Below are 85,376 nucleotides of genomic sequence, written 5' to 3'. Positions count from 1 at the left end.
GCGGCCGTGATGTCCAAGGACCAGAAGTGGGGCCACCACAAGAACTCCGGTTCCACGGAGGCGACTGCGGGCAAGGGCGGCAACTCGGGCAACGGCGGCAATGCCAGCAGCTCGAACAACGCCACGACCGGTAACTCGGGCAACTCCGGGAACTCGGGCGACACCGGTGGCAACACCGCGGTCGTGAAGACCGAGAACAAGCACCAGCAGTGGAACGGTCACAAGGGCCACGGCTGGAAGAACCACGGCTGGAAGCACGGCTGGAAGAACCACGGCACCAAGTCCTGGACCGAGGCCACCTCGGGCAACTCCGGTGACACCGGCGCCACGGGTTCGACCGGCGACGCCTCCAACCACAGCAACACGGTCGGTGGGAACTCCGGTCCTGCGGGCGACGGCGGCGACGCCTCGTCCTGGACGCACGGGAAGCACTCCGTGAAGGCGTGACCACGAGGTGATCAGGGCGGGGCTGACTTCGGTCGGCCCCGCCTTTCTTCATGGAACCAAAGCGTTGTGCCGCTTCACTTCTTCTGCACAGCGGCGACCTGTGCTTCCAGTACGGCCTGCACGGCGTCGAACGGCGCGGTCGACTGCAACGCCCGCGCGGTGATCAAAGCGCCTTCGGCCCCAGCGAGCACCGCGTGCGCTAGCAGACGGGCGTCCGCCTGCTCGATCCCGAACGCCGAGAAGTGCCCGGCCAGCGCGTCGATGATCATCGTGAACGATCGGCCGCCGACGGCGTCGAGTTCGTCGGACTCGCTGGTCGACTCGATCACCAGTGGCGCGATCGTGCACCCCTGCCGGTAGTCGCTCGCCGTGAGGTTGGTCCTGGCGAGTCTCAGGTAGGCGCGGACGAGGTCGCCGGGTGTGGTGGCGTCCGCCGCCGCCCGGTCGATGTTCCCGACCTGTTCCCGCGTGTGCTCCGCCGCCGCCTCCGTCGCCAGTTCGGCCTTGCCGCCGGGGAAGTGGAAGTACACCGAACCGCGCGGCGCCTCGCTCCGCTTCAGCACGTCCGACAGCGCGGTCGCGTGGTAGCCCTGCTCGCGGAACAGCTCCCGGGCAGCGGAAACCATCTTCTGCCTCGCGTCGGAGCGCTTGCCTGCCATGAACCCACCCTACCTCGAAGGTATGACGTACGACATAGCTCATTGCCAAGTATGCCGACCGACATAGTATGGATCCCACCGACCTCGGGAGGGTTCTCATGTCATCTGTTCTCATCACGGGCGCGTCGAGGGGTATCGGCCGCGCCATCGCCGTCGAACTGGGTGGCCGCGGCCACCGCGTCATCGCGACTGCCCGGAACGTGGACGACCTGGCCGGCTTGCCCGCCGACCTGCGCCTGCGGCTCGACGTGACCGACCAGGCGAGCGTCGACGAGGCCGTCCGCGCGGCCGGCGAGGTCGACGTGCTGGTGAGCAACGCGGGCACGACCGTGCGCGCGCCGCTCGAGAGCGTCCCCATCTCCGAGGTGGAGAACCTGTTCCAGCTCAACACGTTCGGCGCGTTGCGGGTGGCGCAGGCCGTGCTGCCCGCGATGCGCGAGCGCGGTTCCGGCCGGCTCGTGTTCGTCTCCAGCGTTCAGGGCCGGGTGGTGCTGCCGATCATCGCGCCGTACGGCGCCAGCAAGTGGGCCCTGGAGGCGATCGCGGAAGGCCTGGCGCTCGAAGCCGGTCACTTCGGCGTCAAGGTCAGCATCGTGCAGCCGGGGGCGGTGTCGTCCGGCGGTGCGGAACGGGCGAAGTCGTTCTTCGCCGACGACGACCCGTACCTGCCGCTGCTGCGTCAGGTCGGCGCCCTGCGCGGTGAAGCGATCACCCCGGAAGAAGTCGCGGCGGCCGTGGCGGACGTGGTCGAACACCCCGAACCCGCGCTGCGCGTCCCGGTCGGTGTTCCGGCCGAGACGCTGCTCAAGGCCCGCAAGGACGCCTCCGACAGCACGCCGTTCCTTCCCGTGCGACTCGACTGGTAGCCGCCTGCCCGACTCCTGCCCGCCTCTCGCCCGGTATTGACAGAGCTGCCATCTGCGAACAACCATGGAAGCGCTCTCATAACCGGTCTGGACCAGTTCTCGGACCGGAGGCCGCCGACCACCCTGATGCCGGTCGGGGCCCTGCTGACGGAGCACCCCTGCACAAGGAGTCAGATGCGCACTCGAACGAAGTGGTTCAGCGCGCTCGCCGCACTGGCGGCGATCGCATCGGCGGCTATCGCGAGCACACCGGCACAGGCGATCGGCCCCGACCTGCTGCCGCTGAACGTCACGAACAACAGCGGCCGGTCCGAGGCCGTGCACCTGTACGTCCTGGGTACCGACATCCGCAGCGGACGTCTCGGGTACGTCAACCAGGCGGGCGCGTTCACGCCGTGGTCGCCGGGCGGCAACCCGCCCACGCCCGCGCCGGACGTGTCGATCGCCGGCCCCGGTCCCGGCGGCACCGCCTCGCTGCGCGTGCCCCGGTTCATCTCCGGCCGCGTCTACATGTCGTTCGGCGAGAAGCTCAAGTTCTTCCTGACGCCCGACGGCCTGGTGCAGCCGGCGCCGTGGGCGGGCGGCGACCCGAACAGCGGCATCCTGTTCGACTGGAGCGAGTTCACCTACAACGACGCGGGACTGTGGCTCAACAGCTCCCAGGTGGACATGTTCGCGGTCCCGCACGCGGTGACCGTGACGGGCGCGAGCGGCGCCACCAAGAAGACCGGTGAGCTGAAGTCCGGCGGCCGGGACGCCGTCATCAACGGCATCCGCAACCAGTCCGGCTGGGGTGGATCGGTCATGTCCCGTTCGGACGGCACGGTCCTGCGCGTGCTCGCGCCGGGCAAGGCGGCCGACGTCGGCAACTTCGACCGCAACTACCTGGACTCGTACATCACCCAGGCGTGGAACGCGTACATGACCAAGACGCTGACCGTGCAGCCGTTCGGCGACCGTCCGGACGTGAAGTACTTCGGCGGCACCTCCGGCGGCACGATGAACTTCAGGAACTCCGCCGGGCAGCAGGTGGCGTCGTTCCAGAAGCCGTCCACGTCGAACGTGTGGGGCTGCGACGGCAATCTGGCCGCTCCCAACGACCAGGTCGTCGGCCCGATCGCGCGCACCCTGTGCGCCGCACTGCACCGCTCCACGCTCGGCCGCATCGACGTGCAGCCCGGCGGCGGTCCCGCGGACTTCTACCAGGGCGCGATCACCAATCACTACTCGCGGCTGGTGCACCAGAACATGGTGGACGGCAAGGCGTACGGGTTCGCGTTCGACGACGTGCAGGCCCAGGAGTCGCTGGTGCACGACGGCGACCCGCGCTCGGCCGGCATCATCCTCACCCCGTTCAGCGGCGGCTCCACGACGCCTCCGCCCGCCACCACCGGCAGCATCGTCAGCGACTGGCACGGCAAGTGCATCGACGTGCCGAACTGGAACTTCGCCGACGGCCAGCGCCTGATCGTGTGGAACTGCACCGGCGGCACGAACCAGAAGTTCGAGTTCACCGGCGGCACGCTGCGCACGGAGAACAACAAGTGCGTGGACGTGGCGTGGGGCTCGCGGGACAACGGCGCGGCCGTGCAGCTCGCGACCTGCTCCGGCAACGCGGCGCAGCAGTTCGTGCTGAACGGGAACGGCGACCTGGTGAACCCGCAGGCCAACAAGTGCGTGGACATCGCCGAGTGGAACCCGAACAACGACGCCGTCCTGCACATGTGGGACTGCGTCGGCGGCGCCAACCAGAAGTGGCACCGCGGCTGAGGAAGAGTCCGTGAACGCGGCGAGGCAGGTCGAGATCTCCGACCTGCCTCGCCGCAGTCGTCAGCAGGGCGGGGAGTACGGCACGTCCGGGACGTACCTGCGCCACTCGTCCTCGGTCAGGCGCGGTCCCGCCGAGCCGCACGCCTCGGCGACGGCGGCGTCGAGATCCGCGTTCAGCAGCCGCATGGTCGGGTCGAACATGGTCCACACCAGGGTCCGGCCGTCCGGGCTGAACGCGATGTCGGCGATGGCGATGGCGGGTCCGGACAACGTGGCGATCTCGGTGACGTGCCCGGGATCGCTGACGTTCCACAGCCGTACCGTGCGGTCGTCACTGCCGGACGCGAGCGTACGACCGTCCGGGCTGAACGCGACGCTGCCGACGACGTCCTCGTGGCCGGTGAGCGAGGGGTGCTCGGAAGGCTTGCGCGGGTCGGAGACGTCCCACAGCCGCACGGGTTTGTCGTTGCCGCTGCCGACCGCGATCGTGCGCCCGTCCGGGCTGAAGGCCAGGTCGTACACGTCGAGCCTGGTGCCGGACAACGACGTGATCTCGGCGCCGTCCTGCCACAGCCGCACGCTGTGGTCGTCGCTGCCGGTGGCCAGCGTCCTGCCGTCGGAGCTGAACGCCACCGCCCGCACCGCGTCCGTGTGGCCGCGCAGCGTGCCGGTCAGGACGGGGGTGCGCGGGTCGCTGACGTTCCACGTCCGCACCTCTCCCGTGCCGGAGCCGGCAACGAGGGTCCGGCCGTCCGGGCTGAACGTGACCGCGCGCACGGATCCCAGGCCGGTCAGCGCCGCGATCTCCTTCTGGTCGCTCCACAACCGCACGGTTCCGTCGTCGCTGCTCGACGCGAGGACCTTCCCGTCCGCGCGGTAGGACAGCGCGCGCACGGCGCCGGTGTGGCCGGTGAGAGTGCCTAGCCGGACCGGTGCGCGCCGGTCGCTGACGTTCCACAGGTGGATCGAACGGTCGCGGCCCGCCGTCGCCAGCGTCCCGTCGCTGCTGAACGTCGCCGCGTAGACCTCCTCGTCGTGGGCTTTCACGACGGTCGCCAGCGTGCTCAGCACCGCGTCGCGCGTCTTGCGCGTCGCGGCGAGGTGGTGTGCGGCCAGGCTGAGCTGCAGCCCGAGGGACGGGTTCGCGCGATGCTCCACCACCGCCTCGGACGCGAGGTTCTGGGAGATCGCGCTGTTGCGTTGCGACGTGATGTCGTTGCGCGCCCGCACCGCGTAGAACGTCGTCGCCGCCGAGACGACCAGCAGTGCCGCGAGCACTCCGACCAGGTAGCCGAGGCGCTTCGCGCGGCGCCTCGCCACCACGTGCTCCTCGGCTTCGGCGTCGGTGCTGGCCTCGACGAACGCCCGTTCGCGAGCCGTGAGGGCCTGAGACCGGGTGGCCCACTCGCGGGCGGTCGCGAGCCGGGCTCCCCGGTACAGCGCGCTGCGGTCGCGGTCTAGCTGCTCCCACACGTCGGTGGCGTGGGTCAGTTCCCGGTGGACGCGTTGCCCGTCTCGGTCGCTGCTGAGCCAGTCCCGGAACCGGGGCCACGTGCGGATCAACGCTTCGTGCGTGATCTCGATGCTGTCCGTGTCGCGCACGACGAGCCGTGCGGCGGTGCACCTGTCCAGCACCACCGCGGTGTCGTGGTCGTCGTCGAGCTCGTCGGGGGAGATGCGGCGCTTGGTGTCCTCGGTGCTCTCACCCAGCACGGCGAGGCGCCGGAAGAGGTCCCGCGCACGGCCCTGCTGGCGCGCGTCCAACGAGCCGTACACCGCCTCGGCCGTCTTCGCGAGCGCGCCGTCGATGCCGCCGACGGCCTGGAACCCGGTGAGCGTGAGCCGGTTCCCGCTGCGCCGGCGCCACGTCTCCAGCAACGCGTGCGACAGCAACGGCAGGACACCCGCCTGGCCGTGGGCGTGCGCGATGAGCGTGGCCACGAGATCGCTCTCGACCGTGCAGTTCGCCTTCATCGCGGGCAAGGTGATCGCGCGACGCAGCTCCTCGGCCGTCATCGGCCCGACGGTGAACTGGGAGTCCTGCAGCGCGGCAGCCAGCTCGGGAACCATGCAGCAGTGCGTGTAGAAGTCCGACCGCACACCGATCACCGCCCGGCGGCCGAGCAGTTCGGCGATGAACCGCGTCCGTTCGTCCGGGTCCTGGCAGAGGGTGAAGACCTCCTCGAACTGGTCGACCACGACCACGGTCTCCGGATCGGAAGGAAAACCGGGCACCAGCCGCATCGGATGTTCACCCGGTGTCCGGAGAACGTGCGCCGGCAGTCGCGGAAGAAGTCCCGCGCGAATCAGGGACGACTTTCCCGACCCGGACGGTCCGAACACCGCGACGAACTTCTGCCGTTCCACCAGAGCGAGGAGATCGTCGACAAGGCGTTCCCTGCCGAAGAACCGAAACGCGTCTTCAGCGCGATAGACGGAAAGTCCGACATAGGGCGCCTGGTCGTAATCCTCCGGTTCGGCGACAACGGTCGCGTTGAGTTCGGTCGCGAGAGAGTGCCACCGTTGCTCCCACAATTCGACGTCGCCGTCGCAGGCGCGGACGTAGGCGAGCGCGACCTCCAGGCTCGGGAACCTGCGCCCGCCGGCGGCCTCGGCGAGCGTCGTCGCGGAGTAGCCGCCGCGCTTCCCGAGCTCGCGGTAGGACGGACCACCGGCGTCCTGACGCAGACGTCGCAGGTCAACGGCGAACTCGACCAGCGCCGTCCCATCGAGCTCCAGCGGTCGCTCCGGGCGTGGCACCTGATGTCTCTCCTCGGATTCGTGTTGTCCGGTGCGCCGCTCTCCGGCGCCTGACAACACGACCACGCTATACACATCACGGGTCCGGCCTCGATGGCCATCAATTGGGGGTGTCATCGAGGCTGGGCCGGTATTGCGACCTGGGTCGTGAATCACTTCTTCACTGGGGAGTTCAACGCATGAAGTTCGCCGCATTGGCCGCTGTGTTCGCCGTGAGCGCCACGCTGATCACAGCCGGGGCGTCCAGCGCTTCGGCGGCGCCGGTGTCCGCACAGTCGGTTGTCTGCGTTCAGGAGAACAACGTCATCTATCGCAAGACGCCGGAAGGCACTCCGCTGGGCCAGGTGCACCGCGGCCGGCGTTTTGACGTCTTCGAGTCCGGCGGCCCTGACCTGACGTGGGCCCACGGGAACATCTCCGGCGGGGCCTCGGGCGTGTGGATCTACTGGGGTCTGCTCGGCAACTGCTGATCCCGCAACGCGCGGAACGGGCCCGTCACCTCCGCGGTGGCGGGCCCGTCCGCGTGCCGCGCCATTTTTTAGGAACGGTTGTTCTTGACTGACCGTTCCTGAAAACGCTACGGTCGTCACATGGGACGACGCAGGTCTTTCGACGTCGACGAGACCGTGGCCGCGGCGGCCGACCTGTTCGCCCGTCGTGCCTACGACGGTGTCTCGATCGACGACCTGGTCACTCGACTCGGAGTGCACCGCAACAGCCTCTACGGCGTGTTCGGCAGCAAACGCGGGCTGTACCTGGCGGCGTTGCGCCGGCACATCGAGCAGGACGTCCGCCCGCACCTGGCTCGTGCCGCCCCGCCGGACCACGTGCCCGCGTGGGACTTCCTGCTGGTGGCCGCGGTCGACCGGGCGCCGGACGACCCCGAGGTCGCCGGCCTGGTGTCGGCGGTCCTCGCCGAGGTCGACGAGGCGACGGGTGACCCGCGCGCCACCGAGGTGCTGCTCGGCCGATGGCTGCGCGGCCGGCCGGATCTCGCGCGCCACGACGTCCCCACCATTCACGATGCGCCGGAAACGGTGCCGGGCAAGGAGATCTGACATGGCGACGATCAGCGTGCAAGGCCAGGACCTGGTGGTGGAGATGAACGGCCTGGACAAGTTGTGGTCGTTGAAGAGCAAGCTGACCATCCCGCTCGCCCACGTGCGGGGTGCCACGGTCGATCCGGGAATCCTGGGGGAGCCCAAGGGGGTGCGGGCGCCGGGCACGCATCTGCCAGGGGTGATCACGGCCGGCACGTTCCACCAGGACGGCGAAAAGGTCTTCTGGGCGGTTCGCGACGGGCGCAAGGCAGTGGTCGTGGAGTTGGCGGACGAGCACTACACCCGTCTGGTCGTCGAGGTCGACGACCCTCGCGCGGTGGTGGCCATGGTCGAGCAGGCGACGAGCCGATGATCGTCAAAGTCGCTTCGGCGCTCGTGGCTGCTGTGTTGGCCGCCGGCATCACGCCCGCCGCCGCCAGCGGTCACGACTCCTGGGTGCCCGCGCGCGACGAGCAGGTGTCCTTCGTGGTCGAGGGCACGACCACCTACGGGACGCTCCACGTACCGGCCCGGCGGCGCGGTGAACGCCTGCCCGCCGCGCTTCTGCTGCCCGGCAGCGGTCCCACCGACCGCGACGGCAACCAGCCGCCCTCGCTCACGCCGAACACCCTCCGGGACCTCGCCGCCGCGCTGGACCGCGACCGGGTGGTGACCCTCCGGTTCGACAAGTACGGAACGGGCCGCACGGGACTGGGAGCCTGGGCCGGGCACCCCCAGGACCTCGACTACCCGGCCTTCGTGCGCCAGGCAGCGGCGGCTCGCGATCTCCTGCAACGCCGTGCCGAGGTGGCCTGGCACCGGGTGGCGCTGGCCGGTCACAGCGAAGGAGGCATGACGGCACTGGTGCTCGCCGCGCAGGCACCTCCGCGTCAGCGCGCCGCCGCTCTGATCATGCTCCAGCCCCAGTCGTTGCGGCTGCTGGACGTGCTCGCCACCCAGCTGCACGACCAGATCGCCCAGCTCGTCGCCGCCGGAGCGCTCACCGAGCAGGAGGCGGAGATCATCGACCGGTCGATCGACGTGGCCGTCGCGGATCTGCGAGGCGGCCGCGCCGTCGACACGACGGCCATGCCCGCACCGCTCGCCGCACTCTTTCAGTCGTTGGCGGGACCGAGCCGCCGCTTCGTGATGACGGACGACGCGATCTTCCCGCCCGACGTCGCCCGCGGGCTGCCGCGGATGCCCGTGCTTTTGACCTGCGGTGAGCTGGATCCCCAGGTGCCCTGCCACGCGACCGACCAGCTCGCGTCCGTCGTGGGCCACCGCGTCGTGCTTCCCGGTGTCGGGCACGCGATGACCACCGCCGACGGGACGCTCTCGCCCGTCCTGATCCGTGAGCTCAGCGCCCTGCGGTGGTGACGGCCCGCCCGGCCGCCCGCGACGAGATGGGTCGTCGGTAACAATTCGGTTGAGCCGATGAACCTCTCCGTACGTACTCCCGTTCATGCGCCGCATGAACGAGGAGTACGCATGACGCACCGCGTGACGGACAGACGGAAGTTTCGCCTGATCGCATCGTTGTCGGCGGTAGCCGTGGTCGCAGCGGGTACCGCAACGGTGGCGTTGGCCGCCAAGGACGGCGAGCCGGCACCTCTTGGTGCGTTCGCGCCCATCGAGAAGGTGAGCAAGAACGTCGTCGAGCCGAAGATCGGCAAGAACGGCGCCAGTGGCGTCTTCAGGGTCGACTGCGGCACGAACGAGACCGGCAAGTTCAGCGCCGACAACCCGGTCGCCCAGCCGGGTCTGAAGCACGGCGCACAGCACGTCCACGACTTCGTGGGCAACCAGTCGATCAGCGCCGAGTCGACCGACGAGAGCCTGGTCGACGCGGAGACGACCTGCCGCAACGGTGACCGCTCGTCCTACTTCTGGCCGGTCGTGCGCATCAACACCAAGGCCAACCCGCAGGACGTCGGCTCCAACCCCGACAAGATCAAGGAGAACGGTCCGGGCGAGGTCGCGTGTCCGGGCGTCGCCCAGCGCCTGCCCGCCGTTCCGCAGCGGGTGCGCGACGAGATCATCCGGAACCTCCAGCAGCTCTCGCAGCAGCTCAAGGAAGCCAGCGACCGGGTGGCGAGCGCCCAGAACCCGGCCGACCCGAACTTCGTCAACAACACCGTTCTCGGCCCGTTGCGCGGCAAGCGCGTCGCCACCCTCGAACGCATCGCGAACGCCCTGAGCCGATCCGGCCGCAAGCCGAACCTGACGCCGCTCGCCGACTGCGACCTGCGCTGGGGCCACGGCCACGGCGGCGGTCACGGCAACGGCGGCAACCACTCGTCGAAGCCGCACAAGTTCGCCGCGGACGGCGTTCTCCAGCAGGCCGAGCAGAACGGCGCCGAGCAGGACGCCGCCACGCCGACCATCAAGTGCCCGTCGGCGCGCGAGGCGCTGCCAGGTGTGCCGGACCAGGCTCTGGACGAGGTGGACAACAACCTCGACCAGTTGGACAAGCAGATCGCCGAAGCCAACCAGCGCCTGGTGAAGACCAAGGGGCAGGGCGGGGCGAACTTCATCGACAACGCGATCCTCGGGCCGTTGAAGGACAAGCGGACCGCCACTCTCGACCGGATCGCGATCGCGATCGGCCGCAACGCCGAGAAGCCGCAGGGGCTGGACCGCCTCGCGAAGTGCGGCCTCAACGAGGGCGACGAGGGCGGCAACGAGAACAACGGCAACGAGAACAACAACGGCGGCAACAACAACGGCGGCAACAACAACGGCGGTGCCACCACCACGACCGCCGCCCCGACCACGACCGTCGCCCCGGCGCCGCCGCTGGCCGCTCCCACCGGCAAGAACCTGGAGCTCGTCGGCAACAACGGCAAGATCGTCCGGCCGGCCGAGGTGAAGATCGAGTACCGCGGCAACGCGACCAGCAAGGTCACGGGCATGCCGAAGTTCCTGAAGATGGTCGTCGGTGACGCCAAGCCGACCAGCCGCGGCCCCGCCAACGCCCGCGCCACGTGGACCTGCAGCGGGTTCGAGGACCGTCTGTCCGACAAGTACGTGATCTGCCCGAACGGCAGCAAGGTCATGCGCGTGCACGACTTCGCGGGCTGCTGGGACGGCAAGAACGCGGACAGCGCCAACCACCGCGACCACGTCCGGTTCGCCGACAAGCAGACCGGCGCGTGCCCGCAGGGCTTCAAGGCCATCCCTCAGCTGCGGATCAGCATCTCCTACAACATCTCCCGCGACATCCAGCAGAAGGGCCAGTACCAGCTCGACGCGTTCCCGGAGGAGAACCACAACCCGTTCTCCGACCACAACGACTTCGCCAACGTCAACTCCGACCAGACGATGGCGAAGATCGTGAAGTGCGTGAACGACGGGCGCAAGTGCTCCTGACCTTCGCCTGACCCATCGAACGGGGGAGCCCTCCGGACCTCAGGTCCGGAGGGCTCCCCCGTTTGCGTGGGGCTCCCGGCAACTGTGGGGAGACCGAATGCAACGTTGGGGGCCACTTCTCCATTAGGGGTCGAAATCGAAGGCGCGTCGACGATCTGGAGTGGCCGGTGGAGTTTGCCGAGTACGTGGCGAGGCAGCGTCCCGCGCTGATGCGGTTCGCCATGGTCCTGACCTGCCGGACGTGGCTGGCCGAGGACCTGGTGAGCGACGTGCTGGGCCGGGCCTTCGAGCGCTGGGAACGGATTTCGGAGATGGACGAGCCGCACGCCTACGTGCGGCGGATGGTCGTCAACGAGTACCTGTCCTGGCGCAGGAGGCTGACGCGCACGTCCCCGCGCGCCGAGGTCGAGCCGAGAGCGGTCTCCGACGGCGCGGACGAGCGGGCCGAGCGGGACGCGATGATCAGCCGCCTCGCCGGCCTGCCCAGGAAACAACGCGCGGCCGTGGTCCTGCGCTACTACGCGGGCCTGTCCGACAGGGAGATCGCGGCACAACTGGGGTGCCGGGAACCGACCGTGCGCAGCCAGATCCATCGGGCACTCAACGTTCTGCGCATCGACCTCACCGCCACCGCCCCGGACTTCCAGGAGACCTCATGAGCGACCTGCGCACTCTCCACGACGCCTTCGCCGAGCTGGAACGGCAGGTCGACGCCGAGGCCGCGTACCGGGCCCCGGTCGTGCGGCGGCGCAGGGCCGTGCGGTTGGTGCCCGTCGCGGCCACCGTCGTCGCGGTGGCGTGTCTGGCCGCGGGTGTGGTGTGGCTGCTGCCGGCCGACTCCGGCACGCAGATCGCCGATCCGCCGACCGCACTGTCCACGACCCCGGCGCGCAACCCAGTCCCCACCTCGCCGGACGACCTGATCGCCCGGTTCAGGGTGGTGCTCGGCGACACCGCCACGTTCGACGCGACCATGAAGACCACCGTGCCAGGAGGTTCCCCGTCGAGGAACCCGGAGCCGCCGGGGACGGGCTCGGCCGGGACACCACAACCGGCGGATCTGGGCCCCAACCCCACCGCGCTCGTCGGCGGAACCCTGACCTCCGCGGGCATCACCGGGAGCTTCGCCCTGACGATCCATCCCAGCCGTTCCGAGCCAAGCGAGTGGTGCCGCCTCGCCCGCACGGAGAACTGCGATGTCACCACGCTGCCCGACGGCTCCCGGCTGGCGACGGGCACCGGGCGGCCGGACACCGGCGCGGTGTCGCACATGGCGTGCATCGAGCGGCCCGACGGCACGATGATCCTTCTGCACGTCGGCAACCAGGAGGACCCCCGGGGCACTGTGGTCGGCACGCCGGGCGGCCGGATCTTCTCGCCGCAGCCACCGCTGACCGTCGAGCAGATGAAGGCGATCGTCACCTCCGGCAAGTGGTGACGAGGTGCGCGATGGCGGGCCACCTCGGTGGTCCGCCATCAGTTGTTTCCCGGCCAGGGGGAGATTTCGGAGGAGCACGCGAAAAGCAGAGAAGCAGGTAGAGACGAATCTCTACCTGCTTCTCTGGAGTACGCCGCCAGGGACTCGAACCCCGGACCCGCTGATTAAGAGTCAGCTGCTCTAACCAACTGAGCTAGCGGCGCTTGTTTGTGTGCCGGAGGCTTGCTCGATCCGACGTGAAGAACGTTAGCACAGGGGTTCCAACGGGTTTTCACGCGGGTCACCCGTTCGACGCTTTGAACCCCGTGTGCAGGAGCCACTGGGCCGCCGCGTAGGTCGGCATGACGCCGGTCGACGCCACTCGTGCCGCGCGTCCCTTGAGGACGAACCGGCTCGCGCCGAGCAGGGCGTCCGAGACCGCGAACAGGGCCGCACCACCGAAAACCCGTCGTGCGCCTGCGCCTCGGGCCGTGGAGGCGGCGGCGACCATCGTGCCGAGCGTCAGGGCGTAGAGGCTCACCGGTTTTCCCATCGGGCCTGCCGCCTTGCCGAACACCACGGCTCCTGCGGCTGACGCCACGACGATGGGGACGACGGCCTTGCGCGAGCCGGGGGAGGAGCGGCGGGCCAGTGCGGCGGTGTAGCCGACGTGGGCCACCAGGAAGCTGAAGAGTCCTGTTCGGAACGCCTTGTCCGAGTCGCCGAGCAGTGCGACGTCGCCCAGCCACGAGCCGGCCAGACCGACCGCCATGCCGGGGTCGCTCGGTGGGCTGGCCACGGCCAGTGCGGGCATCAGAGCGGTCTTCGTCACAGTGCGCGCGGGCTTGGCACCGCGCACGGCTGCCGCGATCGAGTCCACGATCGCGGCAACCGCGTACGCCTGCTTCTTCATGGGCTCAGACTAAAAGCCTCAGCTCAGGGTGACCGCCGTGTCGTCGATCACGAACGACGTCTGGAGCGAGGCGTCCTCCACGCCGGTGAACTTGACCGTCACCGTCTGGCCCGCGAACGAGGACACGTCGAACGTCTTGAGCACGTAGCCCGCCGCCGCGTTGGTGTTCGAGAGCGTGGCGAGGGTGGTGGTGCCCGCGGTGACCGTCAGCTTGTCGTAGACGGTGCTGCCGGTCTCCTTGGTGTCGATGTGGACGTAGAACGTCAGCGACGCCTTGCAGCCGGCGGGGATCGTCACCGACTGGGACAGCGAGTCGGTGTGCGAGGAGCCGTAGCCGTTCAGCCAGGACGACCAGGTGCCCGAGCGGGCGGGTTCGCCGTCCGCGCTGTGCTGGCCGATGACGCCGGAGCTCGCGGTCCAGGAGGTGGCGCCGGATTCGAAGCCCGGGTTGGCGAGCTTCTGGCCGGAGCAGTTGCCACCGCTGGTGCCGACGGTCCAGCTGAACGACGCGGTGCCGCTCTTGGAGGCGCTGTCCGTCGCGGTCACCGTGACGTTCGAGGTGGCCGCGGTGGTCGGGGTGCCGGAGATGGTGCCGTTGCTCGCGTTGATGGACAGGCCGGCGGGCAGACCGGTGGCGGACCAGCTGTACGGCGCGGTGCCGCCGCTCGCCGACAGCGGCAGGCTCACCGCGGTGCCGATCGTGCTGGACTGGTTGCCGGGGTTGCCGATCGTCACCGTGCCGGTCGCGCTGCACGTCGGGTCGGCCGACTGCGCGGGCACGCTGATCGCGTCCCAGGCCGCCTTGACCGTGTTGAACTCCGCGCAGCTGCCGGGGTAGAGGTTCTTCGCCGCGGTCAGCGTCCACGTGCGGTACTTGAGGTACGAGCTGCTGGAGGTCTTGAGCAGCATGGCGTTGTAGAAGATCTTGATGGCCTTCTCGACGCCGAGGCCGGTGATCGACGTGTTGTTGCACGTGGTGCTCGTCGGCTGGCCGTTGGTCGGGTTCGTGCCCTGCGAGAGCAGGTAGAACCAGTGGTTGCCGGGGCCGGCGGCCGCGTGGACCTCGGTGTTCGGGATGGAGCTCGAGTAGCAGTTCGCGTGGTTCAGCGCGGACGGGTTGTACATGTTGCGGATCGGGCCGCGGCCGACGAGGTTGATCGTCTCGCCGACGAGGAAGTCCGGGGTGTCGTAGGGCGACGGCTCGTTCGCGTACCACTCGGTGGTGGCGCCGAAGACGTCCGCGACGAACTCCTGGGTGCCCGCGCCGGAGATGCCGCCGGGCGTGTGGTCGTCGATGCCGTGGCCGAGTTCGTGCGCGACGACGTCGATCGAGCCGATCCACTGGCCCGCGGAGTTCTTGCCGATCTGGACCTGGCTGCCGTCGTAGTAGGCGTTCTGGTCGTTCAGGCCCACGCGCATCGGCCAGCCGCCGCCGTTGCCGTCGAAACCGTTGCGGCCGAGCCACTGCGAGAGCATCTTCGACTCGGTCTGCGCCGCGAACAGCACGTCGACGCAGCCGGTCTCGCGGTTGGTCTGGGTGCCGTTGCCCCACGTGTCGGTGGTCTTGGTGAACGTCGTGTTGTTCGCCGCGTCCTGGCAGCTGACGTTGGTCAGCGTCGGGTCCTTGAGCGAGTAGTTCGAGCCGGAGTGCGTGGTGGCGATGGTGACGGGGTTCGGGCCGTTCCAGCCGCTGGTGCCGGTGCCGTGCATGACGCGTTCCTGCTTGCGCAGCACCTTGCCGGTGGCGGCGTCCACGACCACGTCGAGCTTGCTCGGGCCCTCGGAGTCACGGCCGGTGACGGTGACCTTCCAGGCGAGCGTCGGGGCGGAGTCGAGCGCGTAGACGACCTGTTCCGCGGTCCCAACCCCGTCCACAGTGGACATCGTGGTCCTCGCGGCGGTCTCGGCCTGCGCCTTGGTGACGGAAGGCGTGGTGCTGGCGAGGTCGATCGTCGCGTTCTGGCTGACGGAGGTCTGCAGGACCTGGCCGGTCGAGTTCGTGACGACGACGAAATCGCCGCCCACGACCGGAATTCCCTTGTACGTCCGGTCGTACGGGACGTACTTGAGGCCGTTCGTCGACGAGATCACGCCGTGGCGGACGAACTCGTCGTTCGCGCCGGCGTGCAGCTGGGCCGGGCGGTTCGCGACGAGGCTCGCGGCCGCGTCCACGGCCAGCGCCTCGGCGGTCTGAGCGGGTTGGGCGGCGGCGGTCTGCGCGCCGGTCTGGGTGAGAACGGCTGCGACCAGTGAACCTGCCGCGGCCAGCACGAGTGTGCGTCTCGCTTGCATTTTTCTCCTCGTTGCAGGGCGAACGGACCGGCCCTCGTTTGCAGGGGGAGCCGGTGCGTTCGTCGAGGTGAATGTGGTGGCGGAGCAGGGAAAGGATGAGTTGCGCGGCGACCGTTAACAAGTACTAACTTATTCACACCAACAATTCGTGCGCATTTGTAGGACTTGCGTCCGCGCATTCCTTTGTCTGGCTTGATGTTCGATTTGCCCCGAGAAGTCTGCGCAGGGCGGTTGGCGTGTGTCCGAGGTGTTCGCGCACTGTGCGGCACAGGTGGGCCTGGTCGGCGAACCCGAGGTCGGCGGCGAGCGCGGCGAGGCTCGGTTCCCCTTCCTCCAACCGGTCCAGCGCGCGGGAGACGCGCATCCCGTTGCGGTAGCGGGTCAGCGACACCCCGAGCTCACGGGTGAAAGCGCGGCTCAGGCGGTACGGCGAGACACCGAGAAGATCAGCTAACGGAATCAGCCCGGACGCCGCCGGGTGGTCGTCGCCGATCACGCCACGAGCTCTCGCCACCAACGCGCCGTCGCCACTGCCACTCGGAGCGGGAGTGGTGACGACCTGCTGGACGGCCCGCGCCACCAGCCCCACCAGTTCCTCGGCCCCGTCCTCGCGGGCGGCCAGCAGCAGCCGCCGATGGGCGAGATCGAGCCTGCCGTCCACGTACAGCGACGACCCGGCCAGCAGCGGTGTCTCGCCCGCCAGCGAACGCCACAGGTCGGGCCGCAGGCTGATGGACGTGCACACGTCCCCGCCGGCGGGATGGGAGAAGTGCTCCTCCTCGCCGGGTAACCCGAGATAGCCGACCGTGCGGTCCAGGTCCGTGCACACGCCGCGAACCCGGCGCCGGAACCCGCCACTGCGCACGAGCACGAGCCGCACGTCCGCGCGCGGCCGCTCGGCCGACCAGCCGCGGTGGTCGTCCCGGCAGTCCACGGCGGACACGGTGAACTCCGGGCGGGCCGCGAGAGCGATGAAGGAGAGCACCCCTTCAGGCTAGGGACGGGGTCTGACAATTTTCGCGCGCAAGGATGTTCAAGACCCGGAACGCGGTCGCGGAGCAGGCTGGTGCCCGTCGACCCAGAAGGAGAACGAACCATGCCCGCCCAGCTCACCACCATCGTCCTCGACTGCGCCGAACCCGGCCCGCTGGCCGAGTTCTACCGCGCCGTCACCGGGTGGACGATCACCTCCAGCGACGACGATTCCGCCTACCTGGGCGAGAACGGCGTCCAGCTCGCGTTCGTCCGCGTGCCGGACTACCGGCCCCCGGCGTGGCCGGGCTCGGACAAGCAGGCGCACCTGGACTTCCACGTCGAGGACGTCGGGCTCACGATCAAGCAACTGCTCGAACTCGGTGCCACCAAACCGGATTTCCAGCCCGGCGAGGGCCAGTGGACCGTGCTCGCCGACCCGCAGGGCCATCTGCTCTGCCTGGCAGCGTGATCACGTGGCCTCCATCGTCCTGGAAGTCGTGGTCGAGTCCAGTGCCGACGACGTGTGGAAGGTGATCGGCGAGTTCGCCACCGGCCCGTCCCGGATGGCGCCGGGGCTCGTCGTGGACACCCAGTCCGAAGCCGACTTCCGCACCGTCACGTTCGCCGACGGCACCGTGGTCACGGAACGGCGGATCGGCGTCGACGACCAGGCGCGCCGGATCGCCTACTCGATCGTCGGCGGCTCCGTGGAACCGGTCCACGACAACGCGTCCATGCAGGCTTTCCCCTACGGCGAAGGGCGTTGCCGGCTGGTGTGGACCCGGGACGTGCTGCCCGACCGGCTGGCCGCGCCCATGGCCGACTCGATGTCGCGCGGACTGGAGGTCGTCAAGCGGACGTTCGAGAAGTCGTAGTGCGACACCGGAAAACTCCTCGCCGCACGGTGCGCGCTCACCGTGGAGGTCGGCCGTAGGAGCGTGGCTTCACCGTGCTGGTTGAAGTAGTAGCTGTGCGCGGTGGAGCACTGTCCGAGGGAGAACACCGAGTTCTGCGTGACCTTGGCGCGCATGCGTTCGAGGAACTCGTCGTTGGCCTTTTGCGAGATCTCGAAGACCTCCGAACCGCGGGAGCGCATCGCCGTGAACAGCCTGCGCATGTGCGTCATCTGGCACTCGATCGTCGTGAAGTACGAGAGTCCGCTGTAGGAGTAGGGACTGTTGAGCGACAGGTAGTTCGGGAACCCCGGCACCGTCACACCCTCGTAGGCCTGGAACCGGTTCTGCCGCCACCACACACCGAGGTCCTTCTCGTCGCGTCCGATCACCTGGAACGCCGGGAAGTTGGTGTCCCACAGGTTGAATCCCGTCGCCAGCACCAGAACGTCGATCTCGGTGCGGCCCCGCGCCGTCACGACACCGGTGGCGTCGATCCGTTCGATCGCCGACGTCTCCAGCCGCACGTGCGGTCGCGTGAACGTGCGGAAGTAGTCGTTGGAGAACGTGGGCCGCTTGCAGCCGAACGAGTAGTCCGGTGTGAGCGCGCGGCGCAGTTCCGGATCACGGACCTGGCGCCGCAGATGAGCCCGGCACCACCGCTCCGCCAGCCGGTTCACGACCCGCAACTGCTTGTAGCGCACCACTCCCGAGATCATCATCAGCTCGAGGACCGAACTGCCCACCCATCGCACGGCCCGTTGCGCGAGCGGCAGCCGTGCGAACAACTTCCTGACCGGCGACGGGATCGGGTGGTCGGGCTTCGGGCTGACCCAGATCGGCGTGCGCTGGAAGACGGTCAGCGCGCTCGCCTGCTTCGCGAGTTCGGGGATCAGTTGCACAGCGGTGGCCCCGGTGCCGATCACCGCCACCCGCTTGCCGGTCAGGTCGGCGGGCTCCCACGCGGCCGTGTGGATCACCTTGCCCTGGAACGACTCGACGCCCGCGATGTCCGGCGTCTTCGGCATCGACAGGAACCCCGTGGCCGTCACGAGGTACCGCGCGGTGAAGGTCTCGTCGCCGGCGACGACCTCCCAGTGGTCGTCCCTCCAGCGTGCGCCCGTCACCGTCACGCCGAAGCGCGTCAACGGCCGCAGCCCGTACTTCGTGGCCACGTGCTCGGCGTACCGCTTGAGCTCGGCACCCGGCGCGAACAGCCGTGACCAGTGCGGATTCGGCTCGAACGAGTACGAGTAGGTCGAGGACGGGATGTCGACGGCCAGCCCCGGATACCGGTTCACGTGCCAGGTGCCGCCGAGGTCGTCCTCCCGCTCCAGGATCAGCAGGCCGTGGAGCCCGAGCCGCTTGAGCTCGATCGCCGCGCCCATGCCGCCGAACCCGGCGCCGACGATGACTGCGTCGTACTGCGGGGCCATGCCGACCTCCAGCTGGAACGGAATCGCGTGTCAGTTTCGGAACCGTATGTCAGTTCTGGGGTGATCGCAAGACTCCGCAGGTCATAGACTTGGGCGCATGACGTCCAGTGCCGAGCCCGTCAGCCGCGCCGAGCGCAAGAAGCAGGAGCTGCGCCGCGAGATCATCGACGCGGCCTTCGACTGCTTCGCCGAACGCGGCTACCACGCCACCGGAATCGCCGACGTGGCCACGCGCCTGGGCATCGGGCACGGCACGTTCTACCGCTACTTCCAGAACAAGCGGGACATCGTCGACCACGTCGTCGACGACCTCGTCGGACGCATCACCGGCGCCCTGACGGCCGAGAACGCGCCGGACGCGGTGTCGACGCTCGCCGAGTACCGCGAGCAGTCCGCGCGCATCGGCGAGTCGCTGGGCCGCATCTTCGGCGAGGACCCCCGCGTGCCGCGCCTGCTGCTGTTCGAGGCGCCCGGCATCGACCGGGCCATGGCCGAACGGATCCTCGACCTGTTCGACCTGGCCGCCGCGCTCACGTCCGCGTACCTCTCGCACGGCGTCGAACTGGGCTACCTGCGCGCCGACCTCGACGTCGAGAACACCGCCAGGGCCATCAACGGCATGATCCTCGGCACCGCGATCTCGTCGCTGCGCACGCCGGAAGCGCAAGCGGCGCAAAGCGAAGCGCTGCGGCGCGTGATGTACGACGGCATCGCGGCCCGCTGACTACCCGAGCCACGTCCGCGCGGCGACGACCAGCGCGTCGACCCCGGTGGTCAGCGTCGGCTCGATGTCGGGCGCGTACTCGGGGGAGTGGTTCATCGCGACGGGCTGACCGGGTTCACGGGTGCTGAAATCCGTGCCGCCGAGGAACCAGAACACCGTCGGCACCCCTGCGGCCGTCCCGAAGACGCCGACGTCCTCGCTGGCGTTGACCACCGCACCGGGGATCAGGTTCTGCTTGCCGAAGTGCTCGGCGAACGCGGCCATCGTCGTCGTGGTCGCGTCCGGATCGGACACGAGCACGGGAGTGCCGTCGTACCAGTCGAACTCGGGCTCGCGCGGTGCTCCGGACGCGGCGGCCTCGGCACGGGCGATCCGTTCGACGGCGGCGCGGACGATGCCGCGGACGTGCTCGTTGAACGTCCGGATGTTGACGCCGATCTCGGCCGTCTCCGGGATGACGTTCTCCTTGGTGCCGGCCTGCAACCGTCCAACCGTGACGACGGCACGTTCTGATGGCGCGATCTCACGCGCGACGATGCCTTGCAACCGCACCACGACATGCGCGGCCATCAGCACCGGATCGACCGTGGTCTCCGGCGCCGAACCGTGGCCGCCCCGGCCGAACAACGTGACCCGCACCGAGTCGGACGCCGCCATCAACGGCCCGCTGCCGTACGCGATCATCCCGGCGGGCAGGGGGCTGACGTGTTGCGCCAGCACGACTTCCGGCTTGCCGAACCGTTCGAACAGCCCATCGGCGACCATGTCCCGCGCGCCAGTGCCCAGTTCCTCGGCGGGCTGGAACACCACGAGCAGAGTCCCCGTCCACTCCGCACGGGTCTGCGCCAGCCGCTCGGCCGCCCCGATCAGGCACGTGGCGTGCATGTCGTGCCCGCACGCGTGCGCCACCGGCACGTCCTCGCCATCTGCGTTCGTCGCGCGAATCGTTGACGCGTACGGCAGACCGGTCGTCTCCTCGACGGGCAACGCGTCGATGTCCGCCCTGAGCATCACGATCGGGCCGTCGCCGTTGCGCAGCACGCCCACCACACCGGTGCCACCGATCTCGGTGGTGACGTCGAAACCCATCGGCCGCAAGGCATCGGCGAGCACGCCCGCCGTGCGGAACTCGTGCAGCGACAGTTCGGGGTGGCTGTGCAGATCGCGGTACAGCTCGTGCAGGTCGGTCATCACCAGATCCTGACCACCGCGGGCGGACAATGCAAAAGGGCCCCGACCGGCGAACCGGTCGAGGCCCTTCCTCACAGCAGGTGGATCAGCCGATCAGGCGCGTGCCGCCCCAGCCCCAGCCGCGGGCGGTGCCCTGGTAGCGGCTGTTGTCACCGTCCGAGATCCAGGCGAACTCCACGAGGGTGCCGTCCGTCGCGATGGTGGTGAAGTGGTCTGAGTCGCCGCCCGCGATCAGGCGGACCCAGCGGAAGTCGCTGCCGTAGGACGGGAACTCCTGCAGGCCGGTAGAACCGTTGACCCAGTAGGAGACGCTGTTGAACGCGTCACCCTTGATCTCCAGGAAGAGGTACGGGTCGAGACCGGTGATGCTGCGCGTCGCGCCCCAGCCCCAGCCCCGAACGATCTTGCTCAGGCCGTTCGAGCCGTCGATCGTCCAGTAGGCGAGCTCGCCCTGGTTGTTGACCTCGATGAACTGACCCAGGCTGGTGCCCGTGATCAGGCGAGCGTTGTTCCAGCCCCAGCCGATGACGGCCTCGGTGTACCAGGTGCCGTTCCACGACCACTTGGACAGGCGGCCGTCGTTCTTGACCTCGAGGAAGTTCTGCTCGTCGAGGGTCGTGATGGCACGCGTGCCACTCCAGCCCCAGCCGCGAACCTGCTTGGCGTAGCTCTCGCCGGAGCGCGACCAGTGGACGAGCTCGTTGGCGGCGTTGATCTCGAGGAAGGACTGCCCGTTGGTCGTGAGCGTGGTCGCGCCACGGTCACGCGGAAGGCCCTTGGCCGAGATCGAGTCGTTCTTGTCCCCCTGCGCCACGCTCGGAGCGGCCGTGACGACGGTGACCATCGCCGCGATGCCGAGCACAGCTGCCATTACACGCTTGAATCGCATTATTCGACTGCCCCCATGACAATCAGTCGTTGTGTGACGCGCCCATCCTGGCGGTAGTTAGCGCAGGTCACAACCTATTTGTGCGCTATGTGAAACACCTGCGACACACAGAGCGATGGAGGAGGTGCGCGGAGTTGCGCGCTCCTCACGCCGCACGGGTGCGGGCTTCCCTCAGTCCTGGCCGAGCTTCGGCAGTGCGTCGACGAGCACGGCCAGCGAACGCAGCAACGCCTCCCGGTCCGCGGCGGGCAGTTGGGCGAGCAGCCGTTCCTCACCGCGCTGGATCTCGGCCTGTATCGCGCCGTGCCGGCGACGGCCCTCCTCGGTGATCGTGACGAGCCGCGCGCGCCGGTCCGCCGGGTCGCGGGTGCGCTCCAGCAGGCCGTCGTTCTCCAGTTCGTCGAGCACGCCGATGATCCGGCTCTTGTCCGCTCCGATGAACTCCGCGAGCGCGGCCTGGGTGCGCACCGGCTGGCCTTCGACCGTGTCGAGCACGACGTAGCCCCACATGCTCAGGCCGTGCGCGCGCAGCACCGGTTGCTCGGCGGCGACCAGCGCTCGTTGCAACGGCGCGATCATCGCCGCGAGGTCACGTCGCCGGCCATCCACGAACAGGATGATAGCGACCTTGCGCCGATAGTAAGCATGTGACTATCGTAGGCACATGCTTATTAATGACCTGCTGGTCCTCCACCGCACGGCGGTGCGGACCAGCGTCGAGATCGTGGCTGAGGTGTCCGCCGACGACCTGGGAAAGCCGACGCCCTGTTCGGAGTGGACACTCGCCGAACTCCTCGCCCACATGACCGCCCAGCACCACGGGTTCGCTGCCGCGGCCAGGGGCACGGGCTCGGATCTCGCGGCCTGGGAGGTTCTCACCAGTTCGCGGCCCGTCGCCGACTACAGCGAAGCCGCGGAGGACGTGCTCGCTGCCTTCGCGGAACCCGAAGTGCCGCAACGGGAGTTCGACCTGCCGGAGTTCGGGGCGCGGTTCCCGGCGACGCAGGCGATCGGCTTCCACCTGATCGACTACGTGGTGCACGGCTGGGACGTCGCGCGCTCGCTCGGGCGCGACTACCGCCTGGCCCCGGAACTGGCCGAGCCCGCGTTGCGGATCGCGCTGGCGGTGCCGGACGGTGAGGGCAGGCTGAAGCCCGGCGCGCCTTTCGGGCCCGCGCTGGCCACGGACGACGATCCGCTGAACCGAATCCTCGCCGCCTTGGGGCGCTCGCCGAAGTGGTGAGTCCTCATCAGCTGTGCGACACGATGAGGCGGAAGCCCGCGTCCCACTCGTCGAGGTCGAGCAGGTCCTGGTGCCGCTCGTGCCAGCGACCGCTGTCCAGGTCGGCGCGCAGCCGCCGGACACCCCGGTCGACGGCGCCGGGATCCGTTTGGGCGAGGGCGGAACAGGCGCGGCGGACGCGGGGATCGAGGTAGGCGGCCGGCCGTCGCCAGTAGGCCGGGAACACGCCGTCGGTGAAGTCCCACGGCAGCGGCAGAACGGTGACGCTGTGAGCACCGAGTTCCTGCGCGATGGCGTCCGCTGACGGCCGGGTGCGTTCCAGGTCGGCGATCTCCGGCACGTACTCGCGGACGAACCAGAAGTCGCTGTGCCGCAGCGTGTCGTAGGCGAGGACGACCTGAAGTGGCGCTGTGCGGCGGAGTTCGGCGAGACCGGCGCGCCAGTCGGTCCAGTGGTGGACCGTGAGCACGGCCAGCGCGGCGTCGACGGCGTGGTCGCGGATCGGCAGCGCTTCGGCGACGGCGCGCACGGCGGGACTCGCGCCGGGTGGTCGTTGCCGGATCATCTCGACGGACGGTTCGAGTGCGAGCACCGTCCGGTCGTGCGGCTCGTAGGAGCCGGTGCCCGCGCCGACGTCGGCGATGGAACCAGCGGTGCCGAGCGCGGCGAGGATCTCGGCCATCCAGCGCGGATCGGTGCGCCGTCCCCACGAGTACCCGGTGCCGATCTCGTCGTACAGATCCGTTCCGCTCATGCGTCCCCCCGGCTTCCGAGAGTAGCGAAAGTGGCCCGGCGGTTGTCGGGACCGCCGGGCCACCGCAGGACGGTGTTACGGGGTGACCGGTGCGTTGGTCAGGCCCTTCACCGCCCCTGTCACGGTGTTGGAGGCGTAGACGACGTTGGGCATCGCCGAGCACTTCGACACCGAGGTGATGTTGATGGCGTACTGACCGACGCCGCCGAGGTCGGAACGGTTGTTGCGCCAGACGTTGCCGCAGCCGTTGGGCAGGCTGGGCGTGGTGCTGGTGTTGTGCGTCTCGTAGCCGTTGGCGAAGGTGCCGGGGCTGCGGAACGTGCCGGTGTTGTCCTCGATGAGGTACCCGATGCCCTTGACGTCGATCCAGGAGTCGGCCGAGTTCTGGCCGCTGATGCCCTGCCCGTCGAAGGTGTTGCCGCGGATGATCCCCTCGTAGGTGCCTTCCTTGACGTCGATCGGCTCGGCCGCGATGTTCGGGCCGATCCTGTTGTTCAGCACCTGGACGCGGTCACTGCGGTCGATGCCGCCGTTGTTGCCGTGGCAGGCCCAGTTGGAGTTGGCGGAACCGAGGTACACGCCCTCGCCGAAGCCGGGCTGGACCAGGCCGGTGTCGGTGATCGTGGAGTTGCGGAGGATGCCGTCGGCCGAGGAACGGCGGAAGTGGACGGCCTCCTCGTCGACGTGGTGCACCGAGACCGAGTCGATCGTGGTGTGGTGCGAGTTGTCGAGGACGATGCCCTTCTTCGACTCCTGCACGGTGAACCCGGTGAGGTTCCAGTACGGGGAGCCGAAGACCCACAGGCCGTAGCCGGAGTCCCAGCCCGCGGTGGGCGCGGGACAGGACGGGGCCTCGCCGGTCGGGCCGTCGTTGATGAGCACGGCGTCGCGCGGGCCGCTCAGGGTGATGGGCTGGGACGCGGTGCCCGCGCGGCCGTTCACGACGAACGAACCGCGGTAGGTGCCCGCCGCGAGCTTGATCGTCTGGCCTGGGACGGCCGCGGCCAGTGCCGCCTGGAGCTGCGCCGCGGTGGAGACGTTGACCGTGCTGCCGCCGCCGGTGCCCGGACTGGTCGTGGCGCTGACCGCCGCGCTCGCCGCCGAGGTGTTGCCCGCCGCGTCCTTGGCGCGCACCGAGAACGAGTACGCGGTGGCGGGGGACAGGCCGGTGACCGTGGCCGATGTGCCGGTGACGGTCGCGTTGACCGCGTTGCCGAGCAACACCTCGTAGCCGGTGACGCCGACGTTGTCCGTGGACGCCGTCCAGGCCAGTGACACCGAACCGGACGTCACGCCCGTGGACCGCAGACCCGCGGGCACGGTGGGTGCCTGCGTGTCGGTGGGCGGAGAGCCGCCGCCGCAGGCCACGCCGTTGATCGTGCAGTTCGTGGGAAGACTGCCGCCGGACGCGTTGAAGCCGAACTTGGTGCTGGCGCCGGGTTTCACGGCGCCGTTGAAGCTCGCGTTGGTGAACTTGTGGTGCTGGCCCGTGGACGTGCGGACGGAGCTCCAGGAACTGGTGATCGTGGTGCCGGACGGCAGGTCGAACTCGATCGTCCACGACGTGCTCGCGGCGTCACCGGAGTTCGTGATCGTCACGTCCGCGCCGTAGCCGCCGTTCCACACGGACGTCTGGGTGACCGCCGCCTTCAGCACTGGTGCCGCGGCCTGCGCGGACCCGCCGCTCAGCAGTGCCGCGACCGTCGCTGTCACCGCGGCGAGCGCGAGTGTTCGTGTGCTCATCGGTTGCCTCCGCAGGACTTGCCGTTGACGGTGCAGCCGGTGGGGAGCCCGGCACCCGAGGCGTTGAAGCCGAACTTCGTGCTGGCGCCGGGCTTGACGGCACCGTTGAAGCTCGCGTTGGTGAACTTGTGGTGCTGGCCCGTGGACGTCCGCACGGAACTCCAGGAACTGCTGACCGTGGTGCCCGACGGCAGGTCGAACTCGACCGTCCACGCCGTCGTCGCGGTGGCGCAGCCGTTGGTGATCGTCACGTCGGCGCCGTAGCCGCCGTTCCACACCGAGGTCTGGGTGATCTTGGCGGTGACGCACGCACCCGCAGGCGGCGTGGTCGTCGTGGTGGTGGTTGTCGACGTCGTCGTAGTGGTCGTGGACGTGGTGGTGCTGGTCGGCGGGGCGCCGTTGACCGAGCTGAGGAACAGCGACGCCGCCGAGTCGGTCTTCGTGGCGTCCACGCCGTGGCCACCGGTGAAGTCGCGCTGCTCGTTGGTCGCCCAGTCGGTGATGGGCGTGCCGCCGATGTCCAGGTGCTGGTAGGCCGTGCCGTTCCAGCCGAACTGGTAGATCCGCGCGCGGTCGGCGTAGTAGTCGTTGAACGGCCCGCCGGTCGCGGTCTGCTTGGTCATCGTGTTGTTGTGGAAGACGTTGCGGGGACCGGACGCGCCGGACCACTTCACGGCCTTCTTGCCGGCGCCCCACCAGATCGGGAACCAGTTGGAGTTGTCGGGACCGCCGCCGCCCTCCTCACCGCAGTTGGCGCGGCAGTTGGCCGAGCGGTGCGCGTAGGGCACCCGGACCGTGTTCAGCTCGAACAGGTTGTTGCGCTCCCAGCCGCCGTGCAGGTTCAGGTCGGAGTCGAAGTCGTTGCCGATCACGACGTTGCCCGACGCGGACCACTGGAACGTGAAGTGGCGCAGGTTGCGGGAGGTGTTGCCGGTGTACAGCGAGTCCCACACGCGCGAGCCGCGGAAGTAGCCGTTGCCGCCCTTGCCCTTGTTCCACGAGCCGTCGAGCTCGTTGTTCACGATCTGGAGGTTCTTGGCCTCCTCGGTGACGATCGGGTGCGAGCCCGTCATCTCCGCCCTGATGCCGCGCACCCAGGAGTTGGCCGCCCACTTGAACACGATGCCGTGCATCTCGGCCGCGGGCGCCATGTTGCCGTAGTTGTTGATCGCGTCGGCCTGGTCGAGACCGGGCATCGCCTGGGTGAAGCCGAAGTCCTCGAAGCCGACGCCCTCGACCGGGTCGACCAGCGGGGACACCTTCGAGTCGTACGGCGTGCCGTCGATCGGCGCCGAACCGTCCGAAGTGGAGTTGACCGGGACGTCGTACTCGAGCGGCTTGTCCAGCGTCACGGTGTTGCCGGAGACCGAGGTGACGGTGAAGATCTGCTGCCGCATGTGCATGTTCAGCATCGGGAACTCGGTGCCGGTGGCCTGCTGCTGCTCGTAGAACTTGACCGAGTTCGCGGCACGCACGTTCACGAACATGCCGGCCTTGATCCTGCTCGCCGACTGCACGGTGATCGTGCGGTCACCGGTCTTGGCGGCCGTGGCCACCTTCGCGCCGACCTTCCAGTGCACGTTGACCGTGCCCTCGAAGATGTCCTTGCGGTTGGCGGGAGCCGCGGCGTAGTCGCTCGCGTAGCTCGGGTCGACCCCGCGCGACTGGACCCGGAACAGGCCGCGGCCGGGCCACAGCCAGCCACCCTTGCCCGCGCCGGAGGTCATGCCGTCCTCGTCCCAGTCGGAGCCGTCCGGGGTGAGGGCGTCGTAGAGGGTGTTCGCGTCCGGCCGGTAGGTGATCTTCGTGGCGTCCTTGCCCGCGCCGCGCAGGATCAGGTAGTCCGCGTCCACGTGCAGTTCGCGCGACACGGCCAGCTCACCGGCGGGCAACGTGATCAGGCTCAGCTTCGAGTAGCCCGCGGACGGCGAACAGGTCGTCTTGATCGAATCGATGGCCGATTGCAGACCGGCGGAATCGTCCTGGCCGTCATTCGGGTTCACGCCGAACTGGCTCGCCAATTCCGCCGCGGTGATCTGGCACGCCGCACTGGAGTTGATCTCACTCGCGCCGGGGAGGTTCTGGCCGCCCCGATAACCGGCCTTGCTCCAGTCGTACAGCCCGCTGACCGCCGCCCGCCGATTGCCCGCCGAGGTGTCCAGCCCGGTGAGCGCGCCCGCACCGGGAGCCGCGCCCGCGGCGTTGACCAGCACGGCGATGCCCGCCGCGGCGAGAGTGCCCACAATTCCGAGCGTGGCGGCTCGTCGTAGGCCATGACTTCGGGACACGCATGCCTCCAAGGAACAGTTCGACCACGTATGTGGGGCGGCTCACATCGTGGAGTCGAATTGTGAATAGTTCCTGAGACGTCGTCAATGATTCGCGGCCAATTCGCGATAATGTTCAAGGGTGTGAAAAGTCAGATATGTGAATTAGGAAAATGGCACCGTTTGCAGAAGTCTGTTGCGACGGCCGTCGCCGCCGGCCGCCAGGTCCGAAGTGGACGAACCAGTCTGATATCCGGTAGCGCGCGGAGGAGGCCCGCCCCGCGGTGGATCGTGCGGGGACGGGCCTCGTTGCGTTGCCGACCTCGGAAGGTCTCGTCAGGGAGCGATTCCGATGCCGGGAATCCGGCTCCACGCGCATTCCTGTGCCTCCGTCAGCGCCGGCCACTTCTGGCCGCCCGGCCGCGGCGGGACCCGTGACGCGTACGACGCGGGAGTGAATTCCGGCTGGTAGAAGCACCCGCTGCCGTAGGTCTTGTCGAACGTGCCGCACGAGTCGGCGATCGACCGGGCGGTGGGCTTGCGGCCGGTGCGGACCCAGGCGTCGAGCGCGGCGATCGAGTTGGCGTACTCGGCGTCGCTCAGCTCGCTGTGGTCGGCTTCGTCCGTGAACGTCTGCACGAGGTTGCCGGCGCGTCCGGCGGCCTGGACCGTCTCCCGGTAGGCGGACTCGTGCTCCACGTAGACCTGCGGGTCGTGGATCGCGTGCAAGGTGAGGACGGGGAGGGAGATCTTGCCGGTCAGGTCGGCGTCGTAGGACAGGTCACGCTGTGCGGTGCGGTCGGCCGAGAACCGTTCCACTCCGGCGTTGAGCGCCTTGTCGTCGCTCGAACCGGTGTACCGGACACCCTCGTTGCCGAACGGGTTCCCGCCGTCGACCCGCTTGAAGACGATGTCCTGGAACAGGAACGTCGCGTAGAGCAGGTTGGTGGGCAGCACTTCCTCGGACATGCGGGTGACGGCGAGGATCTCGCCGAGGTTGCGCTGCTGCGCCGCAGTCCGCTGAGCGGCGTCGGAGCCGATGCCGGTGCACTCCCGCAGCCGGGCCAGGACGTCCTCGGGTGCCAGCGTCGAGTCGGCGGGAAGTCCTTGCCACAGCGGGTATCGCGGCTCGGTGGGACGCGGCAGGTTGGCGCAGTAGTACTGGTAGACCACCCGCAGGTCGACCCGGTGGTCGTAGCCGCGTGAGCCGCCACCCACAAGACCGTTGGTCAGCAGCACGCCGTCGTAGAGGCCGGGCTGCTTGCCGTAGGTCTCCGCGACCTTGGCCGCGACGTTCCCGCCGAAGGACTGACCGTGCAGGTAGGTGCGCGCGGGCTTGCCGAAACGATCGATGAACAACCGCCGGACGTTGTCGGTGTCGGCTGCGGCCATGCGGACGCCGTACCCGCCACGCCGATACGACGACGCGGCCCAGGCGTAGCCCTGGTGGACCATCACCGCCCAGCGTTCCAGCTCTTCGTCCGTGCTGGACTGGTCGTAGGCGAAGTCGGGACCACCGTGGGAGTGCACGACGAGAGACTTGTTCCACCGCTTCGGGACGGCCATGGTGAAGTAGGCGCCGTTGGCGTCCTGACCGGTGTAGCAGGTGGCCTTCTCCGCCAGGGGCGCGGGACACGGGGCGACCGCGCCGGGTGAGGTCCCGGCGTTCGCGACGGGCGTGGCGCCGAGAGTGCCGGCGGCGAGTGTCGTGACGAGCATTGCCGCCATCGCGCGGCGAGCCGGAAGTCGTGCCAAGCCGGACGGGCGTGCGTCGGATGTGTTCAAGAAACCGCTCCATCTTCGAAGGTGCGACCGGTGCGAGGAACGTTGAGCCGCCTGGCGATGCCGGGCCCTCAGCGCCGTGCTCAGCACAGGTGGTCGCGCCGTGGTTCTGGATTCTTCCCCATGGGTTACCGACCGGTAACGCGCCGTCACGCTACTGGAGATGCTATAGCAAAATCAATATGCAACTTCTAGGACGATTGCCAGGGATGTCCTGTCGGCATGGTGGCGGTGTTCGGTCCATCGGAGTCCATTGTGGACGCACCGCGCGTCTTCGGGCGCAGGAGTCGTTTCCGTCGTCGCCTGGAAGAATGTCCTCATGAGAGGGAGGCGGTTCGCGGGCTCGTTGTACATGCTTTGCGGGAAAGAGAAGGTCACCTCGTGCCGGGCCGCAAACCATGATCGACAACGGGTGAATGACGATTGAGTCCGGAAACGCAAAAAAGCAGGTAGAGACGAATCTCTACCTGCTTCTCTGAAGTACGCCGCCAGGGACTCGAACCCCGGACCCGCTGATTAAGAGTCAGCTGCTCTAACCAACTGAGCTAGCGGCGCTTGTTTGTGTGCCGGAGGCTTGCTCGTTCCGACGGGAAGAACGTTAGCACAGCGCCTCCACGCGCTCCCAATCGGCTGGTCAGCACGGGTTTGGGGGTGCATCGTCCACGTAACGATCCGGCCACTTGCGCAACTTCGACCCACCCCCTGTCGTCACCTAGTCGGGGGACGCCAAAACGACTTCGTGCAGGCAGTCTCGGGAGTGGCGACAAGCAGATCGGAAGTACGTCGATGGGGATGTGGGGCAGGCGCGGTCGTGGGGTCGTCGCAGCGGGCGTCGCTGTGATGCTGATCGCAGGCTGTTCAGGAGGCGGCGACAGCGGGACGGGCGGCGCCGGCGGGGAGTCGAGTGCTGCTCCTCCTCCGCCGAAGCCCGTCACGCTGACACTGGCGCTGAACGACGGCGCGGCGGACGTGTCGCCCGGTCTGCCGGTCATCGCGACCGCTGCGGACGGGAAGCTGACCGACGTCAAGCTGACGAACCCCGACGGCAAGGTCGTCGAGGGCAAGATGAACCCCGAGTCGACGCAGTGGACGAACACCGAGCCGCTCGGGTACTCCAAGACGTACAAGCTGTCCGCCACGGCGACCGGCGAGGACGGCAAGCCGCAGACCAAGGAGTCGTCCTTCACCACGGTGAAGCCGCGCACGCTCACGTACGTGTCGACGAACCCGCAGGACGGCACCACGATCGGCGTCGGCCAGCCGCTGGCCTTCTACTTCGACGAGCCGGTGGCCGACAAGGTCGCGGCCGAGAAGATGCTGGAGATCACCACCGAGCCCAAGGTCGAGGGCGCCTTCTACTGGTTCAACAAGAAGGAGGTGCACTGGCGTCCGGAGAAGTTCTGGAAGTCGGGCACCAAGATCACGATGAACATCAAGGTCTACGGCAAGCACATCGGTGACGGCATCTACGGCCAGGAAGACCGCACGATCACCACGACCGTGGGCGACGAGGTCATCTACGAGGCCGACGGTCAGTCGCACCAGGTCAACGTCAAGGTCAACGGCAACGTCGTGCGCACCATGCCGACCTCGATGGGCAACGCGGCCAACACCACCCCCCACGGCACGTACGTGCTGATGGAGAAGCACGACCACATGATCATGGACTCGACCACGTACGGCCTCGCGCTGGAGAACGGCGGCTACAAGACGCCGGTCGACTGGGCCTACCGCATGTCCAACAGCGGCATCTTCTTCCACAGCGCGCCGTGGTCCATCGGCGACCAGGGCAACCGGAACGTGAGTCACGGCTGCCTCAACCTGTCGCCGGAGAACGCCAAGTGGGTCATCGACAACAGCAAGCAGGGCGACGTCGTCATCGTCACCAACTCCGGCGGCCCGCCCCTGGAGTCGTGGGACGGCTTCGGCGACTGGCAGGTGCCGTGGAACCAGTGGGTCCAGGGCAACCGCTAGAGCTCTAGTGGCGCGACCCGGAACGTTGGCGAGGTAATTCACGCTCAGCAGGGCGCCTCACGGCCGTCTGACCGCGAATTCCCCCGGCAACCTTCCGGGCCACACCACTAGGAGACCGTCACCTGGCCACCCGACACGGCCAGGTGACGGTTCACCTGCACCGCTTCCAGCATCCGCCGGTCGTGCGTCACCAGCAGCAACGTGCCGGGGTAGTTCTCCAGCGCCGACTCCAGCTGCTCGATCGCGGCCAGGTCGAGGTGGTTCGTCGGCTCGTCCAGCACCAGCAGGTTCACCCCGCGGCCCTGCAGCAACGCCAGCGCCGCCCGCGTCCGCTCACCCGGTGACAGCGACGCCGCCGGACGCTTCACGTGCACGGCCTTCAGCCCGAACTTCGCCAGCAACGTGCGCACGTCGGCCGGGTTCATCTCCGGCACCGCCTCCTCGAACGCGTCCACCAGCGGCAGGTCGCCCAGGAACAGCCCCCGCGCCTGGTCCACCTCGCCCACGACGACGCCGGAGCCCAGCGTCGCGTAGCCAGAGGTCAGCTCGACCCGGCCGAGCAGCGCGCCCAGCAGCGTCGACTTGCCCGCGCCGTTCGCGCCGGTGATCGCGACCCGGTCCGCCCAGTCGATCTGCAGGTCCACCGGGCCGAGCCGGAAGCCACCCCGTTCGACCACCGCTGCCCGCAGGGACGCCACGATCGCGCCGGAACGCGGGGCCGCGGCGATCTCCATCCGCAGCTCCCACTCCTTGCGGGGCTCCTCGACGACGTCCAGGCGTTCGATCATGCGGTCGGTCTGACGGGCCTTCGACGCCTGCTTCTCGGTGGCGTCGGCACGGAACTTGCGGGCGTTCTTGTCGTTGTCCGTGGCCTTGCGCCGGGCGTTCTTGACGCCCTTGTCCATCCACGCGCGCTGCATGCGCCCGCGGGCTTCCAGCGAGGCCTTGGTGTCCGCGAACTCCTCGTAGTCGTCACGAGCGTGCTGACGGGCTCGTGCGCGTTCTTCGAGGTATGACTCGTAGCCGCCGCCGTACAGGCGCACGGAGTTCTGGTGCAGGTCGAGCTCCAGCACGCTGGTGACCGTGCGGGCCAGGAACTCGCGGTCGTGCGAGACCACCACGGTTCCGGCGCGCAGGCCCGTGACGAACTTCTCCAGCCGCTCCAGGCCGTCGAGGTCCAGGTCGTTGGTCGGCTCGTCCAGCAGGAAGATGTCGTAGCGGCTCAGCAGCAACGACGCCATGCCGGCTCGTGCGGCCTGGCCGCCGGACAGCGAGGTCATCAGCGCGTCGAGGCCCACGGTCAGTCCCAGGTCCGAGATGACCTCCAGCGACCGTTCCTCCAGATCGGCGCCGCCCAGCGCGAGCCACTGGTCCAGCGCGTCCGAGTAGCCCTCGTCGTTGCCCGCGGTCAACGCCTCGGTGGCCACGTCCAGCGCCGCCTGAGCGTCTGCGACACCCGTCCGCCGGGCCAGGAAGTCCCGCACGGTCTCGCCTTCGCGGCGTTCGGGTTCCTGCGACAGGTGTCCGACGTTCGCCCCTGGCGGGCTGAGCGTCACGCGGCCGGACTCGGCGGGGATCAACCCGGCCAGAGTCTTCAGCAGCGTCGACTTGCCCGCGCCGTTCACGCCGACGAGCCCGATGACGTCGCCGGGAGCGACCACCAGGTCCAGACCGGAGAACAGGACGCGGTCACCGTGACCCGCGGCGAGATCCTTGGCGACGAGCGTGGTCATGAAGACTCCCTGAACGTGAAGAAAGGCCCCCGCGAGTGCGGAGGCCTTTCGACAAAGGGTGAGTGACGGGACTTGAACCCGCGACACCTGGGATCACAACCCAGTGCTCTACCGGCTGAGCTACACCCACCATTGCCAGTCGTTGACCGGCGAGGAAAGCATAGCAACGAGAGCTACCGATATTGAAATCAGGGGGTCATTCGGCGTTCTTCAGCAGGTCAGCGGCCACGGCCTGGGCCTGCTCGGACGACGGACCGGGCTGCGGCACGAACGCCGTCCGCCGGTAGTACGCGAGCTCCCGGATGGACTCGACGATGTCCGCGAGCGCCCGGTGCGCGAGGCCCTTGCCCGGCTGCGCGTAGTAGATGCGCGGGTACCAGCGCCGGCACAGCTCCTTGATCGACGACACGTCGACCATGCGGTAGTGCAGGTGCGCGTCCAACGCCGGCATGTCGCGGGCGATGAACCCGCGGTCGGTGGCGATGGAGTTGCCGGCCAGGGGAGCGGTCCGGGGATCCGGCACCCACTCCTTGATGTAGGCCAGCACGGCGGCCTCTGCCTCCTCCATGGAGACGGCGGACGCGCGCACCTCCTCGGTCAGGCCCGACTTGGCATGCATCTCCATGACGACGTCCGGCATCGAGGCGAGCACGTCGTCATCCGCGTGGATCACAATGTCCACGCCGTCGCCGAGCACGTTGAGCTCGGCGTCCGTGACCAGTGCCGCGATCTCGATCAGAGCGTCCTTGCCCAAGTCGAGTCCGGTCATCTCGCAGTCGATCCACACCAGACGATCCATCACGCCGGAAACATTACTGCGCGAGGGCTCAACTTCGAGTGGCGGCGTGCAGCAACCTGATTACGCTCCTCGTGCATGACGGCTCAAGCTGAGATCGCTGCCGGGTACGCGTCCGAGAGCGCGGCCATCGAACTCGGCGCCGTGCTGGTCGACGGCACCGTGGAGCCGACCGCTCACGTCCGCATCCCGTTGGCCATGGTCAACCGCCACGGACTCGTCGCCGGCGCAACGGGAACGGGCAAGACGAAGACCCTCCAGCTGCTCGCCGAACAGCTGTCCAACAACGGCGTTCCCGTGCTGATGGCGGACGTGAAGGGCGACTTGTCCGGTCTGTCGCAGCAGGGTGGCGTCAGCGACCGGACCACGGCCCGTGCCAAGGACACCGGCGACGACTGGCAGCCGCAGTCGTACCCGACGCAGTTCCTGTCGATCGGCACCGGCGGTCTCGGGGTGCCGCTGCGGGCGACGATCACGAGCTTCGGGCCGATCCTGCTGTCGAAGGTGCTGGGCCTGAACGACACGCAGGAGTCGACGCTCGGCCTGATCTTCCACTGGGCCGACAGCCGCGGCCTGCCGTTGCTCGACACCAAGGACCTGCGCAGCGTCATCCAGCACCTCACCAGCGACGAGGGCAAGGCCGACCTCAAGGGCATCGGCGGTGTCTCGAGTTCCACGGCGGGCGTGATCCTGCGCGCCCTGGTCAACCTGGAGGCGCAGGGCGGCGACAGGTTCTTCGGCGAACCGGAGCTCGACCCGGCCGACCTGATGCGGCAGCGCGACGGCAAGGGTGTCGTGAGCCTGCTGGAACTGGCCGAGCTGCAGGGCAACCCGGCGTTGTTCTCCACGTTCCTGATGTGGTTGCTGGCAGAGCTGTTCGAGACGTTGCCGGAAGAAGGTGACGTCGAGAAGCCCAAGCTCGTCTTCTTCTTCGACGAGGCGCATCTGCTGTTCTCCAACGCCTCCAAGGCGTTCCTCGACCAGATCACCCAGACCGTGAAGCTCATCCGGTCCAAGGGGATCGGCGTCTTCTTCTGCACGCAGCTGCCGACCGACATCCCGAACGACGTGCTGTCGCAGCTCGGCGCACGCGTCCAGCACGCACTGCGCGCGTTCACGCCGGACGACCAGAAGGCGTTGGCGCGCACGGTGAAGACGTACCCGACGACGCCGCACTACGACCTGGAGAAGGCGCTCACGTCGCTCGGCATCGGCGAGGCGATCATCACCGTGCTCAGCGAGAAGGGCGCGCCGACACCGGTCGCGTGGACTCGGCTGCGGGCGCCCCGCTCGTTGATGGACACCATCGGCAACGACGCGATCAGGCAGGCGGCGTCCTCCAGCGATCTGCACGGCAAGTACTCGGAGACCATCGACCGCGAGTCGGCGTACGAGCAGCTGATGCAGAAAGTCGCGCCACCGCAGGAAGAACAGCAGCAGGCCCCGGCTCCTCCTCGTCAGGAGAAGGAGGAACCGGGGATGGTCGAGAAGGTGCTGGGCAACAGCGCCGTGAAGTCGTTCCTGCGGTCAGCCGGCAGTGCCCTGGCGCGCGAGATCACGCGAGGCCTGTTCGGGACTTCGCGCAAGCGACGCTGACAGCACGGCCGCGCCGATGCAGAGGGCGCCAGCGACGTACCAGGCCAGGTCGTAGCTGCCCAGGTGGTCGCGGGTGAGCCCGGCCGCCGAGGCCGCGACGGCCGCGCCGAGCTGGTGCGACGCGAACACCCAGCCGAACACGACGGGCCCGGACATGCCGAAGTACTGACGGCACAACGCCACGGTCGGCGGCACCGTCGCGACCCAGTCCAGGCCGTAGAAGATGATGAACACCAGCATCGACGGGTGCGCCGAGTCGCCGAACAGCTGGGGCAGCAGCATCAGCGAGAGGCCGCGCAACGCGTAGTAGCCCGCCAGCAGCAGCCGCGAGTCGACGCGGTCGGTCAGCCAGCCGGACGCGATCGTGCCCACGATGTCGAACACGCCCACCAGCGCCAGCAGTCCGGCTGCGGTCGTCGTCGGCATGCCGTGGTCGTGCGCGGCGGGGATGAAGTGCGTGCCCACCAGACCGTTCGTGGACGCTCCGCAGATCGCGAACCCACCGGCCAGCAGCCAGAACGGCCGGGTCTTCGCGGCGGTGGCCAACGCGGTCAGGGCGCGCTTGGCCGCGCCGCCGGACGGTGGCGGGGGAGTGTCCTCGGTCGCGCCCAGCGGCAGGAGTCCCACGTCACGCGGGTACTCGCGCAGGAAGAACGCGGCCAGCGGCACGACGGCGAGCGCGGCGATGCAGATCACCAGCGACGCGTACCGCCAGCCGTAGGACTCCGACAGCCAGGCCACGGTCGGCAGGAACACCAGCTGGCCGGCCGCGCCACCCGCCGTCAGCACGCCCGTGACCAGGCCGCGGTGCCGCACGAACCAGCGGCCGGTGATCGTCGCGACGAACGCCAGTGCCATCGAGCCGGTGCCGAGCCCGACCACGACGCCCCACAGCAGAACGAGCTGCCACGACGCGGTCATGAACACCGTCAGCCCGCTGCCGATCGCGACCAGCGTCAACGCGCAGGTCACCACGACCCGCACGCCGAACCTGTCCATCAGCGCGGCCGCGAACGGCGCGGTCAGCCCGAACAGCAACAGGTTGATCGAGATGGCGAGCGAGATCGTGCCGGTCGACCAGCCGAACTCCGCCCGCAACGGCTCGATCAACGCTCCCGGCGCCGCGCGGAACGACGCGGCACCGACCAGGGCGATGAACGACACGCCCGCGACAACCCAGGCCCAATGCAGTCTCACGCCGACAAGGTTCGGTGATGGCGGATTCAGCGACCAGTGGCCCGATGGCCAACATGTGAAAGAATCAGGCCATGCACCGGATCGCCGTTCTCGCGCTGGAGCAGTCGGTCGCGTTCGACATCGGCAGCTCGACGCACATGTTCGCCCGGCTCCAAGACCGCTACGAGGTGGTCGTCTGCTCGCCGGACCGCCGCCCGATCCCCACCAGCGGCGGCTTCACCATCGCGCCCGAGCACGGCTTGGAGGTGCTCCAAGACGCGGACACGGTGCTCGTGCCGGGCACCCACTACAAGCCCGCACGCGAGGGCTGGCTCGAACCGGCCGTGCTGGAGGCGCTCACGACGACGAACGCGCGCCGGATCATGTCGATCTGCACCGGGGCGTTCGTGCTCGCGGCCGCCGGGCTGCTCGACGGCAGGCCCGCGACCACCCACTGGGGCACCACCGACGAGTTCCGCGCGCTCTACCCGAAGGTGCGACTGAACCCGGACGTGCTGTTCATCGACGACGGGGACATCCTCACGTCGGCGGGCGTCGCCGCGGGCATCGACCTCTGCCTGCACGTCATCAGGTCCGACCACGGCAGCGAGGTGGCGAACTGGATCGCCCGCTACTGCGTCGTGCCGGCGTGGCGGCAGGGCGGGCAGTCCCAGTTCGTCGACCGCCCGGTGCCCAGCTACCCGGACACCTCCACGGCACTCTCCCGCGAGTGGGCCTTGGAACGCCTCCAAGAACCGCTCGACCTCGCCGCGATGGCCGTCCAGGTGCGGATGAGCGTGCGCACCTTCACCCGCCGGTTCCGAGCCGAGACGGGGATGTCGCCGGGCCAGTGGCTGACGCAGCAGCGCGTCGACCGCGCCCGGCACCTGCTGGAGTCCACCGACCTGCCGATCGACCAGGTCGCGAACCACGCGGGCTTCGGCACTGGAGCGGCGCTGCGCCAGCAACTGGCGGCGTCGATCGGGGTCTCGCCGAGCGCCTACCGTCAGACGTTCCGCTCGGCGTGACCCTCCACAAAGGAACTACTCGTCGATCAGGAACGGCCGCAGCAGATCGGGCACGGCCTCGTCGGCCAGCGCCAGTCCGTCGGACTCGCCGACGTCCGTGACGTGGTAGACGCCCGCACCCGCCGCGGTGGTCGCGCCGATCGTCACCAAACCGCTGCGGCGCTGGAAGAACGACCGGTGGATGCGCCACCCGATGATGCCGGTGCGCTGCAACGCGACGGTGCTGCGCACGAGAGAGTTGTTGCGCGTCACCAGATAGCGCTCGTCCAGCGCGTTGCCGAGCGAGCGGTAGTTGTCCCAGCCGACCAGCGCGGCGAACGGGAGGATCGCCACCGGGATCGGCCACGCCCACGACGGCGCGAAGATCGCGAGGCCGACGGCGATCACGATCCACGGCATGGTGTGCCGGACCATGCTGCGGCGCAACGCGGCGAACGGGTGCTTGCGCAGCCTCAACGTCGTCGGGTCGTTGCCGACCTTCAGCACGTCCCGTGACACCTGGTGCGCCACGGACAGCGGCGCGGGTGGCAGCAGCAGGTTGCTCTCGCCCTTGGAACCGAGGCCCGTCGTCACGGCGGCGAGCTTCGCGCCCTTGCCGGCGCGCACCAGCAGCGGTTCCTGGATGTCGACGCCGCGAAGCCGTTGCTCCTCCACCGAAACCGAGCGGGTGGTGAGCAGACCCCGTTGCACGCGCAGGGTTCCGTCCGGCTCGCGGGTCAGCTTGTAGTTCCAGAACTGAAGGATGTAGAGCGGGATCGACAGCACGAGTCCGAGGACGGCCAGCACGACCAGGAACACGGCGAAGAGCGCGAGGCTGGGGTTCTCGAACAGCCACTCCCACAGGTCCTGCACCGGGTGCAGGCCGAGGTCGTCGGCGTAGTTCGACAGCACGCCGAACACCGCGCCGATCGCGACGAGGCCCGACAACGACAGCGGCGCGAACTTCAGCCACTTCAGGTCGAGCTGCGAGATGACCTCGGACTCGGGCAGCGGAACCGGTTCCGAGTCCTCGCCCTCAGGGGTCGCCTTGGGCACGACTCCCTTCTGCAGCAACAACAACCGCAGCCGCTCGGCCTCCTGCTGCGTCACGGCGTCGAGCGTGAGGCCGTCCGTGCCGGGGGCGTCCTGCTGCCCGGTGCCGATCCGGACCGCCGACAGCCCGAAGATCCGGTGACCCGGTTTGGACGTGAGGTCGACCGTCCTGATGCGATCACGCGGCACCGCGAGCTGCTTGCGGGTCAGCAGACCCGTGTGCAGCTCGACCTGGTCGCCGGTGATGCGGTATTTCGTGGTGCGCCAAATGAGATAGCTGAACGCGAGGATCGCCGCGACCGTCGCTCCGGACGCGATCAGCCGCCACTTCTCGCCGTTGCCGGTGAACAGCAGGACGAGGATCGGCACCAGCATCGCGATGCCCTCGTTGAGCGGCCGCACGACCAGCATCCGCACGTGCAGGCGGTGCCATTCCTGCAGCGGCTCGGTGAACTCCGGCGCCGCGGGCAGCTCGGCGGGGGTGGTCACGTGGCATCACCCGGCGTGGCCTGCGTCGTGTTCGTCAGTTCCACCACGAGCCTCTGCGCGACCTCGTGCTCCAGGCCCTCGATCTCCACCGGACCGGCGGCCGACGCCGTCGTCACCGTGACGGTGGACAGTCCGAGCAACTGCTGGAACGGCCCGCGTTTCGTGTCGATCGTCTGGATCCGCGAGACCGGCGCGACTCTCCACTCCTGGTTCAGCCAGCCGGAGAGGGTGTAGACGGCGTCCTGCGTGGTCTCCCAGCGGTGGACGCGGTAGCGCCAGCTCGGTTCGACCGCGGTGTGCACGACGCCGACGACCAGGGTGGCGATCATGAGCACCAGCTCCCACGTGGGCGGGTTGCTCACCAGCAGGAACACGATCAGCTGGGGCACGAAGAGCACGAGCCAGAACACGGCGGCCTGCATCGTCCACAGCAGGACGGACTTCGGACTCACCTGGTGACGAGGCGTGCGCAGTTGCAGAGTCACCCCACAAGGGTGCCTCACCGGTACCTGGTGGTGTGGCCAGGTGCGTCAATTGGTGTGTCGGTGGCCGGGGTGGTCCCGCTTGCGAGGGAGGCGGGACCACCCCGGCTCAGACGATCCGATCAGGGCCGGGCGCAGTACGGGGGAGTGAAGCTGCTGTCGTGCTCGTCAGCCGAGGCCGCGCCCGACATCGCCAGCAGTGCCCCCAAACTGAGGATCACGGCCGCGACGGTTCGAGCGATAGTGTTCAACTTCATTAAGGGGCTCCTTCGATAGGTGGCGGCCGTGGATGAGGGCAGGAAGTCGTTGACGAGGTTCGGTGCGCGGTTGCGGGCGGTCCGGCTGCAACGTGGTTTGTCGCAAAAGGACCTCGCGTGCCCCGGCGTCTCGATGAGCTACGTGTCCCGGCTGGAGTCCGGCGAACGGGTGCCGTCGCCCACCGTCGTCCGCAGGCTCGCCGAGGTGCTCGGCGTCGACCCGTCCGAGCTGATGGTCGACGAGGACCGCACCGCGATGCAGGACGAGGCGCTGGCGTGGTGCGAAGCGCTGCTCGCGTACCACGACGGTGACCTCGTGATGGCCGTCGATCTGCTGGAAACGCTGGGAAAGCGGTCCGACGAGGAGATGTTCGGCTGGTGCGTGCGCTGGACGCGCCTGGTGATGCTCGCGCGGCAGCGAGACCACGAGGGTCTGCTGCTGGCGGGGGCGAAGCTGCGCAAGTCGTGGTCTCCCGGTCCGGCGGTGGACGCGCTCGTGGAGATCCTGCGCGCATCCTCGTTGCGGCGCCTCGGCCGGACGGCCGAATCCGTGAAGGCCGCGACCGAGGCCGTCGAACTGTCGAACGGCGAAGGCGACCGAGTGCGTCGCGTCCACACGCGTGCGCTCATCGCGTTGTGCGCGGAGCTCACCGCGGCCGGCCGCCTGGCGGACGCCGAACAGGTCGTCGACCAGCTTTCCGCGCGGCTGCCCGAACTCGGCCGCGACCGGCTCGCGATCTCCACCTGGTGGGTGCGCGCCAAGGTCGCGGATCGGCTGGGAGACCGGATGGAGGCCGCGCACTGCATCCGCGAGGCCGTCGCGATGCTCGACGACTTCGACGGCGATCCCGAGTACCGCTGCCGCGTCCGCCTGGCCGGCGCGTCCATCACGCTGCGCACGCCGGGAGCGAACCTCGACGACGTGGTCGCGTTGCTGGACGAGGTGGAGACGACGGTCGCGGCCATGCGCCGCCAGGAGAACCTGCTCGCGCACGCCCGTGCGTTGCGGGCGGAACTGGCGTTGCGCGACGGCGAGGTCGACCGGGCCCGCGAACTGGCGGAGGTCGCGCTCGCGACCGGCCAGCTCGACGCCGAGCAACAGCTGCGGTGCCACCTGCTCCTGGTGCGGGCGGCGGACGAGGTCGACGCGGACGGCGGCGACGCGCGCACCGCACTGGCCGCGATGCTCGAACACATCAACCCCGAGGCCGTCGACCCCCTGCTGTGGCGAGACGTGGCACGCATCGCGCTGCGCAAGCACTAGCCCGGCGTTCGGGCGGCGTTGCCTCGTCATGACCGCCCCTCGCTCGTTAACTGGACACCTTGTTAACGGAGCATGACACAGACCAGTTACCCATCACATCACCCAATTACACCGCGTGAACATGGGTAAAACACCCGGGAACCGGCAGTTCCCGGTCAACGACAAGCGACCGAACGGGCGATGGCCCGCCTGTCCGGTCGGCCCAGTTGTCAAGGGGTTGACAACGAATGACTAGCTGGCGGTGAGGTTCATCCACCAGACGATGGCACCGGCGCGGCCGTTGACGTCAAGCGTCGTGTAGATGCGCTGGAGGTGGTTCTGCACGGTCTTGGGGGACAGGCCGAGCGACTCCGCGATCATCGCCGTGCTCGCTCCGGCGGCCACGAGTCGCAGCACCTCGATGCCGCGTTTGGTGAGTCCCGCCCGCAGGGCGCGGGCGATCCGGGTGTTCGTGTGTTCCGCGGTACCGGTTTCGTGCAGCTCGCCCGCGTTCGGGACGCGCACCACGGTGTCTTCCCGCTTGGGCTCGAAACGCCTGTGCGCCAACTGTTCCACGAGTCGTGACGACAGGTCGTGCTCGCGCATCCGCAGCAGATCGCGGCCCTCCTGCAGTTCCCACAACCGGTATTGCTCCAACTGCAGCCGCGCGTGCCGCAACGCTCGTTCCAGATCGCCGGCCCGTTCGTGCGCCTCGCTGAGCTGCTGGTGCGCGTGCACCGCCACTTCCCGTGCCAGGCAGCTCATCGCGAGTTCGGCGGCCTGGGTGAGCTGGGCGATCTGCTCGGGGTAGCGCGCCCGCGCTCCACTGAGGCGTGCCCGTGCCATCAGCGCCTCCGCCCGCGCCACCGGGCGGTTCCTTCCGGCAAGCAACTGGTCAGCGCGCTGCCAGCTGCGGTGCGCGCGGTCAAGTTCACCCAGATCGATGCGCACGTGTGTCAGCAGGACGTTGACCATCGCCATCCGCACCGGGTCGCCGAGCGTCTTCCACCGGTCGCGCACCTGAGCGCACAACGCTTCCGCGCGTCGGATCTTGCGCACGCACGGCTCTCCGTCGAGGCTGCAGCGGTTCTCCTCGGTGCGGATCATGCAGTGCTCGTGGTACTGCATGCGCATCACCCGTGCCTGTTCGAACAGCACCGATCCGATCAGCTCGTTGTCGCCGGTGAGCTCCGCGAGACCCAGCGCGCGGGCGAAGGAGTTGAAGCTCCGCTCCCGCGAGTCGAGCCGCAGTTCCACCACAGCACGGGAAAAGCTGCATCGCGCCTGGAGTCCGATGTGGCGGTTCGCCGCCGCGATCTCCTGGACCTTGTCGATCGTGTCGAGCGCGCTGGGCCACAGCCCCCGCTTGCCGAGTGCCACCGACTGCGCCAGCACGCCCTCCGCGACACCCTCGACGTCGTCCAGCCACGCGAACGCGGCCACCGCCTTCTCCGCGTACTCCAACGCCTCGCCCGGCCTGCCCTCGTCCAGGGCTATACGTGCCTCGCGCAGGTTGTGCACGGCGTTGGAACGCGGATCCGCGGTCCTGCCGGGAACCGTCATGGTGAAGCCCCCTCATTCGGAGGCTGACTCTAGTGGTGATCTCGCAATTGACGTTTCAACACTTTTCCGGCTGCGTTGCGCGGCAACTCGTTGACGAAGAAAACATCCCGGGGAACGGAGTATCGCGCCAGATTCGCCTTCACGTGTTCACGTATGTGTTCGGCCGTCAGGGTTTTTGCGCCGACAACGAAAGCCGCCAGGCGCTGGCCCCACTCGTCGTCCGGTACGCCGAGCACCGCGACCTCCGTGACGCCGTCCAGCGTCGAGAGCAAATCCTCGACGTCGTGCGGGTAAACGTTTTCACCGCCTGACACGATCATCTCGTCGTCGCGTCCGGCCACGAACAGCAGGCCGTCCTTGAGATAACCGAGATCGCCGGTCGACATCAGGCCGTCCAGCGATTCCTTGCTGGTGCCGTTGGTGTAGCCGTCGAACAACATCTCGTTGCCGACGAAGATGCGCCCGGTCTCGCCCGGTGTCACCGGCTTGCCCTGATCGTCCACAATGGCCAGTCTGGTGCCGAGCGGCGGCTTGCCCGCCGTGCCCGGTTCGCGCAGCATCTCCTCCGGTGTCGCGATGCTCGCCCAGCTCACTTCCGTTGAGCCGTAGAGGTTGTAGAGCACCGGGCCGAACTCCTGCAGCGTGCGGGCCGCGACGCGGGGCGGCAGGGCGGAGCCGCTGGAGGCGATGATCCGCAGGTTCGGCCGGTGCGAGGTCTCCAGCATGCGTTGCAGCATCACGGGAACCACGAACATCGCGGTGCACCTGTCGGCGTCCTTGAGCGCCTGCGCCGGGTCGAACCTGCGGCGCAGCACCAGGGTGGCGCCGAGCACGAGCCCGAGCTGGAACGCGGCGAGGCCCCAGGCGTGGAAGAGCGGGGAGGTGATGGAGATGACGTCGCCGTGCTTGAGCGGGATCCGCGACAACAGCGCGGCGGCCGGGGCGAGGCTCGCGGGTTCCGGCCTGCGGGCGCCCTTCGGCGTGCCGGTGGTGCCGGAGGTGAGGATGATCAGCCGGCCGCGCGGAGGCCTGCGGGGCAACGAGGTCGTGGGCCCGTTGGCGATCAGCGACTCGAGCTCGTCGGTGAAGAACACCGGGATGTCCGCGGGCAGCGCGTCGGCGAACTCGCGGTCGGCGACGATCCTGCCGATCTGCTGGTCCTGCGCGACCTGGGCCAGTTGTCCTTTGCTCAGACCGGTGTTGAGCAGGACGGCGTCCGCGCCGATCTTCGTGCACGCGGTCATCGTCTCGATGAAGGCGCGGCCGTTGCGGCACAGCAGACCGACGCGCTCCTTGGGGCGGAAGGCGTGCGCGAGCCGGCTGGTGCGCTCGTTCACTTCCGCGTACGTGAGCACGCCGTCGTCGTCGATGATCGCCGCACGGTCCGGGTGCCGTCCCGCGCCCGTCTGGAAGCCCCACGCCAGCGTGATGTCCCACTGCAGATACCCGCGCACGGTGCCGGAGAGCCCGCGCGGGCCCAACGGCCGGATCACTCCGGCTTTGACCAGGGTCAGCAGCACGCGGGTCACCATGCGACCCACTCTGCCATCTACCTACTAGCGAGTAGGTAACGGTGTGACGGCGGTCACATGTCGGTGTTGGACGCGCTCACGACCGCATCGCGCAACGCCGCTCGCAGGCGGCCGACTTCCAGTGGTGTCAGCACGGCGGCCTCACCCGGTGGCACGGTGATCACTATGTGCCCCTGGCTGACGAACACCGTCATGTCCCGTCGGCGCGAAGCGATGTCGCGGCAGCTCACCTGCCACTCCTCTTGGGCTCCCACGGGTTTCTTCCTCCAGCTACCTCGGCGCACCGGCCCGGTGATGCCGGTGCTCGCGTCAGTAGAGACGCGCGTCACCGTCGGTCATGACGAAGGTTTCGCGTTCTCCGTTCAGCGACCGCGCCGAGCTGCGGATAGCGTCGCACGTGGGATGAGACTTGGTCACCTGGAGGGGTGAAAATGGCGGAACCGCAACGCATCGTGATCGTGGGGACTGGCCTCGCCGGTGCCTCCGCAGCCGGCGCGCTCCGAGACCGCGGCTACGGCGGCAAGATCACCATGTTCGGCACCGAGCACCACCGCCCGTACGAACTTCCCGCGCTGTCCAAGGACGTGCTGCTCGGCAAGGCGGCCGAACCCGCGTGGGTGCACGAGCCGAGCTTCTACTCCGACAACGAGATCGACCTCCAGCTCGGCGTGTCCGTGCTGGAGCTGCGGCCCGGCGATCACACGATCGTGGACTCGGATGGAGCAGTGCGCCCCTACGACCGGTTGTTGCTCGCGACCGGATCGCGTCCGCGCGTTCTGCCTGGCGCGCAAGGACATGTGCTGCGCACGCTGGACGACTCGCTGGCCCTGAAGTCCGCGCTGCTCGAGGGCAGGCACGTCGTGATCGTCGGCGCGGGCTGGATCGGGTGCGAGGTGGCGTCCGCCGCTCGCACGCACGGCTGCCGCGTCACGGTGGTCGACCCGCTGGCCGAACCGCTGGTGCGCGTGCTGGGTGCCGAGATGGGCGCGATGTTCCGCGGCCTGCACACCGAGCACGGCGTGGAGTTCGAGCTGGGCACCGGTGTCGCGAGCTTCTCGCCGGCGGGCGTGCGCCTGGACGACGGCACCGAGCTGCACCCGGACGTGACGGTGCTGGCCGTGGGGGCGACGCCCCGTCTCGAACTGGCCGAGGCCGCCGGCCTGGAACTGGCCGAGGGCGGCGTCGCGGTGGACTCGTTGCTGCGCACGTCCGCGCCCGACGTCTTCGCGGCCGGCGACATCGCGGCGCAGGACCACCCGCGCTACGGCCACCGGGTCCGCGTCGAGCACTGGGCGAACGCGAAGGACCAGGGCACGCACGTGGCCGGGCCGCTGATCGGGCTGGACGAGCCGTACCTGAAGTCGCCGTACTTCTTCACCGACCAGTACGACCTGGGCATGGAGTACCGCGGCCTCGCCGGCCCCGACGACGAACTGGTCGTGCGCGGCGACGTGGCCGCGCGGGAGTTCATCGCGTTCTGGCTGCGCGACGGACGGCTGCGGGCGGCCATGAACGTCAACGTCTGGGATCACGGCACGGCGTTGAAGGCGCTGGTGGACGCGCAGGCGACCGTGACGCCGGAGCAGTTGCGGGACGCTGACCTGGGCGCGCTCGTCTAGATCGGCTAGATGCAGGAGCCGTGCATCGGGCCCTCGCCGCGCGAGAGGTCCTGCAGGGCCTTGCGAATGATCGCCATCTCCTCGGCGGTGAAGCGGGAGTGGAAGGCGCGTTCGACCTCGGCGAGCGCGTCACCCGCCTCTTTCTGCAGCTCCCGGCCCTTGTCGGTGATGATCGGCGTGCGCACGCGCCGGTCGCTGGGGTCGGGGACGCGCATGACCAGACCGATCCGCTCCAGCTTGTCGAGCTCGCTGGTGAGCGTGGTCTTGTCGAGGCCGAGCATCGCGCCGAGCTTGAGCTGGGTGCGCATGGCTTCCTCGTTCGCGAGCGCGCCCAGCACCAGCTGACCGCGCAACGAGATCCCGAACTTCGCGATCTCGTCGGCGTACGCCGCGCCGACGCGCTGGGTGGCGCGGTGCAGCAGCCAGTTCAAATCCCACTTCTCCAAGCAGGCTTCGACGAGTTCCGGCTGCTCCTCCATGTGTTCCATCCTACATCCCAGGAGAGATGTTCTCGGCTCAGAATATCTTGACTCGGAAGTTCTTCACTCGTATGTTCCGAGTATGACCAATCTGCTGCACATCGACACGAGCATTCGGTACGAGGGCTCCGTGACCCGCGAGATCTCCAGCGCGTTCGCGGAGAGCTGGCGTGCCGCGAACCCCGGCTCCGGCTACACCTACCGCGACCTGCACGCGTCGCCGATCCCGCACAAGGACGGCACGGACCAGGGCTTTTCCGCCGACCTGATCGCCGAGGTCGACGCGGCCGACGTGCTCCTGATCGGCGCGCCGATGTACAACTTCTCGATCCCGTCGACGCTGAAGGCCTGGATCGACCAGGTCGCGACCGCCGAGCGCTTCGCCCGCGAGGACGGCACGTTCGCGTGGGGCGGCAAGCGCGTTGTCGTCGTGACGGCCCGTGGCGGTTCGTACAAGCCGGGCACGCCGCGCGAGGGCTTCGACTTCCAGGAGCCGTACCTGCGCGCCGTGCTGTCGATGGTCGGCCTCGACCAGAACCTGGAGTTCGTGCACGCCGAGCTGACCCTGGCGGACGTGGTGCCGCAGATGCACCAGTTCCGCGAGCTCGCCGTCGAGTCGCTGGCCGACGCGCACCGCGTGGTCAAGGAACTCGCCAGCGCCTAGGGTTCGGCCTTGTGATCGACAAGGTGGCTTGGATCTACCTCAAGGACGGCCGCGTGCTCGGCACGCGGTCAGCGGGCAAGGACACGTACTACCTGCCCGGCGGCAAGCGCGAGCCGGGCGAGTCCGACGTCGAGACGCTCGTGCGCGAGATCCGCGAGGAGCTGTCCGTCGAGATCGACGCGGCGTCGGCGAAGCACCTGGGGACGTTCGAAGCGCAGGCACACGGCCACACGTCGGGGGTGACCGTGCGCATGACCTGCTACACCGCGTCGTTCGACGGGGAACCGGTGGCGTCGGCCGAGATCGAGGAACTCGCCTGGCTCACCACTGCCGACGCGGACCGGATCTCACCGGTCGACCGGATCATCTTCGCCCACCTGCGGGACATCGGAGTGCTGTCCTGACGTTCGCGGACCGCGGCCGCGAACGCCCGTCCACAGCGCCGTTCCCGCGGTGAGTGCCGCGATGACCAGGTAGATCGCCTCGAAGCCCACGTTCGCCACGAGAGCGGCACCGGCGGCCAGCCCGAGCGGCACGGCACCGAACACGATGCTCATCGCCGTGGCGCTGACCTGGCCGAGCACCGCCGCCGGCGTGCGTTGCTGGACCAGCGTCGCCACCGCGATCACGGTCCAGGCGAGACCCACGCCGTTCACGAACCCCGACACCAGCACCGCGGGCAACCACGCCGACACGCGTGCCGCCGCGGCGACGGCCATCAGCACCAGCCCGGCCGTGACGTTCGCGCGCCCGCCCAGCAGGCCCGCGAGCACCGATCCCGCGCCCTGGGCAGCGGCGAGGACGCCCAGGAACTCAGGTCCGTAGAGCAGGCCGTGCTCCACCAACGGAAACGCCGCCGCCGTGTTCAGCGAGGAGGCGAACAACGCCACCGCCGTTCCGATGATCGGCCATCTGAGCGCCTTGAGGTGCGGCAGGCTCGCGAACTCGCGCGGAGCCGGCGGCGGTTCGTCGACCTTGATCATCGCTGTGGCGCCGGCCGCGAGCAGGAACGACAGCGCGTCGATCGCCACCACCGGCCACGCCCCGTGCGCCGCGAACAGTGCCGCGCCCGCCAACGGCGCGATGAGCTTCATGCCCTCCTGCAACGACATGCGCAGCCCGTTGACCCTGGCCAGCCGGTCGGGCGGGAGCAGCGCCACCAGCAACGCCGGTTCCGCCGCGCTGACGAGCACGGCCTTCGTGCCGTAGAGCAGCAGCACGACGAAGATCACCCAGACCTCGTCGGTCAGCAGCAGCACGGCCAGCGCGGGCACGATCGCGAGGTCCGTGCAGATCAGCAACGGCCTGCGGCGGTAGGAGTCGGCGAACCGGCCGATCCACGGGGACAGCACGCCCGGCGCGTAGACGCACAGCAGGGCGAGGGTGGCGAGGGCGTCGCTGCCGGTCAGCGACTTCACCCACACGCCGGAGACCAGCATCATCGCGCTCGTCCCGAAGAACGACAGCACGAGCCCGGCGAAGTACCACCGCACGTCGTGACCCCCCAGAAACGACGAAAGAGGAGAGCAGCGCTCTCCTCCCACTTCAACATATAGCGCATGGGGGGCCTTGCCACAAGACCCCGGGTGTGCTTCATCATTTCCCGGCCAACGTCATCTACCTGGGGAAATGGGGAAGACTCCATGATCGACGTCATCATCGCCGGCGGTGGACCGACCGGCATGATGCTGGCTGGCGAGTTGCGTTTGCACGGCGTGAGCGTGCTGGTGCTCGAACGGGATCCCGAGCCGACGAAGGTCGTCCGGGCGCTCGGCATGCACGCCCGCAGCATCGAGATCCTGGACCAGCGCGGTATCGCCGACCGGTTCCTGACGGCCGGCCAGACGCATCCGCTGGCCGGGTTCTTCGCGGGCATCGACAAGCCCGCGCCGGAACGGCTGAACACGAAGTACCCGGTCGTCCTCGGCCTGCCGCAGCCGATCACCGAACGGCTGCTCGCCGAGCACGCCACCGAGCTCGGCGCCGAGATCCGGCGCGGCAGCGCGGTGACCGCGTTCGCGCAGGACGACGAGGGCGTGACCGTCGCACTGGCGGACGGCACGTCGGTGCGGGCGCGGTACCTGGTCGGGTGCGACGGCGGCCGCAGCACCGTGCGGAAGCTGGCCGGCATCGACTTCCCGGGCGAGCCGTCGCGGGTGGAGACGCTGCTGGGGGAGATGGAGATCGGCATGCCGTGGGAGGAGGCGATGCCGTTGATGCTGGAGGTCCGCAAGCTCCAGAAGCGGTTCGGCATCGGCCCGATCGGCGGCACCGCGACGTACCGGGTCGTCGTGCCCGCGGAGGGGGTGAACGAGGACCGCGCGGTCATGCCGACCCTGGACGACTTCAAGGAGCAGCTCGTCAAGGTCGCCGGCACCGACTTCGGCGTGCACTCGCCGCGCTGGCTGTCCCGCTTCGGCGACGCCACCCGGCAGGCCGAGCGCTACCGCTCCGGCCGCGTGTTCCTGGCGGGCGACGCGGCGCACGTCCACCCGCCTACCGGTGGGCAGGGGCTCAACCTCGGCGTGCAGGACGTGTTCAACCTGGGCTGGAAGCTCGCGGGCGCGGTGCACGGCTGGGCACCCTCCGGCCTGCTCGACACCTACGAGGCCGAACGGCACCCGGTGGCAGAGGAGGTGCTGAACAACACCCGCGCGCAGATCGAACTGATGAAGGTCGAGCCGGGACCGCAGTCGGTGCGGCGGCTGTTCACCGAGCTCGTGCAGTTCGAGGAGGTCAACCGCTACCTGATCGAGAAGATCATCGCGGTCTCCGTCCGGTACGACCTCGGCTCGGAGAACGACCTGGTGGGCAGGCGGATCGGGGACCTGTCGCTCAAGCGCGGCGGCCTCTACGGCCAGATGCACGCCGGTCGCGGCATCCTGCTCGACCAGTCCGGATCGTTGTCGGTCGGTTCCTGGGCGGACCGGGTCGACCACCTCGTCGACGTCAGCGAGGACCTCGACGCGCCCGCCGTGCTGGTGCGGCCGGACGGGCACGTGGCATGGGCCGGTGAGGACCAGAAGGCGCTCGAAGTGGAGCTCGCGCGCTGGTTCGGGACGGCCGGCTGAGGTCACCCGTTCGAGGGCCGGAGGCGCTTTGCCACACTGTGCGGCGTGTCCGAGCCGATGACAGCCGTGCTGCTGCGCGCAGCCGAGCTCACCGCCTCGGGGAAGCCGCGGCAGGCGATCGACCTGTTGCGGCCCCTCGTGGCGGCGAACCCTCGGCACGCCGAGGCGTGGTGCCGGCTCGCCGCCGCCCACCTCGACCTCGGTGAGGCGGACCAGGCGCTCGACTCGGCGAAGCGCGCGATGGTGCTCGACGGCGAGCCCGCCTGGCCGCAGCGGCTCGCCGCGCTGGCGTTGAGCGATCTCGGCAGGCACGTCGAGGCGGCGGTCGCGGCGCGGGAGTCCGTGCGGCGCAAGCCGGGCGACTGGCGTTGCTACGTCGTGCTCGCCGAGGTCCTCGCCGACAACCCGGACGGCGCCGTGGAGGCGTTCGACTCGGCTCTGCACGCCTCCCAGCTGGCACCGACCGAGGCACGGGCGTTCCAGGTGCTCGGCGACGCGGCGCTGCGCATGCGCGACTGGGGTACCGCCGAGCACGCGTACCGGTCGGCGATCAAGCTCGACCCGTCCGACGCGGACTCCAAGGCGAACCTCGCGACCGTGCAACGGCGGCGTTCTTCACGGCCCACGCAGCTGCAGTTGAACAAGGTGCAGGTGTGGCGCGCGCTGCGCATGCTGTCGTTGCTGCTGGTCGGCGGCGGTTTACTCGCGTTGATCGCCGGCATGCCCCGGCCGACGCCCTACCTGGGGTTCTTCACCGGCGCGCTGGTGCTGTGCTGCCTGGTCGTGGCGTTGCGGCTGCGTCCGTTCAAGCTGCTGTTCAGCCTGCGCAAGCTCGCCGTGACGGTGTCCCTGCTCGCCGCCTCCGCCCTGATCCTGGTCGGTTGGACCGTCGCGTTGTTCTTCGGAGCCACCACGATGCAGCCACTTGTGCTTTCCTGGTTGTGCGCTGTCGTGGGGGGAGCGCTCGTCTACGTCGGTGGAGGCAGGAAGCGGTGATGCGTCGCAACGCGGTCGCGCTCGCGTTCCTGCTGTTCCTCGGACAGCTGTTCATCGTCGCCGCGCCCGCCGAGCCCGTGGTCTCCGGTGCTGTCGTCCGGCACGGCCACGACTTCGCGAACCTGCCCGTCACCACGCCCAAACCGCACAACCTCCAGGCAGCCCAGGTCCCGCAGGCCCAGGTGCCGTCCGACGTGCCGCCCATCGCGAAGCCCGCGATGCCGATGCGGTTCGTCGTCGCCTTCGCCCGTCGCGTGCACCGCACGCCCGAGGGCATCCGCTGGACCCCGCAGCCCGCTCGTTCACCGCCTTCCGGTCGCTGAATCTCCTTTTCCAGCAACCATCTCCGGAAGGCTCACTCACCCATGTCGCGCGACAACGCGCGCCGGGGTCTTCTCGTGCGCGGTCTCATAGCGCTCGGGGTCCTCGTCGCATCCGCTTTTCTGCTGCTCACCACAGATCCCCGCCTCGGCCTCGACCTGCGCGGCGGAACCCAGATCGTCCTGGAGGCCAAGGGCGACTCCGACGCCGCTGACCGTTCGCTCGAGGTCCTGCGCCGCCGAGTCGACGCTCTGGGCGTCGCCGAACCGGTGATCGCCCGCTCCGGCGAGAACCGCATCGTCGTCGAACTGCCCGGAGTCCAGGACCCCGCCGAGGCGGTGAAGGTCCTCGGCCAGACCGCGCAGCTCACCGTTCAGCGGGGCGGCCAGACCGTCATGACCGGCGAGGGCATCTCCGACGCGCAGTCCGCGCGAAACCCGCAGGGCGCCGGTTTCGTGGTCAACATCCAGTTCCAGGGCGACGGCGCGAAGACCTGGCAGAAGGTCACCGGCGAGGCGGCCTGCGAGCCGTCCGGCACCCCCGGCCGGCAGATCGCGTTCGTGCTCGACGGCAAGCCGATCTCGTCACCGGAGGTCAGCCTCGACACGCCGTGCGGCGCAGGTCAGGCAGGCGGCGCGACCACGGTCACCGGCCGCTTCTCCCAGCCGGAGGCCAAGGAACTGGCCCTGGTCATCCGCTCCGGCGCGCTGCCCGTGCCGGTCGAGGTGATCGAACAGCGCACCGTCGGCGCGACCCTGGGCGCCGAGGCCATCGAGGCGAGCGCCAAGGCCGCGATCATCGGCATCGCGCTGACCTCGCTGTTCCTCGTGGTCGCCTACCGCCTGGCCGGATTCCTGGCCGTGGTCGCCCTGGTCGGCTACGCGGGCGTCGCCTACGCCGGGTTGCTGGCGGTGGGGGCGACCTTGACCTTGCCGGGTCTGGCCGGCTTCGTGCTGGCGATCGGCATGGCGGTCGACGCGAACGTCCTGATCTTCGAACGAGCGCGCGAGGAGTACGCCCGAAAACCCAATCTCCGCCGCGCCTCCGAGAACGGCTTCCGCGGCGCGCTGAGCGCGATCGCCGACTCGAACGTGACGACCCTGCTGGCAGCCGGCCTGCTGTTCTGGCTGGCCACCGGCCCGGTCCGGGGCTTCGGCGTGACGCTGACCATCGGTGTCCTGGCGTCGATGTTCAGCGCCCTGGTGCTGTCGCGCGTCCTGGTGGTCTGGGCCCTCGGCACCCGTTTCGTCGGCCGGCATCCTCGGCTGAGCGGCCTGCACACGTTGGGCTGGGTCCGCCAGCGCCTGTCCGTCGTGCTGTACCGGCGCCCGTCGTTGTGGCTGATCAGCGCCGGTGCCGTGGTGCTGGTGGCGTTCTCGGGCCTCATCTTGAGGGGCCTGAACCTGGGCGTCGAGTTCACCGGCGGCCGCATGCTCGACTTCACCGCGGGCGGTGCTGTGGACTCCGGCCGCGTGCGCACCGCCCTGGGTGACGCGGGCTTCTCCGACGTGGTCGTCTCGTCGTCGGGCAACGAGGTCTCGCTCCGCACCGGCCCGATCGACGACGCCACCTCGTCCCGCCTGGGCGAGGTCGTCTCCTCGGCCGTGGACGGCGGCGCCCGCCAGTCGAGCAACGAGCTGATCGGCCCGTCACTCTCGTCCGAACTGCGCCGCAACGCCGTGATCGGCCTGGCCATCGCCGTAGCCGCCCAGCTCGGCTACCTGGCCATCCGCTTCGACTGGCGCCTGGGCGTGGCCACCGTCGCCGCACTGCTCAGCGACGTCCTCGTCCTGGTCGGCATCTTCGCGTGGATGGGCAAGACCGCGGACGGTGTGTTCCTCGCGGCCCTGCTGACCGTGATCGGCTACTCGGTCAACGACTCGGTGGTCGTCTTCGACCGCCTGCGCGAACTGCGCGGCTCCCGCCTGAAAGCCTCGTACCCGGACGTGGTGTCTGACGCGGTGGTCCAAACCGTGCCACGAACCGTGAACACAGGCATCGGCGTGCTGTTCGTGCTGTCGGCACTGCTGGTCCTGGGCGACGGCTCCCTGGCCAACTTCGCCACCGCACTGCTGATCGGCCTGGTAGCCGGCACCGCGTCCACAGTGGTCACCGCCGCACCCGTAGCCATCTGGCTGGAGACGCGCTGGCCAAGGCGAGCGGTTTTGAAGAAGCGCCCGGCGGGAGCGCGGGCCTAACGTTCTGCGCATGATCACTCATGTGCACTCGACCACCATCAACGTCCGCGATCTGGACGAGGCCCTGAGCTTCTACGTGGACGTGCTGGGCTGGGAGAAGCGACAGGACAGCAACGCGGCGGGCATGCGCTGGCTGACCGTCGCTCCTCCCGGCGCCCGGACGGCGTTCGCACTGACCCTGGCGGACGCGCCGAACGTGTCGTTCGCGATGGGCTGCGGGATCTCGCTCATCTCCGACGACATCGACGGCGACGTCGCCGGGCTGCTGGGGAAGGGGGTGCGGGTGAAGGGCGCGCCGGAGACCATGCCGTGGGGTGATCGGGCCACCTGGTTCAGCGACCCTTTCGGCAACGAGTTCTTCCTAGTGCAGCTCGCTTCATAGCAAAGTAGGCGGCATGACCTCCTTCGCCGGGTACCAGAACGAGATCTTCTGGTTGCGTGGTCGGCGGACCTGCGTCTGTCTGCAGAGGACACCGCTTGAGCTGCGGGAACTGTCTCGGTAGTTCTCACGGATTCTCGTGGTCGCCCGACGTCCCACGGCCTGGGGACGGCCTGGCGGTGATCAACCACATCGGGGCCTCATCCCGACACTGAGCCGGTCTTCGCGGTCAGTGGTACCGGGTCAAGACACGCATTCCCGTCTTGACGCGGTGCTGCTGGCCGTGACTCATCATGGGGTGCGGGATGAGTGCGGTCGGAGGAGGCGCAGTGCTTGGGTACATGGGCCACGATGACTGGCAAGACATGTCGGACTACCTCGTGCACCTGACGGACGGGGAGTCCCTGTTCAAGATCATCTATGAAGGGACCTTGCGTGCCACCACGGCACAGGGGACAGCACGTTCTATTGTCGGCCTCGGAACCACGCAACATGCGGTTTGCCTGAGTGAGATTCCTCTGGGGCTGTTGGGCCGGCTCGCAGATCGACATGGTCGGTTCGGTGTGGGGTTCACGCGCGACTTTGTGCGGTCGCGAGGAGGTGCACCAGTCTGGTACCTGGCGCGAGGAACGAAGCAGGAAGCCAGCTTTCAGGCCCTCGTCAACGAAAAGATGAAGGGCGCCGCTAAACCTGATGATCCGCTCTGGGTGCTCACGCCCTTCGTGGACAACCCTGGCTCAGGGCCGGGGTGGTCTTATGAGTTCGAGTGGGAGCGGGAGTGGCGCGTGGCTGGCGGTCTCGGCTTCACGCTGGATGACGTGCAGTTCTTGTTTGTTCCTGAAGTGAACCAAGAAGGCTGGCGCGATCATTGGAAGACCCTCTTCGGTGCGCGGACCGTTTTCGCTGGGGCCATGATCGATACTGACTGGGATGTGGCCCGGCTCCAGGCTGAACTCAAACGAGCAGGTCTGAACGGAGCGAGTTGACACGACCCGGTGGCCGTTGGCGCGAAGCGTCGGCGGGCGTCGATCGCCGTGCCCAGCTCGATCAAGTCGACCAACTGCGCGATCGGCCTGTCCCGTGGGCTTACGGCGGTTGCTTGTGACACGTTGCGCCGTCGGCGTCGTGCTGCCGCGCACCTCGCGGATAGCGCCGCCGTGGCCGGCGGGCCGAGCGAAGCGGGAGCCCGACGTGCCCGGATGGATGCGAGCCACGCTGGTAGGCGACTGGCCCCGTGCGCGCCGCCGACGGCGGCGCCTTGATCCCATAAAGCAGAATTCAGCAGTCGATCGTGAAGCCTAGATGGGCGCCGGGGCCGGGTCGCTGCGGTGAGGCCCTGGCGTCCACATGGCCGCGCTGAAGCCGTTCGACTGAACAAAGCTCTCGTAATAGGGGAGAAAGCTTTCTCTGAGTGAGTCGGGCACTGAGGGCGGTCCTGTCGAGATCTCAGGCCCCGGGCCATGCGGGTAGTCAAGCACCGAGATCCCGCCGTCTTGAATCCCAATTCCGGAGAATCTATAGACGGCGACGTCCTTTTCGTTGACTACGGCGTGTTTGACGTCTAATCCTTGGTTCTGTTGCATATGAATGAAGAGTGGCACCAGGTGTTGCTCTTCAAGGCCGCCATTTTCCTCGCTGTATGATTCTGCTGCTCCGCAGAACATGTAGAAGGATTCAAGAAGGAGGATGAGTTGCAGTGGACGGTAAGTGCTGGTCTTGTTTGACGTCGGCATTGCGAGAAAGACTTCATGGAAATTAGACTGAAGGAGGGCCTCTCTGACGCCTTCTGATAGAAGGTCGGTGACTGAGTAGGCACTGTTGGCATCTGACTGAGGCGCAGCTCTGTCGAGTATGACGAGCTCTAGATGATCGAGTCCGTCGGTATAGCTGACCGACTTCCTGGTCTTTTCGAGGATTATCGACGCTAGCGCCTTTTGGTAGACGCTGTTTTCTGGATTCTGGCGAAGAATCCCGGGGAGGTTTTCATGCGTGACGGTACCGTCTTCGTCGGTGACCGTGACATGAGTAACCCGAAGCTCGTTGATGTCGTCCTTATGGCGGTAGTGTCCGCGGTAAATGATGTCCGTAAAGTAGTCAGGTATGAATGATAGGCGCGCGTCTGATTCGCTTCGGTAGAGAGTGGTTATTTCCACTCCGAACGCCGTGCTGCGCTCTTGTTGTTTCAGGATGAAGTCAGGCTTGTCTTGAGGTATTATCTCAAACTTCGATTTCGGGTAGACCAAGTCAAGTATGTACCGCTCGACCTCTCCTTTTGTGACTCGCGTACGAACCCTCTCGCTCGCGCCTGCGTTGCGCTCGGCTTCGTCTCGCAAACGAATCTCCCTTTTATGCTTAGGTGAAATATGGTTCTGCGCGGTTCTCGAATCCGCGCTTGAGGCGCATTAGGATAGACGGGTGAATGTTAAGCTCGGGTAGTTGGCCGTGTTCGACCCACATTACCTCTTTGGACTGGCTGCTAGTTTGCAGCTCGCCGCCGAGAAAGCGTGCACGAAAGCAGATCGAGAACTCTTGACGGACCTCGCCGTCGTCGTAGGCGATCACGTGATCAGGGTTGGAGTACAGCCCGATCAGGCCGGTCACCTCGACCTCAACGCCGGTCTCCTCCTTGACCTCCCGGACCGCCGCCTGAGCAAGCGTCTCGCCAACCTCCTGTTGTCCACCAGAGATGGCGTACTTGTCGTTGTCCGTCCGGCGGATCATCAGCAACCGTCCGGTTTCGTCCTGGACGAACGCGCTCACGGCGGGTCTGAGGCTGTTGGCCTTGGGGTCGTGGAAGTAGTCCACGCGGGCCATGTGGCTCCCTAGAACGTTGCTGGCTTCGGCAGGTTCCAGACGTGCTCGAAGCTCTCAGAGTAGGTCTCGAAGAGGTCGCCCGCACCGAGGCGGCGCAGGTGCAGGGCCGGAGCGTGCGCGCCCTGGAACCCGTACATGTGCGTGTTGATGATCATCTCGTCGTCGAACCGGAAGATCGAGTTGTAGAGCGTCGTCTTGTGGAACCGCAGTTCGATGCCGTCGACGTCGACCAGCGGGCGATGGAACGCCAACGCGTTGCGGATGCGGGAGCCGAGCGTGCCCTTGCCGAGCTGCTCTTCGTCGCTGCGTCGGGCAACTTCGAGGCTCGCGGGGTCACCGAAGATCAGCCGGATTCGCGCGCCAGCTGCTGCCTTCCTCTTGACATCGCGTACGAACGTCGGGCGCTCGACCAGGAAGATCCCCGCGTGCACGCGCTGAGGCACTTCTACGCCTCGGTGCTCCTCGACACTGGCGAGTCGATCAAAGCTCTGGCTGAGTGGCTCGGTCACGCTGACCCCGCGTTCACGATGCGCGTCTACATCTACCTGCTGCCGTCCAGCAGCGATCGGACGCGGAAGGCAGTGGACCGGGTGCTTGCGCCTCCGTCCAGTGACAACGAGCATGATCGGGTCGCCAAGGATGCTGACGACCTCGACGGCCAGGCTGACGGCCTGAGCGGATGGAGAGGCACAAAATGACTGGTCAGTTCGCCGCCTACCAGAACGAGATCTACCTGCAGGGGCTCGGTGGCGCCGTGCCGCCGTTCACCACCGATCCGGACGCGCTGGAGCAGTCCGCGCGCGACAGGCTCGGACCGGGCCCGTTCTGGTACGTGGCGGGAGGCGCGGGTTCGAGCGCCACCGTGCGGGCGAACCGCGAGGCGTTCGACCGCGTGCGGATCGTGCCGAGGATGCTGACCAACGCGACCGAACGGCACCTCGGCGTCACCGTGCTGGGCACCGAGTTGCCGGCGCCGGTGATGCTCGCACCCGTTGGCGTGCAGTCGATTCTGCACCCGGACGGCGAGCTGGCAACGGCGCGGGCGGCGGCTGAGCTCGGTGTGCCGATGGTGCTGTCGACGGCCTCGTCGCACACCATCGAGGAGGTCGCCGAGGCGTCCGGCGACGGGCCGCGCTGGTACCAGCTCTACTGGCCGAACGATCCCGACGTGTGCGCGTCGTTGCTGGATCGGGCGCGCAAGGCCGGGTACACGGCGCTGGTCGTCACTTTGGACACTTGGACGTTGGCGTGGCGGCCGCACGACCTGGACCAGGCCTACCTGCCGTTCCTGCGTGGGGTGGGCACGGCGATTCCGTTCAGCGACCCGGTTTTCCGCGCCGGCCTGCAGAAGTCGCCCGAGGAGGACCTGCCGATGGCGATCCTGCGGTGGGTGCAGCTGTTCACCGGCACCGACAAGTCGTGGGACCAGTTGTCGTTCCTGCGCGAGCACTGGGACGGGCCGATCGTCCTGAAAGGAATCCAGCACGCGGACGACGCGCGCAAGGCTGTCGAGTACGGAATGGACGGTGTCGTCGTCTCGAACCACGGCGGGCGTCAGGTGGACGGCGCGGTCGGCTCGCTGGACGCGTTGCCGTCCATCGTCGAGGCGGTGGGGGAGCAGATCGACGTGCTGTTCGACTCCGGGATCCGCACCGGCGCGGACATCGTGAAGGCGCTGGCGTTGGGTGCCAAGGCCGTGATGGTGGGGCGGCCCTTCGCGTACGGGCTGGCGCACGGCGGTCAGGTCGGCGTGAAGCACGTGCTGCGCAGCCTGCTCGCGGACTTCGACCTGACGCTGGGGCTGTCGGGTCACCGCAGCCCGGCCGACCTGGGGCCGGACGCGCTGCGGTTCTCCTGAACGACGTCGGCCGGGCCGCAGCTGCGACCCGGCTGACGTGGCAGTTCTTCTTCGCCTTTACGGCATGGTGGCGGTCATCCGCGCCAGCGTGCCGAAGTCGGCTGGCTGCACCCGCAGCCAGCCGTCGCTCTTGGCCGCGAGGTACCGCCCGCTCGGTGTGTCGATGTACGTGAGCGGGTTGACGCAGCGCTGCTTGCGGCCCAGGTGGTCGCGCTTGGCCGAGAAGACCTGGCCGCCACCGGTGCGCGGCTGGCTCATGATCTCGTTGAGCTGCGCGACCAGTTGGTCGTTGGGCGTGCTCGTCGGCCTGCTCTGCTGCATGAACGAGCCGGTGTCCTCGTAGGCCTGCCGCGGCTTCTGCTGCAGCGCCTCCTCGGGCAGCGTGATCGGGTTGCCCCTGCCCGCCGGTGTGGGCGGCAACGCGCCGACCAACGCCTGCGGTGCCTCGTCCGCGCGCACCGGTTCGAGGACGAACTGCTGGTCCTGGGTGAGCAGGATCCGCAGAGCGTCCTGGCCGTTCGACACGACCAGCACGCTCTGCTGCGGGCCGTCCTTCAAGCTGAAGAACGCCCAGTACTCCACACCCGCCTCGACCACGAGCCGCAACGCGTTCGCCAGATCCGGGTGGATCTGCCCGCCGCGCGCGAGCCCGTACTGCTCGAGCTGCGCCCACGCCGACCGCTGCAACCGTTCGAGCTCGCTCACGTCGCCCGACTCGAGGAGATCCTCGTCGAAGTCGACCTGAGCGATCAGTGCACGGTGCAGCGTCGGCAGGCCCGCGGCCTGCCACGCCTGGTAGAGCGCCGTGACAGGGATTGCGACCCTGCTCCGCAGCACGATTCCCCCTTATCCGCCGATGACCGGCGGAGCAACCATCGTTCCGTCGCCGAAGATGTCCTCGGTCTCCTGCAGGTAGGACGCGGACTTGTGCTCCTTGTCCTCCTCGCCGTCGCCACGACCGCCACCGGCGCCCATACCTCCGGCGCCCATGCCGCCCGCACCACGGCCACCGGCACCCGCGGCACCGGCACCGGACGGCCCGAAGCCACCGGCGCCACCACGACCGTCACCGGCAACACCGGACGCGCCACCGAAGCCGCTGCCCATGCCGCCGGGACCACCCATGCCCTTGGCCGCCGCGGCACCACCGAGGCCGCCACCGCCGGGTCCGCCGAGGCCACCGCCACCGCGACCACCGCCGGCACCACCACCGCCACCGCCGCCAGGCCCGCCAAGGCCACGGCCACCGGGTCCACCGGGACCGTTGGGGCCGCCAGGACGGTTGCGCGGGTTGTTGGGGTCGAGCGGGCCACCAGGACGACGCGGGTCGTTCGGGTTGAACACGCCGTCCGGCGGCTGGGTCGGCACGCCGATGTTGGGCGGCGGGCGCCGTCCACCGTCATCGGTGGGAGGTGGGGTGAACTTGGGGTCGTTGACGCCGGACGTGCCGGTGTCGTCGCCTCCGCCGGTGCCCGGCGGCTTCCACGAGGACAGGTCCGTGCCGTCCTGGCCACCGCCGGTGCGGTCCCCGCCACCACCGGGCGGAGTGCCGATGTTGGGTGGCGGCTCGCTCTTCATGCCGATGGTGCCGATGTTCTTGTCGCCGCCCGGCTCCTGCTCGACGGACCCTTCATTAGCGGTCGGAGCGATGAACGTCGGCTGGTTGCTCATGCTCGCGTTGACGGCGCCCGCGTACTGGTTGAACGCGCGGACGTTCTGCTCGCTGACCTGCTGGTTCTTCTCGAGCGCCTTGTCGTAGTCGGTGTCCCACGGGCGCCAGTCGTTCAAGAACGGCTTGTCGGGGACGGTCGGTGGCATCGACATCGAGTTCTTGGCGTCGACGTACGCGCTGCCGACGGTGTCCGCCGTCGTGCCTGCCTGAGTCGCCGACTCACCGGTGACGGTCGCCCAGGTCGCGAGCGGTGAGGTGCCTCCGCGGGCCGAGTCGGCCGCAGAGCCCTCCCAGGCGGCGCCGGAGTCGCTCACAGCCTTCTCGATCAACTGCGCGACGTCCCCGTGTCCGGTGGACAGAGTGCGCCAGGCCTGTGAGGTGACCGAAGTGCTCTGGCCAGGGCCTTTGCCGTTCGCGAACCACTTGTAGATCGTTTCGCCGCCCGCGAAGGGGAGCATCGCGAAACCGCCGATGTTCGGCTCATCCCCAGCCATCTCGCTACCCCTTCAGGTTTGTGATGATCAGCTGTGCGACCCGCTCGGACTCCGTGCAGGCGGGCTTGGTCGCGCGCTCGTCTGCGGCGGTGGCGACCTGAATGGTGATCGAGTCGGTCTTCCCGGCCTGCAGCGTGGTCAGGCAACCGGTCGACGCGTCGGTCTGACTCGTCGAGTAGAGCCGCACGCCGTCGATCTTCTTGTCGGTGAAGACAGGGTTGGTCTTGACGTTGTTGACCATGTCCTCGAAGGACTTGTTCTCGGTCACGTGCACCGTGTACTTCGAGTTCTTGATGACGTCCTGGCCCCTCCACACGCAGTTGGGGCCGAGTTCGCCGGTGCCGGGCTCTGGAGCTCGCACAGAACCGAGCGTCGTCACCTGGCTCGCGGTGAGGATGCTGCACGGGTTGCTCACGTACTTGGCGATGCTGAGTCCGGCGCCGGACCCATCGCTCGTGGGCTCGCTGCTCGTCTGCCCGGTGCCGGTCGGCTGCGCCGTCGTCGGATTGCCGCCGGTCTGGGAGGTCGTGCACCCCGCCAGGGCGCCGAACGCGAGCACAGCGGTGAGCAGGGCGGTCATGCGCTTCAAGATCGTGTCAGCCCTTCATCGCGGACTGCGCCGCGTCGTCGGTGGCTTTGTACTCGGCAAGAGCCTTCTCGATGTTCTTGACGGTCTGTTCCAGCGCTTTCTGCGCTTCCTGGTTCGCCCACAGATACCCGCCAGGCTCGGCACCCGCAGTCTTGCGCATCGCGAGCGTCGCATAGCCGCTGTAGGGGTCCGGCCCAGGAGCACCCGAGTTCTGGATCTCGTCGGACTTGTCCCTGAGATCGATCAGCTTCTCGATCGCCTTCTTCAGGCCGTCGATCATCTTCTGCGCCTGGTCAGGATCGACGCTGAACTTCGCGACTCCGCCACCGCCCGCACCAGCGGCTGCTCCCGCCGCGGCACCCATGGCGGCGCCGACACCCTTGCCGACGGCCCCGGAAGTGCTCACGGGTACGAGTGCGTCGAACATCAGCATCCTGGCCAGCTCCCCTCAGAACTCCACACCCCTGTTAGAGGATTTTCGCATAGGACCGGTTCCCCGCGGAGTCGAACGGATCAGCTGATCAGGTCACATGGCCGATTCGTTCAAGACCGCACACGGTGACCGGCATAGGTTCGAGGCATGATCGAACAGGCGAGGAACTTCCTCTGGCTCAACGCCCGCACGCTGGAACAGCGCTGGTTCGAACACGCTTTCGCCGGCGGAAGCGCCGAGCACGTGGTCAGCGCCGTGCTGGCCTACCGCAACGACGACGGCGGCTACGGGTACGGCCTCGAACCCGACCACCGCGGTCCCACCAGCCAGCCGCTGCACGCCCTGCGCGCGCTTCAGGTGTTCGTCGAGGTCAACGCCCCGGAGCAGGCCGAATCGATCCTGCGCTGGCTCACCGACACCTGCCCGGACGGAAGTGTCCCGTTCGGCATGTCCACCTCGAAGGACCACCCCAAGGCACCCTGGGTCGCCGCCGACGACCAGGGCGGACTCCTCCTGACCGCCCAGATCGCCGCCGCCCTCCACGCGCTCGGCACGACCCACCCGTGGCTCGACAAGGCCACGGACTACTGCTGGCAGGAGATCGAGAAGCTCGAGCAGACCCACCCGTACGAGCTGCGAGCTGCGGCGATGTTCCTGGACGAGGTGCCGGACCGGGCCCGTGCCGAGCTCGCGGCGGAGAAGCTCAAGCACCTCCAGCCGAGCACCGAGGGATACGCGGACGGCGAAGCGCTCGAGCCGCACACCTACGCGCAGAAGCCCACCAGCCTCGCCTGCGGCTGGTTCACCGAGAAGGAACTGGCCGAAGACCTCGACGAACTCGAACGGGGCCAGCAGGAGGACGGCGGCTGGAACTTCGGCTTCCCCGCCTTCACCCCGATCGTCGACTTCGAATGGCGTTCCATCGCCACGGTCGACGCACTGCTGACCCTGCGCCGCTACGGCCGGATCAGCTGACCCAACGGCACTCCGGCCAGCGCACGCACCTCGCGGGCCAGGTGAGCCTGGTCCGCGTAGCCGGCCTCGAAGGCGACGGCGGCGAACGGCACCCCGCTCCAGGCCAGCCGAAGGGCCGCGTCGAACCGCAGCACCCGCTGCAACACCTTGGGCGGATACCCGAACGCGTCCAGGCACCGCCGCCGCAGCTGACGTGAGCTCAGCCCGATCTCCCACGCCGCCGACGCCACGTCCACGGAACGCAGCAACGAGGCCGTCGCGGCCACCGCCGGATCCACGACCACCCGCGAAGCGCAGAACGCCACCATCTCGGAGAACGACGAGAGCCGCGCGGCAGGCACCAGGTCGGACAACGGCACCCGCAGATCCCGGACGGCGTGCGCGGGCACCCCGAACACCGACGGAAACGCTCCCGGCGGCAACCTCACCCCGTACAACGTCCCGGGAGCGACCACGGCGAGCTGAGCCGAAGCGTCCGGACCGGCCACGAACAACGCGCCGGTGGCGGGCGCCCACATCAGGTCGGTGCAGCCGTCCGGCACCACCCGCTGCACGGTCGGCGAAGACACCGTCCGCGTCCAGAGGCAGGCCAGACCCGCGGGAGCAGGACGTTCGGCGTACACCGGTCCATTGTCTCAGCTCCGCAAGAGGACCGGACCTGTTTCCGGTCCCTGCAAACGTTGTCATCCGTGGTAGGCAAGAACAAAACTCCCGTCGCCACACCCCACGAGGAGACGACCAAAGGACAACTTCATGCGAGGCAAACCCCTGCACAAAGCCTTGGCGGCAGCGACAGCGGCGTTGCTCCTGCTGACCGGAGCGCCGTCGGCCCAGGCCGCCCCGCCCACGTTCACCCACCCCGGCGTGCTCGTGAGCAAGGGTCAGCTGGACGTCATGCGCACCCGCGTCAACGCCGGCACCCAACCGCAAAAGCGGGCCTACGACGCGATGATGGGCTCCCGGTACGCGTCCCTGTCGTACACGCCGCACCCACGCGCGGTGGTCGAGTGCGGCCCGGTGTCCAACCCCAACAACGGCTGCACCGACGAACGCGAAGACGCCATCGCCGCCTACACCCACGCACTGGCCTGGTACGTGACGCGCGACGCCAGGTACGCCACCAAGGCCATCCAGATCATGGACGCCTGGTCCGCCACGATCCGCGATCACACCCACGACAACGCCCACCTGCAGACGGCGTGGTCGGCGTCGAGCTGGCCGCGCGCCGCGGAGATCATCAAGCACGTCTACGGGACCTGGCCCAACGCGGGCAGGTTCGGCACGATGCTGCGCAACGTCTACTACAACGAGATCCAGGGCAGCGACCCCCGCACGGGCAACTGGGAGCTCAGCATCGCCGAGGCCATCGTCGGCATCGGCGTGTTCCTGGACGACAAGGCCATCTACGACCGCGGCATCAGCCTCTACCGCGCGAGGGTCCCCGCGTTCATCTACCTCACGTCGGACGGCGCGCTGCCGAAAACCGTGCCCAGCAACAACCTCAACACCCGCGAGAAGATCATCGGCTTCTGGCACGACCAGTCGACGTTCGTGAACGGCCTCACCCAGGAGACCTGCCGCGACTTCGTCCACACGGGATACGGCCTGTCCGCGATCTCGCACGTGGCCGAGACCTCCCGCATCCAGGGTGTCGACCTCTACCCCGAGGTCGGCACGCGCCTGCGTGAGGCACTGGGCTTCCAGGCCACCTACGAACTGAACGGCCCGCCGTCGTGGCTGTGCGGGGGAGCGGTCAAACGCGGCCTCGGCCCGATCACCGAGGTCGGCTACAACGCCATGCACAACCGGCTCGGCAACCCGATGCCCAACACCGAGACGTGGACGACCCAGCGCCGCCCGCTCGGCACCAACAACCTGTTCGTGTCGTGGGAGACGCTGACCCACGGCGACAACCTGGGCTAGAACAAGAAGAAGGGCCCGTCGGCAGACGGGCCCTTCTCTCAAGTGGACGATACTGGGATTGAACCAGTGACCCCTACCGTGTCAAGGTAGTGCTCTCCCGCTGAGCTAATCATCCGTGTCGTACGGATGACATTCTAGCGGACGAACCGGTCCCTTCGCTCAGGGGGTCAGAGGCCGAACTTCACCCAGTTCACGCTCACGTAAGCCGCCGGCTGGCCGCTCGTGAACGTCACGTACACGTCGTGCGTGCCGGAGATGTTCGAGATGTTCGCGGGGATCGTTCTCCACGCATCCCACCCACCGGTGTTGCCGACCGCGAACGAACCCGCCGGAGTCGCCGTGCGCGATCCGAGCCGCACCTCGACCAGGCCGCTCACCCCACTCCCGGCGCCGGAGGCGACGCGAGCGAGGAACTGGGTCGCGGGGCCGTTGCCGAAGTTCACGCCGGAGAACTTCAGGTAGCCGCCGTTCGCGATCTGATGAACGCCGGAACCACCATCCCCTGGCGCCACCGAGCCACCGGAGCGTTCCGAGGCGTTCTCCGCCTGCAGCTCGCTGTACGCGGAACCCCCACCGCCGGGGTTCGACGTGGTGGTCGTGGTCGTCGGGGGAGTGGTGGTCCCGCCACCAGCCGAGAAGACGGCCACGTAGTCCACGACCATCGAGTGCCCGGATTGCGTGGCCGCGACAGGGGTCGGCTGGTTGTTGTTCAGCGCGTTCGGGAACGCGCCGCCCATCGCCAGGTTGAGCAGGATGAAGTGCCCCGCGTGCGACGTCATCGCGTTCCACACGTTGACGCCGACCCGGGCCTGCGTGACCTGGTGGAACGACTGGCCGTCGACGAACCAGGTGAACGTCTTCGCGGCGTCGTCCCACTCGAAGCGGTAGGTGTGGAAGGCGGACTGGCAGGACGAGCCGGGGCACGCCCGCGAGTTGCCGATGCCGGTGAACTCGCCGCAGGCACCGCCGGGAGCGACGTCGCAGTGCAGCACGCCCCAGACGGAGTTGATGCCGTTGACGTTCTCCATGATGTCGAACTCGCCGATGCCCGGCCAGTTCCAGTAGTTGCCGCGGTACGGCGCGCCCAGGGTCCAGAACGCGGGCCAGTAGCCCAGAGCGGCCTCGCCGGTCACGTTCGGCATCTGGATCCGGCCCTCGATGGCGAGCTTGCCGCCCGCCGGAGGCTTGAAGTTGGAGCGCTGGGTCTCGATGCGCGACGACGTCCAGTTGCCCGCGCCGTCCTTCAACGCGGTGATGCGCAGGTTGCCGTTGCCGTCGAGCTTCAGGTTGTTGGTGCTGTTCGTGTAGTTCTGGATCTCCCCGGTGCCCCAGTTGGCAGGTCCGCCGGGGTAGCCGTGGCCGGTGTCGATGATCCAGTTGGAGCTCGACGGCAGCGATCCGTTGGAACCGTTGAAGTCGTCACCCCACACCTGCGTCCATCCCGCTGCAGGGGGAGGGATCGAAGCGTTGGCGGACATGGCGGCGATCGCCAGGGGTACCGCGGCAATAAGAGCTGTCGTGGCCGCGAGGATGCGGCGGCGTTGCCTCATGCGCGAGTGACCTCCTTGTCACGGGTGCAGTCCACTTATGAGAGCGCTCTCACGGTGTAAGAACAAGCGCCCGTTCGGACCAACGACGCAGAACGCACGAGGACACGAGCGTCTCGTTTGGACTTATTTCGCGTCTGCGTAGCAGGTCACGGGCACCGCGTTCATCGGGAAGCGCACCGCGGTGTCGCCGAACAGAAGGCGCGTCGCCTCCCGCCCGGCCTCGGCGATCGCCTCGATCACGGCGTCGGCGTCGGCGACCGGGCAGTGCACGAGCACCTCGTCGTGCTGGAAGAACACCAGCTGCGCGTCGGCGGGCAACCGGCTGCGCAGCACGCCCAGCAACGCCGCCGTCCAGTCCGCCGCGCTGCCCTGGACCACGAAGTTGCGGGTGAACCGGCCCCAGTTGCGCGCCGCCTGCCGCGACGAGCTCGACGACTCACCCGACTCGTCGGCGCCGCCGGTCAGCTCCTGCCACGCCGCCGACGGCGTGGGTGACGTGCGCCCCAGCCTCGTGCGCACCATCCGGCCCTGCTCGCCGGCGCGCGCGGCGCTCTCCACGTAGCCGACGGCGACGGGAAACCTCTTGCGCAGCACGGCGAGCAGCGGCCCGGCCTCCCCCGAGGTGCCGCCGTACATCGCCGACAGCATCGCGATCTTCGCGCGCGGCCGTTCGCCCTTGAACGAGTCTTCCGCCAGCGCCGCGTAGAGATCGTCGTCCGTGCACACCTCGATCAACCGCGAATCCCCTGACAGCGCAGCGAGAATCCGCGGTTCGAGCTGCGACGCGTCCGCCGCCACCAGGCACCAGCCGTCGTCCGCGATCACGGCCTGGCGCATCAACCGCGGAATCTGCAACGCCGCCCCGCCCCGCGACGCCCAACGCCCGGAAACCACGCCACCGACGACGTAATCAGGCCGGAACCGCCCCTCCGAAACCCACGCATCGAGCCACGACCAGCCGTGCGCCACCCACAGTCGTGCCCGCTCCTTGTAGTCCAGCAGCGGTGCGACGGCGGGGTGGTCGACCTTCTTCAGCACCCACCGCCGCGCCGACGGCACCTCGACGCCGGCCCGCGCGAACGCCCGCACGATGCTGGCCGGCGCGTCCGGGTTCATCTCCTTGCCGCCGAACGCCTCCTGGATCTGGTCCGCCAGGTCCTGCAACAACTTCGGCCGCTGACCGGGCGCCGGGCGAGGTCCGAGCACCTCCTCCAGCAGCCGGGTGTGCACGTCCTCCCGCCACGGCAACCCGTGGAACGTCATCTCCGCCGCCACCAGCGCCGACGCCGACTCCGCCGCGATCAGCAACCCCAAGGCCGGATTCCGTTGCTGCGAACGGAAAACCATCGACAACGCGGCCAGCTCGTCCGTGTCGCCGGGCAGCACCACCGGCTCCGGCCCGAACAACGTCAGCGCGTCGTCCTTCTTCGGCGGCCCGACGTCGGCAGGAGCGGGCAGCCCGAGCACTCGCGCCAACGCGCCGGGCAGCTCCTTCGGCTCGCGATGCCGGCCCTCAGCACCCAGCAGCAGCGACTCGGTCAGATGCAGGTCCCAGCACCGGTCGACCCGCACCCCGGCGGCCAGCAGCACGGGGTAGATCTCGGACGTGTCCGCCCACACCCAGCGCGGCCTGTGGGCGCGCTCCAGCGACGCGACGGCAGAAGCCGGTGACGAAGCTGTCATCACGGGACCAGAAGGCGTCCCGTCGTCGTGCAGCTTCTGCCACCGCCCGGCACCATCGGCGTCGACAACCAGAGCGACCAGCACACTCAAATTGTGCAGGTCAGGTCTGACAATTTCAGTCCAGGCTGAACCAAAGACCGGAAACGTTTGCAAGAAACCACAGGTCATCCCCTAGTGGAAGCGCTGCCACAGTGCCAAACCAAGGAACGCTCACCTTGGGAGAGCTCTCATGACCAACGGCAACGCGGCCACCGGCCTGCGCGACCTCAACGCCGGCATCCCCGACGCGGCCCAGCTCAAGGGCGCTGTCTCGGCCGTCTACGACGACGTGGCGTCGTGGTCGCGGACAGGCGACTTCTGGAACTGGGGCATGCACTGCCCCGAACTGCTGAACGAGCTCAACAGCCTGCGCCCGAACTTCAACGCGGGCGTGAGCGACGGGTTCTCGGAGCAGCTCTACTTCCAGACCCTGCGCGGGCTGCCGTACACGACCAGCGACTTCAGGACCCTCAAGGTCCTCGAGGTCGGCTGCGGCATGGGCGAGGGCCTCAACTTCCTCACCCGCCTGATCGACCCGGCGCAGGCGGTCGGCCTCGACATCTCCGGCGCGGCCATCCGCAGGGCCAACGCGATCCTCGCGCGCGGCGACCGGCTCACCTACGTCGAGGGCGACGCGGAGAGCCTGCCGTTCGAGGACGGCGAGTTCGACCTCGTCATCAACGTCGAGAGCTCGCACAACTACCCCGACGTCGAGAAGTTCTTCCGCGAGGTCGCGAGGGTCCTCAAGCCCGGCGGCCACTTCTCGATCATCGACGTCTTCGACCCCCGCTCCAACCAGCGGTTCCGGAACAGCCTGCAGCAGGACGTCACCGAGTTCGACTGGATCGCCGAGCGCGACGTCACGGAGAACGTGAAGAGCGCGATCCGCCAGCGGATGGCTCCCGGCAGCTTCTTCCGCAAGGAGTACGCCCGCAAGCAGATGCCGTTGCGCGCCCGGATCATCGGTGGCCTCGGCGGCGCGCACTACGCCGGCGCCGACTTCATCGGTCACAAGGACACGCTGTCGAAGGTCCTGGAGCTCGCCCGCATCCGGACGAAGTTCGTCGGCGAGTACGAGAGCTACCGGCACCACCTCGCGCGTCGGGCGTAGCTGTTGGACCTTCTCCAAGCCAGTAGGCGATGGGGTGAAGGAAAAACGGGAAAAGGCCACGATGGTGTGGTCTTGCTACCCCTGACCTGACCTGCGACCGACTATGAAGTGGTGGACCGAGCACTCAGCGTCGCCGCATTGCTGGATCCCACCCATCAGGTGGTCCCCTTTCACGGCAGAGAATCCGAGCTGAACACACTCACGCTGTGGCGCGACAGCCCCGCGCCGCAGGCGTCTCTGCTGCTGCACGCCCCGGCGGGCGCGGGCAAGACCAGGCTGCTCCAGCACTTCCAGGAGGAGCTCTGGGACGACGACGCGCACGGCAGGCTGCTGGTGATCGACGACGCCGATCGCCTCCGGTGGCAGGACGTCTTCCTGCTGCTGCAGGACACGCTCCGGCACGGACCGGCGCGCACGCGGGTGCTGCTGGCGGCGAGGACCACGGGCTGGTGGTGGTCCTCCACCCGCCAGCGCATCGCGGACTTCGACCACGAGGTCACCGCCCTCGAACTGGCCGCGACGCTCGACGACCGGGCCGAGTCGTTCACGCTGGCCTGCCAGCACTTCGCCAAGCACCTCACCGTCACCGCACCCGACGAGCCGCCGCCGAACATCGCCGGGGAAACAGTCCTCGACCTGCACATGGCCGCGCTGACCGCGGTGCACGGCGACCCGTGCGACGTGAACCGCACCCAGCTCGTGCGGCAGCTCCTCAAGCGCGACGAGGGCCGCAAGACCGGTCGCATCGCCGAGGACTACCTCGCGGTCGCCACCCCCGGCACCCCGGACCCTGACCTGCTGGCGCGTGCCGCCCAGCGCTGGCCGAACCTCAGGCCCGCACTCGACGAGCTCGTCACCGGCAACCCGGAGATCGTGCGCGACCTGGCCCGCGACAGCCTCCGCATCGCCGCGGAGATCGGGTCGTTCGCCACCCTGGAGACCATCGCGCGGCAGATCTTCCGCGACGAGCGCTTCGCCACCGACGCGATCCCGTCGATCCTCACCCACCGGCTGATCGACCGCGCCGACGACGTCCTCGAACGCGCCGAGATGTACGGGATGCTCAGCGCCCGCACGATGCTGTGCGGCCTGCGCCAGGAGTCCGTCGAGGCCTCGCAGGCCGAGGTCGAGTGCTACCGCGAACTCGTGGAGCAGGACCGGGAGAACCGCCCGCTGCTCGCGGACGCGTTGGGAGACCTGGGACTCCGGCTGATCAACGCGCAGCGGGGCGACGAGGTGCTCGCCGTCTCCGAGGAGGCGATCGACCTCTGGCGCGAGATCGCGGAGGACGACCCGGAGACCATCCCGCAGCTCGCGTCCGCCCTGGAGCAGATCAGCTACCGCTACCAGACGCTCGGCCGCGACGAGGACGCGATGACCGCCATCAGCCGCGCCACCCTGCTCTTCCAGGAGCTCGCGAAGAACCACCCGGCGCTGTTCCGCGCCGACTTCGCCAGGGTCGCCGCCGCGATGGCCCGCCGCTTCCACGTCGAGGGCAACCGGCAGCACGCCGCCGACTCGATGCAGCTCTCCATCGCGAACTGGCGGGTGCTCGCCCAGGAGGACCCGCGCTTCGAACCGGAACTCGCCCGCAACCTCGTCGCGGCGGGCACCATGCTCGTCGACCTGGGCAGGGCGGAGGCCGCCAGCGAGGCGTTGAAGGAGGCCATCGACCTGTTCCGCCGGCTCGCCGTCGCGAACCCCGAGACGTTCGGCACCGACCTCGCCGAGGCGCTCACCCAGCGCAGCCAGGCGTTGAGCGAACTGGCCGACGACATCGACGCCGCGCTCACCGCACGTGAGGCCGTGATGCTCTGGCGTGAGACGGGGGACCGCAAGGGCCTGGGCGCCGCACTGCTCAACGTCGCCGAGGTCGTGGGCGACGTCGCCGCGGCCGAGGAAGCCGTTGAGGTGTACCGGGAACTGGCTACCGAAGACCTGGTCTGGAACCAGGCGGGCCTCGTGATCGCCCTCGCGTCCCTGGTCCAGCAACAACTCCTGCACGATCAGGACGAGCAGGCGTTGCAGACCGCCGACGAGTGCCTCGACCTCTGCCACCGCCTGCCGTCGCAGCTCGTCGAGTTCTTCGGCGCGAAACTGGCGCCACCGCTGCAGAACACGGCCCGCGCACTGTCCGAAGCGGAGCATCACGTCCGCGCGTTGCGGATGTCCGAGTTCGCGGTCGGCGTCTGCCAGGCCCTGAAGGCCAGAACGGCGCCCACCGTCTACCTCTCGGCCCTCCAGCAGCACGTGTGCCGACTCCGTGGCGCGGAACGGAAAGAAGAAGCGCGCAACACCGCGCACACGGCCGTGGTGCTGTGGCACATGGCAGGCCTCGACCTCGACCGCCACGCCGGCTACGGCGACGCGCTGACGATCTACGGCAGGCTGTGCGCGGAGACGAAGCACGAGACGGCGAAAGCACTTCGGCTCACCCACCGCGCGGCTGAGATCTTCCGCGAGGCGGGTGAGCCGGTGAAGTTGCGGTTCGCCCTCGAGACGGCCGCGGAGCTCAGCTCTTCGTGAGCAGCGAGCGCACGAAGAACGCCACGTTGGCCGGACGCTCCGCGAGGCGGCGCATGAAGTAGCCGTACCACTCGTCGCCGTACGGGACGTAGACGCGCATGCGGTTGCCCTCGGCGGCGATGCGGCGCTGCTCCTCGGGCCGGATGCCGTACAGCATCTGGAACTCGTAGGTGTCCTTCGAGCGCGCGGACGCCAGGTCGGCGGCGATCGCGATCAGGCGCGGGTCGTGCGAGGCCACCATCGGGTAGCCCTGTCCCTCCATCAGCACCTTCAGGCACCGCACGTACGACAGGTCGACGTCGTGCTTGTCCTGGAACGCAACGGAAGCAGGCTCCTGGTAGGCGCCCTTGCACAGCCGCACCCGCGAACCGGAGTACGCGAGGTCGCGGCAGTCCTGCTCCGTGCGGTGGAGGTACGCCTGCAACACCGCGCCGACCCACGGGAAGTCCACCCGCAGCTCGCGGAGGATGCCCAGCGTCGAGTCCGTGGTGGTGTGGTCCTCCATGTCCAGCGTCACGGTCGTGCCGACGACAGCGGCGGCGGCACAGATGCGACGGGCGTTCTCCAGCGCGATCTTCTCGCCGTCGATCGCCAGCGACTGCCCGACGGCGGACAGCTTGACCGACACCTCGGCGCCCTCGGTGAGGCCGAAGGCCTCCAGCCGGGACAGCAGCGTCAGGTACGCCTCGACGGTGTCGTTGGCCTGCGACTCCTCGAAGGTGTCCTCACCGAGGTGGTCGAGGGTCACGAGACGACCGTCACCGAGCACCTCGGCGGTCGCGCGGATCGCGGAGTCGACGTCGGCACCGGCGACGAACCGCTCGACGACGGGCCGGGTCAGCGGCGTCGACTCGACGAGCTTGCGGGCGCTCGCGTTGCGGGCCGCGAAAAGAAGGCTGGAGCGCAACATGGTTCACGTCCTCAGGGTGTGAAAGGTGAGGGGAACGTCCGAACACTTGTGGCGCACGGACGTTCCCCTCACTCAGAAGGGCCGGATCTAGCCCTGGTGCGGGTGGAGGTGGGAGGTGGGCGCCGCGAAGGTCTCCTTGATGGAGCGCGGGCTGACCCAGCGGAGCAGGTTGTGGACCGACCCCGCCTTGTCGTTCGTGCCGGACGCGCGGCCGCCGCCGAACGGCTGCTGGCCCACGACGGCACCGGTCGGCTTGTCGTTGACGTAGAAGTTGCCGGCGGCGAACCGCAGCTCCTCCTGCGCGTGCGCCACGGCGGCACGGTCACGCGAGATGATCGAGCCGGTCAGACCGTAGGGCGCCGCGCTCTCCATCTGCTTGAGCACGGTCAGGTAGTCCGCGTCCTCGAACACGTGGATCGCGAGCACCGGGCCGAAGAACTCGGTGGTGAACACGGAGTTCGTGGGGTCGGACCCGAGCAGCACGGTCGGCCGCACGAAGAAGCCGTCGCTGTCGTCCGCGGTGCCACCGGCGGCGATCTCCAGCGAGGAGTCCGCGCGAGCGGCCTGCAGCACGCCCGACAGCTTGTCGAACGAGCGGCGGTCGATCACCGCGCCACCGAAGTTCGAGAAGTCGGTGACGTCGCCGTAGGTCAGGGCGTCGACCTCGGACAGGAACTGGTCCTTGATCTTGTTCCACACCGAGCGCGGCACGTAGGCGCGCGACGCGGCGGAGCACTTCTGGCCCTGGTACTCGAAAGCGCCGCGGATCAGGGCGACGCGCAGCACGTCGGGGTCGGCCGACGGGTGGGCGAGGATGAAGTCCTTGCCGCCGGTCTCGCCGACGATGCGCGGGTACGAGCGGTAGTTGGCGATGTTCGCGCCGACCTGCGCCCACAGCTTCTGGAACGTCGGCGTGGAGCCGGTGAAGTGGATGCCCGCGAGGTCGGGGGAGTTCAACGCCACCTCGGACACCGCGAGACCGTCACCGGGGAGCAGGTTGATGACGCCGGGCGGCATGCCGGCCTCTTCGAGCAGGCGCATGGTGAGGTGCGCGGCGAACGACTGCGTGGGCGACGGCTTCCACAGCACCACGTTGCCCATCAACGCCGGCGCGGTCGGCAGGTTGCCGGCGATGGCGGTGAAGTTGAACGGCGTGATCGCGTAGACGAAGCCCTCGAGCGGGCGGTGGTCGGTGCGGTTCCACACGCCGGGAGACGAGATCGGCTGCTCGGCCAGCAGGGTGCGGGCGAACTGCACGTTGAAGCGCCAGAAGTCGATCAGCTCGCAGGCCGCGTCGATCTCCGCCTGGATCGCGGTCTTCGACTGGCCGAGCATCGTGGCGGCGTTCAGCGTCTGCCGCCACGGACCCGCGAGCAGGTCGGCGGCGCGCAGGATGATCGCCGCGCGGTCGTCGAACGACATCGCGCGCCACGCCGGAGCGGCCTCACGGGCGGCACGCAGCGCGTCGGTCGTGTCCTGCTGCGTCGCGCCGGCAAGAGTGCCGAGGACCGAGCGGTGGTTGTGCGGCTGGACGACGTCGAAACGCTCACCGCCACCCATGCGCTGCTCGCCACCGATGGTCAGCGTCAGCTCGAGCGGCTCCTTCTGCAGCTCGACCAGCTTGGCCTGCAGCTCAGCGCGCTCCGGGGTACCGGGGGCGTACTGCAGGACCGGCTCGTTGACCGGGGCGGGAACCTGGGTGACCGCGTCCACTCGCAACTCCTTATGGGCTTGTTCGGTACGCAAACCGTAAGTCCGAGCGACCTGGCCTCAGTTGTGCGAACCGCCAATATTCACCAGGTCAGATGTACGATCGAACAGTGTCGAGCCTCCGCCACGTTCTCATCGCGCTGGGCGATCCGCTCGTCGAACTGCAGGTTGCCCCGCAGGGCCTGGAAGTAGACGTGCGCGATGTGGTGATCATGGATCCGGACGACCCACCGGATGTGGCGGCCGGAGACCTCGCCCTGCTCATCGGGGCACGGGGCAGGGCAGCATTACCGCTGATCAGGGCCGCTGGACGAGCCAAAGCCGCGGCCGTCGCCGTCAAGGAGTCGTCCCCGGCCCTCGTCCAGACCGCCACGGACGCGGGAGTGGCGTTGCTGGAGGTCCGCCCCGAGGTTCGCTGGGGTCACCTGGAGTCGCTGGCCAAGAGCGTCCTCACGACCACGACCGACGACGGCGAGGTTCTCGGCGACCTGTTCGCGCTCGCGCAAACGATTGCCACCCTGACCGGCGGCATCGTCAGCATCGAGGACACGGCGAGCCGCGTGCTCGCCTACTCCCGCTCGACCGACGAGGTCGACGAACTGCGCCGGCTCTCGATCCTCGGCCGCCAGGGCCCGGAGCCGTACCTGAAGATGCTGCGCGAGTGGGGCGTCTACAACCTGCTGCGGTCAGGCGAAGAGGTCGTCCGCATCGACGAGCGCCCTGAGCTGGGCATCCGCAAGCGCATCGCCGTGGGCATCCATGCCGGGCGCCAGCCGCTCGGCACGATCTGGGTGCAGGAGGGCGACCAGCCGCTGACCGACCAGGCCGAACGAGCGCTGCTCGGCGCCGCCCGCGTCACAGCCCCGCACCTGATCCAGCAGCGCAACCAGCCCACGTCGAGGTTCCGCGAGAACCTCCTCGCCGCCCTGCTCACCGGCCGGATGGACGCGGCCACCGTCGCCGGCCAGATCGGCGCCGACCCGAAGAAACCCGCCGCCGTCGTGGTGTTCGCGGTGCGCAGCGCCGAAGGCGACCGCAGCGAACACGAACTCCGTCGCGCCGAGATGACCGGCCTGATCTCCGTGCACGCGGCGGCCTACCGGCGCAGCGCCCTGGTCAGCGAGTCCGGCGGCCGCACCTACGTCCTGCTGCCGGACCTCGCCCCGAACGCCCAACTCCTGAGCCTGACAAGGGAAATCGTCACCACCGCACGCCGTCACCTGCACACGGCGGTCCAAGCCGCGGTCGGCTCGACGGTGTCCACACTGGACGACGCGCAGATCTCCCGCCAGGAGGCCGAACGCGTGCTGGACGCGATGGCGCGCGACCTCGACGCCGAGGTGGCGACGCTCGCCGACGTCCGCTCGCAGGTCCTGGTGAGCGAGATCCTGGCTCTGCTCCAGGACAATCCGCGGATCCGCGATCCGAGGATCGACGCGCTCGACCCCGAACTCGCGAAGTCGTTGCTGACCTACCTCGACGCGCTGGGCGACGTGCGCGCCGCGGCGGACCGGCTGCACGTCCACCCGAACACGTTGAGGTACCGGCTCAAGCGGATCGACCTCGACCTGGACGACCCGCTCGTCCGGCTCGTAGCCCAGCTTCAGCTCAGGATGCGGTAGAGCAACGCCCGTTCCGCGATCGTCCACGTCGTCGTGGTGAGCAGGTACAACCCGGCGGCCAGCGGCAGGTACGCGGCCACCAGGATCGTCCCGAACGGCAGCACCTTGACCAGCCCGGTCATGAACCCCGGCTGGGGCGTGGTGGTCATCCGCGACTGCTGCCACTTCACGGTCAGATAGGCGACCACGGCCAGCAGCCCGAACAGCACGAAGAACACCCACGCGAAACCGGTCGTGAAGTGCGAGCCGAGCGAGATGCCGAACAACGTGCCGTCCAGCAACGGGTTCGGGGTCGTCACCACCTGGTAGATGACCATGAAGAACGGGACCGTCGCGAGCATCGGCAGCATGCCCGCGAACATCGAGACGCCGTTCTTCTTGTAGACCTTCTGCGACTCCTCCGAGAGCTTCATCAGGTCCTTGCTGTGCTTCTTCTGCAGCTTCTGGATCTCCGGCGCGAGCTTGGCCTTGGCCTTCTCGCCGCGCACAGCCGCGCGGTAGAAGGGGTGCAGCGCGAGCCGCACGACGATCGTGAACAGAACGATGGCGAGCGCGGGCATGCCGAAGCCCGCCAGGGCAGCGCCCAGGTCAGCGAACAAGGGTTGTTTCTCCGTCTTGAGTTGGGTGTGCGGGACGTGTCAGAACGTCCGGCATCCCGGTGCTCGGGGACGGGCTTTGCCTGCGGCGTCAGGGTTTCGCAGCCGCAGCTGAGCCGAGCGTTGAGCTCGTTCGCGGATCGAGAGCGACCGCGCCGGTGCCACCGACAGCGGCACCAGCGCGACGACCACGATCAACGCGAGGGCGAGCGCGGTCACGGCCGCGACGACCTCGGTCGGAGAAGAGAACAACGTGAAGGCGTAGAGGGCAGGCAGGAAGACCGCGAGCATCAGCATCGCTCGCTGCCTGGTCTCCGGCCGCCACATACCGCCGAGGCTACTCGAACTCGGCGCTCGCCGTCCCGACGACTTCGCCCTCGGCGTCGTACAGCGTGACCGAGGTCGCCTTCGCGAGCGCCGGCCACCAGGCGACCATCCACCCGTTGCCGAGCGTCGCGGTCACCTTCCTGCCGTCCTCGGTCTCCACCCGCGCCTTCACGACGTCGGGACTGACCCGGCCGAGCAGGGTCCGCCGCGGTTCTCCCCTGCCGGGTTCGGGGTTCGACAGCTGCAGGCCCTCCAGGCTGAACTTCGCCTGCCCGAGCGGAGGACGTCCCTTGGGATCGCCACCGCCGCCCTGCATCTCCATCCCCTTCGGGGTGCCCAGACACTGCTGGTCGCTCTGCGGACCGGTGAACACCACCAGCGTGAGATCACCGCGCTGGTCGACGATCGACACGTCGGCCGGCGCCGCCGGCCAGTTCGGGAAGTCACGTCGTCTGGCCTCGTCGTGCCGGGCGATCTCCTCCCGGCAGGCCGCGATCAGGCCGTCCACCTCCGGTCCGGGCGCGCGTGGCTCGGCGGTCCACGACGCGTAGGCGGACGGGTTGGTCGGCGTCCACAGCACGGTGCCGACGACGACAGCGGCGGTCAGCACCGTCACCGGCACGGCCAGCCGCCACCAGCGACGGGACGGCTTCGTGCTGATTTCGTTCACGAGCGCGTGCTTGCGGACCTGCAGGCGCATGGGGTCCATCTGCGGGATGTCTGGCTTGATCACAGAACCTCCTCCACCAGTGCGCCACGCACGGTGCGTTGCGCGCGAGCGAGTCGGGACTTCACCGTGCCGACCGGGATGCCGAGCACCCTGGCGATCTGCGCCTGACTCAGGTCCGACCACGCGGACATCTCCAGCACCTCCCGATCCCCGGCGGGCAGCTTCTCCAGCTCCGCGATCACCGTCCTGGTCCTTGCCTCCGCGTCCACGCGCCGCGCCACGTCATCGGCGTGGTCGTCGTCGGCGTGCTGCGGCGGAACCTTGGCCAGTGCGGCTTTGTACCGCTTGCGGGCACGTTGGTGATTGCGGGTGACACCCAACGCGACGGTGTACAACCACGGCAGGAGCGACTCGTCGACGGTCACGGACGTGCGTTTGCGCCAGGTCTCCATGAACACCACGGACACCAGGTCCTCGGCCACCGCCCAGATGCCGGTGCGGCGCAGGCAGTAGGCGAACACGGCTTGGGCGTGACGTTCGAACAGCTGCCCGAACGCCTCGCTCACCCCGGCCCGGACCTGCCCCCAGAGTTCTTCGTCGGTCACGGACCCTCCTCTCCGTCCCACCTATGTCCGCGGCGGGGAGAGCGGTTCACGACTCGACCAGACCTGGCCGTTCCGGGTGGTCGTAGCGCACGAAGAGGTCGGCCACCGGCTCGTAGTCGTCGAACGCGGGCAACGTCCACTCCTCGGCCGTCTTGCGTTTCAAAGCGCCGGGGGAGAGCCACAGGTGGACCGTGAGCTCGGCCGGCAGCCACCGGTCGAGCATCAGCGTGCCGTCGACGAGCACGACACCGTTCTCCGGCACGTCGACGTACTCGGCGCGGCTGGCCCGGTCGGTGGCCGCGTTCCACAGCGACGGCAGCACTTTGCCGTCCATCGCCGGGTCGAGGACCTCGCGTTGCAGGCCGCCGTAGTCGAACCAGTCGTGCCGGTAGGAGTACGAGTCGGTGCGGCCGTGTTCCAGCCGTACGGAAGCCGGTCGAAGGAAGTCCTCAAGGGACACTCGCTGCACCGCGCGGCCCAGGGCGCGCAACGGTTCCACGGCGGCGTCCGCGAGCCTGCCAGGTTCGGCGGCGGGTGCGCCGTCGATCAGCACGCGCACCCGCCCGCCGATCTCCGACACCTGGTCGACGATCTCGCCGACGAGTGCGTCGAACGTGAGCGGCCGAACCTTCAAGGCGTCCACGCCGCCCAGGCCGTGTCCCACCAGATCTCACCGGACGCCAGCATCTTCTCGATCTTGAGCCCCTCGGCCCTGATCTCCTCGGCCTCCTGTGCGGAGTACTTGCCGGAGGCGACCTGCTCCTCGAACTCGTCCAGGTCGCGCTGCGCCCAGGTGCCGTCGGGGTCCAGGGTGTAGTCCAGCGCGTGGTCGAGGGTCTCGAACCCGTCCTCGACTCGGCGGTAGGGCGCCTGCAGGTTCAGGTAGTAGTTGCCGAACGTCCTGTCGTCGCCCTTCCAGAACAGGTCGACGGAGTAGGCGTCCTGCGGGCGGTGCAGCATGAGCTTGCCGTGACCGCGCCAGAAACCGCGTTCCGGCTTGTCCCACGGGTGCGGGTGGTGGTGGTCGGGGTAGGTGAGCCGGGTACCCGGCTCCACGAACACCGCGAGCAGCCCCGGCTCGTCGACGATCACCCTGGTCGGCATCTCGGACCAGACCTTGCCGTGCAGCACCTCACGCCGCACCACGACCTCACCCGGCGTGAACAACCTCATGGTCAGAACTTACGTGATCACGCTCCGCCGCGTCCTCGGCCAGCATCTTCCGCTTGAGCACGGGCACGGCGTTGGTCACGCGCAGGAACGTCCGCTGGAACGCCGCCGCGGCCCGTCCGACCACCGGCTTGTGGACGATGCTGTTGCCGTCCATCATCTCGCGCGACGCTTCGACGGCCTTGAACCCGTACTCGACCATCTCCTGCTCGTACTCGCCGATCGCCTCCACGACGTTCTTGCCGTGGTGGGCCTCGATCAGCTTGCGGGACAACAGTTCCGCGTCGCGCAGGGCGGTGTTCGCGCCGATGCCGCGGCCGGGCGTCATGAGGTGCACCGAGTCGCCGATCATCGTGACGTTGCTCGGCTTCCACGGCTTCAGCCGTTCGGACGTGCGGACCCTGATCTGGAACACGGTCTCCGGCGTGGCCAGCGCGAAGAGCTTGCGCAGGTTCGGGTGGAACTTCGGGGTCATGGTCAGGACGGCCTGCTTGAGCTCGGCCTGGCTCATGTTCTTCAGGTCCGGGAACTTGTGGTGCGAGGCCGCGTAGCCCCACATGATGTAGTCGTCCTCGACGCCCACACCGTCGAAGCGCATCACGTGGATGATCACGAACTCGCCGTTCGGCCCGAACAGCAACGTGATGCCGCCGTCGGCCAGCGGGGGCAGCAGCTTGACGTTCTCGTCGGTCAGCGGCAGCTTGCCCGCGATCGACGTGATGCCGGTGTCGACCACCTTGGCGTCCGGCAGGTGCTGCCTGCGCACCCTGGACTGCGCGCCGTCCGCGCCCACCAGCACGTCACCGGTCTCGGACGTGCCGTCGTCGAAGAACGCCGTGACGGTGCCGTCGTCGTTGCGGGTGAAGCGCGTGAACGTCTTGTCGAACCGGACGACGTCGTCCAGGCCGCCGAGCAACGCCGTGCGCATCGCGATCCGGCTGACCGACTTCTCGCTGCGGCTGTCGTCGCGGTCCGTCGCGATGTCGCCCACCAGCAGTTCCTTGTACTTCTCGGTGCGCATGACTATGTGTTTCGGTGCCCGTGCGGTGGTGCGGACGAACTCCGCGAACACCTCCGGCGGCAGGCAGCTGTGCAGCGCCTTGCTGCCGTCCGGGCTGATCCCGACCCGGTAGCCGATCAACATGCTGCGCGGCGTGCGGTCGCGTTCGAACAACGCCACGTCCACGCCGGCCTTCTTCAGCCCGTGCGCCAGGCACAGGCCACCGGTCCCCGCTCCGATGATGAGTACGCGCATGACAACCCCCTCACTAAGTCTCTTAGTGAGGAAGATATTCAGTTCATGAGACTCTTGTCAATCGTCCTGACTGAGTCTCCTGAGCCGCGCGGTGGCGATGGCGAGCCTGACGTCGTCCGGCGGAAGCAGCCTGACCAGCTGTTCCAGTGCCTCGACGTCGTGTTCGCCGGAGTCGGTCTGGGTGAAGGTCCACAGCGCGTTCGCGTCACCGCGTTGCAGGACCGCTTTGCGCACGCTGGTCGCGAGGTCGTCGCGTTCGGCCAGCACGACGGGTGCCTCGGAACGGCGCAGCAGCGAGCCGCGGTACCTGCTGGCGGCCAGCGGCAGGTCGGCGGCCTTGAGCGCGGCCCGCACCGCCAGGAAGTCGGTCTCGACGTCGGCCGTGAGCCGGTACGGCCTGGTCGCGAGCACGTCGGGGCCCAGCTGGGCGCGCAGCCGGTGCAGTTCGGCGCGCACGGTCGTGGGGTTGCCGCGTTCGCCGTAGAGGTGCAGCGCGAGCTGGTCGGCGGTCACCCTGCCCTGCAACGCCAGCGCGCACAGGATCTCCGCGTGCCGCAACGAGAGCGGCACCTCACGGCCGTCCAGCACGACCTTCGGCTCGGGCAGCAGGAACGAGAGCGACAGCACGCTGCGCCGCACGTGTCGTTGGCGTGGAATGCGCAGCAGATAGCCGTGGGCGAGCGGTTCGAGCACCGCCTCGCGGCCGTCGGGCAGCTTCACCCGGTCCGTGGAGACGTCGACGCGCGGGGGCAGCAGCCCGTACGGCTCGACGGCGACGACCCGGCCGGTGGGGCTGAGCAGTGCGCCGGGCTCACCGCGCAACGCGATCAGGTGCCGCATGTTGCGCGCCCGCAGCTCCTCGTCCTGCGCGTGCGTCCGCGCGAGCATCTCCGACTCGGCCAGCCGGGCCGACGCCGAGACCAGTGCCACCATCGAGGGATGGACGGTCTCGATCGGGCCACTGAGGTCGACGACCCCGATCGTGGTGCCCGTGTCGGGGTCGCGGATCGGGCTCGCCGCGCAGGTCCAGTGGTGGTAGGTCCGCACGAGGTGCTCGGCCGAGTGGACCGTGACGGGGGAGTTCACCGCCAGTGCGGTGCCCATCCCGTTCGTCCCCGCCGCACCCTCTGACCAGAGCGTTCCCTCCGCCAGGCCGACGTCCTCGGCGCTGCCGCGGGTGTCCTTGGAGCCCTCGCACCACAGGATGTGGCCCTGGGCGTCCGCGACGATCATGATGTGCTTGGCCTCTTCCGCGAAGCCCAGCAACGTCTCGCGCAACAGCGGCAGCGTCGGGTGCAGCGGATGCCGTTTGCGCAGGTCGGAAAGCTCGTCCGCGGCGAACACGGTCGGCGCGGTGTGCAGGTCGGGATCGACGTTCGCGGCGAGTGACCGCTGCCACGACGCGGAAATCACTGAGCGTGGCGAATTCACCGTGCGAGTGCCACTCAACACGGCTTCTCTGACGCGACTCAGCAACAGTGCGTGTTGCCCGGGTTCGTGGGTCACTGATCCATCCACGGCTTGCAACGAGCATGCAACGTTCTGCTGCCTACTTTCTCATTTCCCCCACCTCAGCCTACGTGTGGGCCCTCTTCTGGCAGGGAGTCGAGAAATGACGCAGTACGCGGCACCGGGTCAGCCCGGCAGCGTGGTCGCGTACCGAGCGAGGTACGACCACTTCATCGGCGGCGACTACGTGGCGCCCGTGGCCGGCGACTACGCCGAGAACGTCACGCCGGTGACCGGTGAGGTGTTCACCGAGGTCGCTCGCGGCACCGACGCCGACCGCGCCCGTGCGCTGCACGCGGCCAGCGGCGCCGCACGCGCGTGGGGGAGCACCACGCCCCGAGAGCGCGCCACCGTGCTGTGCGAGATCGCGGACCGCATCGAGGAGCACGCGACCGAACTCGCCGTCGCCGAGACGTGGGACAACGGCAAGCCGGTCCGCGAGGCCATGGTCGCCGACATCCCGATGCTGATCGAGCTGTTCCGCCAGTTCGCCGCCGTCGTCCGGGCCGAGGTGGGCGAGGTCGAGCAGCTCAGCCGCAACTCCTACGACTACCGCTCGTTCCAGCCGCTCGGCGTCGTGCACGAACGCGTCTCGTGGACGTTCCCGCTGTTGAACGCCTGCCGTGTGCTCGCGCCCGCGTTGGCCGCCGGCAACGCCGTGGTGCTGGAGCCCGCCCTGCAGACGCCGGCCTCGATCCACGTGCTGCTGGGCGTGATCGCCGACCTGCTGCCGCCCGGCGTCGTCAACGTCGTGACCGGCTCCGACGACCACCCCGTGGTGGCGGGACGCTGCCCGAACATCTTCTTCTCGGATGTTTCCGCTCAGCGCGACAGCTTCCTGGACAAGGCCCTGGAGGGGTTCGCGATGTTCGCGGCCAACCAGGGCGAGATCTCCACGGCCCCGTCGCGCGCGTTGATCCAGACCGCGATCTACGAGGAGTTCCTGCACCTCGCGACGGTGCGCACGCAGGCGTTGCGAATGGGCGACCCGCTCGACACCGACACGATGGTCGGCGCTGTCGTGAGTCTTGCGCAACGCGATCGAGTTCTTGCGTACGTGGAGCGGGGCAAGGCTGAGGGCGCGCGGCTGGTTGCTGGTGGGTCGGCCTCCGGGCACTACGTCGAGCCGACGATCTTCGAGGGTGATCACCGGTCTTCCGTGTTTTGCGATGACGTGCTCGGACCCGTCGTGTCGGTGACCCGGTTCGACGACCGCGATGACGCGTTGAAGATCGCCAACGAGGCTGTTGCCCAGCTCGGCGCCGGCATCTGGTGCCGCGACGTCGCGCTCGCGCACAACGTCGGCCAGGAACTGCGCGCCGAACGGGTGTGGGTCAACAACTACTACGCGTACCCGGCGAACACGGCTGTGCTCGCCGACTACCGTCGCGTGAAGCACCTGCTGGTCAGTTACTCGGACCGTGGGCAGGGGTATTTCTGAGCGGGGTTGTGGACTACTTCTTCCACGGCACCTGGGTGCTCGCGTAGAAGTTGATGCCCTGGACCTTCCAGCGTGGGGCCTGTGCGCCCAGGCGTGGGGCGAAGCGGTCCCAGTTGTGGATGTTCGCCGGGGACCAGCCGAGTTCCGCGGCTACCGGGAGCCTCGGGAACGCCATGTACTCGATGTCCGCCGAGGACTTCAGCGTTTCGGTCCACAGTGGAGCTTCCACGCCGCGGATGCTGGTTTCCGTCACGTCCTTGAGGTACGCGCCGGGGTTCCAGCTGTAGGCGTCCTTGACCTCCACCAGGCCTGCCCAGTCCAGGCCCAGTTTGGTGTCCTTGTTGTACTTCATGTCCAGGTAGATGCGGTTCGCCGGGGACATGAGGATCTTGTTGCCGCGTTGGGCTGCTGCGGCCACGTTGGCGTCGGTTCGTTCGGTGCCCCAGAACTGGGGGATTGCCGTGGTGTCCTTGGTGGTCTTGATGAACTCGTGCCAGCCCGTGGTGGTCTTGCCGTACTTCTTGATCAACGGGAGGACTCGGTTCATGAACGTGGTGTAGTCGGCGTCTGGGGTTGAGAGGGCCTCGTCGCCGCCCAGGTGGAAGTACGGGCCTGGGGTGATCGCGGAGACTTCACGGATCACGTCTTCCACGAACTTGTAGGTGATGTCCTTGTTGATGCAGAGGGAGCTGAAGCCGACCTCGGTGCCCGTGTAGAGCGGGCGCTTCTTGCCGTCGCAGTTCAGTTCGGCGTAGCTGGCCTGGGCTGCGTTGGTGTGGCCCGGCATGTCGAACTCCGGGATCACGGTGATTCCCCTGGATGCCGCGTAGCTCACCAGGTCCTTGTACTCGTCCTGGGTGTAGAAGAGTTTGCCTGTGCGGCCGCCTACCTCTGTGCTGCCGCCGATCTTGGTGAGTTCTGGCCAGCTCTTGATCTCCAGGCGCCAGCCCTGGTCATCGCTCAGGTGCAGGTGGAAGTAGTTGATCTTGAATGCCTGGATTTGGTCTATGTAGCGCTTTACCTGGGCCGGGGTGAAGAAGTGCCTGGAGACGTCGAGCATGGCGCCTCGGTGGTGGTACCTGGGGTGGTCCAGGATGCTGGCGCCTGGGACCTGCCACGGGCCCTGTTGTTTGGTCTTCGCCTCTGCCTTTGGGGGGAGTAGCTGGCGGAGGGTGGAGATGCCGTTGAAGTGGCCGGCTGTGGTGTTGGCGCGGATGACCACCTGTTTTGGGGTCACGTCCAGTTGGTAGCCCTCTGGGCCCGTTTTCGGGTCTGCGCCGGTGGTCAGGACTATGCCGTCGCCTGTTGGTTGGTCGGTGATCGGCAGGGCGTAGCCGGTGGAGGGGCGGAGGATTCCGGCCAGTAGTTCTGCTGGCTTGCGGGCGTCTGGCGTGGCCAGTTGGATCTTGGCGGTTGCCGAGAGGGTGAAGGTTTCTGGCCTGGGTTGCACCTGGACCGGTTGGGGGACCAGCTCTTGCAGGGCGGTGGACTTGGCTGCCTCGGCTGTGTCGGTCACCAGCACTCCTGATCCGGCGATCACCAGCGCCGCTAGTGCGGCCTGCAGTTGTTTTGATTTCACGCCAATCCTCCACGGGCATGGGGGGACCTTGGCGGCGTTCAGTCACCGTTTCAGGGGGTGGGTTTCGGTGTCAAGGTTTAGACCAATTCCGGGTGGGTGCTGTGCGCGGCTTTGCGGGGTGGGTCGCCTTGCGGGCGGCGACGTTGCGTTGGGTGCTTCCCCTGGGGGCTCTGCCCCCAGACCCCCGGCAATCTGATCGGGGGGTCCGCGCCACGGGCGGGTAGATGGCACGCCTGTTGCGTTGGGCGGCTGCC

The 85,376-nt window shown here is 68.5% G+C and carries 77 protein-coding genes, 4 tRNA genes and 3 pseudogenes; 35 read left to right on the top strand and 49 right to left on the bottom strand.

What is annotated here, in order from left to right:
* A pseudogene (locus ACIQF0_RS33065) lies at positions 1 to 447 on the top strand (hypothetical protein); the annotation flags it as partial.
* A 74-nt stretch (positions 448 to 521) separates the two neighbouring features.
* On the opposite strand, the gene ACIQF0_RS33060 reads toward ACIQF0_RS33065, so the two are convergent.
* On the bottom strand, positions 522 to 1,106 hold the full coding sequence (locus ACIQF0_RS33060) for a TetR/AcrR family transcriptional regulator (RefSeq protein ID WP_401036113.1): 585 nt from the start codon (positions 1,104 to 1,106) through the stop codon (positions 522 to 524).
* A 98-nt stretch (positions 1,107 to 1,204) separates the two neighbouring features.
* Here ACIQF0_RS33060 and ACIQF0_RS33055 point away from each other — a divergent pair, with 98 nt between their 5' ends.
* Positions 1,205 to 1,972, top strand: coding sequence for an SDR family oxidoreductase (locus ACIQF0_RS33055; RefSeq protein ID WP_401036111.1), 768 nt, complete (start codon positions 1,205 to 1,207; stop codon positions 1,970 to 1,972).
* Between the two features lie 174 nt (positions 1,973 to 2,146).
* On the top strand, positions 2,147 to 3,742 hold the full coding sequence (locus ACIQF0_RS33050; RefSeq protein WP_401036109.1) for a beta-1,3-glucanase family protein: 1,596 nt from the start codon (positions 2,147 to 2,149) through the stop codon (positions 3,740 to 3,742).
* Positions 3,743 to 3,802: 60 nt separating this feature from the next.
* Here the strand turns inward: ACIQF0_RS33050 and ACIQF0_RS33045 are convergent, their stop codons facing one another.
* On the bottom strand, positions 3,803 to 6,502 hold the full coding sequence (locus ACIQF0_RS33045) for an XRE family transcriptional regulator (RefSeq protein ID WP_401036107.1): 2,700 nt from the start codon (positions 6,500 to 6,502) through the stop codon (positions 3,803 to 3,805).
* Between the two features lie 179 nt (positions 6,503 to 6,681).
* On the opposite strand from ACIQF0_RS33045, the gene ACIQF0_RS33040 reads away from it, so the two are divergent.
* The 7 genes from ACIQF0_RS33040 to ACIQF0_RS33010 all read left to right on the top strand — a co-directional run bounded on the left by ACIQF0_RS33040 (position 6,682) and on the right by ACIQF0_RS33010 (position 12,352).
* A complete protein-coding gene (locus tag ACIQF0_RS33040; protein WP_401036105.1) occupies positions 6,682 to 6,972 on the top strand; it encodes a hypothetical protein in 291 nt (96 codons plus the stop codon).
* 120 nt (positions 6,973 to 7,092) lie between these two features.
* The gene (locus ACIQF0_RS33035) at positions 7,093 to 7,560 is read left to right on the top strand and encodes a TetR/AcrR family transcriptional regulator (RefSeq protein WP_401036103.1); all 468 of its coding nucleotides are present in this window, start codon (positions 7,093 to 7,095) and stop codon (positions 7,558 to 7,560) included.
* A gap of 1 nt (position 7,561) precedes the next feature.
* Positions 7,562 to 7,915 (top strand): hypothetical protein, encoded by a 354-nt coding sequence (locus tag ACIQF0_RS33030; protein WP_401036100.1) that lies wholly within the window; start codon positions 7,562 to 7,564, stop codon positions 7,913 to 7,915.
* Entirely contained in the window at positions 7,912 to 8,922 is a 1,011-nt protein-coding gene (locus ACIQF0_RS33025) for an alpha/beta fold hydrolase (RefSeq protein WP_401036098.1), read from the top strand. The genes ACIQF0_RS33030 and ACIQF0_RS33025 overlap by 4 nt, the downstream gene beginning before the upstream one ends.
* A gap of 111 nt (positions 8,923 to 9,033) precedes the next feature.
* Positions 9,034 to 10,914: a DUF1996 domain-containing protein gene (locus ACIQF0_RS33020; protein WP_401036095.1), complete on the top strand. Its 1,881-nt coding sequence runs from the start codon at positions 9,034 to 9,036 to the stop codon at positions 10,912 to 10,914.
* Between the two features lie 167 nt (positions 10,915 to 11,081).
* Positions 11,082 to 11,573 (top strand): SigE family RNA polymerase sigma factor, encoded by a 492-nt coding sequence (locus ACIQF0_RS33015; RefSeq protein WP_401036092.1) that lies wholly within the window; start codon positions 11,082 to 11,084, stop codon positions 11,571 to 11,573.
* Positions 11,570 to 12,352 (top strand): hypothetical protein, encoded by a 783-nt coding sequence (locus ACIQF0_RS33010; protein ID WP_401036090.1) that lies wholly within the window; start codon positions 11,570 to 11,572, stop codon positions 12,350 to 12,352. The genes ACIQF0_RS33015 and ACIQF0_RS33010 overlap by 4 nt, the downstream gene beginning before the upstream one ends.
* Positions 12,353 to 12,481: 129 nt before the next feature.
* Here ACIQF0_RS33010 and ACIQF0_RS33005 read toward each other — a convergent pair.
* The 4 genes from ACIQF0_RS33005 to ACIQF0_RS32990 all read right to left on the bottom strand — a co-directional run bounded on the left by ACIQF0_RS33005 (position 12,482) and on the right by ACIQF0_RS32990 (position 16,521).
* Positions 12,482 to 12,555 (bottom strand) — tRNA-Lys (locus ACIQF0_RS33005).
* Between the two features lie 77 nt (positions 12,556 to 12,632).
* On the bottom strand, positions 12,633 to 13,244 hold the full coding sequence (locus ACIQF0_RS33000; protein ID WP_401036088.1) for a lysoplasmalogenase: 612 nt from the start codon (positions 13,242 to 13,244) through the stop codon (positions 12,633 to 12,635).
* Between the two features lie 18 nt (positions 13,245 to 13,262).
* Positions 13,263 to 15,536, bottom strand: coding sequence for a M4 family metallopeptidase (locus ACIQF0_RS32995; RefSeq protein ID WP_401036086.1), 2,274 nt, complete (start codon positions 15,534 to 15,536; stop codon positions 13,263 to 13,265).
* A gap of 133 nt (positions 15,537 to 15,669) precedes the next feature.
* Positions 15,670 to 16,521 (bottom strand): helix-turn-helix domain-containing protein, encoded by an 852-nt coding sequence (locus ACIQF0_RS32990; protein WP_401036084.1) that lies wholly within the window; start codon positions 16,519 to 16,521, stop codon positions 15,670 to 15,672.
* A gap of 111 nt (positions 16,522 to 16,632) precedes the next feature.
* Here ACIQF0_RS32990 and ACIQF0_RS32985 point away from each other — a divergent pair, with 111 nt between their 5' ends.
* Positions 16,633 to 16,980 carry a VOC family protein gene (locus ACIQF0_RS32985; protein WP_401036082.1) on the top strand — a complete coding sequence of 116 codons (348 nt, stop codon included), beginning with the start codon at positions 16,633 to 16,635 and terminating at the stop codon, positions 16,978 to 16,980.
* Positions 16,892 to 17,296, top strand: a pseudogene (locus ACIQF0_RS32980) (SRPBCC family protein); the annotation flags it as partial. The gene ACIQF0_RS32985 and the pseudogene ACIQF0_RS32980, both read left to right, overlap by 89 nt.
* On the opposite strand, the gene ACIQF0_RS32975 reads toward ACIQF0_RS32980, so the two are convergent.
* Positions 17,260 to 18,840, bottom strand: coding sequence for a flavin-containing monooxygenase (locus ACIQF0_RS32975; RefSeq protein ID WP_401036080.1), 1,581 nt, complete (start codon positions 18,838 to 18,840; stop codon positions 17,260 to 17,262). The pseudogene ACIQF0_RS32980 and the gene ACIQF0_RS32975 sit on opposite strands and share 37 nt — an antisense overlap.
* 97 nt (positions 18,841 to 18,937) lie before the next feature.
* On the opposite strand from ACIQF0_RS32975, the gene ACIQF0_RS32970 reads away from it, so the two are divergent.
* On the top strand, positions 18,938 to 19,564 hold the full coding sequence (locus ACIQF0_RS32970) for a TetR/AcrR family transcriptional regulator (RefSeq protein ID WP_360048445.1): 627 nt from the start codon (positions 18,938 to 18,940) through the stop codon (positions 19,562 to 19,564).
* Here ACIQF0_RS32970 and ACIQF0_RS32965 read toward each other — a convergent pair whose 3' ends face one another.
* The 3 genes from ACIQF0_RS32965 to ACIQF0_RS32955 form a co-directional block, all read right to left on the bottom strand.
* A complete protein-coding gene (locus ACIQF0_RS32965; protein WP_401036078.1) occupies positions 19,565 to 20,755 on the bottom strand; it encodes an amidohydrolase in 1,191 nt (396 codons plus the stop codon).
* 85 nt (positions 20,756 to 20,840) lie between these two features.
* The gene (locus ACIQF0_RS32960) at positions 20,841 to 21,626 is read right to left on the bottom strand and encodes a hypothetical protein (RefSeq protein ID WP_360048442.1); all 786 of its coding nucleotides are present in this window, start codon (positions 21,624 to 21,626) and stop codon (positions 20,841 to 20,843) included.
* A 189-nt stretch (positions 21,627 to 21,815) separates the two neighbouring features.
* Positions 21,816 to 22,253: a MarR family winged helix-turn-helix transcriptional regulator gene (locus tag ACIQF0_RS32955; protein ID WP_401036074.1), complete on the bottom strand. Its 438-nt coding sequence runs from the start codon at positions 22,251 to 22,253 to the stop codon at positions 21,816 to 21,818.
* Between the two features lie 55 nt (positions 22,254 to 22,308).
* Between ACIQF0_RS32955 and ACIQF0_RS32950 the strand changes: the two genes are divergently transcribed.
* The gene (locus ACIQF0_RS32950; RefSeq protein WP_401036071.1) at positions 22,309 to 22,887 is read left to right on the top strand and encodes a TIGR03086 family metal-binding protein; all 579 of its coding nucleotides are present in this window, start codon (positions 22,309 to 22,311) and stop codon (positions 22,885 to 22,887) included.
* Positions 22,888 to 22,894: 7 nt separating this feature from the next.
* Here ACIQF0_RS32950 and ACIQF0_RS32945 read toward each other — a convergent pair whose 3' ends face one another.
* The 5 genes from ACIQF0_RS32945 to ACIQF0_RS32925 form a co-directional block, all read right to left on the bottom strand.
* Complete coding sequence (locus tag ACIQF0_RS32945; protein WP_401036068.1) at positions 22,895 to 23,641, bottom strand: class I SAM-dependent methyltransferase; 747 nt, start codon at positions 23,639 to 23,641, stop codon at positions 22,895 to 22,897.
* A gap of 75 nt (positions 23,642 to 23,716) precedes the next feature.
* Complete coding sequence (locus tag ACIQF0_RS32940; RefSeq protein ID WP_401036065.1) at positions 23,717 to 25,384, bottom strand: cellulose binding domain-containing protein; 1,668 nt, start codon at positions 25,382 to 25,384, stop codon at positions 23,717 to 23,719.
* The gene (locus tag ACIQF0_RS32935) at positions 25,381 to 27,627 is read right to left on the bottom strand and encodes a cellulose binding domain-containing protein (protein ID WP_401036062.1); all 2,247 of its coding nucleotides are present in this window, start codon (positions 27,625 to 27,627) and stop codon (positions 25,381 to 25,383) included. Before ACIQF0_RS32935 ends, ACIQF0_RS32940 begins: the two co-directional genes overlap by 4 nt.
* Before the next feature lie 360 nt (positions 27,628 to 27,987).
* Complete coding sequence (locus ACIQF0_RS32930; protein WP_401036059.1) at positions 27,988 to 29,436, bottom strand: DUF6351 family protein; 1,449 nt, start codon at positions 29,434 to 29,436, stop codon at positions 27,988 to 27,990.
* Between the two features lie 478 nt (positions 29,437 to 29,914).
* Positions 29,915 to 29,988 (bottom strand) — tRNA-Lys (locus ACIQF0_RS32925).
* Between the two features lie 285 nt (positions 29,989 to 30,273).
* On the opposite strand from ACIQF0_RS32925, the gene ACIQF0_RS32920 reads away from it, so the two are divergent.
* Positions 30,274 to 31,407, top strand: a complete 1,134-nt coding sequence (locus ACIQF0_RS32920) for an Ig-like domain-containing protein (RefSeq protein ID WP_401036056.1) — start codon at positions 30,274 to 30,276, stop codon at positions 31,405 to 31,407.
* A gap of 107 nt (positions 31,408 to 31,514) precedes the next feature.
* Here the strand turns inward: ACIQF0_RS32920 and ACIQF0_RS32915 are convergent, their stop codons facing one another.
* The 3 genes from ACIQF0_RS32915 to orn form a co-directional block, all read right to left on the bottom strand.
* Complete coding sequence (locus ACIQF0_RS32915) at positions 31,515 to 33,140, bottom strand: ABC-F family ATP-binding cassette domain-containing protein (RefSeq protein WP_401036053.1); 1,626 nt, start codon at positions 33,138 to 33,140, stop codon at positions 31,515 to 31,517.
* A 57-nt stretch (positions 33,141 to 33,197) separates the two neighbouring features.
* Positions 33,198 to 33,270 (bottom strand) — tRNA-His (locus ACIQF0_RS32910).
* A 66-nt stretch (positions 33,271 to 33,336) separates the two neighbouring features.
* Positions 33,337 to 33,942, bottom strand: a complete 606-nt coding sequence (gene orn, locus ACIQF0_RS32905) for an oligoribonuclease (RefSeq protein ID WP_401036051.1) — start codon at positions 33,940 to 33,942, stop codon at positions 33,337 to 33,339.
* Positions 33,943 to 34,014: 72 nt separating this feature from the next.
* On the opposite strand from orn, the gene ACIQF0_RS32900 reads away from it, so the two are divergent.
* On the top strand, positions 34,015 to 35,532 hold the full coding sequence (locus tag ACIQF0_RS32900) for a helicase HerA-like domain-containing protein (RefSeq protein ID WP_401036048.1): 1,518 nt from the start codon (positions 34,015 to 34,017) through the stop codon (positions 35,530 to 35,532).
* Here ACIQF0_RS32900 and ACIQF0_RS32895 read toward each other — a convergent pair.
* Positions 35,464 to 36,729: an MFS transporter gene (locus tag ACIQF0_RS32895; protein WP_401036045.1), complete on the bottom strand. Its 1,266-nt coding sequence runs from the start codon at positions 36,727 to 36,729 to the stop codon at positions 35,464 to 35,466. The genes ACIQF0_RS32900 and ACIQF0_RS32895 overlap by 69 nt on opposite strands.
* A 71-nt stretch (positions 36,730 to 36,800) precedes the next feature.
* On the opposite strand from ACIQF0_RS32895, the gene ACIQF0_RS32890 reads away from it, so the two are divergent.
* On the top strand, positions 36,801 to 37,736 hold the full coding sequence (locus ACIQF0_RS32890) for a GlxA family transcriptional regulator (RefSeq protein ID WP_401036042.1): 936 nt from the start codon (positions 36,801 to 36,803) through the stop codon (positions 37,734 to 37,736).
* A gap of 15 nt (positions 37,737 to 37,751) precedes the next feature.
* On the opposite strand, the gene ACIQF0_RS32885 is transcribed toward ACIQF0_RS32890, so the two are convergent.
* From ACIQF0_RS32885 to ACIQF0_RS32875, 3 genes are all read right to left on the bottom strand, one after another.
* Positions 37,752 to 39,257, bottom strand: a complete 1,506-nt coding sequence (locus tag ACIQF0_RS32885; RefSeq protein WP_401036039.1) for a PH domain-containing protein — start codon at positions 39,255 to 39,257, stop codon at positions 37,752 to 37,754.
* Complete coding sequence (locus ACIQF0_RS32880) at positions 39,254 to 39,742, bottom strand: PH domain-containing protein (protein WP_401036036.1); 489 nt, start codon at positions 39,740 to 39,742, stop codon at positions 39,254 to 39,256. Before ACIQF0_RS32880 ends, ACIQF0_RS32885 begins: the two co-directional genes overlap by 4 nt.
* 119 nt (positions 39,743 to 39,861) lie before the next feature.
* Complete coding sequence (locus ACIQF0_RS32875) at positions 39,862 to 39,996, bottom strand: hypothetical protein (RefSeq protein ID WP_360048418.1); 135 nt, start codon at positions 39,994 to 39,996, stop codon at positions 39,862 to 39,864.
* A gap of 28 nt (positions 39,997 to 40,024) precedes the next feature.
* Between ACIQF0_RS32875 and ACIQF0_RS32870 the strand changes: the two genes are divergently transcribed.
* The gene (locus tag ACIQF0_RS32870) at positions 40,025 to 41,260 is read left to right on the top strand and encodes a helix-turn-helix domain-containing protein (RefSeq protein ID WP_401036034.1); all 1,236 of its coding nucleotides are present in this window, start codon (positions 40,025 to 40,027) and stop codon (positions 41,258 to 41,260) included.
* 231 nt (positions 41,261 to 41,491) lie between these two features.
* Here the strand turns inward: ACIQF0_RS32870 and ACIQF0_RS32865 are convergent, their stop codons facing one another.
* From ACIQF0_RS32865 to ACIQF0_RS32855, 3 genes are read right to left on the bottom strand one after another with little or no spacing between them, the layout of a single operon-like run.
* Positions 41,492 to 42,802 carry a response regulator transcription factor gene (locus ACIQF0_RS32865; protein ID WP_401036030.1) on the bottom strand — a complete coding sequence of 437 codons (1,311 nt, stop codon included), beginning with the start codon at positions 42,800 to 42,802 and terminating at the stop codon, positions 41,492 to 41,494.
* A 29-nt stretch (positions 42,803 to 42,831) separates the two neighbouring features.
* The gene (locus ACIQF0_RS32860) at positions 42,832 to 44,334 is read right to left on the bottom strand and encodes an AMP-binding protein (protein WP_401036028.1); all 1,503 of its coding nucleotides are present in this window, start codon (positions 44,332 to 44,334) and stop codon (positions 42,832 to 42,834) included.
* A gap of 53 nt (positions 44,335 to 44,387) precedes the next feature.
* Positions 44,388 to 44,588: a hypothetical protein gene (locus ACIQF0_RS32855; RefSeq protein ID WP_093599065.1), complete on the bottom strand. Its 201-nt coding sequence runs from the start codon at positions 44,586 to 44,588 to the stop codon at positions 44,388 to 44,390.
* A 177-nt stretch (positions 44,589 to 44,765) separates the two neighbouring features.
* Here ACIQF0_RS32855 and ACIQF0_RS32850 point away from each other — a divergent pair, with 177 nt between their 5' ends.
* Positions 44,766 to 45,953 (top strand): NAD(P)/FAD-dependent oxidoreductase, encoded by a 1,188-nt coding sequence (locus tag ACIQF0_RS32850; protein ID WP_401036025.1) that lies wholly within the window; start codon positions 44,766 to 44,768, stop codon positions 45,951 to 45,953.
* Positions 45,954 to 45,958: 5 nt separating this feature from the next.
* Here ACIQF0_RS32850 and ACIQF0_RS32845 read toward each other — a convergent pair whose 3' ends face one another.
* Positions 45,959 to 46,432, bottom strand: a complete 474-nt coding sequence (locus ACIQF0_RS32845; RefSeq protein ID WP_401036022.1) for a MarR family winged helix-turn-helix transcriptional regulator — start codon at positions 46,430 to 46,432, stop codon at positions 45,959 to 45,961.
* Positions 46,433 to 46,514: 82 nt separating this feature from the next.
* Between ACIQF0_RS32845 and ACIQF0_RS32840 the strand changes: the two genes are divergently transcribed.
* Positions 46,515 to 47,096, top strand: a complete 582-nt coding sequence (locus tag ACIQF0_RS32840) for an FMN-dependent NADH-azoreductase (RefSeq protein ID WP_401036020.1) — start codon at positions 46,515 to 46,517, stop codon at positions 47,094 to 47,096.
* 11 nt (positions 47,097 to 47,107) lie between these two features.
* Entirely contained in the window at positions 47,108 to 47,500 is a 393-nt protein-coding gene (locus tag ACIQF0_RS32835) for an NUDIX domain-containing protein (RefSeq protein WP_401036019.1), read from the top strand.
* Here ACIQF0_RS32835 and ACIQF0_RS32830 read toward each other — a convergent pair.
* Positions 47,444 to 48,589: an MFS transporter gene (locus tag ACIQF0_RS32830; protein WP_401036016.1), complete on the bottom strand. Its 1,146-nt coding sequence runs from the start codon at positions 48,587 to 48,589 to the stop codon at positions 47,444 to 47,446. The two genes, ACIQF0_RS32835 and ACIQF0_RS32830, sit on opposite strands and share 57 nt — an antisense overlap.
* Positions 48,590 to 48,739: 150 nt before the next feature.
* On the opposite strand from ACIQF0_RS32830, the gene rox reads away from it, so the two are divergent.
* The 6 genes from rox (at position 48,740) to ACIQF0_RS32800 (ending at position 55,047) form a co-directional block, all read left to right on the top strand.
* Positions 48,740 to 50,167 (top strand): rifampin monooxygenase, encoded by a 1,428-nt coding sequence (rox, locus tag ACIQF0_RS32825; protein ID WP_401036014.1) that lies wholly within the window; start codon positions 48,740 to 48,742, stop codon positions 50,165 to 50,167.
* Between the two features lie 45 nt (positions 50,168 to 50,212).
* Positions 50,213 to 51,163, top strand: coding sequence for a tetratricopeptide repeat protein (locus ACIQF0_RS32820; RefSeq protein WP_360048401.1), 951 nt, complete (start codon positions 50,213 to 50,215; stop codon positions 51,161 to 51,163).
* Complete coding sequence (locus ACIQF0_RS32815) at positions 51,163 to 51,486, top strand: hypothetical protein (RefSeq protein ID WP_360048400.1); 324 nt, start codon at positions 51,163 to 51,165, stop codon at positions 51,484 to 51,486. Before ACIQF0_RS32820 ends, ACIQF0_RS32815 begins: the two co-directional genes overlap by 1 nt.
* Positions 51,487 to 51,561: 75 nt before the next feature.
* Positions 51,562 to 53,682: a protein translocase subunit SecD gene (gene secD / locus ACIQF0_RS32810; RefSeq protein ID WP_401036010.1), complete on the top strand. Its 2,121-nt coding sequence runs from the start codon at positions 51,562 to 51,564 to the stop codon at positions 53,680 to 53,682.
* 10 nt (positions 53,683 to 53,692) lie between these two features.
* Positions 53,693 to 54,064 carry a VOC family protein gene (locus tag ACIQF0_RS32805; RefSeq protein ID WP_401036008.1) on the top strand — a complete coding sequence of 124 codons (372 nt, stop codon included), beginning with the start codon at positions 53,693 to 53,695 and terminating at the stop codon, positions 54,062 to 54,064.
* A gap of 326 nt (positions 54,065 to 54,390) precedes the next feature.
* Positions 54,391 to 55,047 carry an abortive infection system antitoxin AbiGi family protein gene (locus tag ACIQF0_RS32800; RefSeq protein ID WP_401036006.1) on the top strand — a complete coding sequence of 219 codons (657 nt, stop codon included), beginning with the start codon at positions 54,391 to 54,393 and terminating at the stop codon, positions 55,045 to 55,047.
* A 312-nt stretch (positions 55,048 to 55,359) separates the two neighbouring features.
* Here ACIQF0_RS32800 and ACIQF0_RS32795 read toward each other — a convergent pair whose 3' ends face one another.
* The 3 genes and pseudogenes from ACIQF0_RS32795 to ACIQF0_RS32785 all read right to left on the bottom strand — a co-directional run.
* Positions 55,360 to 56,394, bottom strand: a complete 1,035-nt coding sequence (locus ACIQF0_RS32795) for a hypothetical protein (protein ID WP_401036003.1) — start codon at positions 56,392 to 56,394, stop codon at positions 55,360 to 55,362.
* A 19-nt stretch (positions 56,395 to 56,413) separates the two neighbouring features.
* Entirely contained in the window at positions 56,414 to 56,875 is a 462-nt protein-coding gene (locus ACIQF0_RS32790) for an NUDIX hydrolase (RefSeq protein WP_401036000.1), read from the bottom strand.
* Between the two features lie 8 nt (positions 56,876 to 56,883).
* Positions 56,884 to 57,306: pseudogene (locus ACIQF0_RS32785) on the bottom strand (DUF5919 domain-containing protein); the annotation flags it as partial.
* On the opposite strand from ACIQF0_RS32785, the gene ACIQF0_RS32780 reads away from it, so the two are divergent.
* Positions 57,301 to 57,573 (top strand): hypothetical protein, encoded by a 273-nt coding sequence (locus ACIQF0_RS32780; RefSeq protein ID WP_401035997.1) that lies wholly within the window; start codon positions 57,301 to 57,303, stop codon positions 57,571 to 57,573. The pseudogene ACIQF0_RS32785 and the gene ACIQF0_RS32780 overlap by 6 nt on opposite strands.
* Positions 57,570 to 58,733 (top strand): lactate 2-monooxygenase, encoded by a 1,164-nt coding sequence (locus ACIQF0_RS32775; protein WP_401035994.1) that lies wholly within the window; start codon positions 57,570 to 57,572, stop codon positions 58,731 to 58,733. The genes ACIQF0_RS32780 and ACIQF0_RS32775 overlap by 4 nt, the downstream gene beginning before the upstream one ends.
* 57 nt (positions 58,734 to 58,790) lie before the next feature.
* Here ACIQF0_RS32775 and ACIQF0_RS32770 read toward each other — a convergent pair whose 3' ends face one another.
* From ACIQF0_RS32770 to ACIQF0_RS32755, 4 genes are read right to left on the bottom strand one after another with little or no spacing between them, the layout of a single operon-like run.
* Positions 58,791 to 59,570, bottom strand: a complete 780-nt coding sequence (locus ACIQF0_RS32770) for an ESX secretion-associated protein EspG (RefSeq protein ID WP_401035992.1) — start codon at positions 59,568 to 59,570, stop codon at positions 58,791 to 58,793.
* Positions 59,571 to 59,579: 9 nt separating this feature from the next.
* Positions 59,580 to 60,899, bottom strand: a complete 1,320-nt coding sequence (locus tag ACIQF0_RS32765) for a PPE domain-containing protein (protein WP_401035989.1) — start codon at positions 60,897 to 60,899, stop codon at positions 59,580 to 59,582.
* Positions 60,900 to 60,903: 4 nt separating this feature from the next.
* Positions 60,904 to 61,479, bottom strand: coding sequence for a DUF3558 domain-containing protein (locus tag ACIQF0_RS32760; RefSeq protein ID WP_401035987.1), 576 nt, complete (start codon positions 61,477 to 61,479; stop codon positions 60,904 to 60,906).
* Positions 61,480 to 61,495: 16 nt separating this feature from the next.
* Positions 61,496 to 61,921, bottom strand: coding sequence for a hypothetical protein (locus ACIQF0_RS32755; protein ID WP_401035984.1), 426 nt, complete (start codon positions 61,919 to 61,921; stop codon positions 61,496 to 61,498).
* A 147-nt stretch (positions 61,922 to 62,068) separates the two neighbouring features.
* Between ACIQF0_RS32755 and ACIQF0_RS32750 the strand changes: the two genes are divergently transcribed.
* Positions 62,069 to 62,896: a hypothetical protein gene (locus ACIQF0_RS32750; protein ID WP_401035981.1), complete on the top strand. Its 828-nt coding sequence runs from the start codon at positions 62,069 to 62,071 to the stop codon at positions 62,894 to 62,896.
* On the opposite strand, the gene ACIQF0_RS32745 is transcribed toward ACIQF0_RS32750, so the two are convergent.
* Positions 62,878 to 63,519: a helix-turn-helix domain-containing protein gene (locus ACIQF0_RS32745; protein WP_401035979.1), complete on the bottom strand. Its 642-nt coding sequence runs from the start codon at positions 63,517 to 63,519 to the stop codon at positions 62,878 to 62,880. The two genes, ACIQF0_RS32750 and ACIQF0_RS32745, sit on opposite strands and share 19 nt — an antisense overlap.
* Positions 63,520 to 63,649: 130 nt before the next feature.
* Between ACIQF0_RS32745 and ACIQF0_RS32740 the strand changes: the two genes are divergently transcribed.
* Positions 63,650 to 64,819, top strand: coding sequence for an alginate lyase family protein (locus tag ACIQF0_RS32740; RefSeq protein WP_401035976.1), 1,170 nt, complete (start codon positions 63,650 to 63,652; stop codon positions 64,817 to 64,819).
* Between the two features lie 43 nt (positions 64,820 to 64,862).
* On the opposite strand, the gene ACIQF0_RS32735 is transcribed toward ACIQF0_RS32740, so the two are convergent.
* From ACIQF0_RS32735 to ACIQF0_RS32725, 3 genes are all read right to left on the bottom strand, one after another.
* Positions 64,863 to 64,934, bottom strand: a tRNA-Val gene (locus ACIQF0_RS32735).
* Positions 64,935 to 64,986: 52 nt separating this feature from the next.
* Positions 64,987 to 66,369, bottom strand: a complete 1,383-nt coding sequence (locus ACIQF0_RS32730; protein WP_401035973.1) for a carbohydrate-binding protein — start codon at positions 66,367 to 66,369, stop codon at positions 64,987 to 64,989.
* Positions 66,370 to 66,492: 123 nt separating this feature from the next.
* Entirely contained in the window at positions 66,493 to 68,136 is a 1,644-nt protein-coding gene (locus ACIQF0_RS32725) for a bifunctional 3'-5' exonuclease/DNA polymerase (protein WP_401035971.1), read from the bottom strand.
* Between the two features lie 145 nt (positions 68,137 to 68,281).
* On the opposite strand from ACIQF0_RS32725, the gene ACIQF0_RS32720 reads away from it, so the two are divergent.
* Positions 68,282 to 69,202: a class I SAM-dependent methyltransferase gene (locus ACIQF0_RS32720; protein ID WP_401035968.1), complete on the top strand. Its 921-nt coding sequence runs from the start codon at positions 68,282 to 68,284 to the stop codon at positions 69,200 to 69,202.
* Positions 69,203 to 69,313: 111 nt separating this feature from the next.
* Positions 69,314 to 71,728 (top strand): hypothetical protein, encoded by a 2,415-nt coding sequence (locus ACIQF0_RS32715; RefSeq protein WP_401035966.1) that lies wholly within the window; start codon positions 69,314 to 69,316, stop codon positions 71,726 to 71,728.
* On the opposite strand, the gene ACIQF0_RS32710 is transcribed toward ACIQF0_RS32715, so the two are convergent.
* Both ACIQF0_RS32710 and pruA read right to left on the bottom strand, forming a co-directional pair.
* The gene (locus tag ACIQF0_RS32710; protein WP_360048373.1) at positions 71,715 to 72,638 is read right to left on the bottom strand and encodes a proline dehydrogenase family protein; all 924 of its coding nucleotides are present in this window, start codon (positions 72,636 to 72,638) and stop codon (positions 71,715 to 71,717) included. The genes ACIQF0_RS32715 and ACIQF0_RS32710 overlap by 14 nt on opposite strands.
* Positions 72,639 to 72,725: 87 nt before the next feature.
* Positions 72,726 to 74,351 carry an L-glutamate gamma-semialdehyde dehydrogenase gene (pruA, locus tag ACIQF0_RS32705; RefSeq protein ID WP_401035963.1) on the bottom strand — a complete coding sequence of 542 codons (1,626 nt, stop codon included), beginning with the start codon at positions 74,349 to 74,351 and terminating at the stop codon, positions 72,726 to 72,728.
* Positions 74,352 to 74,443: 92 nt separating this feature from the next.
* Here pruA and ACIQF0_RS32700 point away from each other — a divergent pair, with 92 nt between their 5' ends.
* Positions 74,444 to 75,970, top strand: coding sequence for a PucR family transcriptional regulator (locus tag ACIQF0_RS32700; protein ID WP_401035960.1), 1,527 nt, complete (start codon positions 74,444 to 74,446; stop codon positions 75,968 to 75,970).
* On the opposite strand, the gene ACIQF0_RS32695 is transcribed toward ACIQF0_RS32700, so the two are convergent.
* Genes ACIQF0_RS32695 through ACIQF0_RS32660 form a run of 8 tightly spaced genes read right to left on the bottom strand, consistent with a single transcriptional unit; the run spans position 75,952 to position 82,006 of the window.
* Positions 75,952 to 76,569 carry a YidC/Oxa1 family membrane protein insertase gene (locus ACIQF0_RS32695; protein WP_401035957.1) on the bottom strand — a complete coding sequence of 206 codons (618 nt, stop codon included), beginning with the start codon at positions 76,567 to 76,569 and terminating at the stop codon, positions 75,952 to 75,954. The two genes, ACIQF0_RS32700 and ACIQF0_RS32695, sit on opposite strands and share 19 nt — an antisense overlap.
* A 39-nt stretch (positions 76,570 to 76,608) precedes the next feature.
* On the bottom strand, positions 76,609 to 76,893 hold the full coding sequence (locus tag ACIQF0_RS32690) for a DUF6412 domain-containing protein (RefSeq protein ID WP_360048366.1): 285 nt from the start codon (positions 76,891 to 76,893) through the stop codon (positions 76,609 to 76,611).
* Between the two features lie 10 nt (positions 76,894 to 76,903).
* Positions 76,904 to 77,626 carry a hypothetical protein gene (locus ACIQF0_RS32685; RefSeq protein ID WP_401035955.1) on the bottom strand — a complete coding sequence of 241 codons (723 nt, stop codon included), beginning with the start codon at positions 77,624 to 77,626 and terminating at the stop codon, positions 76,904 to 76,906.
* On the bottom strand, positions 77,623 to 78,168 hold the full coding sequence (locus ACIQF0_RS32680; protein WP_401035952.1) for an RNA polymerase sigma factor: 546 nt from the start codon (positions 78,166 to 78,168) through the stop codon (positions 77,623 to 77,625). Before ACIQF0_RS32680 ends, ACIQF0_RS32685 begins: the two co-directional genes overlap by 4 nt.
* 46 nt (positions 78,169 to 78,214) lie before the next feature.
* Positions 78,215 to 78,832, bottom strand: a complete 618-nt coding sequence (locus ACIQF0_RS32675; RefSeq protein ID WP_401035950.1) for a uridine kinase — start codon at positions 78,830 to 78,832, stop codon at positions 78,215 to 78,217.
* Positions 78,799 to 79,341, bottom strand: a complete 543-nt coding sequence (locus tag ACIQF0_RS32670; RefSeq protein WP_360048360.1) for a DUF402 domain-containing protein — start codon at positions 79,339 to 79,341, stop codon at positions 78,799 to 78,801. The genes ACIQF0_RS32675 and ACIQF0_RS32670 overlap by 34 nt, the downstream gene beginning before the upstream one ends.
* Positions 79,319 to 80,593: an FAD-dependent oxidoreductase gene (locus ACIQF0_RS32665; RefSeq protein WP_401035948.1), complete on the bottom strand. Its 1,275-nt coding sequence runs from the start codon at positions 80,591 to 80,593 to the stop codon at positions 79,319 to 79,321. Before ACIQF0_RS32665 ends, ACIQF0_RS32670 begins: the two co-directional genes overlap by 23 nt.
* A gap of 57 nt (positions 80,594 to 80,650) precedes the next feature.
* Positions 80,651 to 82,006: a GAF domain-containing protein gene (locus ACIQF0_RS32660; protein ID WP_401035945.1), complete on the bottom strand. Its 1,356-nt coding sequence runs from the start codon at positions 82,004 to 82,006 to the stop codon at positions 80,651 to 80,653.
* Positions 82,007 to 82,205: 199 nt separating this feature from the next.
* On the opposite strand from ACIQF0_RS32660, the gene ACIQF0_RS32655 reads away from it, so the two are divergent.
* Positions 82,206 to 83,543, top strand: a complete 1,338-nt coding sequence (locus ACIQF0_RS32655) for an aldehyde dehydrogenase family protein (RefSeq protein ID WP_401035942.1) — start codon at positions 82,206 to 82,208, stop codon at positions 83,541 to 83,543.
* A 13-nt stretch (positions 83,544 to 83,556) separates the two neighbouring features.
* On the opposite strand, the gene ACIQF0_RS32650 is transcribed toward ACIQF0_RS32655, so the two are convergent.
* Positions 83,557 to 85,122 carry a beta-N-acetylhexosaminidase gene (locus ACIQF0_RS32650; RefSeq protein ID WP_401035939.1) on the bottom strand — a complete coding sequence of 522 codons (1,566 nt, stop codon included), beginning with the start codon at positions 85,120 to 85,122 and terminating at the stop codon, positions 83,557 to 83,559.
* Positions 85,123 to 85,376: the final 254 nt, after the last annotated feature.

This window comes from Lentzea sp. NPDC092896, assembly GCF_044754905.1.
Classification (GTDB): Bacteria; Actinomycetota; Actinomycetes; order Mycobacteriales; family Pseudonocardiaceae; genus Lentzea.
Note: the sequence above shows the minus strand (reverse complement) of the source record. Positions and strands in the feature narration are given on the sequence as shown.

Bases quoted from the DNA above. Each gene is read 5' to 3' on its own strand.
- ACIQF0_RS32750 (WP_401035981.1), top strand. From the start codon at position 62,069: ATGATCGAACAGGCGAGGAACTTCCTCTGGCTCAACGCCCGCACGCTG.
- ACIQF0_RS32970 (WP_360048445.1), top strand. From the start codon at position 18,938: ATGACGTCCAGTGCCGAGCCCGTCAGCCGCGCCGAGCGCAAGAAGCAG.
- ACIQF0_RS32965 (WP_401036078.1), bottom strand. From the start codon at position 20,755: ATGACCGACCTGCACGAGCTGTACCGCGATCTGCACAGCCACCCCGAA.
- ACIQF0_RS33020 (WP_401036095.1), top strand. From the start codon at position 9,034: ATGACGCACCGCGTGACGGACAGACGGAAGTTTCGCCTGATCGCATCG.
- ACIQF0_RS33035 (WP_401036103.1), top strand. From the start codon at position 7,093: ATGGGACGACGCAGGTCTTTCGACGTCGACGAGACCGTGGCCGCGGCG.
- ACIQF0_RS33060 (WP_401036113.1), bottom strand. From the start codon at position 1,106: ATGGCAGGCAAGCGCTCCGACGCGAGGCAGAAGATGGTTTCCGCTGCC.
- ACIQF0_RS32690 (WP_360048366.1), bottom strand. From the start codon at position 76,893: ATGTGGCGGCCGGAGACCAGGCAGCGAGCGATGCTGATGCTCGCGGTC.
- ACIQF0_RS32805 (WP_401036008.1), top strand. From the start codon at position 53,693: ATGATCACTCATGTGCACTCGACCACCATCAACGTCCGCGATCTGGAC.
- ACIQF0_RS32845 (WP_401036022.1), bottom strand. From the start codon at position 46,432: ATGGAGGAGCAGCCGGAACTCGTCGAAGCCTGCTTGGAGAAGTGGGAT.
- ACIQF0_RS33050 (WP_401036109.1), top strand. From the start codon at position 2,147: ATGCGCACTCGAACGAAGTGGTTCAGCGCGCTCGCCGCACTGGCGGCG.
- ACIQF0_RS33010 (WP_401036090.1), top strand. From the start codon at position 11,570: ATGAGCGACCTGCGCACTCTCCACGACGCCTTCGCCGAGCTGGAACGG.
- ACIQF0_RS33055 (WP_401036111.1), top strand. From the start codon at position 1,205: ATGTCATCTGTTCTCATCACGGGCGCGTCGAGGGGTATCGGCCGCGCC.
- ACIQF0_RS32670 (WP_360048360.1), bottom strand. From the start codon at position 79,341: ATGAGGTTGTTCACGCCGGGTGAGGTCGTGGTGCGGCGTGAGGTGCTG.
- ACIQF0_RS32875 (WP_360048418.1), bottom strand. From the start codon at position 39,996: ATGAAGTTGAACACTATCGCTCGAACCGTCGCGGCCGTGATCCTCAGT.
- ACIQF0_RS32850 (WP_401036025.1), top strand. From the start codon at position 44,766: ATGGCGGAACCGCAACGCATCGTGATCGTGGGGACTGGCCTCGCCGGT.
- ACIQF0_RS32790 (WP_401036000.1), bottom strand. From the start codon at position 56,875: ATGGCCCGCGTGGACTACTTCCACGACCCCAAGGCCAACAGCCTCAGA.
- ACIQF0_RS32950 (WP_401036071.1), top strand. From the start codon at position 22,309: ATGCTTATTAATGACCTGCTGGTCCTCCACCGCACGGCGGTGCGGACC.
- ACIQF0_RS32890 (WP_401036042.1), top strand. From the start codon at position 36,801: ATGCACCGGATCGCCGTTCTCGCGCTGGAGCAGTCGGTCGCGTTCGAC.
- ACIQF0_RS33030 (WP_401036100.1), top strand. From the start codon at position 7,562: ATGGCGACGATCAGCGTGCAAGGCCAGGACCTGGTGGTGGAGATGAAC.
- ACIQF0_RS32840 (WP_401036020.1), top strand. From the start codon at position 46,515: ATGACCAATCTGCTGCACATCGACACGAGCATTCGGTACGAGGGCTCC.
- ACIQF0_RS32730 (WP_401035973.1), bottom strand. From the start codon at position 66,369: ATGAGGCAACGCCGCCGCATCCTCGCGGCCACGACAGCTCTTATTGCC.
- ACIQF0_RS33040 (WP_401036105.1), top strand. From the start codon at position 6,682: ATGAAGTTCGCCGCATTGGCCGCTGTGTTCGCCGTGAGCGCCACGCTG.
- ACIQF0_RS32720 (WP_401035968.1), top strand. From the start codon at position 68,282: ATGACCAACGGCAACGCGGCCACCGGCCTGCGCGACCTCAACGCCGGC.
- ACIQF0_RS32700 (WP_401035960.1), top strand. From the start codon at position 74,444: ATGTACGATCGAACAGTGTCGAGCCTCCGCCACGTTCTCATCGCGCTG.
- ACIQF0_RS32815 (WP_360048400.1), top strand. From the start codon at position 51,163: ATGCGTCGCAACGCGGTCGCGCTCGCGTTCCTGCTGTTCCTCGGACAG.
- ACIQF0_RS32945 (WP_401036068.1), bottom strand. From the start codon at position 23,641: ATGAGCGGAACGGATCTGTACGACGAGATCGGCACCGGGTACTCGTGG.
- ACIQF0_RS32755 (WP_401035984.1), bottom strand. From the start codon at position 61,921: ATGCTGATGTTCGACGCACTCGTACCCGTGAGCACTTCCGGGGCCGTC.
- ACIQF0_RS32995 (WP_401036086.1), bottom strand. From the start codon at position 15,536: ATGCAAGCGAGACGCACACTCGTGCTGGCCGCGGCAGGTTCACTGGTC.
- ACIQF0_RS33025 (WP_401036098.1), top strand. From the start codon at position 7,912: ATGATCGTCAAAGTCGCTTCGGCGCTCGTGGCTGCTGTGTTGGCCGCC.
- rox (WP_401036014.1), top strand. From the start codon at position 48,740: ATGATCGACGTCATCATCGCCGGCGGTGGACCGACCGGCATGATGCTG.
- ACIQF0_RS32860 (WP_401036028.1), bottom strand. From the start codon at position 44,334: ATGGTGACCCGCGTGCTGCTGACCCTGGTCAAAGCCGGAGTGATCCGG.
- ACIQF0_RS32940 (WP_401036065.1), bottom strand. From the start codon at position 25,384: ATGAGCACACGAACACTCGCGCTCGCCGCGGTGACAGCGACGGTCGCG.
- ACIQF0_RS32765 (WP_401035989.1), bottom strand. From the start codon at position 60,899: ATGGCTGGGGATGAGCCGAACATCGGCGGTTTCGCGATGCTCCCCTTC.
- ACIQF0_RS32920 (WP_401036056.1), top strand. From the start codon at position 30,274: ATGCTGATCGCAGGCTGTTCAGGAGGCGGCGACAGCGGGACGGGCGGC.
- ACIQF0_RS32975 (WP_401036080.1), bottom strand. From the start codon at position 18,840: ATGGCCCCGCAGTACGACGCAGTCATCGTCGGCGCCGGGTTCGGCGGC.
- ACIQF0_RS32665 (WP_401035948.1), bottom strand. From the start codon at position 80,593: ATGCGCGTACTCATCATCGGAGCGGGGACCGGTGGCCTGTGCCTGGCG.
- ACIQF0_RS32655 (WP_401035942.1), top strand. From the start codon at position 82,206: ATGACGCAGTACGCGGCACCGGGTCAGCCCGGCAGCGTGGTCGCGTAC.
- ACIQF0_RS33000 (WP_401036088.1), bottom strand. From the start codon at position 13,244: ATGAAGAAGCAGGCGTACGCGGTTGCCGCGATCGTGGACTCGATCGCG.
- ACIQF0_RS32740 (WP_401035976.1), top strand. From the start codon at position 63,650: ATGCGAGGCAAACCCCTGCACAAAGCCTTGGCGGCAGCGACAGCGGCG.
- ACIQF0_RS32710 (WP_360048373.1), bottom strand. From the start codon at position 72,638: ATGTTGCGCTCCAGCCTTCTTTTCGCGGCCCGCAACGCGAGCGCCCGC.
- ACIQF0_RS32865 (WP_401036030.1), bottom strand. From the start codon at position 42,802: ATGACGGTTCCCGGCAGGACCGCGGATCCGCGTTCCAACGCCGTGCAC.
- ACIQF0_RS32900 (WP_401036048.1), top strand. From the start codon at position 34,015: ATGACGGCTCAAGCTGAGATCGCTGCCGGGTACGCGTCCGAGAGCGCG.
- ACIQF0_RS32985 (WP_401036082.1), top strand. From the start codon at position 16,633: ATGCCCGCCCAGCTCACCACCATCGTCCTCGACTGCGCCGAACCCGGC.
- ACIQF0_RS32775 (WP_401035994.1), top strand. From the start codon at position 57,570: ATGACTGGTCAGTTCGCCGCCTACCAGAACGAGATCTACCTGCAGGGG.
- ACIQF0_RS32915 (WP_401036053.1), bottom strand. From the start codon at position 33,140: ATGACCACGCTCGTCGCCAAGGATCTCGCCGCGGGTCACGGTGACCGC.
- ACIQF0_RS32960 (WP_360048442.1), bottom strand. From the start codon at position 21,626: ATGGCAGCTGTGCTCGGCATCGCGGCGATGGTCACCGTCGTCACGGCC.
- ACIQF0_RS32760 (WP_401035987.1), bottom strand. From the start codon at position 61,479: ATGACCGCCCTGCTCACCGCTGTGCTCGCGTTCGGCGCCCTGGCGGGG.